At 72.5% G+C, this 113,362-nt stretch carries 96 protein-coding genes, 1 pseudogene and 1 riboswitch; of the genes and pseudogenes, 33 read left to right on the top strand and 64 right to left on the bottom strand.

Annotation, left to right across the window (positions count from 1 at the left end; genetic code table 11):
• Nucleotides 1–50: 50 nt before the first annotated feature.
• The 4 genes from ACFV6X_RS23895 to ACFV6X_RS23880 form a co-directional block, all read right to left on the bottom strand.
• The gene (locus ACFV6X_RS23895) at nt 51–1,289 is read right to left on the bottom strand and encodes a S8 family serine peptidase (protein WP_385386550.1); all 1,239 of its coding nucleotides are present in this window, start codon (nt 1,287–1,289) and stop codon (nt 51–53) included.
• Nucleotides 1,286–4,597 carry a right-handed parallel beta-helix repeat-containing protein gene (locus ACFV6X_RS23890; RefSeq protein ID WP_385386548.1) on the bottom strand — a complete coding sequence of 1,104 codons (3,312 nt, stop codon included), beginning with the start codon at nt 4,595–4,597 and terminating at the stop codon, nt 1,286–1,288. The genes ACFV6X_RS23895 and ACFV6X_RS23890 overlap by 4 nt, the downstream gene beginning before the upstream one ends.
• A gap of 148 nt (nt 4,598–4,745) precedes the next feature.
• Nucleotides 4,746–5,936: a ricin-type beta-trefoil lectin domain protein gene (locus ACFV6X_RS23885; protein ID WP_385386546.1), complete on the bottom strand. Its 1,191-nt coding sequence runs from the start codon at nt 5,934–5,936 to the stop codon at nt 4,746–4,748.
• On the bottom strand, nt 5,933–6,742 hold the full coding sequence (locus tag ACFV6X_RS23880) for a type VII secretion system-associated protein (protein WP_385386544.1): 810 nt from the start codon (nt 6,740–6,742) through the stop codon (nt 5,933–5,935). The genes ACFV6X_RS23885 and ACFV6X_RS23880 overlap by 4 nt, the downstream gene beginning before the upstream one ends.
• Before the next feature lie 1,220 nt (nt 6,743–7,962).
• Here ACFV6X_RS23880 and ACFV6X_RS23875 point away from each other — a divergent pair.
• The gene (locus tag ACFV6X_RS23875) at nt 7,963–8,703 is read left to right on the top strand and encodes a mannose-binding protein (RefSeq protein ID WP_385386542.1); all 741 of its coding nucleotides are present in this window, start codon (nt 7,963–7,965) and stop codon (nt 8,701–8,703) included.
• A 72-nt stretch (nt 8,704–8,775) separates the two neighbouring features.
• Here ACFV6X_RS23875 and ACFV6X_RS23870 read toward each other — a convergent pair whose 3' ends face one another.
• From ACFV6X_RS23870 to ACFV6X_RS23860, 3 genes are all read right to left on the bottom strand, one after another.
• Nucleotides 8,776–9,441: an SDR family NAD(P)-dependent oxidoreductase gene (locus tag ACFV6X_RS23870; RefSeq protein ID WP_385386540.1), complete on the bottom strand. Its 666-nt coding sequence runs from the start codon at nt 9,439–9,441 to the stop codon at nt 8,776–8,778.
• A gap of 76 nt (nt 9,442–9,517) precedes the next feature.
• Nucleotides 9,518–10,153, bottom strand: coding sequence for a TetR/AcrR family transcriptional regulator (locus ACFV6X_RS23865; RefSeq protein WP_385386539.1), 636 nt, complete (start codon nt 10,151–10,153; stop codon nt 9,518–9,520).
• A gap of 173 nt (nt 10,154–10,326) precedes the next feature.
• Nucleotides 10,327–10,758 carry a DUF6299 family protein gene (locus ACFV6X_RS23860; RefSeq protein WP_385386537.1) on the bottom strand — a complete coding sequence of 144 codons (432 nt, stop codon included), beginning with the start codon at nt 10,756–10,758 and terminating at the stop codon, nt 10,327–10,329.
• Between the two features lie 216 nt (nt 10,759–10,974).
• On the opposite strand from ACFV6X_RS23860, the pseudogene ACFV6X_RS23855 reads away from it, so the two are divergent.
• Nucleotides 10,975–11,136: pseudogene (locus ACFV6X_RS23855) on the top strand (DUF5999 family protein); the annotation flags it as partial.
• On the opposite strand, the gene ACFV6X_RS23850 reads toward ACFV6X_RS23855, so the two are convergent.
• A complete protein-coding gene (locus tag ACFV6X_RS23850; RefSeq protein ID WP_385386535.1) occupies nt 11,136–11,534 on the bottom strand; it encodes a RidA family protein in 399 nt (132 codons plus the stop codon). The pseudogene ACFV6X_RS23855 and the gene ACFV6X_RS23850 overlap by 1 nt on opposite strands.
• On the bottom strand, nt 11,531–12,739 hold the full coding sequence (locus tag ACFV6X_RS23845; RefSeq protein WP_385386533.1) for an acyl-CoA dehydrogenase family protein: 1,209 nt from the start codon (nt 12,737–12,739) through the stop codon (nt 11,531–11,533). Before ACFV6X_RS23845 ends, ACFV6X_RS23850 begins: the two co-directional genes overlap by 4 nt.
• 125 nt (nt 12,740–12,864) lie before the next feature.
• Here ACFV6X_RS23845 and ACFV6X_RS23840 point away from each other — a divergent pair, with 125 nt between their 5' ends.
• Nucleotides 12,865–14,469, top strand: coding sequence for an AMP-binding protein (locus ACFV6X_RS23840; protein ID WP_385386531.1), 1,605 nt, complete (start codon nt 12,865–12,867; stop codon nt 14,467–14,469).
• Nucleotides 14,470–14,484: 15 nt separating this feature from the next.
• Complete coding sequence (locus tag ACFV6X_RS23835; protein WP_385386529.1) at nt 14,485–15,297, top strand: PaaX family transcriptional regulator C-terminal domain-containing protein; 813 nt, start codon at nt 14,485–14,487, stop codon at nt 15,295–15,297.
• Between the two features lie 37 nt (nt 15,298–15,334).
• Here ACFV6X_RS23835 and ACFV6X_RS23830 read toward each other — a convergent pair whose 3' ends face one another.
• Both ACFV6X_RS23830 and ACFV6X_RS23825 read right to left on the bottom strand, forming a co-directional pair.
• Nucleotides 15,335–17,698 carry a bifunctional salicylyl-CoA 5-hydroxylase/oxidoreductase gene (locus tag ACFV6X_RS23830; RefSeq protein WP_385386527.1) on the bottom strand — a complete coding sequence of 788 codons (2,364 nt, stop codon included), beginning with the start codon at nt 17,696–17,698 and terminating at the stop codon, nt 15,335–15,337.
• Complete coding sequence (locus tag ACFV6X_RS23825) at nt 17,683–18,510, bottom strand: enoyl-CoA hydratase family protein (protein ID WP_385386525.1); 828 nt, start codon at nt 18,508–18,510, stop codon at nt 17,683–17,685. The genes ACFV6X_RS23830 and ACFV6X_RS23825 overlap by 16 nt, the downstream gene beginning before the upstream one ends.
• Before the next feature lie 342 nt (nt 18,511–18,852).
• Between ACFV6X_RS23825 and ACFV6X_RS23820 the strand changes: the two genes are divergently transcribed.
• Nucleotides 18,853–19,326 carry an ATP-binding protein gene (locus tag ACFV6X_RS23820; protein ID WP_385386523.1) on the top strand — a complete coding sequence of 158 codons (474 nt, stop codon included), beginning with the start codon at nt 18,853–18,855 and terminating at the stop codon, nt 19,324–19,326.
• Here the strand turns inward: ACFV6X_RS23820 and ACFV6X_RS23815 are convergent.
• The 5 genes from ACFV6X_RS23815 to ACFV6X_RS23795 form a co-directional block, all read right to left on the bottom strand.
• Entirely contained in the window at nt 19,265–20,713 is a 1,449-nt protein-coding gene (locus tag ACFV6X_RS23815; RefSeq protein ID WP_385386522.1) for an amino acid permease, read from the bottom strand. The two genes, ACFV6X_RS23820 and ACFV6X_RS23815, sit on opposite strands and share 62 nt — an antisense overlap.
• A gap of 123 nt (nt 20,714–20,836) precedes the next feature.
• Entirely contained in the window at nt 20,837–21,844 is a 1,008-nt protein-coding gene (gene argF, locus ACFV6X_RS23810; RefSeq protein WP_385386520.1) for an ornithine carbamoyltransferase, read from the bottom strand.
• Between the two features lie 128 nt (nt 21,845–21,972).
• Nucleotides 21,973–23,196: an arginine deiminase gene (locus tag ACFV6X_RS23805; RefSeq protein ID WP_365452701.1), complete on the bottom strand. Its 1,224-nt coding sequence runs from the start codon at nt 23,194–23,196 to the stop codon at nt 21,973–21,975.
• Nucleotides 23,197–23,309: 113 nt separating this feature from the next.
• Nucleotides 23,310–25,874, bottom strand: coding sequence for a polynucleotide kinase-phosphatase (locus ACFV6X_RS23800; protein ID WP_385386518.1), 2,565 nt, complete (start codon nt 25,872–25,874; stop codon nt 23,310–23,312).
• The gene (locus ACFV6X_RS23795) at nt 25,871–27,349 is read right to left on the bottom strand and encodes a 3' terminal RNA ribose 2'-O-methyltransferase Hen1 (RefSeq protein ID WP_385386516.1); all 1,479 of its coding nucleotides are present in this window, start codon (nt 27,347–27,349) and stop codon (nt 25,871–25,873) included. The genes ACFV6X_RS23800 and ACFV6X_RS23795 overlap by 4 nt, the downstream gene beginning before the upstream one ends.
• Before the next feature lie 185 nt (nt 27,350–27,534).
• Here ACFV6X_RS23795 and ACFV6X_RS23790 point away from each other — a divergent pair, with 185 nt between their 5' ends.
• Together ACFV6X_RS23790 and ACFV6X_RS23785 are read left to right on the top strand one after the other, a co-directional pair.
• Entirely contained in the window at nt 27,535–28,386 is an 852-nt protein-coding gene (locus ACFV6X_RS23790; protein WP_385386514.1) for a DUF4232 domain-containing protein, read from the top strand.
• A complete protein-coding gene (locus tag ACFV6X_RS23785) occupies nt 28,386–28,868 on the top strand; it encodes a hypothetical protein (RefSeq protein ID WP_385386513.1) in 483 nt (160 codons plus the stop codon). Before ACFV6X_RS23790 ends, ACFV6X_RS23785 begins: the two co-directional genes overlap by 1 nt.
• Nucleotides 28,869–28,902: 34 nt before the next feature.
• On the opposite strand, the gene ACFV6X_RS23780 is transcribed toward ACFV6X_RS23785, so the two are convergent.
• Nucleotides 28,903–29,826: an LLM class F420-dependent oxidoreductase gene (locus ACFV6X_RS23780; RefSeq protein WP_385386511.1), complete on the bottom strand. Its 924-nt coding sequence runs from the start codon at nt 29,824–29,826 to the stop codon at nt 28,903–28,905.
• 252 nt (nt 29,827–30,078) lie between these two features.
• On the opposite strand from ACFV6X_RS23780, the gene ACFV6X_RS23775 reads away from it, so the two are divergent.
• Nucleotides 30,079–30,285 carry a hypothetical protein gene (locus tag ACFV6X_RS23775; RefSeq protein ID WP_385386509.1) on the top strand — a complete coding sequence of 69 codons (207 nt, stop codon included), beginning with the start codon at nt 30,079–30,081 and terminating at the stop codon, nt 30,283–30,285.
• Nucleotides 30,286–30,829: 544 nt separating this feature from the next.
• Here ACFV6X_RS23775 and ACFV6X_RS23770 read toward each other — a convergent pair.
• From ACFV6X_RS23770 to ACFV6X_RS23750, 5 genes are all read right to left on the bottom strand, one after another.
• Complete coding sequence (locus ACFV6X_RS23770; protein ID WP_365452687.1) at nt 30,830–31,300, bottom strand: DUF6099 family protein; 471 nt, start codon at nt 31,298–31,300, stop codon at nt 30,830–30,832.
• A gap of 209 nt (nt 31,301–31,509) precedes the next feature.
• Nucleotides 31,510–31,863: a nucleotide pyrophosphohydrolase gene (locus tag ACFV6X_RS23765; protein ID WP_385386507.1), complete on the bottom strand. Its 354-nt coding sequence runs from the start codon at nt 31,861–31,863 to the stop codon at nt 31,510–31,512.
• Complete coding sequence (locus ACFV6X_RS23760) at nt 31,860–33,035, bottom strand: AAA family ATPase (protein ID WP_385386505.1); 1,176 nt, start codon at nt 33,033–33,035, stop codon at nt 31,860–31,862. The genes ACFV6X_RS23765 and ACFV6X_RS23760 overlap by 4 nt, the downstream gene beginning before the upstream one ends.
• 226 nt (nt 33,036–33,261) lie before the next feature.
• Nucleotides 33,262–33,654 carry a cell division protein SepF gene (locus tag ACFV6X_RS23755; protein ID WP_385386504.1) on the bottom strand — a complete coding sequence of 131 codons (393 nt, stop codon included), beginning with the start codon at nt 33,652–33,654 and terminating at the stop codon, nt 33,262–33,264.
• A gap of 128 nt (nt 33,655–33,782) precedes the next feature.
• Entirely contained in the window at nt 33,783–34,295 is a 513-nt protein-coding gene (locus ACFV6X_RS23750; RefSeq protein WP_385386502.1) for a YceI family protein, read from the bottom strand.
• A gap of 148 nt (nt 34,296–34,443) precedes the next feature.
• Between ACFV6X_RS23750 and ACFV6X_RS23745 the strand changes: the two genes are divergently transcribed.
• Both ACFV6X_RS23745 and ACFV6X_RS23740 read left to right on the top strand, forming a co-directional pair.
• The gene (locus ACFV6X_RS23745; protein ID WP_385386500.1) at nt 34,444–34,935 is read left to right on the top strand and encodes a MarR family winged helix-turn-helix transcriptional regulator; all 492 of its coding nucleotides are present in this window, start codon (nt 34,444–34,446) and stop codon (nt 34,933–34,935) included.
• A gap of 148 nt (nt 34,936–35,083) precedes the next feature.
• Nucleotides 35,084–35,500 (top strand): VOC family protein, encoded by a 417-nt coding sequence (locus ACFV6X_RS23740; RefSeq protein WP_385386498.1) that lies wholly within the window; start codon nt 35,084–35,086, stop codon nt 35,498–35,500.
• A gap of 4 nt (nt 35,501–35,504) precedes the next feature.
• Here ACFV6X_RS23740 and ACFV6X_RS23735 read toward each other — a convergent pair whose 3' ends face one another.
• Nucleotides 35,505–35,651, bottom strand: a complete 147-nt coding sequence (locus ACFV6X_RS23735; protein WP_385386496.1) for an EamA family transporter — start codon at nt 35,649–35,651, stop codon at nt 35,505–35,507.
• 44 nt (nt 35,652–35,695) lie between these two features.
• Here ACFV6X_RS23735 and ACFV6X_RS23730 point away from each other — a divergent pair, with 44 nt between their 5' ends.
• Together ACFV6X_RS23730 and ACFV6X_RS23725 are read left to right on the top strand one after the other, a co-directional pair.
• Nucleotides 35,696–36,421 carry a hypothetical protein gene (locus ACFV6X_RS23730; protein ID WP_385386494.1) on the top strand — a complete coding sequence of 242 codons (726 nt, stop codon included), beginning with the start codon at nt 35,696–35,698 and terminating at the stop codon, nt 36,419–36,421.
• A 153-nt stretch (nt 36,422–36,574) separates the two neighbouring features.
• The gene (locus ACFV6X_RS23725; RefSeq protein ID WP_385386492.1) at nt 36,575–37,084 is read left to right on the top strand and encodes a MarR family winged helix-turn-helix transcriptional regulator; all 510 of its coding nucleotides are present in this window, start codon (nt 36,575–36,577) and stop codon (nt 37,082–37,084) included.
• A gap of 109 nt (nt 37,085–37,193) precedes the next feature.
• Here the strand turns inward: ACFV6X_RS23725 and ACFV6X_RS23720 are convergent, their stop codons facing one another.
• From ACFV6X_RS23720 to ACFV6X_RS23695, 6 genes are all read right to left on the bottom strand, one after another.
• A complete protein-coding gene (locus ACFV6X_RS23720; RefSeq protein ID WP_385386490.1) occupies nt 37,194–39,026 on the bottom strand; it encodes a SpoIIE family protein phosphatase in 1,833 nt (610 codons plus the stop codon).
• Entirely contained in the window at nt 39,010–40,077 is a 1,068-nt protein-coding gene (locus ACFV6X_RS23715) for a SpoIIE family protein phosphatase (RefSeq protein WP_385386488.1), read from the bottom strand. The genes ACFV6X_RS23720 and ACFV6X_RS23715 overlap by 17 nt, the downstream gene beginning before the upstream one ends.
• Nucleotides 40,074–40,523, bottom strand: a complete 450-nt coding sequence (locus ACFV6X_RS23710; RefSeq protein ID WP_385386486.1) for an ATP-binding protein — start codon at nt 40,521–40,523, stop codon at nt 40,074–40,076. Before ACFV6X_RS23710 ends, ACFV6X_RS23715 begins: the two co-directional genes overlap by 4 nt.
• A complete protein-coding gene (locus tag ACFV6X_RS23705; RefSeq protein ID WP_385386484.1) occupies nt 40,520–40,909 on the bottom strand; it encodes an STAS domain-containing protein in 390 nt (129 codons plus the stop codon). The genes ACFV6X_RS23710 and ACFV6X_RS23705 overlap by 4 nt, the downstream gene beginning before the upstream one ends.
• A complete protein-coding gene (locus ACFV6X_RS23700) occupies nt 40,906–41,805 on the bottom strand; it encodes an STAS domain-containing protein (protein ID WP_385386556.1) in 900 nt (299 codons plus the stop codon). Before ACFV6X_RS23700 ends, ACFV6X_RS23705 begins: the two co-directional genes overlap by 4 nt.
• Nucleotides 41,806–41,949: 144 nt before the next feature.
• The gene (locus ACFV6X_RS23695) at nt 41,950–43,110 is read right to left on the bottom strand and encodes a PP2C family protein-serine/threonine phosphatase (protein ID WP_385386554.1); all 1,161 of its coding nucleotides are present in this window, start codon (nt 43,108–43,110) and stop codon (nt 41,950–41,952) included.
• Nucleotides 43,111–43,259: 149 nt separating this feature from the next.
• Here ACFV6X_RS23695 and ACFV6X_RS23690 point away from each other — a divergent pair, with 149 nt between their 5' ends.
• A complete protein-coding gene (locus ACFV6X_RS23690) occupies nt 43,260–43,751 on the top strand; it encodes a MarR family transcriptional regulator (RefSeq protein ID WP_365452662.1) in 492 nt (163 codons plus the stop codon).
• Nucleotides 43,752–44,061: 310 nt separating this feature from the next.
• On the opposite strand, the gene ACFV6X_RS23685 is transcribed toward ACFV6X_RS23690, so the two are convergent.
• On the bottom strand, nt 44,062–45,336 hold the full coding sequence (locus tag ACFV6X_RS23685; protein WP_385386482.1) for an APC family permease: 1,275 nt from the start codon (nt 45,334–45,336) through the stop codon (nt 44,062–44,064).
• A gap of 169 nt (nt 45,337–45,505) precedes the next feature.
• Here ACFV6X_RS23685 and ACFV6X_RS23680 point away from each other — a divergent pair, with 169 nt between their 5' ends.
• The 5 genes from ACFV6X_RS23680 to ACFV6X_RS23660 all read left to right on the top strand — a co-directional run bounded on the left by ACFV6X_RS23680 (nt 45,506) and on the right by ACFV6X_RS23660 (nt 52,259).
• Nucleotides 45,506–46,111 (top strand): DUF6153 family protein, encoded by a 606-nt coding sequence (locus ACFV6X_RS23680; protein ID WP_385386480.1) that lies wholly within the window; start codon nt 45,506–45,508, stop codon nt 46,109–46,111.
• Nucleotides 46,112–46,233: 122 nt separating this feature from the next.
• A complete protein-coding gene (locus tag ACFV6X_RS23675; protein WP_385386478.1) occupies nt 46,234–46,866 on the top strand; it encodes a DUF305 domain-containing protein in 633 nt (210 codons plus the stop codon).
• 476 nt (nt 46,867–47,342) lie between these two features.
• Nucleotides 47,343–51,083, top strand: coding sequence for a CHAT domain-containing protein (locus ACFV6X_RS23670; protein ID WP_385386476.1), 3,741 nt, complete (start codon nt 47,343–47,345; stop codon nt 51,081–51,083).
• Between the two features lie 33 nt (nt 51,084–51,116).
• Entirely contained in the window at nt 51,117–51,497 is a 381-nt protein-coding gene (locus ACFV6X_RS23665) for a CATRA system-associated protein (protein ID WP_385386475.1), read from the top strand.
• A 48-nt stretch (nt 51,498–51,545) separates the two neighbouring features.
• Entirely contained in the window at nt 51,546–52,259 is a 714-nt protein-coding gene (locus ACFV6X_RS23660; protein ID WP_385386474.1) for a hypothetical protein, read from the top strand.
• 73 nt (nt 52,260–52,332) lie between these two features.
• On the opposite strand, the gene ACFV6X_RS23655 is transcribed toward ACFV6X_RS23660, so the two are convergent.
• Complete coding sequence (locus ACFV6X_RS23655; protein ID WP_385386472.1) at nt 52,333–52,719, bottom strand: hypothetical protein; 387 nt, start codon at nt 52,717–52,719, stop codon at nt 52,333–52,335.
• Between the two features lie 118 nt (nt 52,720–52,837).
• Nucleotides 52,838–53,557, bottom strand: coding sequence for a hypothetical protein (locus ACFV6X_RS23650; protein WP_385386470.1), 720 nt, complete (start codon nt 53,555–53,557; stop codon nt 52,838–52,840).
• Nucleotides 53,558–53,783: 226 nt separating this feature from the next.
• Between ACFV6X_RS23650 and ACFV6X_RS23645 the strand changes: the two genes are divergently transcribed.
• Entirely contained in the window at nt 53,784–54,755 is a 972-nt protein-coding gene (locus ACFV6X_RS23645; protein ID WP_385386468.1) for a helix-turn-helix domain-containing protein, read from the top strand.
• A 33-nt stretch (nt 54,756–54,788) separates the two neighbouring features.
• Here the strand turns inward: ACFV6X_RS23645 and ACFV6X_RS23640 are convergent, their stop codons facing one another.
• The 3 genes from ACFV6X_RS23640 to ACFV6X_RS23630 all read right to left on the bottom strand — a co-directional run bounded on the left by ACFV6X_RS23640 (nt 54,789) and on the right by ACFV6X_RS23630 (nt 60,460).
• On the bottom strand, nt 54,789–57,182 hold the full coding sequence (locus ACFV6X_RS23640; RefSeq protein ID WP_385386467.1) for an ATP-binding protein: 2,394 nt from the start codon (nt 57,180–57,182) through the stop codon (nt 54,789–54,791).
• Between the two features lie 238 nt (nt 57,183–57,420).
• On the bottom strand, nt 57,421–59,604 hold the full coding sequence (locus tag ACFV6X_RS23635) for a CATRA conflict system CASPASE/TPR repeat-associated protein (protein ID WP_385386465.1): 2,184 nt from the start codon (nt 59,602–59,604) through the stop codon (nt 57,421–57,423).
• Between the two features lie 232 nt (nt 59,605–59,836).
• Entirely contained in the window at nt 59,837–60,460 is a 624-nt protein-coding gene (locus ACFV6X_RS23630) for a TetR/AcrR family transcriptional regulator (RefSeq protein WP_385386463.1), read from the bottom strand.
• 95 nt (nt 60,461–60,555) lie between these two features.
• Here ACFV6X_RS23630 and ACFV6X_RS23625 point away from each other — a divergent pair, with 95 nt between their 5' ends.
• Entirely contained in the window at nt 60,556–61,800 is a 1,245-nt protein-coding gene (locus ACFV6X_RS23625; protein WP_385386461.1) for an NADH:flavin oxidoreductase/NADH oxidase family protein, read from the top strand.
• A gap of 293 nt (nt 61,801–62,093) precedes the next feature.
• Here ACFV6X_RS23625 and ACFV6X_RS23620 read toward each other — a convergent pair whose 3' ends face one another.
• From ACFV6X_RS23620 to ACFV6X_RS23610, 3 genes are all read right to left on the bottom strand, one after another.
• The gene (locus tag ACFV6X_RS23620; protein ID WP_385386459.1) at nt 62,094–63,695 is read right to left on the bottom strand and encodes a succinic semialdehyde dehydrogenase; all 1,602 of its coding nucleotides are present in this window, start codon (nt 63,693–63,695) and stop codon (nt 62,094–62,096) included.
• 14 nt (nt 63,696–63,709) lie between these two features.
• On the bottom strand, nt 63,710–64,624 hold the full coding sequence (locus ACFV6X_RS23615; protein WP_385386458.1) for an acetoacetate decarboxylase family protein: 915 nt from the start codon (nt 64,622–64,624) through the stop codon (nt 63,710–63,712).
• 448 nt (nt 64,625–65,072) lie between these two features.
• Nucleotides 65,073–69,287, bottom strand: a complete 4,215-nt coding sequence (locus tag ACFV6X_RS23610; RefSeq protein ID WP_385386456.1) for a hypothetical protein — start codon at nt 69,285–69,287, stop codon at nt 65,073–65,075.
• Nucleotides 69,288–69,563: 276 nt separating this feature from the next.
• On the opposite strand from ACFV6X_RS23610, the gene ACFV6X_RS23605 reads away from it, so the two are divergent.
• Nucleotides 69,564–69,809: a hypothetical protein gene (locus ACFV6X_RS23605; RefSeq protein WP_385386454.1), complete on the top strand. Its 246-nt coding sequence runs from the start codon at nt 69,564–69,566 to the stop codon at nt 69,807–69,809.
• A gap of 110 nt (nt 69,810–69,919) precedes the next feature.
• Here ACFV6X_RS23605 and ACFV6X_RS23600 read toward each other — a convergent pair whose 3' ends face one another.
• A complete protein-coding gene (locus ACFV6X_RS23600) occupies nt 69,920–70,426 on the bottom strand; it encodes an FG-GAP repeat protein (protein WP_385386452.1) in 507 nt (168 codons plus the stop codon).
• Nucleotides 70,427–71,240: 814 nt separating this feature from the next.
• Between ACFV6X_RS23600 and ACFV6X_RS23595 the strand changes: the two genes are divergently transcribed.
• Nucleotides 71,241–72,368 (top strand): acyltransferase family protein, encoded by a 1,128-nt coding sequence (locus ACFV6X_RS23595; RefSeq protein WP_385386450.1) that lies wholly within the window; start codon nt 71,241–71,243, stop codon nt 72,366–72,368.
• 838 nt (nt 72,369–73,206) lie between these two features.
• Here the strand turns inward: ACFV6X_RS23595 and ACFV6X_RS23590 are convergent.
• From ACFV6X_RS23590 to ACFV6X_RS23580, 3 genes are all read right to left on the bottom strand, one after another.
• Nucleotides 73,207–74,547, bottom strand: coding sequence for a class I SAM-dependent RNA methyltransferase (locus ACFV6X_RS23590; RefSeq protein WP_385386448.1), 1,341 nt, complete (start codon nt 74,545–74,547; stop codon nt 73,207–73,209).
• A 156-nt stretch (nt 74,548–74,703) separates the two neighbouring features.
• Nucleotides 74,704–74,922 carry a hypothetical protein gene (locus ACFV6X_RS23585; protein WP_385386446.1) on the bottom strand — a complete coding sequence of 73 codons (219 nt, stop codon included), beginning with the start codon at nt 74,920–74,922 and terminating at the stop codon, nt 74,704–74,706.
• A 174-nt stretch (nt 74,923–75,096) separates the two neighbouring features.
• Nucleotides 75,097–77,157 (bottom strand): APC family permease, encoded by a 2,061-nt coding sequence (locus tag ACFV6X_RS23580; RefSeq protein WP_385386444.1) that lies wholly within the window; start codon nt 77,155–77,157, stop codon nt 75,097–75,099.
• Between the two features lie 491 nt (nt 77,158–77,648).
• Between ACFV6X_RS23580 and ACFV6X_RS23575 the strand changes: the two genes are divergently transcribed.
• From ACFV6X_RS23575 to ACFV6X_RS23565, 3 genes are all read left to right on the top strand, one after another.
• Nucleotides 77,649–78,320, top strand: a complete 672-nt coding sequence (locus ACFV6X_RS23575; RefSeq protein WP_385386442.1) for an NAD-binding protein — start codon at nt 77,649–77,651, stop codon at nt 78,318–78,320.
• Nucleotides 78,320–78,997 carry a TrkA family potassium uptake protein gene (locus ACFV6X_RS23570; protein WP_365457934.1) on the top strand — a complete coding sequence of 226 codons (678 nt, stop codon included), beginning with the start codon at nt 78,320–78,322 and terminating at the stop codon, nt 78,995–78,997. Before ACFV6X_RS23575 ends, ACFV6X_RS23570 begins: the two co-directional genes overlap by 1 nt.
• Before the next feature lie 218 nt (nt 78,998–79,215).
• Nucleotides 79,216–79,362: a hypothetical protein gene (locus ACFV6X_RS23565; RefSeq protein ID WP_385386440.1), complete on the top strand. Its 147-nt coding sequence runs from the start codon at nt 79,216–79,218 to the stop codon at nt 79,360–79,362.
• Here the strand turns inward: ACFV6X_RS23565 and ACFV6X_RS23560 are convergent.
• The 7 genes from ACFV6X_RS23560 to ACFV6X_RS23530 all read right to left on the bottom strand — a co-directional run bounded on the left by ACFV6X_RS23560 (nt 79,359) and on the right by ACFV6X_RS23530 (nt 85,981).
• Nucleotides 79,359–80,081: a DUF3159 domain-containing protein gene (locus tag ACFV6X_RS23560; RefSeq protein WP_385386438.1), complete on the bottom strand. Its 723-nt coding sequence runs from the start codon at nt 80,079–80,081 to the stop codon at nt 79,359–79,361. The two genes, ACFV6X_RS23565 and ACFV6X_RS23560, sit on opposite strands and share 4 nt — an antisense overlap.
• A gap of 3 nt (nt 80,082–80,084) precedes the next feature.
• Entirely contained in the window at nt 80,085–80,483 is a 399-nt protein-coding gene (locus ACFV6X_RS23555; RefSeq protein ID WP_385386436.1) for an OB-fold nucleic acid binding domain-containing protein, read from the bottom strand.
• Between the two features lie 124 nt (nt 80,484–80,607).
• A complete protein-coding gene (locus tag ACFV6X_RS23550; RefSeq protein ID WP_385386434.1) occupies nt 80,608–81,321 on the bottom strand; it encodes a response regulator in 714 nt (237 codons plus the stop codon).
• Entirely contained in the window at nt 81,315–83,855 is a 2,541-nt protein-coding gene (locus ACFV6X_RS23545; protein ID WP_385386432.1) for an ATP-binding protein, read from the bottom strand. The genes ACFV6X_RS23550 and ACFV6X_RS23545 overlap by 7 nt, the downstream gene beginning before the upstream one ends.
• A 227-nt stretch (nt 83,856–84,082) precedes the next feature.
• Nucleotides 84,083–84,847, bottom strand: coding sequence for a DUF3710 domain-containing protein (locus ACFV6X_RS23540; protein WP_385386430.1), 765 nt, complete (start codon nt 84,845–84,847; stop codon nt 84,083–84,085).
• Between the two features lies 1 nt (nt 84,848).
• Nucleotides 84,849–85,400: a dUTP diphosphatase gene (gene dut / locus ACFV6X_RS23535; RefSeq protein ID WP_365459067.1), complete on the bottom strand. Its 552-nt coding sequence runs from the start codon at nt 85,398–85,400 to the stop codon at nt 84,849–84,851.
• The gene (locus tag ACFV6X_RS23530) at nt 85,397–85,981 is read right to left on the bottom strand and encodes a hotdog fold domain-containing protein (RefSeq protein WP_365459064.1); all 585 of its coding nucleotides are present in this window, start codon (nt 85,979–85,981) and stop codon (nt 85,397–85,399) included. The genes dut and ACFV6X_RS23530 overlap by 4 nt, the downstream gene beginning before the upstream one ends.
• A 112-nt stretch (nt 85,982–86,093) precedes the next feature.
• Between ACFV6X_RS23530 and ACFV6X_RS23525 the strand changes: the two genes are divergently transcribed.
• The gene (locus ACFV6X_RS23525) at nt 86,094–86,564 is read left to right on the top strand and encodes a DUF3093 domain-containing protein (RefSeq protein ID WP_385386428.1); all 471 of its coding nucleotides are present in this window, start codon (nt 86,094–86,096) and stop codon (nt 86,562–86,564) included.
• Between the two features lie 30 nt (nt 86,565–86,594).
• Here the strand turns inward: ACFV6X_RS23525 and ACFV6X_RS23520 are convergent, their stop codons facing one another.
• From ACFV6X_RS23520 to ACFV6X_RS23505, 4 genes are all read right to left on the bottom strand, one after another.
• Complete coding sequence (locus ACFV6X_RS23520; RefSeq protein WP_385386426.1) at nt 86,595–87,533, bottom strand: hypothetical protein; 939 nt, start codon at nt 87,531–87,533, stop codon at nt 86,595–86,597.
• A 13-nt stretch (nt 87,534–87,546) separates the two neighbouring features.
• Nucleotides 87,547–87,843 (bottom strand): DUF4193 domain-containing protein, encoded by a 297-nt coding sequence (locus tag ACFV6X_RS23515; protein ID WP_003993510.1) that lies wholly within the window; start codon nt 87,841–87,843, stop codon nt 87,547–87,549.
• Nucleotides 87,844–88,235: 392 nt separating this feature from the next.
• Nucleotides 88,236–89,468, bottom strand: a complete 1,233-nt coding sequence (locus ACFV6X_RS23510) for a HAMP domain-containing sensor histidine kinase (RefSeq protein ID WP_365459054.1) — start codon at nt 89,466–89,468, stop codon at nt 88,236–88,238.
• 6 nt (nt 89,469–89,474) lie between these two features.
• On the bottom strand, nt 89,475–90,128 hold the full coding sequence (locus ACFV6X_RS23505) for a response regulator transcription factor (RefSeq protein ID WP_385386424.1): 654 nt from the start codon (nt 90,126–90,128) through the stop codon (nt 89,475–89,477).
• A gap of 476 nt (nt 90,129–90,604) precedes the next feature.
• Here ACFV6X_RS23505 and ACFV6X_RS23500 point away from each other — a divergent pair, with 476 nt between their 5' ends.
• Nucleotides 90,605–90,778 (top strand): hypothetical protein, encoded by a 174-nt coding sequence (locus ACFV6X_RS23500; RefSeq protein WP_365460207.1) that lies wholly within the window; start codon nt 90,605–90,607, stop codon nt 90,776–90,778.
• Nucleotides 90,779–90,866: 88 nt separating this feature from the next.
• Here the strand turns inward: ACFV6X_RS23500 and ACFV6X_RS23495 are convergent, their stop codons facing one another.
• Together ACFV6X_RS23495 and ACFV6X_RS23490 are read right to left on the bottom strand one after the other, a co-directional pair.
• On the bottom strand, nt 90,867–91,682 hold the full coding sequence (locus ACFV6X_RS23495; protein WP_385386552.1) for an inositol monophosphatase family protein: 816 nt from the start codon (nt 91,680–91,682) through the stop codon (nt 90,867–90,869).
• 8 nt (nt 91,683–91,690) lie between these two features.
• Nucleotides 91,691–92,818: a ferrochelatase gene (locus ACFV6X_RS23490; protein ID WP_385386422.1), complete on the bottom strand. Its 1,128-nt coding sequence runs from the start codon at nt 92,816–92,818 to the stop codon at nt 91,691–91,693.
• Between the two features lie 208 nt (nt 92,819–93,026).
• Here ACFV6X_RS23490 and ACFV6X_RS23485 point away from each other — a divergent pair, with 208 nt between their 5' ends.
• The 3 genes from ACFV6X_RS23485 (at nt 93,027) to sepH (ending at nt 97,465) form a co-directional block, all read left to right on the top strand.
• Nucleotides 93,027–94,265, top strand: coding sequence for an MFS transporter (locus ACFV6X_RS23485; RefSeq protein WP_385386420.1), 1,239 nt, complete (start codon nt 93,027–93,029; stop codon nt 94,263–94,265).
• Entirely contained in the window at nt 94,225–95,553 is a 1,329-nt protein-coding gene (locus ACFV6X_RS23480; RefSeq protein ID WP_385386418.1) for a D-arabinono-1,4-lactone oxidase, read from the top strand. The genes ACFV6X_RS23485 and ACFV6X_RS23480 overlap by 41 nt, the downstream gene beginning before the upstream one ends.
• Nucleotides 95,554–96,430: 877 nt before the next feature.
• Nucleotides 96,431–97,465, top strand: a complete 1,035-nt coding sequence (gene sepH / locus ACFV6X_RS23475) for a septation protein SepH (RefSeq protein ID WP_385386417.1) — start codon at nt 96,431–96,433, stop codon at nt 97,463–97,465.
• 96 nt (nt 97,466–97,561) lie between these two features.
• Here sepH and ACFV6X_RS23470 read toward each other — a convergent pair whose 3' ends face one another.
• On the bottom strand, nt 97,562–98,413 hold the full coding sequence (locus tag ACFV6X_RS23470; protein WP_385386415.1) for a sulfurtransferase: 852 nt from the start codon (nt 98,411–98,413) through the stop codon (nt 97,562–97,564).
• Between the two features lie 297 nt (nt 98,414–98,710).
• Here ACFV6X_RS23470 and ACFV6X_RS23465 point away from each other — a divergent pair, with 297 nt between their 5' ends.
• Nucleotides 98,711–99,514 (top strand): VOC family protein, encoded by an 804-nt coding sequence (locus ACFV6X_RS23465; protein ID WP_385386413.1) that lies wholly within the window; start codon nt 98,711–98,713, stop codon nt 99,512–99,514.
• Between the two features lie 62 nt (nt 99,515–99,576).
• Here the strand turns inward: ACFV6X_RS23465 and ACFV6X_RS23460 are convergent, their stop codons facing one another.
• The 4 genes from ACFV6X_RS23460 to ACFV6X_RS23445 are packed head-to-tail and all read right to left on the bottom strand — an operon-like array spanning nt 99,577 to nt 105,084.
• Nucleotides 99,577–100,224, bottom strand: a complete 648-nt coding sequence (locus tag ACFV6X_RS23460; RefSeq protein WP_385386411.1) for a thymidine kinase — start codon at nt 100,222–100,224, stop codon at nt 99,577–99,579.
• Nucleotides 100,225–100,267: 43 nt separating this feature from the next.
• Nucleotides 100,268–101,458, bottom strand: a complete 1,191-nt coding sequence (locus ACFV6X_RS23455) for an alkaline phosphatase family protein (protein ID WP_385386410.1) — start codon at nt 101,456–101,458, stop codon at nt 100,268–100,270.
• The gene (locus ACFV6X_RS23450; RefSeq protein ID WP_365459241.1) at nt 101,458–102,054 is read right to left on the bottom strand and encodes a DUF5998 family protein; all 597 of its coding nucleotides are present in this window, start codon (nt 102,052–102,054) and stop codon (nt 101,458–101,460) included. The genes ACFV6X_RS23455 and ACFV6X_RS23450 overlap by 1 nt, the downstream gene beginning before the upstream one ends.
• A gap of 54 nt (nt 102,055–102,108) precedes the next feature.
• Nucleotides 102,109–105,084: a GNAT family N-acetyltransferase gene (locus ACFV6X_RS23445; protein ID WP_385386408.1), complete on the bottom strand. Its 2,976-nt coding sequence runs from the start codon at nt 105,082–105,084 to the stop codon at nt 102,109–102,111.
• Between the two features lie 178 nt (nt 105,085–105,262).
• Here ACFV6X_RS23445 and ACFV6X_RS23440 point away from each other — a divergent pair, with 178 nt between their 5' ends.
• Complete coding sequence (locus ACFV6X_RS23440; RefSeq protein WP_030021209.1) at nt 105,263–105,544, top strand: HPr family phosphocarrier protein; 282 nt, start codon at nt 105,263–105,265, stop codon at nt 105,542–105,544.
• A gap of 176 nt (nt 105,545–105,720) precedes the next feature.
• Here the strand turns inward: ACFV6X_RS23440 and ACFV6X_RS23435 are convergent, their stop codons facing one another.
• The 4 genes from ACFV6X_RS23435 to ACFV6X_RS23420 form a co-directional block, all read right to left on the bottom strand.
• Nucleotides 105,721–106,416 carry a GntR family transcriptional regulator gene (locus ACFV6X_RS23435; protein WP_365446127.1) on the bottom strand — a complete coding sequence of 232 codons (696 nt, stop codon included), beginning with the start codon at nt 106,414–106,416 and terminating at the stop codon, nt 105,721–105,723.
• Between the two features lie 188 nt (nt 106,417–106,604).
• A complete protein-coding gene (locus ACFV6X_RS23430; protein WP_385386406.1) occupies nt 106,605–107,369 on the bottom strand; it encodes a M23 family metallopeptidase in 765 nt (254 codons plus the stop codon).
• Between the two features lie 12 nt (nt 107,370–107,381).
• Nucleotides 107,382–107,547: riboswitch (cyclic di-AMP (ydaO/yuaA leader) on the bottom strand.
• Between the two features lie 202 nt (nt 107,548–107,749).
• Nucleotides 107,750–109,138: a M16 family metallopeptidase gene (locus ACFV6X_RS23425; protein WP_385386404.1), complete on the bottom strand. Its 1,389-nt coding sequence runs from the start codon at nt 109,136–109,138 to the stop codon at nt 107,750–107,752.
• Nucleotides 109,135–110,490: a M16 family metallopeptidase gene (locus ACFV6X_RS23420; RefSeq protein ID WP_385386402.1), complete on the bottom strand. Its 1,356-nt coding sequence runs from the start codon at nt 110,488–110,490 to the stop codon at nt 109,135–109,137. Before ACFV6X_RS23420 ends, ACFV6X_RS23425 begins: the two co-directional genes overlap by 4 nt.
• Before the next feature lie 319 nt (nt 110,491–110,809).
• On the opposite strand from ACFV6X_RS23420, the gene ACFV6X_RS23415 reads away from it, so the two are divergent.
• The gene (locus ACFV6X_RS23415; protein ID WP_385386400.1) at nt 110,810–113,266 is read left to right on the top strand and encodes a DNA topoisomerase (ATP-hydrolyzing) subunit A; all 2,457 of its coding nucleotides are present in this window, start codon (nt 110,810–110,812) and stop codon (nt 113,264–113,266) included.
• The last annotated feature ends 96 nt before the right edge of the window (nt 113,267–113,362 follow it).

Below are 113,362 nucleotides of genomic sequence, written 5' to 3'. Positions count from 1 at the left end.
GGCCACCTTAGGTGGCCCCCGAACGGGCTCTCACGTCACCCTCGCTCAGCTCACTCCTTGCGCGCCCCCGCGGGACGCCATCCCCGGGAGCGGGCCCGGGGCAGGGTGAAGGCCGCCCAGAGAACGGTGAGTACGGCGGCGGAGCCGACGAGGACGAAGAGGGTCGCGCGGCCGGTGGCGCGGTCTGCAGCGGAGGTGTCGCGGACGGCCACCGGATCCGCCGCGCGCTCGGCGCCGGCCGGGGCACCCGCGTCGTCGAGGACCGTGGTCACGGCGGCGTAGGCGTCCAACTGGGGGATGTCGGCGGGGTACGCGGTGGCGGTCAGGCGGCGCACGACGGCGTCGGGCGAGTCGTCGGGATGGGCGGCGCGGACCACCGCGGCGGCGCCGGCCGCGTAGGCGGTGGCCACCGAGGCACCGGCGCCGAGGTAGTGGCCGCCGCCGCGCGGACCCCCGGAGACCACCCCGGCGCCGGGGGCGGCCAGGTCGATGCCCGTGGTCGGCAGGGCGCCGTCCGGGCGGACGCCGCCGGGCAGCATGTCGGCGACCGTGAGGACGCCGGGCTCACCGGCCGGCCAGTACACGCGCGACGGGATCTCGTCGGTGCCGCCCCGTGACGGCGGGTCAGGAGTGGCCGCGGCGAGCACGACGGCGCCCGCGCGACGGGCCTCGGCGACGGCGTCGGTCAGCGCCGCGTCCCGGCGCGGCAGGGCCACCGTGACCGCGATCACCTCGGCCCCGGCCGCGGTGGCCTGGCGCAGGGCGTCCGCGACCAGGCCGGCGTTCGCCAGACCGCGCGGGTCGGTGCCGCGCAGGGCCAGGATCCTCGCGCCTGGGGCGACCCCGGCGAGGCGCGGGCTGTCACCGCCGGTTCCGGCGATCAGCCCGGCGAGGAAGGTGCCGTGCCCGACGCAGTCGTCGGCGGCCTCGCCCTCGGCGGTGACCCGGCCGTCGAGGCCGGCGGCGCCGGGCGCGACACCGGTGTCGATCAGGGCGACGGTCACGCCCGTGCCGGTGCTGTGCCCGCGCAGCCGGTCCAGGTCGAGGCGCTGGCGCGACCAGTCCTGCTTCCGCGCCCGCTCGCGGGAGGCGTGGGTGCAGGTCACCTGCTCGGCCTCCGGATCCAGCACGGAGGGCATGCCGGGCAGTTCCTGGCCCTTCTTGCCGTCGGCCGCGGGCGGGCCCGCAGGCGGTGCCGCCTGGGCCGGACCGGCCGCGGGCAGCAGCAGGGCGGCGGCGAGGCCGGCGCCGGACAGCAGACGGGCTGCCGCGAGGGCGCGCGGGCTCATCGGGGAGCCGCCTTCGGGGCCGCGGCCGGCACGTCCTCGGGGATCAGGATGCGCAGGTCGTCCAGGGTGGGCGCGGACAGTGAACCGAGCCGTCCCGCCTGGCGGGTGACCATCGCCTCCACCACCTGGCGGGCCAGGCGGGCGTTGCCGAACGAGCGGTCCCTGGGCAGCGCGTCGAAGTACTCCTTGAGCAGCGGGCCGGTGCCGGGTCCGCACTCGTAGCCCATGCCCGTGGCCTGGGAGCGCACGATGGTGACCAGTTCCTCGGAGGAGTAGTCGGCGAAGGCGATCCGGCGCGGGAAGCGGGAGGACAGGCCCGGGTTGGAGGCGAGGAAGCGCTCCATCTCGTCGGTGTAGCCGGCGACGATGACGACCACCTCGTCGCGGTGGTCCTCCATCAGCTTCAGCAGGGTGTCCACCGCCTCCTGGCCGAAATCGGCGCCGCCGCCGCGCGGGGTGAGGGTGTAGGCCTCGTCGATGAACAGCACGCCGCCCCGGGCCCGTTCGAAGACCTCGCGGGTCAGCTGGGCGGTGTGGCCGATGTAGCGGCCGACCAGGTCGGCGCGGGCCGCCTCGACGAGCTGCCCGCGGTCGAGGATGCCGAGCTGCGTCAGGATCTCGCCGTAGAGGCGGGCCACGGTCGTCTTGCCGGTGCCGGGCGGACCGGTGAAGACCAGGTGGTGGCTGAGCGAGGGCACCGGCAGCCCGGCCGCGGCACGGTGGCGGGCGGTGGTGATCAGATTGACCAGGTCCGCGACGTCGCGCTTCACCTCGGCCAGGCCGATCATGTCGCCGAGTCGGGTCAGCGGGTCGTCCTGCGGGGTGGACTCCGCGGCCTTCGCGGCGGTGGCGGAGACGTCCTCCGGCAGCAGCAGCCGCAGATCGTGCTCGCCGACCTGCGACCGGGTCGCGAGCCGGACGGCCTGCCGGTCGACCATCTCCTCGAACACCCCGCGCGCGGCACGGCCGTTGCCGAAGCCCGCGTCCCGCGGCATCGCCTCGAAGTGCGCGGCCAGCGCCGCCGCGGTGCCCTCCCCCAGCTCGTACTGGTGCTGGGCGCACATGTTCTCCATGATGGCGACCAGTTCGGGCACGGAGTAGTTCTCGAACTCGACGGTCCGCGAGAAGCGGGACGCCAGACCCGGGTTGGAGCCGAGGAAGGAGTCCATCTCGCGCGAGTAGCCGGCCGCGACCACCACCACGTCGTCGCGGTGGTCCTCCATCAGCTTCAGGAGCGTGTCCACCGCCTCCCGGCCGAAGTCGGCGCCGCCGTTGCCGCTGTCCGCCGCGAGCGTGTAGGCCTCGTCGATGAACAGCACGCCGCCGAGCGCCCGTTGGAAGGTCTCGGTGGTCTTGATCGCCGTACCGCCGACGACCTGGGCGACCAGGTCGGCGCGTGAGACCTCCACCAGGTGGCCGCTGCGCAGGGAACCGAGCTCGGCGAGGATGGAGCCGTAGAGGCGGGCCACGGTGGTCTTGCCGGTGCCGGGCGGCCCGGCGAAGATCAGATGCCGGCTCATCGGCGGCGCGGACATGCCGAGTTGCTCCCGGCGCTGGGCGAGCTGGGTGAGGTTGACCAGCGTGCGCACCTGCTGCTTGACGTTCTCCAGGCCTATCAGCGCGTTGAGGGCGCCGAGCGGGCCGTCCGCGCGGTCCGGCGGGGGCGCGTCCGCGGCGCCGGAGCCTGCCGGGTCGGTGTTCTCGGCGCTGCCGGTGCCCCAGGCGTCCCGCTTGCCGTTGCCGGTGCTGTTCAGCCCGTCCACGGCGAGCCGTTCGCCGGGCACGGTCTGCACCAGGCCGCCGCCCTCGTTCTCCCGGGCGAGGCAGTTCACGAGCGAGACCGGCGCGGTGGACTCCACCCGGAAGCCGTCCTGGGCGCCGCCGGTGACCTCGCAGCCGCTGAGCGAGGCGAGCGCGCCCTCACGGAGCAGGAAGCCGTGGCCCTGGGGGGCGTGCACCGTGGTGCGGTTGGCGGTCAGCTCGCCGCCGGCGGCGACGACCACGCCCTCCTCGCCGGACATCTCGACGCGGAAGTCGCGGACGGTGACGTTGCCGCCGTCCTCCACCACCAGTCCGCTGGTGGCGGTGTCCGAGACGCCGCCACCGGCCACGTAGAGGGTGCTGCCGGAGGCCACGCGCACACCCGCGCCCTTGGGGCGGACGATCTCGCAGTCCTCGGCACGGCCTCGGGCGTCCTTGCCGGCCGCGATGCCGTCGCCGGCGGGCTCCACCAGCCGGGCCCGGCGCAGCAGCGGGTTGGCGCCGCCGCGCACGGCGACCGCGGGCGCGCCGCCGATCACCTCCAGGCGGTCCAGCTCCGGCGCCGAGTCCTCCTCCAGGAGCAGCCCGATCTGTTCGCAGTCGCGGACCGTCAGGCCGGTGAGCGCCGGGGAGGCGGCCCCCGCGACCCGCAGCGCCGCGCCCTGCGCGCCGTCCACCCAGCAGTCCTCGAAGGTGCCGCGCGCCCGGTCGGTGACCAGCACGCCGTGCCCGCGGGTGCGCGAGACGCGGCAGCGGCGCAGCACCGGGTCGGTGCCCCCGGCCAGCGCGAGCCCGTTCCCGGAGGCGCCGGTGACGCGGACGTCCTCCAGCGTCGTACGGCCCCCGCTGCTCAGGTGCACGCCGGTGCTGGTGTCGTGCACCACGGTGCGGATCACCGTGAGGGCGCAGTTCTGCTCCAGGGCGATGGAGGGTTTGTCGGTGGAGGAGATGTCGCAGTCCTCGACCGTGCCGCGGGATTCGCCGTTGGCGAGCAGGCCGTTGCCGCGGGCGTCGCGCACCGTGCAGCCGCGCATGCGGGCCTCGCCCTGCTCGGCGAGGACCAGGCCGCTGGTGCCCAGGTGCTCCAGCGTGCAGGACTCCACGGTGGTGGGCGTGGTCGAGGTGACCACGATGCCGGCGCCCTGCGGATTGCTCACCCGGCAGTCCCGCAGCGCGAGGGAACCGGTGCCCCCGGCCAGCATCGCCGTCCACGCGGCGCCGACGACCTCGCAGCCGTCGAGCGCGGCCTGCCCGCGCCGCACGTCCACGGCGGGCAGCTCGGCGTCGCCGCCGCGCAGGGTCAGTTCGGAGAGCATCACGGCGTCGGCACGCAGCGCGAGCACGCTGCCCGAGCGCGGCCGGATCTCGACCGTGCCCCGCCCTTCGGCGGCGGTCAGGGTGACCCTGGTGTGGATCACCAGGTTCTCCGCGTACGTCCCGGGCCGCACGCTGATGAGCGCGCCGGTACGGGCGGCCGCGAGTGCCTCACCGATCGTCCGGTAGCGGTCCCGGTCCCCCGGACCGACCGTGAGTACCTGGCGCGACACGCACCAACCTCCTTGCTAGGGCGGCGTCTTCAATGGCGCGCCCCCGGTCGCCCGGGGGCTCGTGTCGGCGAGCCGACGGTGCCCATCATGCCCCGCCCTCGGGGCGGGCGGATGCCGGGAGCGGTGCTTCCGGCATCCGGGTGTCCGGTCAGACGCTCCACTTCTGGTTGTCGGTGCCGGCGCAGCTCCACAGTTGCAGCCAGGCGCCGTTGCCCCGGTTGTTGTCCTTGATGTCGACGCACTTGCCGACGACGGTGTTGACCAGGTCGTGGCTGCCGTTCAGGACGAACTTCTGGGCGGCGTTGCCGTTGCACCAGGCGAGCTGGATGGGCGTGCCGTCGTTGAAGTTCGCGTTGGCCACGTCCAGGCACTTGTCCTTGATGCGGATGGTGCCGTCGGAGGCGAACTGCAGCTTCTGGGCACCGCTGTTGTTGCAGTCCCAGACCCACAGCCGCTTGCCGTCGCCGAAGTCGCTGCCCGGTACGTCGATGCAGCGGCCCGAGAGATGGCTGCGCACCGAGACGGGGGCGCTGAACGTCACGCCCGGACCGGCGTTGGCGGGCTTGTCGTTGCCGCCGCCGGAGGCCTGGTCGCCGCTCGACTTGGCGGGCTGGTCCTGCTGGCCGGTGTCGCCCTTCGGGCGCTCCCTCGGGGCGGTGTCCTTCTTCGGCGTGTCGTTGCCCGGGTCGCCCGCCGGGTCCTGGGCCGAGGTGCCCGCGGGGGCTTCCCGTACCGGCTTGCCCGGCTCGGCGGAGTCCTTCTTGCCGTCCTTCGTGGAGCCGGTGTCGGGTTTGGTCACCACGAAGTCGCCCGGTGCCTCCTGGGAGCCGCCACCGAGCACGGTCCCTCCGGCGGGCGCCGACTTGGGGGCCTTGTCGTCGTTCCCGGCGAGCACCAGGAACGGCACCGACACGAGCAGCGCGCCCGCGACCGCCGCCCCGGCCAGCGCCGCCTTGCCCGGCCGTCCCACCTGACCGGCCTGCTGCTGCGGCCGGTCGATGGCGGTCGCGGTCATCGTTCGCACGAGTGCGGGCAGGCGGCTCTTGGCCGCCGCGGCGGCATCGGGTTCCGCCTCGGGCTCGGCCTCGGACCGGCTGCCGCCAGCCGCCCCGCTCTCGGGGCTGTTCTCGGCGTCGGGTTCAGTGGTGGTGCGGCCCTCGGGGGCCGTCTCCTCCGTCTCGGCGGCCCGGGTGCCGGCCTCGGCACCGGTCTTCGCCGCCTCGGGCTCGGGCTCCGGTTCGGCGGCGGTGGCGGCCACGGCGGTCGTGGCCGTCTCCTCGCCGTCGGAGCCGGACTCCGCCCTCGGGGAGGCGGGGGTGTGCTGGACCGAACGCGTCACGGGGTCCTCCCTGTGATGTGGGGCCAGGGTTCAGAAGAGCTGGGGGTGTGGTCCGCGGCCGGGGGACCGGTGCGGGCCGCCGTGCCGGAGCGGGCGCCGGGGCCCTCCTCCGCCACGGGCGTCCCCTCGACGTCCGGCCCCGGTACGGGACCGAGGAGACTGTCCGCCGGGACGACCAGGGGAGCCGCGGCTCCGGCGTTGACCATCAGCAGGGTGCCCGAACCACTGAGTGAGCGGGCCAACTCCCGCGCCGGGAGGGTGTCATGTCGAAGTGCCGCGGACATGAACTCGTGCGCCGGTGAGGTGAACAACAGCACCACCGGCGCACCGTCCCGCCCGGCGGCCGTGAGGGGCCCGCCGTCCGGGCCGCGCACCACCGTGATCTCCGCCTCGGCGAGCGCCGCGAGCGCCTCGTCCACCGGGCCGTAGCCGGTGGCGGCCCGCTGGGCCGCCGCGTCCACCGGGTCGGTGGGGTCCGGCCAGCCCAGCACCCGGGCCGAGGGCCGGTACGCCGGGTTGGCCCGGTAGTCCCCCACGCCCCCGCTCTCGTCCGACTGCCACTCCCCCAGCACCGCCCACCCCGGCGGCGTCTGCACCTGCGTCCACTCCGGGTCCACCACGCCGATCCAGTGCCCCGGCGCCCGGCGGGCGGCGGCCCGCACGGCCTCGGGTATCTCCGGAGTGTCGGTGGGCTCGGCGGCGTCGGCGTCGGCGCCGGGTGGCTCGGGGGCGGCGGCCGGGCCGGAGCCGTCGGACACCACGGGCGGGGCACCGTGCCCGCCCTCCTGCCGTTGTCCGGGCCGCATCTCCACCTGAACTCTTGGGTCGGTACGAATACTTGAGTGCCGAACGACATGCGCACAGGCCGACACTGATCAGATCGGGGAGCCAACAGGATGCCACACGAGCCCCGCCCGTAACGGGTCGGGCAGGGTCCGTATCGGGCGTCCGCGTGCCCGTTCGCCGCCCGGGTGGGGGACTTTCGGGGAGCAGGGAGGCGTGAGGGGACAAAGCGACGGGGGAGTTGGGGCGGGCGGGGCGACTGATCGCCCCTATTACGGGCTAAGTTGGGCCGTACGGGAAGACCTCGCAGCCCACAGAGGCGTCTGACCGGCCTGCGGCCGCCACCGCGGCGCGTCCCGCGCACCTCGGCGACCGGGACCGGGCCGAACTGGTCCACCTCGGCGCGGCACCCGCCCGACGTCCGCCGGGTTCCCCGGCGTTCGTCCGGGCCGGCCACTGCACGGGCCCTGCCCACCACCGTAGCTCCGCCACCGAGGAGGAGTACCGCATGTCCCCCCAGCACCAGCCCCCCGGCACAAACGCGGCGGAGGCCGGCTTACCGCAGACACCCACCGCTCCGGACGAGGAAGCGCCGACACCTCCCGCGGCACACCCCGGCCCCACCCCAGCAGGGGACACCACCAACACCCCGCCCCCGGCGGGGGCATCCACCAGCGCCCCACCCCCGGCGGGGGAGACCGCCACCGTCCCGTCCCCAGCGGGCGCATCCACCACCGCACCGCGCCAGGCCGGGGCGACCAACACCGCCACGCCCCCAGCCAGGGGGACCGGCGCCGCCGCCTCCCCGACGGGAGAAACCGAGACCACCCCGCCTCCGACCGCGGCATCCAACGCCGGCGCGTCCCCAGCAGGGGAGACCGCCCCCACACCGTCTCCGACCGGGCGAACCAAGACCGCCACGCCCCCGGCAGGCGAGTCCCCGGCAGGGGCATCCACCACCGCACCGCGCCCAGCCGAGGCAACCCCCGCCGCCCCGCCGTCAGCCGCGGCAACCAACGCCACCCCGGCAGGCGAGACCGCCACCACCCCGCCCCCGGCAGGGGCATCCACCACCGCACCGCGCCAGGCCGGGGCAACCGACGTCACCGCGCGCGCAGTTGGGGCGACTCACGCCACCCCGCCCCCGGCAGGGGAAACCGAAACCACCCCCGCCCCCGTAGGGGAAACCACCTCGCCGCCCCCGCCCGCCGGGAGCGGCGAGGCGTCGGAGGAAGGCGTCGCCGTGGCCGCGGCCGTCGGGGCGGTGCCGCCGGGTGTCAGGACGGAGACCGCCGTCGGCCGGGGACGCCCCAGGAAGCCGGTCCTGGCGGGCGCCGCGATCGCCGGCGCCGTTCTCGTCGCCGTACCGCTGCTGCTGGCCGGGAGCGGGTGGGACGAGGGGCCCCGCGACTCCGCCAAGGGGCTTGCCGCGGGCTCGGACACGGTCCTGAACCAGGACTCCTCCCCCGCCGCCCTCGACGACTACGTGGCCGAGCAGCCCAGTCCGTCCCCGAAGAAGGAGAAGCCGAGGAAGAGCGACCCCCCGAAGGTCGTCGCTCCCCCGCCCGCCGCGCCCCCGCCGCAGCCCGGCACGAGCAGCCCGCCGGAGGCGAAGCCCAAGCCGAAGCCGAAGCCCGAGCCCAAGGCGAGCCCGAAGCCGAACTGGAGCACCGAGACCGTCTACGCGACCAGCGTCCTGGAGGTCAACCAGGCCTGGACCACCAACCGCATACGCATGGTCATGCAGACCGACGGCAACCTCGTCGTCTACAACGAGGACGACAAGCCCCTCTGGGCGTCCATGACCTTCGGCAGCAACCACCGGGCGATCTTCCAGCAGGACGGCAACCTCGTCATCCACAACGGCGACGACCGCCCCGTCTGGGCCTCCCGGAGCCACGGCAACGACGGCGCCCAGCTGGTCCTGCAGGCCGACGCCAAGGTGGTCATCGTGCACAACGGCAGGGTCGTCTGGTCGACCTGACCCCGTCGGCGTGGACGACTTCGCCGAGACCCTCGACGCCGGGCGGGGCCGTGGCCGCGCCCGGCGGTCCCGTCAGGCGTCCAGGTCGTCGGCGAAGTGCCGGTAGCCGTGCCGGTCCGTGTGCATGCCCCACAGCGTGTCGGCGAGCACCGCCGGGTCCTTGCGGTGATGGCCGGCGATGATCGCGCCGGGGATGACCAACTGCCCGACGTGGATGCCCTCGGCGGCGAGCGTGTCGTGCAGCAGATGGCCGTAGGCGCTCTCGGCGGCGAAGGCGATCGACGTGCCCGCCCGGTCGGGGTGCGGGACCACCGCGGTGCCGCCGTTGACGAACAGGACGGTGCCGCGCCCCAGGGCCCGCATGCCGGGAAGGACCTGGCGGACCGCCGTGACGGGGCCGTGCACGGAGAACGCCAGCGGACCGAGCAGGTCCGCGGGGGTGGTCTCCAGGACCGGCCGCATGAAGTCCGGGTGCGGGACCGGGCTGTACTGGAGGATCTCGACCGTGCCGAGCGTCGCGTCCGCCGCGTCCAGTGCCGCCCGCAGGGCCTCGGTGTCGCGTACGTCGGCGGCGAAGCCGCGCGCGACGATCCCCTCGTCGGACAGGTCGGCGGCGAGCGCGTCGAGCCGGCCCTGGTCGCGGGCGACGAGGGCGACGGAGTGACCCTCGCGGCCGAACCGGCGGGCGACGGCCGCCCCGAGTCCGGGGCCTGCTCCGATGATGGCGATGGTCGTCATGGTGTGTTCCCCAGGGTGGCGGAGTCGATGACGCGGCGGTGCCGCAGGTCGGGGGCGAGGACACCTCGGTACACGGCTACGACGTGGTGCCGAGGGCCGCGGCGGTCTCCTCGACCACCGTCGCCGCCCGCTGCTCCGGCACGCCGGCCGCGATGAGGAGGGCCGCGGCGACGCGGGTGCCGTCGTCGTCCAGGGCGCCCGTGTTGACGCTCTGCACCAGGGCGAGGATGAGTGCCTCCAGACCGGCGCTGAGGACGGCGGGCGGAAGACGGGTGTGGAAGACACCCTCGCGCTGCCCGCGTTCCAGGATGGCCGTGACCTCCTCGCGGGCCGGGGCCAGGATGTCGGTGACCCGGTCGACGCCGAGGTCCTGGCGGGCCAGGGCCAGCAGCAGGCGGTAGCGGTCGCCCACGGGCCACAGGGCGAGCGTGAACCACGCGAGCGCCCGTTCGGCCTGCTCCCCCGGCCGTCTGCCCTCGGCCACCGCGCCGCGCAGCGTCTCGGCCGCCTCCTCGGCGAGCGCCTCCAGCAGGGCCGCGCGGCCCGGGAAGTGCCCGAAGAGCGTGCGCCGTACGACGCCGGAGGCCCGCGCCAGCTCCTCCAGGGTGATGTCGGGGTTCTGCCCCAGCTCCTGGCGGGCCGTCGCCAGGATGCGCGCCCGGTTGGACCGCGAGTTGCGCCGCATCGGCTCACGGGGGGCGGGCTTGGTCACGGCAACCTCGGCGGATGTGGCGGGACGGACTCCGTCCATCTTGGCACGTGGGGCGCAGGGTGAGAGCGCGCCGGCCACGCGGCCGCGGTCCGGTCGTGGTGGGCCTCGCGGGCGTCACCGCGGCCTTTGCGCCTGCCGCCGGGTGGTCCGGTGGCAGGCGCGCGGGCCGGCGGTCAGCTCTGGGCCAGCGTGACGCCCTGCTGCTGTGCCGCGTGGAAGTCGGGCAGCGGCAGGCCGCCCTGCAGACGCAGCTCCATGAGGGTGGCCTCGACCTGCGCCGTGCCCTTCTTCAGCACGTGGTTGCGCGGCTTGCCGGTGTTCTGCCAGCGGTGCTCCTTGCCGTCGCACACGGCACGGGAGCCGCCGATGCCGTACCGGACCGAGGGGTCCGCCTGGGTGATCGAGGAGCTGATGAAGACCGGTCCGCTGCTGTCGGCGCAGCGGTAGGTGCCGGTGAGGGTGACCGAGCCGTCGGGGCCGATCCGGCCCGCGGTGTCGACGGTGATCGACTCCTTGGTGTCGGCCGCCGCAGGCGTCGCGGGGACGACGGCGAGCAGGGCCAGCGCGACAGTGGCGGCCGCGCCGAGCGCAGGGCGCATGGACATGGGAGGACCTCCTGAAGTGGGGCTTCCACTGGTACCCGGCACCCGGGTCCGGGGGCGTGACCGTCACTCCTTCGGTGGCGAGTCCGCCCGGCCGTACGGGAACCGCCCGGGGGTTGTCCCCGTCTTGTCACGCTTCTCGGCGGTCCGTTCCCCCGTGTTCACGGCGGGAGCATGGTGTGAGCTGTACGGATGGTCCTACGACCGTTGAGGTGCGCCATGTGTTCCCACCAGCCTTCGTGCTCCCGGCCCGACGCCCGCGCCCCGCATGTCGTCGCGGCCCACCCCGAGCAGGGGTGGAGCCTGCTGTGCAGCGGCGCGATCGTCTTCGACGACACCGGCGCGCTGCTGCCCGACGGGCGCGTGGTCGCGCCGTGGCGTCAGGGCAGCACCGCGAACCCGTCGAGCTCCACCATCGCCGCCTCGTCCCACAGCCTCACGACCTCGACGACCGCCATCGCGGGGTAGTGCCGTCCGGCCAGGCTCCGCCAGACGCGGCCGAGTTCCGGGGCGTGTGCGCGGTAGGCGGCGACGTCCGTGGCGTAGACGGTGACGCGGGCGAGGTCGGCCGAGGTGCCGCCGGCGGCGCGCAGGGCGGTCAGCAGATTGCCGAGTGCCTGTGCGAACTGCTCGGGCAGGGTGTCGCCGGTGACCTTGCCGTCGGTGTCGAGGGCGGTCTGACCGGCCAGGAAGACCAGGCGGGAGCCGGTGGCGACGACGGCGTGCGAGAAGCCGGTGGCCGGGGAGAGGTCGGGCGGGTCGATGCGCTCGGCGGTCACGGTCGGGCCTCCAGGGTGGCGTACAACTCCTTGGCGATGATGCCGCGTTGGACCTCGCTCGCCCCTTCGTAGACACGCGGGGCGCGCACCTCGCGGTAGAGGTGTTCGAGCAGGTGCCCGCGGTGCAGCGCCCGCGCCCCGTGCAGCTGGACCGCCGCGTCGACGACGTACTGCGCCGTCTCGGTGGCGAGCAGCTTCGCCATCGCGGCCCGCTTCGGGACACCGTCCGCGCCTTCGTCGTACGCCGTCGCCGCCGCGTACACCATCAGGCGGGCCGCCTCGGTGCGCAGCGCCATCTCGGCGACCTGGTGGGCGACGGTCTGAAGGTCCTTCAGCTTGCCGCCGAAGGCGTCCCGCCCGGCGGTGTGCGCGAGGCTCGCGTCCAGGGCGGCCTGGGCCATCCCGACGGCGAAGGCGCCGACGCTGGGGCGGAACAGGTTCAGCGTGCCCATGGCGACCCGGAAGCCCCGGTCGGTCCCGCCGAGCACGTCGTCGGCGGTGACCGGCACGGCGTCGAAGTGCAGGGCGCCGATGGGGTGCGGGGAGAGCATGTCGAGCCCGGTGCCGGTGAGGCCGGCGCGGTCGGCCGGCACCAGGAACGCGGTGACTCCGCGGGCGCCCGCGCCCGGGGTCGTCCGTGCGAAGACGGTGTAGAAGTCGGCCTCGGGGGCGTTGGAGATCCAGCACTTCTCGCCGGTGAGCCGCCAGCGCCGGGAGCCGTCGGCCTCGGCGGACAGCGCGTCAGGCACGTCGCCGCCCGGCCCGGCGCGCACGGACAGCGCGTCAGGTACACCGCCGTCCGGCGCGGCGCGCAGGGACAGCGCCGCCGCGTCCGACCCCGCGCCCGGCTCGCTCAGGGCGAAGGCCGCGACCACGCTGCCCTCGCGCACCCCCGGCAGCCAGCGGTCGCGCTGGGCCGCTGTGCCGTGGGCGTGGACGGGGTGGGCACCCAGGCCCTGGAGGGCGAGGGCGGTCTCGGCCTCCGTGCAGGCGTAGGCGAGGGACTCGCGCATCAGGCAGAGGTCGAGCGCACCGGAGGTGAACAGTCGGTCCAGGAGGCCGAGTCGGCCGAGTTCGGTGACGAGGGGGCGGTTGACGTGGCCCGGTTCGCCCTTCTCGGCGAGCGGGCGCAGCCGTTCGGCGGCGAGGGTGCGCAGCTCGGCACACCGCGCCACCTGGTCCGGTTCGAGTGAGAATGCGGGCACTGCCGGTCCTCCCTCCGGAGCGGTCCCACCCGACGGTATCGCGCCCCGTTGACTGCCGTCACCAACACGATACGCTCCTCGTGCGAGCCCACCACGACGCCCACCAGGCAAGGGGGCGAACCGCCATGGACGACCGTCCGACCCGCTCCGGCCACGTCGACACCTTCGCGCGCGACCATCTCCCGCCGCGCGACCAGTGGCCCGAACTCCGCTTCGACCTGCCGGAGCTGCGCTACCCCGAACGGCTGAACTGCGCCGCCGACCTCCTGGACGGCCCGCCCGACGACCGCCCCGTGTTCCACACGCCGCAGGGCCCGGCCTGGACGTACGGCGAGCTGCGCGCCCGCGTCGACCGGCTCGCGCACGTCCTCACCACCGGCCTCGGGATCGCCCCCGGCAACCGTGTCCTGCTGCGCGGCCCGACCACACCGTGGCTGGCGGCCTGCTGGCTGGCGGTGCTGAAGGCGGGCGCGGTCGCCGTGACCGTGCTGGCCCAGCAGCGCCCGCACGAGCTGAGCACGATCTGCGGGATCGCCCGCGTCCGGCACGCGCTGTGCGACATCCGGGCCGTCGACGACCTGGCCAAGGCGGAGATACCGGACCTGCGGATCACGACGTTCGGCGGTGACACGCCCGACGACCTCCTGCACCTCCCGGCCCCCGCCGGCCCGTACCCGGCCGTGGACACCGCCGCGGACGACGTGGCGCTGATCGCGTTCACCTCCGGCACCACCGGACGCCCCAAAGGGTGCATGCACTTCCACCGGGACGTGCTGGCGATCGCGGACACCTTCTCGCGGTATGTGCTGCGCCCGCACAGCGACGACGTCTTCGCGGGCAGTCCCCCGCTCGGCTTCACCTTTGGTCTCGGCGGTCTGGTCGTCTTCCCGCTGCGGGCCGGCGCCGGTGCCCTGCTGCTGGAACAGGCGGGACCGAGACAGCTGTTGCCGGCGATCGCCGAGCACCGGGTGTCGGTGCTGTTCACCGCGCCGACCGCGTACCGGGCGATGCTCGGCGAGCTGGACGGGCACGACCTGACGTCCCTGCGGCGCTGTGTCTCGGCTGGTGAGAACCTGCCCGCGGCCACCTGGCGGGCCTGGCACGAGCGGACCGGGCTGCGCGTCATCAACGGCATCGGCGCCACCGAGCTGCTGCACATCTTCATCTCGGCGGCCGACGAGCACATCAGACCCGGGTCCACCGGCGTGCCCGTCCCGGGCTGGCACGCGCGCGTGGTCGACGCGCAGGGGCGGGAACTGCCCGACGGCGAGCCGGGACTGCTGGCGGTGCGCGGCCCCGTCGGCTGCCGGTACCTCGCCGACCCACGGCAGCGGGACTACGTGCGCGGCGGCTGGAACGTCACCGGCGACACCTATGTCCGTGAGCCCGACGGCTACTTCCGGTACGTCGCCCGCGCCGACGACATGATCATCTCGGCCGGGTACAACATCGCCGGACCCGAGGTCGAGGACGCGCTGCTGCGGCATCCGGACGTCCTGGAGGCGGCGGTCGTCGGCCGGCCCGACGAGGCGCGCGGCATGACGGTGGTGGCGTACGCCGTCCTCAAGGAGGGCGCCGAACGGGACGCGAACGCGCTGCGCGCCTTCGTCAAGTCCGAACTGGCGCCGTACAAGTGCCCTCGCGAGATCGTCTTCCTGGACGCCCTCCCGCGGACCGCGACCGGAAAGCTCCAGCGGTTCCGGCTGCGCACCGGAGGCGACCGGCAGTGATCCGCACGACCTAAGATGATCAACGTGTCCGACCAGCACGCACCCCGGTCCCTCATCGTCACGCTCTACGGCGCGTACGGCCGCTTCATGCCCGGTCCGGTACCGGTCGCCGAACTGATCCGGCTGCTGGCCGCGGTCGGCGTGGACGCGCCGTCGGTGCGCTCGTCGGTGTCCCGCCTCAAGCGCCGCGGTCTGCTCGTCCCGGCCCGCACCGGCCAGGGGGCGGCGGGTTACGAACTCTCCCCGGACGCCCGGCAGTTGCTGGACGACGGCGACCGGCGCATCTACGGCACCGCGCCGCCCGAGGACGAGGGCTGGGTGCTCGCGGTGTTCTCCGTGCCGGAGTCGGAACGGCAGAAGCGGCACGTGCTGCGCTCCCGCCTGGCGGGGCTCGGCTTCGGCACGGCCGCACCCGGCGTGTGGATCGCCCCGGCCCGGCTGCACGAGGAGACCCGGCACACCCTGCAACGGCTGCGCCTGGACCCCTACGTCGACCTCTTCCGCGGCCGGCACCTCGGTTTCGCGCCGACCGTCGAGGCGGTCGCCCGCTGGTGGGACCTGGCGGCGATCGCCAAGGAGCACGAGGCGTTCCTCGACCGGCACGCGCGCGTGCTGCGCGACTGGGAGCGGCGCGCGGACACCCCGCCCGAGGAGGCCTACCGGGACTACCTGCTGGCCCTGGACTCGTGGCGCCATCTGCCCTACCTCGACCCCGGACTGCCGGCCGGCCTGCTGCCCGGGAACTGGCCGGGCGTGCGGTCGGCGGCGGTGTTCCGGGGACTCCACGAACGACTGCGCGACGCAGGCGCGACCTTCGCAGGCCTCTGACCCCGCGCGGGCATCTGGGCGGCCGGGTTTCCGGGGCTCAGGTGCTCAGTGTCAGGCGGGGTTTGGGGGCGTCGGTGCGGCCGGTGCGGGGTGGGCGGCTGCCCGCCCGGTACGGGGCCGGCCAGGCGACGCCCGGACCGTCGTAACCCTGCTCGGCGGCGGCGTGCAGCGTCCAGTGCGGGTCGTACAGGTGCGGTCGGGCCAGCGCGCACAGGTCCGTACGGCCCGCCAGGATCAGGGAGTTGACGTCGTCCCAGGAGGAGATCGCGCCGACCGCCATCACCGGGACGCCCGCCTCGTGCCGGATCCGGTCCGCGTACGGCGTCTGGTACGACCGCCCGAACTCCGGCCGCTCCTCGGCCACCACCTGCCCGGTCGACACGTCGATCGCGTCCGCGCCGTGCGCGGCGAAGGCGCGGGCGACGGCGACGGCCTCCTCGGGCGTGGTGCCGCCCTCGGCCCAGTCGGTGGCAGAGATCCGCACGGTCATCGGCCGCTCCTCCGGCCACACGGCCCGTACGGCGTCGAACACCTCCAGCGGGAAGCGGAGCCGCCTCGCGAGCGAGCCGCCGTAGGCGTCGGTGCGCCGGTTGGTCAGCGGGGAGAGGAAACCGGAGAGCAGATAGCCGTGGGCGCAGTGCAGTTCGAGCAGGTCGAAGCCGGCCCGCGCGGCCCGCCAGGCGGCGGCGGTGAACTGTTCCCTTATGTCGGTGAGCTGGGCACGGGACAGCTCACGCGGCGTCTGGCTGCCGGGCCTGTACGGCAGCGGGGAGGCGGCCACGAGCGGCCAGTTGCCGTCGGGCAGCGGCTCGTCCATGCCCTCCCACATCAGCCGGGTCGAGCCCTTGCGCCCGCTGTGACCGAGTTGCACACCGATCCCGGTCCCGGGTGCCTGGCGGTGCACGAAGTCGGTGATCCGCCGCCAGGCCTCGGCCTGCTTGCCGGTGTACAGGCCGGCGCAGCCGGGGGTGATGCGGCCCTCGGGGCTCACGCACACCATCTCGGTCATCACCAGCCCGGCGCCCCCGAGCGCGCGGGCGCCGAGATGGACGAGGTGGAAGTCGCCGGGGACGCCGTCGACCGCCGAGTACATGTCCATCGGCGAGACGACGACCCGGTTGCGCAGGGTCATACCACGCAGCCGGAACGGGGTGAACATCGGGGGCGTGCCGGGCGGGCAGCCGAACTCGCGCTCCACGGCCTCGGTGAAGTGCGCGTCGCGCAGCCGGAGGTTGTCGTGGGTGACGCGGCGGCTGCGGGTGAGCAGGTTGAAGGCGAACTGCCGGGGCCGCTGCCCGAGGTGGGACGCGAGGTTCTCGAACCACTCCAGGCTGGCCCGGGCGGCACGCTGGGTGGAGGCGACGACGGGCCTGCGCTCCTCCTCGTACGCGGCCAGGGCCTCGTCGAGGGTGGGCCTTTCCTCCAGACAGGCCGCGAGGGCGAGGGCGTCCTCGACGGCGAGCTTGGTGCCGGAACCGATGGAGAAGTGGGCGGTGTGCGCGGCGTCGCCGAGAAGGACGACGTTGCCGTGCGACCAGCGGTCGTTGACGACCGTGCGGAAGGTGGTCCAGGTCGAGTTGTTGGACTGCAGCGGGCGGCCGCCGAGCGCGTCCGCGAAGATCTTCGCGCAGCGTTCGATCGACTCCCGCTCGCCGAGTTCGTCGAAACCGGCCGCGTGCCAGACCTCCTCGCGCATCTCGACGATCACGGTGGAGGCGTCGGGCGCGTAGGGGTAGCCGTGCAGTTGCATCACACCGTGCTCGGTCTCGGCGATCTCGAAGCGGAAGGCGTCGAAGGCGAAGTCGGCGGCGAGCCAGATGTACCGGCAGCGGTGCGCGGTGATGTGCGGCCGGAACACATCGGTGTGGGCCTCACGGGTGGCGCTGTGCACTCCGTCGGCGGCGATGACGAGGTCGTACGAGGCCGAGAGCGAGGCCGTGGCCGGCGCCTCGGCGCGGAAGCGGAGGTCGACGCCGAGTTCGCGGCAACGGTCGTGCAAGATCTCCAGGAGCTCTCTGCGGCCGAGGGCGGCGAAGCCGTGCCCCGAGGAGGTGTGGCGTTCTCCCCGGTGGGCGATGTCGATGTCGTCCCAGCGGACGAAGTGCTGTTGCAGGGCCTCGTGGACGACGGGGTCGGCGTGTTCGATGCCGCCGAGGGTCTCGTCGGAGAGGACCACGCCGAAGCCGAAGGTGTCCTCGGGGGCGTTGCGCTCCCAGAGGGTGATCTCACGCTCCGGGTCGAGGCGCTTCAGGAGGGCGGCGGCGTAGAGGCCGCCGGGGCCGCCGCCGATGATCGCGATGCGGCGGGGGTGGCTGGACCTCGCGGCCGGCCGCGGGTACGTCGTGGCTGGTCGCGCAGTTCCCCGCGCCCCTGAGGTGGGCATGCTCACCGTCCCTGCCATTTGGGCGGCCGCTTCTCCGTGAAGGCCGCGTGGAACTCCGCGTAGTCCTCGCCGTTCATGAGGAGTGCCTGCGTCGAGGCGTCCAGTTCGACCGAGGCCGCCAGCGGCATGTCCAGCTCGGCCGTCAGCAGGGCCTTCGTCTGGGCGTGGGCCAGCGCCGGGCCGTCGGCCAGGCGGCGGGCCAGCCGCTGGGCGGCCTCGTCGGCCCGGCCCTCGTCGGTCATCTCGCTGATCAGGCCGATGCGCTCGGCCTCGGGTGCCCGGACCGGTTCGCCGAGCATCAGCAGGCGGGTCGCGTGGCCCAGGCCGACGACCCGGGGCAGCAGGTAGGCGGCGCCCATGTCGCCGCCGGACAGGCCGACCCGGGTGAAGAGGAACGCGAAGCGGGAGGTGGGGTCCGCGACCCGGAAGTCGGCCGCGAGCGCGAGGACCGCCCCGGCGCCCGCCGCCACGCCGTGCACCGCCGCGATCACCGGGAACGGGCACTCCCGGATGGCGCGGACCACCTGGCCCGTCATCCGGTTGAAGTCCAGGAGCTGGGCGGTGTCCATGGACAGGGTGGCGCCGATGATCTCGTCGACGTCCCCGCCCGAGCAGAAGCCGCGTCCCTCGCCGGCCAGCACCAGGGCGCGCACGGACCGCTCCCGCGACAGCTCGGCGAGCAGGTCGCGCAGGTCGGCGTAGGCACCGAAGGTGAGGGCGTTGAGCTTGTCGGGACGGGCCAGTGTGACCGTGGCGACACCGTCGGCCCGGTCGACGCGCAGATGGCGCCAGGGCGAGGTGGGGGCGGCGGAGCCGGTGAAGGGACTCATGGGGTGCGGCCTCCTTGGGCGGGCACTGCCTCACTGACCTCTACCCGACGACGTTATCACTCATTCTTGACTGTCGTCAGGAGTGCGCGATAGGAGGAGCCGTACTGTTTGGCCTGGTCACAGGGGTTCGGTCGCGTCACACAGAAGTCACCGGACATCGATGACGCGGTAACAGCGGGAGCATCCGTGCCATCCCGTCCGTTCAGCTGGGTAGGCCGCACTCACGGGGCCCACGGTCCCGGGCGGTGCCCGTCGCGAGACCCCGCCGAGGGGCGCCGTACCATTTCTACGGTTGAACGCAGGACGACCTGAGGATCTCGGCACTCAGGAGATGCCTGCACCATGAACGGACTGGCCTTGCACGATCGCTTCTCAGCCCCCGCCTCCTGGCGCGTCGCGCTGCCGCATTCCACGGCGGCCGTGCCCGTGGCCCGCGCGCTGGTCCGTACGGCGCTCGCGGAGCTTCAGCACGGCGCGGACAGCGACACCGCCGAGCTGCTCACCGCCGAGCTGGTGGCCAACGCCGTGGAGCACACCACGGGCGACGCCCCGATAGAGCTGGTCCTGGAGCTGCTGCCGAGCGGCTGCAAGGTCGAGGTGCACGACCCCGACCCCGCGCCGCCCGGCAACCTCACCAGGCCCGCCGAGCGCGAGCCCGACCCCTGGCAGGAGCACGGGCGCGGCCTGCTGCTGATCCGCACGCTGAGCGCGGCCTGCGGTCACCGCCCCACCGAGTCCGGCAAGGCGGTGTGGTTCAGACTGCCTGTCGTACCGCGTCAGCGGCAGCCCCGGTACCAGCCGCGTCCGGCGTCGTGACCCGCGCCATTCGCGAGTTGCGGCGCCCGTACCCGAGGTAGCCGAGCAGCCCCACGGCGAGGAACACCGCGAACTGCGCCCAGGTCGTCCAGCCCGTCTCGTACATCAGGTACAGGCAGAAGCCGACGCCCAGCAGCGGCACCACGGGGTACAGCGGCACCCGGAAGGTGCGGGGCAGGTCCGGCTCGCGGCGGCGCAGGGCGATCACCGCCACGTTGACCACGGCCATGACGGCGAGCGTGCCGATGGTGCAGAGGTTGACCACCGCGTCCAGCGACGAGAAGGCCGCCGGGACCGCGAAGACGATCGCGATGATCAGGGTGCCCGCGACGGGCGTGGCCGTGCGCGGCGAGACCTTCTGGAAGACGCGCGGGACGAGACCGTCCCGGGACATCGACATCAGGATGCGGCTCTGGCCGTACATCACGGCGAGCACCACCGAGGCGATCGCGACGACCGCGCCGAAGGCGATGATCCCGCCGCCGATCCCGGAGCCGGTGACCCGGTCGACGACGTAGGACAGCGCGGCGGGCCGGCCGCCGACCGCGTCGCCGCCGACGGCACCGATCGCGGCGAGCGCGACCGCGCAGTACAGCACGGTGACCACGCCGATGCAGACGAGGATCGCCACCGGGATGTCCCGGCGCGGGTTCTTCGCCTCCTCGCCGGCGGTGGTGATCGCGTCGAAGCCGATGTAGGAGAAGAAGGCGGCGGTGGTGCCCGCGCCGATGCCGGCCAGTCCGGCCGGGGCGAACGGCACGAGGTTGCCGTCCTTGAAGGCGCTGAAGCCGATCGCGCAGAAGGCGACGAGGATGGCCAGCTTGAGCACGGCCATCGCGGCCGTGGCCCGGGCGCTCTCCCGCACGCCGCGCACCAGCAGGACGGCGGCCATGGCGATGACCAGGACGGCCGGCAGGTTGACGACACCGCCGTCGCCGGGGCTCGCGGAGAGCGCGGCGGGCAGCCGGAGGCCGATGAGACTGTCGAGGAGTTCGTTGACGTACTGGCTCCAGCCGACCGCGACGGCGGAGACCGAGACGCCGTACTCCAGGAGCAGGCACCAGCCGACCAGGAAGGCGGTGGTCTCGCCGAGCCCGGCGTAGGCGAAGGAGTACGAGGAGCCGGACACCGGGATCGCGCCGCCCAGCTCGGCGAAGGCGAACGCGGTGAACACGCAGGTGATCGCGGCCAGCACGAAGGAGACGACGACGGCGGGACCGGCCTGGGCGACCGAGTCGGACAGGCCGACGAAGATGCCGGTGCCGACGATCGCGCCGACGCCGAAGCAGATGAGCTGGAACAGGCCCATCGTGCGCTTGAGGCCGTGGCCCTCGCGGTCGGCGCCGGATTCGGCCACCAGGAGGGCGGGGGATTTGATGCGGGGCATGCGGGTGGTGCTCTTTCTGGGGACGGGGTGCGCCCGGATGGGGCGCGCGACGGCCGCGGAAGGGATGGCTCCGGGCCGCCGGTCAGCATAAGGCCTGATCAGAGGCGTTCCGTAGGAGACGGCTCACGCCAGGGTGGCGACCAGGACCGCCTTGATGGTGTGCAGCCTGTTCTCCGCCTGGTCGAAGACGACCGAGTGGGCCGACTCGAAGACCTCGTCGGTGACCTCCAGGGAGTCCAGCCCGTGCCGCTCGTGGATCTCGCGGCCGACCTTGGTGCCGAGGTCGTGGAAGGCGGGCAGGCAGTGCAGGAACTTCACGTCCGGGTGCCCGGTGGCGCGCAGCACGTCCATGGTCACGGCGTACGGGGCGAGCGCGGTGATCCGCTCGTCCCAGACCTCCTTGGGCTCGCCCATGGAGACCCAGACGTCGGTGGCGACGAAGTGGGCCCCGAGGACGCCCTCGGCCACGTCCTCGGTGAGGGTGATCCGCGCACCGCTCGTCTTGGCCAGCACGCGGGCCCGGTCGACGACCTCTTGGGCGGGCCAGTAGGACCTGGGGGCGACGATCCGTACGTCCATGCCGAGCAGGGCGCCCGTGACCAGGTAGGAGTTGCCCATGTTGAAGCGGGCGTCGCCGAGGTACGCGAACGCGGTCTCCGGCAGCGGCCCGGTGCCCTGCTCGGTCATGGTGAGGACGTCGGCGAGCATCTGGGTGGGATGCCAGTCGTCGGTGAGGCCGTTGAAGACCGGCACGCCGGCGAACGCCGCCAGCTCCTCCACTTTGGCCTGGCTGTCCCCGCGGTACTCGATCCCGTCGTACATCCGGCCGAGCACGCGGGCGGTGTCCTTCACCGACTCCTTGTGCCCGATCTGCGAACCGGAGGGGTCGAGGTACGTTGTCGAGGCCCCCTGGTCGGCCGCCGCCACCTCGAACGCGCAGCGGGTGCGCGTCGACGTCTTCTCGAAGATCAGCGCGATGTTGCTGCCGCGCAGATACTGGGTCTCGGTCCCGGCCTTCTTGGCGGCCTTCAGCTCGGCGGCCAGCTCGACCAGGCCGAGGAACTCCCGCTCGGTGAAGTCGAGCTCCTTGAGGAAGTGGCGGCCGGCGAGGGCGGTCGGGACTGTCGCCATGAGGGGCGCTCCAGAGGGACGGGGTCAGGGACAGGGCGCTGAAAGTCTATACGAAGTTCAGAATTTCTATACATCCCCTGTCTGCGCGCCGCCCTACCCGTGCAGCGCCTGTCTCCACGGCGTCACGCCTATACAGGGTCCCGCTGCACGGGGCAGCTCATGCAGCGCGGCCCCCCTCTTCCCCGCCCCAGCTCGCTGCCCGGGATCTCGATCACCTCGATGCCCTGCTTGCGCAGATGGGTGTTGGTGGTGGAGTTCCGTTCGTAGGCGACGACCACGCCCGGTTCGACGGCGAGCACGTTGCAGCCGTCGTCCCACTGCTCACGCTCGGCCGCGTGCACGTCCTGGGTGGCGGTCAGGACCCTGATCTCGCTGAGCCCGAGCGCGGCGGCGATCGCCCGGTGCATGTGCTCCGGCGGGTGGTCGGTGACCTTCAGCTCCTTCTCGCCGACGCCCGGCTCGATGGTGTACGAGCGCAGCATGCCGAGCCCGGCGTACTGGGTGAACACATCGCCGTCGACCATGGTCATCACCGTGTCGAGGTGCATCAGGGCGCGTCGCTTGGGCATGTCCAGGGCCACGATCGTCTCCGCGGAGCCCGCGGCGAACAGCTTGTGCGCCAGCATCTCGACGGCCTGCGGGGTGGTCCGCTCGCTCATGCCGATGAGCACGGCCCCGTTGCCGATCACGAGCACGTCCCCGCCCTCGATGGTCGACGGGTAGTCGGCCTGCCCCTCCGACCAGAGGTGGAACCTCTCGTCACGGAACAGCGGGTGGTGCCGGTAGATCGCCTCGAAGTGCACGGTCTCACGCTGCCGGGCGGGCCAGCGCATGGCGTTGATGGAGACGCCGTCGTAGATCCAGGCGGAGGTGTCACGGGTGAAGAGGTGGTTCGGCAGCGGTTCGAGCAGGAAGTCGTCGAGGTCCATGACGTGGAAGCGCACCGAGGTCGGCTCCGCGTGCGCGTCCAGGAACTCCCGTTTGGTCATCCCGCCGACCAGCGCCTCGGCCAGCTCCCGCGTGGGCAGCGCCTCGAAGGACGCCCGGAGGTGGTCCGTGGCCAGCGGGCCGTACTCCTTCTCGTCGAAGACCCGGTCCAGTACGAGCGTGCGGGCCGCCGGGATCTCCAGGGCCTCGACGAGCAGCTCGCCGAACAGGTGGACGGTGACACCGCGGTCGCGCAGCACGTCGGCGAACCCGTCGTGCTCGGCGCGGGCGCGGCGCACCCAGAGGACGTCGTCGAAGAGGAGGGCGTCCTTGTTGCTGGGGGTGAGCCTTTTGAGCTCTAGATCCGGCCGGTGCAGGATGACGCGGCGCAGCCGCCCGGCCTCGGAGTCGACATGGAATCCCATGCCTCCATCCTGACCATTCGCGCTCCTGTTCACCCCCTCTTTCGGCAGGTCGCCCCGGTGGCACGGAGCCGGACCGCGCTCAGGGCACGGTCCGGCTCACCGGCCGCGGACGGCTACAGCCGCGGGTCCACCGGCTCCGACTCCAGGGCCAGCACCCCGAACACCGCCTCGTGCACCCGCCACAGCGGCTCGCCCTCGGCCAGCCGGTCCAGGGCCTCCAGACCGAGCGCGTACTCGCGCAGCGCCAGCGACCGCTTGTGGTTCAGGAACCGCGCGCGCAGCCTGGCCAGGTTGTCCGGGCGCGTGTACTCGGGACCGTAGATGATCCGCAGGTACTCACGGCCGCGGCACTTGATGCCGGGCTGCACCAGGCGCCCCTGCTCGTCGCGCACCACGGCGCCGACGGGCTTGACGACCATGCCCTCGCCGCCCCGGCCGGTCATCTCCAGCCACCAGTCGACGCCGGCGCGCACCGACTCCGGGTCACCGGTGTCGACGTACAGCCGCCGGGTGGTCTGGAGCAGGCCGGTGCCGTCGTGCTCGACGAGGCGGTCGAGCAGGGCCAGTTGCCTGTCCTGCGGCAGGTCGGCGAGGCTGCGTCCCGGTGCGGCCAGGATCTGGAACGGGGCGAGGCGTACACCGTCCAGGCCCTCCGTGGCCCAGCAGTAGCGCCGGTACGCCTCGGTGAACGACGCGGCGTCGGCCGCCCGCTCCCGCTGGCGCGCCAGCAGCGGGCCGACGTCGACACCGCGCGCCGCGGCGCCCTCCAGAGCGGCCACCGCGCCCGGGAACACCGCCCCGGAGGCGGCGCCGACCGCCGCGTACTGACTGCGCAGCAGCCCGGACGCCTTCAGCGACCACGGCATGAGTTCCGCGTCGAGCAGCAGCCACTCGCCCGCGCCGGAGGCGCTGTCGGATGCGGCGAGCTCCGCGAACAGACCCGCCGACTCGGCCGCCGCCCGGAGCCGTCCCAGGATCTCCTCGGTGACCTGCTCGTCGTCGAAGAACGGGCGGCCGGTACGGGTGTAGAGCGACCCCGTGGGCCCGTCCACCCCGAAGCGCCTCCGCGCCGCCTCCGCGTCCCGGCACACGAGCGCCACCGCCCGCGAGCCCATGTGCTTCTCCTCGCACACGACGCGCGCGACACCGTCGTCCTTGTACTGCGCGAAGGCCTCCGCCGGGTGCTCCAGATAGCCCTCGACGCGCGAGGTGGCCGTCGGAGCCATCGTCGGCGGGAGGTACGGCAGCAGCCGCGGGTCGACCGCGAAGCGGCTCATGATCTCCAGGGCCGCCGCCGCGTTCTCCTCGCGCACCGAGATCCGCCCGGCGTACCGGGTCTCCACGACCCGCCGACCGTGCACGTCCGACAGGGCCAGCGGCCGCCCGTCCTGCCCGCCCGGCGCCTCGCTCCGCAGCGGCTTGGCCGGCTCGTACCACACCCGCTCGGCCGGTACGTCGACCAGCTCCCGCTCCGGCCAGCGCAGCGCGGTGAGCTTGCCGCCGAAGACGGCGCCGGTGTCCAGGCAGATGGTGTTGTTCAGCCAGGTGGCCTCCGGTACCGGGGTGTGGCCGTACACCACCGCCGCCCGGCCGCGGTAGTCCTCCGCCCACGGGTAGCGCACCGGCAGCCCGAACTCGTCGGTCTCGCCGGTCGTGTCCCCGTACAGGGCGTGGCTGCGGACCCGGCCGGAGGTGCGGCCGTGGTACTTCTCCGGCAGCCCCGCGTGACAGACGACCAGCTTTCCGCCGTCGAGGACGTAGTGGCTGACCAGTCCGTCGATGAACTCCCGTACCTCCCGCTTGAACTCCTCGCTCTCGTCCTGCATCTGGGCGACGGTCTCCGCGAGCCCGTGCGTCTGCTGGACCTTGCGCCCGCGCAGATGCCGCCCGTACTTGTTCTCGTGGTTGCCCGGCACGCAGAGCGCGTTGCCGGACTTCACCATCGCCATCACACGGCGCAGCACACCCGGGCTGTCCGGGCCACGGTCGACGAGGTCACCGACGAAGACGGCCGTCCGGCCGTCGGGGTGCGCCCCGTCGGCGTACCCCAACTTGCCCAGCAGCGAATCCAGTTCCGCCGCGCAGCCGTGGATGTCGCCGATGATGTCGAAGGGGCCGGTGAGGTGGGTGAGGTCGTTGAAGCGCTTCTCGGTGACCACCGTGGCGCTCTCGACGTCCGCCGCTCCGCGCAGGACGTGCACCTTGCGGAAGCCCTCACGCTCCAGGTGGCGCAGGGAGCGCCGGAGTTCGCGGATGTGCCGCTGGATCACCCGGCGCGGCATGTCGGCCCGGTCGGGGCGGGCCACGTTGCGCTCGGCGCACACCTCCTCGGGCACGTCCAGCACGATGGCGATGGGCAGCACGTCGTACTTCTTCGCCAGCTCGACCAGTTGCCGCCGGGCGTCCGGCTGGACGCTGGTCGCGTCGACGACCGTGCGGCGGCCGGCGGCGAGGCGCTTGCCCGCGATGTGGTGCAGGACGTCGAAGGCGTCGCGTGTGGCGCTCTGGTCGTTCTCGTCGTCGGAGACCAGGCCACGGCAGAAGTCCGAGGAGATGACCTCGGTGGGCTTGAAGTGCCTGCGGGCGAAGGTGGACTTGCCGGAGCCGGAGGCACCGACGAGGACCACGAGGGAGAGGTCGGTGACGGGCAGGATGCGCCCCACGGTGTCGGCGGTCATGCGGGCTTCTCCTCCTTCGCGGTGCCGAAGCCGGCTGTGTTCCTGGAGAACGTGGCCATCTGGGTGGGCGGTCCCACTTCGGGGTCGTCGGGCCCGACCGGACGGAACCCGACCTGGTATCCGTACCGTTCGGCGACGGACCGGGCCCAATCCTGGAACTCGGCGCGGGTCCACTCGAAGCGGTGGTCGCCGTGCCGGACGTGTCCGGCCGGGAGGGTCTCCCAGCGGACGTTGTACTCGACGTTCGGGGTGGTCACGAGGACCGTGCGGGGGCGGGCCGCGCCGAACACGGCGTACTCCAGGGCGGGCAGCCGGGGCAGGTCGAGGTGCTCGATCACCTCGCTGAGCACGGCGGCGTCGTAGCCCCCCAGCCGGTTGTCCGTGTAGGCGAGCGAACCCTGGAAGAGCTTCACCCGCGCGGCCTGCCGCTCACCCATCCGGTCCAGCTTCAGCCGCCGGGAGGCGATGGTCAGCGCCCGCATCGACACGTCGACGCCGACGATCTCGGTGAAGCGGACGTCCTTGAGCAGCGCCTGCACCAACTGGCCCTGACCGCAGCCGAGGTCGAGGACCCGGGCGGCACCCGCCTCATGGAGCGCGGCCACGATCGCCTCGCGCCGCTGCACGGCGAGCGGCGTGGGCTTCTCGGCCTCCTCCGTCTCGGCCCCGACCGCGTTGTCGATGGCCTCGACCTCGCTGTCGTCGGTCTCGGCCAGCCGCACCAGCTCGAGGCGTTCCCTCGCCTGGCGGGTCAGCGACCAGCGGCGCGAGAGGTAACGGCTGGTGATCAGCTTCTGCTCCGGGTGGTCGGGCAGCCAGCCCTCACCGGCCCGCAGCAGCTTGTCGACCTCGTCGGGGGAGACCCAGTAGTGCTTGGCGTCGTCCAGGACGGGGAGCAGGACGTACAGGTGGCGCAGGGCCGCGGCGAGGGTCAGCGCCTCGGACTCCAGCACGAGCCGCACGTACCGCGAGTCGCCCCACTGGGGGAACTCGGTGTCCAGCGGCACCGGATCGGCAGTCACCGTCCACCCGAGTGGCTCGAACAGCCCGCGTACGAGGGCGGGTCCGCCGCGGGCGGGCAGGGCGGGTATCTCGATGCGCAGCGGGAGCGGCTCGGCGGCGCGGTCGGGGCGGGCGTTGCACACCCCGCGCATCGCGCTGGAGAAGACTCCGCTCAGCGCTACGGCCAGCAGCGAGGAGGCCGCGTACGGGCGGTCGTTGACGTACTGCGCCAGGGCCGCGTCGGGGGCGCCGCCCCGGCCCTTGCCCTTGCCGCGCCGGACCAGTGCCACCGCGTCCACCTCCAGCAGCAGCGCCGCCGTGCAGCGGCGGGCGTCGGCCTCGGGGTAGAGGACGTGCGCCTTGCCGTAGGAGGTGGAGAACGCCTGCGCCTTGCCGGGATGCTTGTGCAGCAGGAACCCGAGGTCGGTCGCGGGGCGTTCTTGGGTACCGGTGGTACTGATCGTCAGGAACACGGTGGTTGCCTCGAAAGGGTTTGAAGTGCGGGTATGCGTGCCCGCGGGTTCCTGCCAACGTACCGACAACAAAGCCGGGCCACCTGGGATTTTCCGCTCGGCCCGGGTTCGGCTGTCACAGGGCTGTGACCGGAGGGGTGGCTTCCGTCACAGCTCCGCGGGGCCGGTACTGGTCGACTCGGCGGATGCGCCCCCTCCTTCTGCCCGTCTGCGCCCTGCTGCTGCTCACGGCGTGCGGCACCCAGCACGCCGGTTCGCCGAGCGGCGGTTCGGGCTCCCCCTGTCCCACCGACCCGTCGTGGACGGAGCGGGACGGCGTCAGGATCACCGGCCAGCGCGGCCCCGCGTGCGACCGTGTCGAGTTCGAGGTCACCCACGAAGGGGCCGAGGCCTTCACGTACACCGTCTCCTTCACCTTCGCGTCGGAGACCGGTGCCGCGATGTCCGGCGCGCAGGAGACCGTGGAGTCGGTCGAGCCGGGCCGGCCGGTGCGGCGGACCGTCACCCTGGCCGACGGGGAGCGCGTGTCGATCTCCAAGGTCAGGAGCGTCCCCGCCGACGAGGCCCCCTCCGAGACGGGCCCGTGCCCGGCCTCGGGGGTGCGGGTCCACGCCGATCAGGGCGACGCCGCGATGGGTCTGCGGGTCGTGGGGCTGCACCTGGAGAACTGCGGCAGCGAGCCGTACGCGCTCGACGGCTACCCGGAGATCGAGATCCTCGACGAGGAGCACCGGCCCGTCGACGGGGTGCGGATCCTGGACGGCGGGGACGCCATCGCCTCCGGCACGGGAGCCGACGCCCCGCCGCGGCCGCTGACCCTGGCGCCCGGCGAGCGCGCCAGGGCCGGCCTGGTCTGGCGCAACACCACGCAGTTCGGCGAGGCCGTCAACGCCCCCTACGCGCGGACCTGGGCGAAGCCCGGCGCGGCGCCCGTGACGGTGGTCCCGGAGCTGGATCTGGGGACGACGGGCAAGCTCGGGGTCGGCGCCTGGCAGAGGGACGAGCAGGAGCGGCAGCCGGAACGGCCGGTGAACTGATGGGCGACGGGCTCGTTCTCCTGCTCATCCTCGTCGTCGGCGCGGTCACCGCGTTCGGCCTGTGCGGCTACGGCTTCAGCACCCTCTCCGCGCACGGCGTGCGGCGGGCGGACCGCGTGACGCGGTTGCGCTCCGGCGCCGCCCTGGCCGGAGCCGCGGCCGCCATCATGTACACCTGGGGGTCGCTGCATGTGCTGAGCGACTACATGGAGGTGGAGGACAGCGGTACGGGATCCTCGCCGATCCGGCCCTGCCTCGCGGCCGGCGGCCCTGAGAAGGCCGCAGTGACCATGAGCGCCGACGTCCAGGTGATACCGCTCAGGCTGGTCTGCCACACGAAGACGGGCGAGAGCTATCCGACCGGCATGCCCGGATACATCAACCCCACCGCCGCCTTCCTCGCTCTGTCCAGCGTCCTGCTCGCCGTCGGCGCGGGGTACGCGTCCGAGCCGGAGACGCGCGAGCAGGGGCGAAGCGGGTGAGGGACGCGGCGGCGGGGCGGTCCGGACTCGCTCCTTACGGCAGTTGGGCCTGGACCTGGGCGGAGATCAGCTCCAGGTGGTCCAGGTCGGCGAGGTCGAGGACCTGGAGGTAGAGACGCCCGGAGCCGATCTCGGCGTAGCGGCCGATCTTGTCGACGACCTCGGCCGGGGAACCGGCAAGGCCGTTGAGCTTCAGCTCGTCGACCTCGCGGCCGATCGCGGCGGCGCGGCGGGCGACCTCCTGGTCGTCCCTGCCGACACAGACGACGAGGGCGTTGGAGTAGACGAGGTCGTCGCCCTTGCGGCCGGCCTCCTCGGCGGCGGCGCGCACCCGGCCGAACTGGCGCTCGCTGTCCTCGACGGAGGCGAACGGCATGTTGAACTCGTCGGCGTACTTCGCGGCCAGCTTGGGCGTTCGGGTCGCTCCGTGGCCGCCGACGAGGACGGGGATCTTCGGCTGGGTGGGCTTGGGCAGCGCGGGGGAGTCCTTGAGCTGGTAGTGCGTGCCGTGGAAGTCGAAGGTGCGGCCGGGCTCCGTGGCCCACAGCCCGGTGACGATCTCCAGTTGCTCCTCCAGGCGGCCGAACTTCTCCTTCGGGAAGGGAATGCCGTACGCCGCGTGCTCCTCCTCGAACCAGCCCGCGCCCAGGCCGAGTTCGACGCGGCCGCCGGACATCTGGTCGACCTGCGCGACCTGGATGGCGAGCACGCCGGGCAGTCGGAAGGTGCCGGCGGTCATCAGGGTGCCGAGCCGGATGCGCTGGGTCTCACGGGCCAGTCCGGCGAGGGTGATCCAGGCGTCGGTGGGGCCGGGCAGACCGTCCCCGGAGCCCATCTTCAGATAGTGGTCGGAGCGGAAGAAGGCGTCGAAGCCCAGGTCCTCGGTGGCCTTCGCGACGGTGAGCAGGGTGTCGTAGGTCGCCCCCTGCTGGGGCTCGGTGAAGATTCGAAGATCCATGACCCCATCCTGCCTGCTCGGGCGGCCGGGCACCGCATCGGTGCGGACCGCCGTCGCCCGGGGCGTGGCCGCGTCCCCGGCCAGGGTGAAACACGTCAACGCCGTGCACGGGTGCGCGCCCGCGCCAGTGACCGGCCCTGGTGGTGATCGTTGGCTCGGGCGGAGCCGGACCGCCCGGCGCCCGCACCGGCCGGTCGACGCCGGAGCGACACCCGTATCGGCCCTCCCGGGGCCAGGGCCGAGGAGGCCGTCATGTCCGAAGAGACCGCCCCGCAGCAGGGCGGGGGCGGGGCCCGGCCGAAGGGGCTGCTGCAGCAGATGGAGGAGCTGATGGCGGCGCTGAACGCGGACCTGTCGGCCCTCGACGCCGACCTCCAGGCAGCGGGCACGAACAGATCGACACCGCCGGCCGCGACCGAACGGATGTCTGAACCACCGGAGGGACCGGGACGGCCCTGAGGGACAGGGGGCTGCGCTGAGCGACGGGGGGCAGCGGCCGGGTACGGCGGACTCCGCCGACCGAGCCACGGCGACCGGGCGCGCCGCGCTCCGCCGACCGGAGCAGGACGGTCGCCCACACGCGTACCACAGCCCACAGCCGCCCACCCTGACCGGGTCGCAACGCCCAGCCGGCACGGGCGCGACGTTCAGGGCCCGCGCGTCGGTTGGGGTGTCCAGGGGCCGTCTGGTGGATCTTTCTCGGCGTCACGGGGTCGAAGGGGCCAGCCGTCCACCTCCGCCGGTCCCTCGTCCGGCGGGCGCGTCGCCGCGCCCTCGTCGAAAGAGCCGTCGGCGACGACCCGGTCGGGCCCCGGCCGGAACACCAGGCACAGACAGGCCCGGCTTCCGGGACGCCACAGCGCCACCGTGCTGCTGCGCGGGGTGGCCCCGCACCCGATCGTGCCGGTGCCCGAAACACCAGCCGTCGCCGTTCCGTCCGCCACCAGGCGGCGCACCCCGCGCCTGTCGCTCACAGCGGCACTTCAGAGTTGCCCGGCGTGCTTCAGCCCGCCTCCCGTGCGGGTACCGCCTGTTCCCGGTCGGCCAGTTTGCGGAGCATTTCCAGGACGCGGTCTCTCGACTCGTCCGCCGCGTCGATGGCTTCCATGCACTGCCAGTACGTCCCCTCGTCGGGGGCGGCGCAGGTGATGCCGACCAGGGCGATGCCCACCTCGCCGAGCAAACTGCCCAGGTGGAGCAAAGCCTGGCGGGCGTCGCCCAGCTCGGTGAGCTGGGCCGCGCGCAGCTCACCGGGTGCGAGCACCGGGGCGTCCAGCACGCCGCAGCCGCGACCCGCCAGCTCGGTCAACCCCAGCGCCTCACCGCGCAGTTCGGGCGGGCCGAAGACCGCGAGGCGGCTGCCGATCGCCTGCGCCAGAGCCTGCGCCTGCCACACCTCCGTCATGATCTCGGAGACCTCACCCCCTCCTGCCAGGGCACGCCTGCTCGTCAGGATGAGCCGCACCGCGTCCATGCGCTGCCCCCGTCTGTCCCGACGCGCTCTCGCCGCACGTCTGACCGAACTCCCTTGTTCACTACCCAGCGTGAGGTCCCCTGAGACGAAAAGCCAGTGGAAGACCGAAATCTGTGGACAACAATTCGGATTCAGTTCGGGATTCATATACGTAGAGTGAAAGCGGACTGCCACCCTCCCACTGGCGGACCGCCGGATTCCGCCACAGCTCACGGACCCTCCGGCGCCGGGAACCTCTCCTCGTTGCGGTCGATCTTCGCCGCGAGCGCGGCCAACGGGTCGATGCCGAGCACCTCGCACAGCTGGAGCAGATACGCCAGCACGTCGGCGACCTCGTCCCTGACGCGATGGGCGGACTCGGCGTCGGTCATGACCTGCGCCGACTCCTCGGGCGTCAACCACTGGAAGATCTCGACAAGTTCGGAGGCCTCGACGCTGAGGGCGGCGACCAGGTTCTTGGGCGTGTGGTACGGCTGCCAGTCGCGCGCGGCGGCGAACGCGGCGAGCCGGCGCTGAAGGGTGGCGAGATCCGGCGGTTCGGGATGCTCCGACTGTGCTGTCACGGCTCCAGGTGTACCACCGTGATCCCGTCCTCCCCCGCCGCCCACGACGCGTCGCTGACCGCACCGACCCAGCGGATGTGCCCGCGCTCCCCCATCCGGGCCGCCAGCCGCAGCAGTTCGGTGCGCTGCGGCACGTCCAGCGCGCGGTCGAAGCCGTCGGCCAGCACTGTGAGCGTCTGGAGCGCGGCGGGCACCTCGCCGGCCGGGTCGACCTCCAGGACGCCGGGCCCGGTGAGCAGCACCAGGGCGAGCGCCAGATATCTCAACTCCCCGTCCCCGAGCCGTCCGAAGCCGGTCCGGTATCCGTCGCCCCGGTCGAGGCTCCCCAGGATCGTGCCGTCGGCGGCCGCCTCGGCGAGCACGTCCGTGACGTTCCCGGCGCAGCCGGCCCGTACCGCCGCGACGAACAGCCCGTGCCGTCGCGCACACTCCTCGCGGGTGCGCGTGAGGACGCCCGCGAGGTTGCCGCAGCCGCCGAGAAGGCGCCCGGCGCCGGCCGGTGCCGGGACACGCATCCGCTCGGGCAGCGGATCGCAGACGAACACCGACCGCAGCGCCACCACCATCTGCTCCGCGGCGGCGAGCACTTGCCGCTGCCCGTCGGTCTTGCCCGCCACCCGCAACGGCAGCAACGCGGTACCGAGCCGGTCGTCGGGCAGCGGGGCCCGCGTCACCGGCACCGATCCCCCGTTGTGCCACGCGGCCTGCACGGCACGCCGTCCCGGATCGCGCAGCGCGGTCTCCAGCAGCACCATCCGCCCGGACGTCAACCGCTCGCCGACGACACGCAGTTCGGGCTCGGCCTGTACGGCGATGTCGAGCCGCACCGGGCCCTCGGGACCGTCCGCCGTACAGCCGATCCGGAAACCGCGGCGCCGCTGGGCGTCCGGCCGCGCCCGCTCCGGCACACAGGCAGCCGGATCCGGGAACACCTCCCCGAGCGGGGCCCCGCCGCCGAGCCGGGCCAGCGCCTCGTAGGCCCGCAGCGCGGTCGTCTTGCCGGAACCGCTCGGCCCGGCCAGCAGCGTGCACGGCCCGAGCGGGAACCCGGCGCCGCGGTGCCCGGCGAACGCGGACAGCCGCAACTCCGTGACGCACGGCCGCTCCGGACATCCCGGGGCGGCGGGCGGGTGGGGAGGCGTGGGGGGCGGGGTGATGGGAGGCGCGGCCATGTCCGGACCGTAGGAGACCGCGAGACGGCCGAACCGTTCCGCCTGACGGACCTTCCTACGATCGGGCGACGCCGGCCTGCCCCCGGGCACACCTCGCGGATGCCCCTGCTCACCTCGGGGGCCCCGGCACACCTCGCGGACGCCGCTGCTCACCTCGGGGCATCCCGGCATACCTCGCGGACGCCCTGCTCACGTCGCGGGACGCGCCCGCGTCCTCGGGGTGCCTCTACATTCCCGTGACGCCCGCCGCTCCCTCCATCAACCCCTGGACCTCGGTCCCGGGCGGGGTCAGCAGGAACACGTTGCGGTCCACCCGGTGCATCCCGCTGGCCCGGCCGAAGACGACGCCGGTGCTGAAGTCCAGAACACGCTTGGCCACGTCCGTCTCGGCGCCGGTGAGGTCGAGGAGGACCGGGATACCGGCCATCAGGGTCTCGGCGACCTCACGGGCGTCCGCGAAGACGTTGACACGCAGGACCACGAAACGGCGGCGGGCCTCGGTCGGCGCTTCCGGCAGGGCACGGTGGCCCACCGCGGACGGCCAGGCGTCACGGCCCCGCAACGGCACGACCTGGGCGAGCCCTTCCCACTGTTCATCGGTGACGTCGTGGCTGTTCACCGGCTCCCCCCGATCTGCCTCGCACTCATCGCCTGCACCGCCCAATTCTTACGCCATGTCACCCGTTCGGCCGAACAGCGACACGGTCGGCGACGGCGAAGCAGCTGTTTCTTCGCGTGTCACCCGCCTCAGTCCGCGCGCGTGAAGCGGAGCGACGCCTCGATCGTGGTCAGGCCGCGGATCATCCCCATCTGGTTGCCCGCGACCCCGAACTCGTGGCGGTCCACGGTGAATTCCACGTCCAGCGTCACCGTACCGGCGTCGGCGCCCACGACGCGGGCGGTGAGGGTCAGCGGCCGGCTGACGCCGCGCACGGTCAGTTCCCCGGTGACGTGCGCGGCGCCCTCACCACGCAGCCGGGCCTCACCGACGACGAAGGTGATCTCCGGGTGCTTGCCGGCGTCCAGGAAGTCGGCGGACTTCAGGTGCTCGTCACGCTTGCCGTTCCTCGTGTCCAGGGAGGTCGCGTCCAGGGTGACGGTGCCGGTGGCCGAGCCGTCCGCCCCGACCTCGCCCCGGCCGCCGACGGCGGCGAGGGCGCCCTTGACGGTGGCCAGACCCCACAGCGTCTTGTGTCGCAGCGCGACGGTGGAGGCGGTGGTGTCGAGCTGCCAGAGGCCGGTTTCCACGGTGACGGTCATGGTGGTTCTCCTGTCGATCGAGCACTCGGCAAGTACTCCAAATTTGGATGACCACACGCTAACCGACTGTTCAAATCTGAACAACCAATCGGGGCGACCGCTCCGGCGCACCCTCATCCAAATTTGGACAACAGGTACACTCGACCCTATGACCGCGTCCTCCGAGCCGCCCGCCGACCTGCGCTCCTGCCCGTCCGCGCAGGGCGACGGACTGCTGCCGCCCGAGCTGCGGGCGTGGATGCGACTGCTGGCGGCGACGGGGGCCGTGGAGCAGCGGCTGCGGTCCGTCGTGAAGGAGCGTCTCGATGTCTCCCATGACGAGTTCCTGGTGCTATGCCTGCTGGCCGAGCAGCCGGAGGGCGGCCTGCGGATGACGCGGGTCGCGGAGCTGCTGGGCCGCCCCAAGACCCGGCTCACGTACCAGATCGCCTGCCTCCAGCGCGCCGGGCTCGTCACCCGCCGCTCGGTCTGCGGTGACAAGCGCGGCATCGAGGTCGCCCTCACGGACAAGGCCCGCCGGCTCCTGGAGGAGACGTCCGGCGTCCTGGCCGCGACGGTCACCGAGGCGCTGGCCGCGTTCATGGGCCCGGCCGAACGCGAGGCGGTGCGCGGCCTGCTGCCGGGCCTCGGCGAGGACTGAACGGCGGACGGACGCCTCCGGGACCGGACGGTGACCAAGGGCGGGCGACGAGGCGCCGGGCGGGGCGCGGCCGGGTACGGCGGGCCGTTGTCAGTGGCCCCGGCTAGGGTGCGGAGCAATGACCGTCCGCTCCCTTCGGGAGGTTCTCATGGCTTCGCGACTCAACCCCTATCTCGTCTTCGAAGGCGACGCCCGCCAGGCGCTGGAGTTCTACAAGGAGGTCTTCGGCGGCACGCTCGCGGTGGCCACCTACGCCGACCTCGGCGGCCAGTCGGGTACCTCCGACGCCGACAAGATCATGCACGGCATGCTGGAGACGCCGAGCGGGTTCACCCTGATGTGCGCGGACACCCCGCCCGGCGAGGAGTACAGCCGCGGCAACGCGTACTCGATCAGCCTGAGCGGTGAGGACGAGGCCGAACTGCGCGGCTACTGGGAGAAGTTGTCGGCCGACGGCACGGTGACGGTGCCGATCGAGAAGCAGATGTGGGGCGACGTCTTCGGCATGTGCCAGGACCGCTTCGGCACCGCCTGGATGGTCAACATCAGCGGGCAGCAGGGCTGAGCGATCAGCGCAGCGCGATGAGGCCGATCGCCGGCGCCGCGCACGCCAGGCCGGTCACCTGACGGCGGTTCAGGCGTTCCTTCAGGAACAGCAGGGCCAGGACGACGGGGACCGCCGGACAGAGGGACGACAGCACCGTGGCCACCGCCATGAGCTGCTCCCCTGGTCGACTCCAGGTACAGCACGATCGCCAGCGTGCCGACCGCCCCCGCCATCGCCGTCGCCGCCCACGACCGGCCCGGCAGGGTCAGTCCGCCGCCGTACGGGACCAGGACGGCGGCGATGACCACGACGGACACCACCCGGCTCAGCACCACCGGCCACAGCCCGCTCCCGGCGTCCACCTGGGCCATGGCCAGGAACTGCACCCCGAAGCCCACGCTCGCCACCAGAGCGCCGGGCACACCAGCGCCGACCGCGCCGCTGCGTCCGCCGTCCGGGCCCGGCGTCGAGTCCTGCGACACCAGCCACAACGCCGGGAGCACGGCGGCCATACCGATCCAGACGGGCGCGGCGGGCCGCTCCGCCAGGGCCGCCACGCCGACCAGTACGGGCAGTGCCACGGCGCCGACGTCGCTGACGGGGACGACGACGCTCATCGCCCCCCTGGGACATCGCCCGGTAGAGGAAGGTGACCCCGATGCCCGTGCCGACGCCGGACAGCGCGCCCCACCCGTGGTCGGCCCACGAGGCGGAGCCGGTGCCGAGGGCGGGCGCCAGCAGGCAGGCCGGCGCCGTCCCGCCCAACTGGGCGTGGAGCGCGACGGTCATGCCGTCGTGGCGCCGCGAGACCAGGCCGTTGACGAAGTGGGTGACGCCGAAGCAGAGCGCGGACAGCAGGGCGAGTGCCTCACCCATCGCCGGCGCCCCTCACCCGAACCCGGCTCCGGAACCGGCGCCGGGGCCGCGACCGGGCCGTGATCGACAAGGGCATGGGTATGCCCCTGCCCTCCTTCGCCCCGACGATGACGATCGGATGCACCGGATCCGGACCGTATGTCCTCGCCCCCTTCGGGTACAGCGTCTGAGAGGGTGACTTTCACCTGCCCGGAGCTTACTGAAAGTGATGTTTTCGTGACCCACCTCGTCGGCCCCGGCGACGATCAGGCGAAGGAATCGGGTGACGGTCCGCAGGCCGTCGCGCCCGAGATCGCCGATGCCGTGGAGCGCCTGACGAACCTGTGGTCGCTGGCGGCGCAGGGCGCGGTGCTGCGGCTGTCGCTGCATCAGCTACGGGCGCTGCGGGCGTTGGAGGTGGCGCCGGGGCTGAATCTCACCGGGCTCGCCGAGCGGCTGGACATAGGGCTTCCGACGGCCAGTCGGCTGTGCGACCGGCTGGAGGCGGCGGGTCTGCTGGAGCGGAAGCTGCATCCACACAAGCGGCGTGAGGTGCGGCTGAGTCTGACGGCCCACGGCAGGCATGTGCTCGACGACGTGGCCGAGCGGCGGGCGTGGGCACTGGGGGCGGCGCTGGCGGGGATGGAGCCCGACGAGCGGGAGGCACTCGGCCGGGGGCTGCGGGCGTTCCTGGCGACCCGGACGGACCGGGCACCGCTGCCGGGTGACGTGGCGTCCGACGGGTGAGACCGGCGCGCGGCCTCACGCGAACTCCGCCTTCCGGCACCCGTCGTCGAACTCCCGTCGTCCGCGCGGATGGCGTCGCGAGGCGGACGGGTGGCTTCGACGACAGTGCCTAGCGCGGCAGTGACCGGCCCGTGGCGTCGGCGTGGACGGCTCCCCGGTCCGCTCTCGGGGACGGCACGGGCACCGGGGACGGCGTGCGGGTGGTGTGGCACAGCAGCATGCAGACGTCGTCGTCGCGTTCGGAGTCGCGCAGCATCGGTGTGAGCAGGGACTCGGCGGAGGCGTCCAGGTCGCGCTCCAACTCCCTCCCGCTGAGCTCGGCCAGCGTCGCGGTGAGCCGGTCGATGCCGGGGTCGATGCCCAGGGCCCGCCGCTCGACCAGGCCGTCGGTGTACAGCGCGAGCGTCGAGCCGCGCGGCAGGTCGACGGAGTGCTCCTGGTACTCGTACGGGATGGGGACGCCCAGCATGATCCCCGGCTTGGCGTCCAAGGCCCTCACCTCGCCGCCGGGTTCGCGCACGACGAGGGGCGGGTGCCCGGCGGACGCCCAGACGAGGGCCGGGTCGCCGGGCCGGAAGCGGGCGACGACCGCCGTGGCGTACAGATCGGGCTGCTGGTGGCGGAGCATGTGGTGCAGCCGCGTGAGGATCCGGGCGGGGCCGTCGCCCTCGACTGCGTACGCGCGCAGGGCGGTGCGCAACTGGCCCATCATGACGGCCGCGCGCAGTCCGTGCCCCGTGACGTCTCCTATCACCGCGAGCAGGCTTCCGTCGGGCTGCGGGAAGGCGTCGTACCAGTCGCCGCCGATGTTGAGGCCACGCGTGGCGGGCAGATACCGGGCGGCCAGGGTGAGACCCTCGACCTCGGGCAGGTCGGTGAGCTGGGCGCGTTGCAGGGCCTCGGCGATGTCGCGGTGCTGTTCGTAACGGCGGGCGTGGTCCAGCGCGGTGCCGATCCGGCGGGCGAGTTCGACCAGCATCACGGAGGTGTCCGGGTCGAAGCGGGAGCCGGGCGCGGTCAGCGTCAGCACACCCAGCATGCGGTGCGCGGTGAGCGGGATGGACAGCAGCGGCCGGTCCGGCGCCAGCACGGAGGCGGGCAGATCGTCCACGCCGGACAGGCCGCCGGCGTGTCCCGCGGCGTGCTGGGGGCGGCCGGTGCGGGCGGCGGTCACGGCGGCGGCGGGGCGCGTACCGCCCCGAGGCACCTCCTCGTCGTCGAAGAGCCAGATGTCGACATCGAGGGCGTACTCGGGGACGAGGAGCTCGGGCAGCCGGCGCAGGATGGCGTCGTGGTCGAGCGAGGCGGTCACGACGGCGCTGGCGTCTGCGAGGAACGTCAGCAGCCGGCGCGCGCTCTCGGCCTCGGCGCGCGCGGCCCGTTCGGCGTCCAGCAGTTCCCGCTGGGCGAGGGCGGCGGCGTCCAGTTCGGCGTGCAGGGCCAGCACGCCCTGGTTGGTCTCGTGCAGCTCCTCGCGATGGAAGCGGACCAGGGCCTCCTTCTCGTCCAGTTTCTCCTGGAGGGCACCCTGCTGGCGGCGGAGTCCGGCCAGCTTGCATTGGAGGTCCTCCAGTTCCTCGCGGACTCCGTCCAGTTGGTCCACCAGCTCGCCCGCGTCCTCGTCGGCCGTGAGCAGCGCGGCGGCGAGGTCCGCGCCGTCGGTGGCCTTCCCTCCGGGGCGTGGGGGGCAGGTCAGGGTGAGCCGGTGCGTGGGCCGGCCGGTGGGGTGCACGTCGACCTGGAGCCGGTCGGCGTGCCGGGTGCTGAGGACGAGTTCCGCGCCGCCCTCGTCGAGGCAGAGCCGCAGCTGTGCGGTGAGGTCGGTCAGGAAGCGTGCGCGGTCCAGGGCCGGGGCGTGTTCGGTGAGCCGGGCCACGGCGCTGCGGGCCCGGGCGGCGTCGGCCGCCGAGCTGATGGTCCAGGTGTCAGGAGCGGCGGTCATGGGCGCGCGTCCGGCTGTCGGGGGCCAGTACGGCCACACTGGTGTCGTCGCGTACGGGGCGGGCGGCGCTGCTGGCGTCCCGCAGGATGGCGGCGGCCACCACCGCGGGATCGTGGTGCGCAAGGCCGGGGTCGCCGGGCGGGGTCCAGCGGCTGGGCAGTCCGTCGCTGTGCAGGACGAGCATGCTGTCGGGCCGCCAGGCCAGCTGCCGCTGGGGGACGGTGGCCGGGAAGTGCGAGCCGACGATGCCGGGGTGGGAGACGAGCGCCTGCCAGTCGCCGCCAGTGTGCAGACGGGCGCCGATGTTGCCGATGCCGGCGAAGCGGAGCTGGTCGGTGTCCAGGTCCAGCTGCGCTATGGCGACGGCGGCGCCCCGGGTGGGCCGCAGCGCGGTGTTGAGGTGCCGAAGGATCTCCATGGGCGGCAGATGCTCCGAGCGGCGCAGCTCCTCGACGGCGGCACCGGAGGCCTGGGCGGCCTTGGCGCCGTGGCCGAGCCCGTCGGCGAGCATCAGCGTCAGCAGCTTCCGGTTGCGGACCCAGCTCCAGGCGTCGCCGGAGTACTCGGCCTGCGCGAGGGAGATGTTCACACCGCCCACGCGCGGGCCGGACTCGGGCACCGCGTGCCGGGCCGCGGGCGTCCTGTCGATGCGGGCGATCGCCACGGTGCCCCGGCCGCGGACGCTGTGGAGGTCGAAGTCACTGGATATCCGCCGGCACGTGCCGAGGCCCGCGCCGAGGGAGGTGGTGGCGGTGGTGTGGCCGTCGCGCAGCGCGGCCTCGACGTCGGTGATGCCGGGCCCGTGGTCGAGGGAGACGAGCTGCACCGAGGGCACGGGCCGGTCCGCGGCGGGGCGTTCGACGAGATTGATCACGATACGGCCGCCGTCCGCGTGCTTGACGAGGTTCGTGGCGAGTTCGGTGGCCACGAGGGAGGCCACCGCGATGCGGTGCGGGTCGAGCCCGGCCCGGGCGCCGGCCGCCTCGGCGGCGACCCGGACGTCCCGGACCCGGGTGGAGTCGTGCACGGGGATGTCCCACACCCTGCTCATACGGTCCCCGGCCGGGCGGTGGGGAGTACGGAGCTCCAGGCGACGACGGTGACGGTGGTGCCGCGTCCGGGCTCGGTGTCGATGGCCAGTTCGTGGACGAGGCGTTTGGCCCCGCTGAGGCCGAGGCCCAGACCGCCGCCGGTGGTGTAGCCGTCGGTCATGGCACTCTCGACGTCCCGGATGCCGGGCCCGGCGTCGACGAACGACAGCCGCAGCCCGCGGTCCTGGCCGTTGTCCAGCGGGGTGATCTCCACATGTCCTCCGCCGCCGTGGACGAGGGTGTTGCGGGCCAGTTCGCTGGCCGCGGTGACCAGTTTGGTCAACTGCACCAGTCCGAACCCGAGTTCGGATCCGACCTGTCGCACCTGCTGCCGCACCCAGGCCAGATCGGCGTCCGATCCGATCTGCAGGGTGGTCGTGGCGGCCTGGCGGGAGGTCGGCGTCATGTGCGCCCTCCGCTCGCCGAGTGGCCGAGGAGTTCCAGCGCGCGCTCGGTGTCCAGCGCGGTGACCAGACCGGGCAGCGTGAGCCCCAGTTCGACCAGCGTGATCGCCACGGCGGGCCGCATGCCGGCCAGCACCGTACGGGCGGCCAGCAGACCGGCGCTGGAGGCGATCTCGGCGAGGACGCGGCCGAGGAAGGAGTCCACCATGTCCACGCCGGAGATGTCGATGACCACCCCGGTCACCCCGCTGCCCGCGATGCGCCGGGTGATGTCCTGCTGGAGCTGCTCGGCCATGCCGTCGTGCAACTCGCCCTGGAGACTGACGAGCAGGACATCCCCCAGTGTCAGTACGGGCACCGGGGCCGCCGGGTCGGCGAAGGCACTCACTGCGGGCTCGCTCCCGCCGCCGCGCGGGACGAGACCTCGGCGTCCTGCCGTGCGATGGCGTGGGCCAGCGCGTCGGCGAGGGTGGCACGGGTGAGCACGGAGCCGAGGTCGATACCGAGATGGACGATGGTCTGCGCGATGGCGGGCCGGATGCCGGAGACGATGCACTCGGCGCCCATCAGCCGGGCGGCGGCCACCGTCTTCATCAGGTGCTGGGCGACCAGCGAGTCGACGGTGGGCACACCGGTGATGTCGAGGATGGCGAACCGGGCGCGCTGGGCGACGATCGCGTCCAGCAGGTTCTCCATCACGACCTGGCTGCGCGCGCTGTCCAGGGTGCCGATCAGCGGCACGGCGACGGTCCCCTCCCACAACTTGACCACCGGGGTGGCCACTTCCAGCAGCTGCTGCCGCTGGCGTTCGATCAGCTCCTCGCCCGCGCTGAGCGCCCGCTCCATCACCACCAGCCGCAGCGTACCCATCAGCACGGTCAGCGCCAGCACGGCGCCGTCCGCCTGCCGATCGGCCGGGTCGGCGAAGCCCTCGCGCAGCAGGGCGACCACCGGTTCGCGCAGCGCGGCCACCTCTTCGGCGATCTGCGCCGGGGTCAGTCCGGTACGGGCCCGGGAGGAGGCCATCCGCCCCAGCTGGTCGCGCACGCCTTCGAAGCCGGGCGCCGCGATGTCCTCCAGCCGGCCGGATCCGGCGACCGCGGACAGGGCGTCGACCACGGCCTTGCCGGCTTCCACCGCCTCGTCGCGCGAAACGGTGAAGACCGTACGGAACAGGGCGGCGTCGGCCCAGCGCTGGGCGATCTGTTCCCGGGAACGGTCGAGGAAGGCGGCTACCTGCCGCGCGGCCGACTCGTCCGCCGCGTCGTGCTCCTGCACCTGCATCGTCTCCTTCTCCACAGGCTCCTGCGGCCTGGCGGGCGGCCCAACTTCAGCCTTTAATTGCCGTATGACAAACATTAGCCCCGGGGGCGCGGCGCGAACAACACGCGATCCCCTTACCCGGGCGGTGCCTTCGTGTGCCCCTGGTCATCGTCCGTGCCAGTCCAGACACACCACGAGGGCGTCGTCGTCCGGGGCCGGCCGGCCGCGATGGCCGGTCAGCTCGTGGAGGATGGCGCGCGGCACCTCGGCCGCGGGAAGCAGACGGGTGGCCAGGATCGCCCGCGCGAGCGCGGCGTCCCCGTACACCTCTCCGCCCGGCGAGGCCACGTCGTAGACCCCGTCGCTCACGAAGACGAGACGGTCGCCGGGCTCGGCCTGGAACTCCTGCGCCACGTAGTCGGTCTCCTCGAACATGCCCAGCGGAAGCTGGGCCTCGAAGGTGACTCGTTCGACCGTGCCGCCGCGCATCCGCAGCAGCTGCGGGGAGCCGGCGTCCACCGCCCGGGCGCGCCCGGTGGCGAGCTCGAAGTCGAGCATCAGCACCGAGAGATAACTGCGGCCCCGGTAGTGGGCGTAGACCGCCTGGTCGGCGAGCGCGGCCTGGTCGGCGATGGGGATGCCGGCCCGCCGCGCGTTGCGCAGCGCGTTGATCGCGAGGTTCGTCAGCAGGGAGGCCTCTATGCCCTCGCCCATGCCGTTGGTGACGTACAGCGTCAGCCGGTCGGCCGTCGCTGACCAGTCGAAGTTGTCCCCGAAGATGGCGTAGGCGGGCTCCAGTTGGGCCCCCAGCTCGTACTCGCGCCGGGCGCAGGAGCGCCCGGGCAGCAGATGCCACTGCATCTCGGCGGCGAGCGTGAGCCGGTCCCTGCGGCGGGCCTGGAGATAGACGTCGGTGTCCCGCTCGGCCACGACCACCTCGTGCCCGAGCACCTCCGCGATCTCCGTCAGCTCGCCCAGGCACTCCTTCACCTGCTCGTCGTCGGGCAGCGTCACCGAGAGCACGCCGAGCCGGTCGCCGCGGACGGTGACCGGCAGATGCGCGCGGACCACTCCGTCCCGCGTGTCCTCCAGGAAGGGCTCCTGGGCCCCGAAGGCCCGGCCCGCGGGGCTGTTGTGGACCGACACCGGCTCCAGTGTGTGCGGCAGCACGGAGACCGGCTGCAGCACGGTCAGGCCGTAGTCGGCCATGTAGAGCTCGACGGACTCCGCCGCGTACTGCTCGACCAGTACGCGGCGGACAGCGTCGAGCAACTCATGGGGTGCCGCCGTGCGCAACGCGCGCTCAGCGGCCACAAATCTGTTCACGATGTTCAACACACCAATCCTTCGCCGAACGCCTACGGGCCTCACGCGGGCGCCGAAGCCGCCCGGACCGCCCGCATCGGTCGTCCAGGGCATCTCCGGCCGGCTGCCGCGCCTAGTACGCTGACGGGCATCCCCGTGCCTGCGAGAGTGTGCCTGTGACTGCCTTCCGCCCCCGCCCCGAGCCGAACGAGGTCGCCGCGCGCGTGACCGCCACGGCCGCGGAGTTGCTGGAGGTCCTATGGGGCCGGGCGTCCACCGCGCCCGCGTCCGCCTCCCAGCTGCGCGTGATGCTCATCCTCGAACACCACGAGGGCATCAACCTGCGCACCCTCGCCGACTCGCTGGCCTCCACACCGCCGTCCACCAGCCGCCTGTGCGACCGGCTGCAGGCGGCCGGGTTCGTCGAGCGGGTGGTGAGCCCGGCCGACCGGCGCGAGGTACGGCTGTATCTCAGCGGCCGGGGGCGTGCCTTCCTGTCCGATCTGCGCGCGCGCAGGGAACGGGCGTTGCAGTCGGTACTGGACCAGATGCCCGCCGCCCACCGGGTCGCGCTGGTGCAGGGGCTGGAGGCGTTCTGCGACGCGGCCTCGGCGCGGATACACGACGAGGACGCGGACATCCCCCGCGGCCGGACCGCCTGAACCCGCCGGACCGCCTGAACCCGCCGCCCCGCCGGGGACTTCCGCGCCCTGTCGCGCCGGCGCCCGCCGCCGGGCGCCCTCCGTTCACCGGAACACATTCCTGACCCTTCCCCGTGCCCCGTCACGACACGGTTACCTTCTTGCCTCGCGGCATAGTTGTCAAACGACAACTGTTGGCTGAGCCGCCGTTTCGTATCGGGTACCCCGAGTGGCGACGACCTGCGCAATTGTGGTCAAGGTCTCGAATGAACGCCCCATTTCACGAGGCGGGGCCGCGGGGCCGGGCAATCCGGCACCGACAGGAGTTTCCTCAGGTGGTGCCCGGCCGGATCGCCCCGCGCACCGCGTACGCCACCGCTCCCACGGCCAGCACCGCGGTCCCGGAGATCACCGAGGAGAGCGGCAAGGCGAACGCCAGCACGAGACAACCGGCCAGCCCGGCAACGGGGACGGCGGGGTGGGGGCGGCCCTCGTCCGGCGCGAGGGTCCAGGCCGACGCGTTGGCGACGGCGTAGTACGCCAGGACGCCGAACGAGGAGAACCCGATCGCGCCGCGTACGTCCGCGGTCGCCGCGACCACCGCGACCACAGCTCCGACGGCGAGTTCGGCGCAGTGCGGCACCTTGAACCTCGGGTGGACCGTGGCGAGGGCGTGCGGCAGATGCCGGTCACGGGCCATCGCGAGGGTGGTGCGCGAGACCCCGAGGATCAGCGCCAGCAGCGAGCCGAGCGCGGCCACCGCGGCGCCGGTCCGGACGACCGGCGCCAGCCAGCCCGCACCGGCCGCCCGGGCGGCGTCCGACAGCGGGGCGGCCGCCTGCGCGAGGCCGGCCGGGCCGAGGACGGTCAGGACCGCGACGGCGACCAAGGCGTAGACGGCCAGGGTGATGCCGAGCGCGAGCGGGACGGCACGGGGGATCGTGCGTTCCGGGTCCCGGACCTCCTCCCCGAGGGTGGCGATCCGGGCGTACCCGGCGAAGGCGAAGAACAGCAGGCCCGCCGCCTGGAGCACGCCGCCGAAGGTCGCGTCGTCGCCGAGGCCCAGCCGGGCCGCGTCCGCCGCGCCGGAAGTGAGGGCGGCCACCACGACCGCGGCCAGCACCGCCAGCGCCACGGCGACGATCACGCGGGTCAGCCAGGCGGACTTCTGCACGCCCGCGTAGTTCACTGCGGTGAGCGCCACGACCGCCGCGACCGCCACCGCGTGCGCCTGCCCCGGCCAGACGTACGCGCCGACCGTCAGGGCCATCGCCGCGCAGGAGGCGGTCTTGCCGACCACGAAGGCCCATCCGGCCAGGTAGCCCCAGAAGTCGCCGAGCCGCTCACGGCCGTAGACGTAGGTGCCGCCCGAGGCGGGGTAGCGGGCGGCGAGGCGGGCCGAGGAGGTGGCGTTGCAGTAGGCGACGACCGCGGCCAGGGCGAGGCCGAGCAGCAGCCCGGAGCCCGCGGCCTGCGCGGCGGGGGCGAGCGCGGCGAAGATCCCGGCGCCGATCATCGAGCCCAGCCCGATCACCACGGCGTCCGGCACGCCCAGCCGGCGGTCCAGCTCGTCCGGCGTCCGGGCGGTGTTCGACGGCTCGCTCAAGGCCACTCCTTCGACGGCGGCCCAGTGACCGCCCGATTTCGGCCGACGATACGCGAGGAGGGTTGCGGGTTCGTGAATGCCTTCGGTCAGCCGGACGCGGGCATCCGGGGTGGGGAGGGCGGTGGGGCTGGCGTGCTCGTGTGCCGGCGTGCTGCCTAGGATGAGCGTCGTGAGCAGTGCCGCGCAGCCCCGCAGGCGTCGCCCCGCCGGGCGCGGTGTGCTGCTGCTGATGCTGGTCGTGCTGGCCGGGCTGCTGGCCATGCACGGACTGGCGCCCGGCAACACGACTGCCGCCGGCGCGCGCACGCCGGTCACGCACGCCGACTCGTCGGACCGACCCGCGCCGTCCGCCCACACCGACGTACTGTCGCGCACCGCATCGTCCGGGCACACCGACGTGCCGTCGCGCACCGCATCGTCCGCCCACACCGACGTGCCGTCGCGCACCGCATCGTCCGCCCACACCGACGTGCCGTCGCGCACCGCATCGTCCGGGCACACCGACGCGTCGCAACCCAGGCACACGCCCGGCGCCCACGCGCCCGGACCGGACTGCGCCCACGCCACCGAGGACGGCGTCCCCGGTCACGTCGAGCACGCCGACGCCGGCTGCTCGGCCGGTGGCATCGGTACGTCGTACGTCCCGCCCCTGCTCGCCCCCGCCCTGGAGGCGGTCCCGGCCGGGCTGCTCGCCTCGCCCGGCGCGGCGACGGCGGCGACGGAAGGCGGGCGGGCGCCGCCCGACCTGGCGGAACTCCAACTCCTGCGGATCTAGAGGCACCCGCACGGCATCCCCGGCTCCCGGACGTCCGGCCAGGCAGGGATGCCGTGCTCGGGCACGTCTCCAGTCACCGACGCGCGCGCCATGCCGGCGTGCGCTCAAAGGAGTTCCGAACCATGACCACACAGCGCACCTTCACGCGCCGTGCCGCCGCCGCGGCGGGCGTCGCCGTGGCCGTCGCCGTCCTGTCCGCCTGCGGCTCCGCCACGCACGACGGCCACACCGCGCCCTCCGCCGGCACCCGCACCGGCACCACGGGCGACGCCCCGGCGTCGCCCGGCCGCCACAACGCCGCCGACGTCTCCTTCGCCCAGGGGATGATCGCGCACCACCGTCAAGCCGTGGAGATGGCCGCTCTGGCCGCCACCCGCGCCACTTCGCCGCAGGTCAAGAGCCTCGCCACGGAGATCGAGGAGGCGCAGGAACCGGAGATCAGGACGATGTCCGGGTGGCTGGCCGCGTGGGGCGAGCCGGTTCCGGGCGCGGGCGGCCCGGCGGAGCACGGCGACCACACGACGGCCGGGATGATGACCGGCCGGGAACTGGAGGACCTGGAGAATTCCTCTGGGAGGGCCTTCGACAGGGCGTTCCTGACCTTGATGGTCGAACACCACGAGGGCGCGGTCGAGATGGCCCGGCGCGAGATCGGGAACGGCGCCTGCCGGCCCGCGAAGGATCTGGCCCGCGACGTGGTCACGGCCCAGTCCGAGGAGATCACCAGGATGAACAGGATGCTCGGACAGCGGTAGCCAGGAAGGTGGGCGCGCGTGCGCACGCGCGCCCACCGCCGCGCCGCCCGAGGGCACGGCCCGATCACGGCGACCGCTGGGCGGACGGTGAGGGACCGCTGGGGGCGGACCGGGTCCGGCCGTCATCCCGGAACACGTCGTTCGGCGTGCCGACCTCGGTGACGGCACACCCGACCATCGTGCTCAGCGACTGACCGCGGTGATCGACGTCGCTGTTGGATCGCCGAGGTCGGAGATCATGGCGCCGGCCGCCCAGGGCGGCAGCGAGGTCTGCCCGAGCCGCAGCGGCCCGAACACGTGCTGCCCGAGTCAACGGGTGCGCGAAGGCGTGGTCGAGGAGCTGGCGCGGGTTGCACGACCGCTCGAGCAGGGTGTTGCGTGGGTGGCCGAGCGGGTAGGGGCGGGCGCCGTCACCGGGTTTTCCGGAGATTTCCGGACGGCTCCCGATCCGGGCCGTACAGCGGGAGACTGGCGGCGTGTCAGATCTGCGAACTGCTGTGGACGTCATGCTGGTGCGCTGCGACGCGGCGTGGAACCCGGCCGTCGAGCGGTACGTGGCCGAGGCCGGCGAGGACCCGTCCAGCTGGCTGCGGCCCGCGGCGGGGCTGTTGCGCGCCTCCTGGGGCGAGGGCGGCCGGCCGTGCGCCCTGGCCGCCGCGGCGCTGACCGAGTACGCCCTCGACATCGGCGCGCGGGACCATCCGCAGCGCCCGCGCTGGGTGTTGCACCTGTGGCTGGCGGAGCGGACCCTCGCGCAGCGGTTCGGCGACCACCGGTTGTCGGACGACGTCCATCTCCACCTCGCCGCCCAGACCCAGGACCGGGCGCCCGACGATCCGGTGAGGGTCGCGGCGACCTGGCTGGAGGAGCCGCTGCCTCGGCACTTCGAACCGCCCCGGCCCTCGGAGCGGCACGCGGCGCGGCTGGCCGCCGAGCTGCCTGCGGACGACCTGGTCCGGCCCAGCCTGCTGGCACGGCTCGCGCAGGCCGCGGCGTTCCGGCACGAGTCGGGCGACGAGGCGTCCCTGGACGACGCCGAGCGCTGGGCGTACGCCGCGTTCGAGGCGGTGGGCCCGGACCATGTGGAGGCGGGCATGGTGTGCCGTACCGCCGTCCACGCCTCGCTGACCCGGTACCGCTCGCGGCCGCTCGACGACGAGGCCGTCGAGCGCGCGTTACGGGCCGGCCGGATGTCTTTGCGGGCGGTCGAGCACGCCCGCACGCACGGCACCCACGAACAGGACGGCGACCGTGCCGCGGCACACCTGTTCTTCTCGCTCGCACTCACCGCGTCCCTGTTCCGCACCATGGACGAGGAGACGGTCGAGGAGGCCATCGGGCAGCTGGAGGAGTTCCGGGTCCACGCCCCGCCGGACGACATGGGTGTCTACGCCGCCAACATGGCCTCGCTGCTCACGGTCCGGGCCTTCCTCACCTGGTCCCGCGCGGACGTGCAGCGCTCCGACGAACTGTGGGCCGCGCTCCAGCGGGACCTGCCCCCGCTCCACCCCCTGCTCCCGCACATCGAGCAGAAGCGCGCGGCCTGCGCCGAACTGGCGCGGATGATGCGCGTGATGCCGTTCAACGGGGCCGCACTGGTGCGCATGGCACGCCCGTTGATGGAACCGCTGCTGCGCGGGGTCCAGGTGCCGCCGGTGCGGATGTACGCGCCGCCGGAGCGTCCCGGCCGTCGCTCGCCGGGCCCCGGACCGGCGGACTTCGCCGCGCATCTGGGCGGCTCGCCTCCGACCACGCCGGGCCACTTCGCCCCGCCCACCGCCCCGCCCGTCGCCGAGTGGCCGCCCGGTCCCCCGGTGGACGCCGGGCTCGAGGTGCCGGCCACCGTCGAGGACATCGCCGAACTGCCTCCGCAGGCCGCGGCCGTGAAGCGCGCGCTGCACGGGGCGGGCGCCACCGACCCGCGCCGGCTGGCACTCGCCGAGGTGGAGCTGCGGGAGCTGCTAGCCGGACCGCTGACCGACGGCCGTCGCGCCTGGGTCGCCTCGGTGCTGGTGTACGTGATCGCCGCCCGGTACCCCTTCGACTCCGATCCCGAGGTTCTCGCGGCGGCCGTACGCTGCGGCGACGAACAACTCGCCAAGGTGCCGCCCACCTGTGCCCGCTATCTCGACCTGCTGGTGGCGGTGGAGATGCGCCGTCAGGCCTACGGCTTCCTGCACCGCGACGTGGCTACGGTCGGCCGGGCCTGCGACGCGCTGCGCTGGGCGGTCGGCCGGGTCCCGGAGGGCTCCACCAGCTGGCTGGGTTGTGCCATTCCCTACGCCCAGGCGCTGGCGTCCGTCTCCGCGATGCGCCGCGACCCGGAGGGCACGCGGGAGGCGCTGCGGATCACGGAGGTGGCGGGCCGGGCACTGGAGGACCTGCCGCGGGCACCGGAGTGGGGGCCCGAACTGGCCGCCCTGCGCGAGCAGTTGCGCCCCGCGCTGGCCCAGGTCCGGGAACTGGTCCGGGTCGCCGACGACGACGTGGTCGGCGACCGGTACGGCGGGGAACGACCCTCGGTGTGGGACCCGGAGGCCGAGCGGACACTGCCGCCCCTGGCGCGGTTCGAGAACGCGCGCACCGCGCTGAACAGCGCGCTGGGGCGCCGCGACTGGGCCCGCGCGACGGACGCGGCCGGGGTCGCGCTGGAGATGCTGCCCCAGATCGCCTCGCAGGCGCTGCACCGGGACGACCGACAGGCCGTCCTGCGCTCCGCGCTGCTCGGCCGCCGCTACCCCGCGCCGGCCGGCGCCCGCCGCGCCGCCGACCTCCCCGACCAGCCGGCCGGTACGAGCCTGGCGCGCACCGCGTGCGCGGTGGCGCTCGCCGCGGGCCGTACGGAGCGGGCGGCGGCGCTGCTGGAGCAGGGCCGGGCCGTGCTGATGGGCCAGGACATCCAGGCGCGTACCGACGTCTCCGACCTGGCCGCGGCCCACCCGGAGGCGGCCCGCGCGTTCACCGAACTCGGACAGCGGCTGCGGGAGTCGGAGACCCGGGCCGCGTCCGGTCCGGACGACGCCGGGCGGATCGGCGCGCAGCACGCGGCGACGGAGGAGTGGCGGCAACTGCTCGAACAGATCCGCAAACTCGACGGGTTCGCGGACTTCCTCCTGCCGCCGGCCGCCGCGGACATGCGGGCCGAGGCCTCCGAGGGGCCGATCGTCCTGGTCAACGTGGACCGGCTGCGCTCGGACGCGCTGGTCGTCACCGCCGAGGAGATCAGGACGGTACGACTCGACATCACCGAGGGACTCGTCGCACGGCACGCCCGCCGGTTCCTCACCGCCGTCGCCGTGGGCCTCGACGCCCCGCGCGGCCGGCGGGCGGAGGCCGCCGAGACCGTGTTCGGCGTGCTGGAGTGGCTCTGGGACTCGATCGCGGAGCCGGTGCTGGAATCGGCCGGTCTCACCGAGCCGATCCCCGACGGCACACCCCGCGACGCGGTGCCCCGGCTGTGGTGGTCGGCCTCGGGGCCACTGGCCCATCTGCCGTTGCACGCCGCCGGCTACCAGCGCAAGGAGGCGCTCGCCGGCCGGCGGTCGGTGCTGGACCGGGTGGCCTCGTCGTACACGCCGAGCATCAGGGCGCTGCGCCACGCCCGGCAGGCCCCGGCGGCGGGCGGCGGCGCCGGGCCCCACCTGGCGGTGCGCCGGCCGACCGGCGTGGACGGCGGGGAGGGGGCGTCCCTGGACGAGGTGGCCGCCATGGCCCGCACCCTGTCCGGGCTGCGCCGCCTGGAGGGCGGGGACGCGACGGTCGAACGGGTGCTGGCCGCGCTGTCCTCGGCGGCGACCGTGCACTTCGCCTGTCACGGCGTCAGCGACCCCGAGGACCCGTCACGAAGCCGGCTGGAACTGGCCGACGGGCCGCTCGGTGTGCTGGACGTGTCGCGCCGGCAGCTGCCGCGCGCCCAGCTCGCCGTACTGCTGGCCTGTCACACCGCGCGCACCGACCGCCTCCCGGACGAGGCCATCCATCTGACGTCGGCGTTCCAGACCGCCGGCTACCCCCAGGTGGTCGGAGCCCTGTGGGAGGCGCCCGACCTGGTGTCGGTCCGGCTGACGGAACGTCTCTACCGCTCGCTGCGCGGCTACGGCGCCGGCCTCGACGTCACCGACACCGCCCGGGCCGTGCACGGGATCGTCCGCGAACTGCGGGCGGGCTACGCGAAGGCACCGGCCGTGTGGGCGCCCTACGTCCACACGGGGCGCTGAGGCCCGGCCGGTGGCAGAGGAAAGGAAGACAGCATGAGCACAGGGGCCCGGACGGCCTTGATCGACCCCGAGGCGGCGGGCGCGGCGCTGCGGGCGCTGCGCGCGGTCCAGGAGTGGCGGCTGCCGCCCGAGGCGTGGGAGGAGGTCGGCGAGCTGCTCGCCGAACTGGGGACCGCGGTCGACGCGGGCGACACCGGCACGGTCGACGAGCTGATGAGGGAGCTGGAGATCTCCGGCGGCCGGCGCGTCACGCGCATCGGTGCCGGCCCGGACGGGACGGCGCCGCAGGACGACGGGAAGGTGCCGGTGCCGGAACCCGTGCGGGAGCGCGTCGTGGCGCTGATCCACTCCGTCGACCCGGAGCCGGGGCCCGGCGGCGCGCAACCCGCCCGGCCGGGCACGGATCGGGGCTGACAACGCGCGGAGCACAGCTGGCGGGACGGCGGGGCGGTGAGGGGGACGATGGTCTCGGTACTCGGCAACATCGCGGTCGGTCTGCTGACCAGTCTGCTCGGCGTCGGCCTGGGCGCGGCCTGGGAGCGATGGCGCCGCACCCGGGCCCTGAACCGCATGGCCGGGTTCTTCGGCGTCCGGCCGGGCGAGCAGTGCGTCATCGTCTCCGGCAGCAGGCACGGCATGCCCGGCGCGGTCCAGCAGCGGGACCTGCGGGCCGTGGTCGACCTGGCCGTGCTGCTCAGCGGGCTGGGCTGCGCGGTGACGGTGGAGTCCGGCGATCTGCGGGGCGGCAACGGCGACCGTACGGAGTTCTGTGTCGGTGGGCCGGTCGGGGGCGCAAATCCCCGCACCGGCGGTCATCTGGCCGCGTATCTGCCAGGGGTGACGATCCATCCGTACGGCGACCGGCCCGACTCCGTGGCGATCACCGTCGGGGACGAGCACTACTACTTCGACCGGGGGAACCAGGAGTACGCCGTGGTCGCCAGGTTCACGCCTCCGGAGTCGAGCCGGCCCGTGGTGCTCGTGTGCGGGCAGAGTTCGGTGGCGAACCAGGCCGCGGTGCACTTCCTGCGCCGTGAACACGCTGCGGTGGCCCGGACGGTGGCCTCCCTCGACCGGTACTGCCTGCTGGTCAAGGTCTCCGACATCGGCGTGTACACCTTCCACCGCTCGGTGCTCGAACGGGACATCTCGGCGGACGCCTTCGCGCCCGCCTGAGCACGCCGGCCGGTGGGCACCCGGAGCGATCCGGGCGCCCACCGGCCGGGCGTATCCCCCTTCTCGGGCGGTCTCAGATCCCCGTGTGCTCCAGGGACGGGTCGACGTGCGACAGGTCGTCGACGAACCGGCGGATCTTCCGGTTCGCCTTGATGCCGAAGGACGCCAGGTTGCGGCCGACGCCGAGGGCGATCTCGCGGTGCCCGCCCCGGTCCCACATGTACATGTGGACGGCGGACTTCTGGATCTCCGCCCCCCGGCCGCCGAGCAGCGCCATCACGGCGAAGTCCGGCTTGTCCTGGTGCAGTTGTTCGAAGACCGACGCTCTGGGCTCCTCGAAGGTGGTTCCGGCGCCGGTGATGTGCTCACTCCACCAGCTCACCCGCATCGCCCTGCGAAAGACGTCGGCGGCTTCCGCCATCGACGCCTGGGTCGTTATCTCCACCGGCGGCTTGGCCATGGTTACCTGCTCTCCCTGTACTCGTACGGTTCACCTGTGCTGTGGCTCTGTGTGCTGTGTGTGCTCCGGCTGTTCCGGAGGGCTGCTCGCCGAAGCGGTACGGCGGGCGCTCCCGCCCTCATAGGCGGGCCGGCGGCAGCGGTATGAACGGCAGCAGTTCGTCGGCGACCCAGTGGACCGGCGTCTGGAAGGCCTCGCCGATGCGCGTGTAGAGGCCGTGCAGGGTCTCGGCGGCCGACCAGTCGAACTGGCTGCAGGTCGGGTCGCCCTCGCCGGCCGGCGCGTCGACGACGGCCACGAACCCACCGCCCGGCGCGGCGCGCACGTACAGGACGTTGGACTCCGGCGCCGCGGTCATCCGTGCGATCCGGCGCGTCTCACCCGGTGCGAGAGGGGTGACCCGGGCCTCCTCGAGCGTCGGCGCCGGCCGTCCGACCAGCCAGGGCTCGTCGCGGTGCCGCTGCCAGAACCGCCGGTCGTCCGCGGAGAGCCGGCTGTCGGGCACGCCGTTCGCCCGGAGGAACTCCAGCGCGCCCATCCGTACGGCGTCGTAGGTGGAGCTGGTGAAGTCGGAGCCGAGCAGGTTCCACACCGTGCGGGCCGCGCCGAACAGCGCGAATCCCCCGGCCGGCAGCACGGCGTCGGCGAGCGCGCGGGCGAACCCGTGCGGATCGGCCTGCGCCAACTCCAGGAAGGGCTGCTGGAGTTCGGCCCACACGTCGGAGGCGTCGATGTCGCTGCCGACGGGGTCGAACTCGAAGCGGCCGAACTTCTCCATCCTCGGCACCGCGTCGGCCGGCAGCCGCGCCGAGCGGGGCATCCTGGGCAACTGGGGCATCTTCTCTCCCGGCACAAGAGCAGGAACCGGCCGATGCGGATGCGTTCCGGCCGGGCGGATCCTGTGTAACAACGCCGGGCCGGGCCCCTCAACGATTCCCCGAGGAGCCGGACGATCCCCGGAAAACCGGGACGACCGGTGGGCAAGCACGCGAGACGGGACGAGCCGTCCGCCCGTGTGGAAGACTCGATGAGAACGCCGTGGGAACAGAGCGGAGTTGCGAACCATGGGACGTCCGCAGAAGGAGATCGTCCGGGACGGGTCACCGGTGCGGGAGTTCGCGTACTGGTTGCGCGACCTGCGCAGCACCGCGGACCTCACCCTCGAACAGCTGGCGGTCCGCACCAAGTACGGCAGAACCACCGTCAGCGACGCGCTGGCCGGCCGGCAGCACCCCACCCGCGCGGTCGCCCTGGCCGTCGTCGGCGCCTGCGGGGGTGACGTCCGCCAGTGGGCCGAGTACTGGGCGCAGGTGCGCCGGGCGCTCGACCCCGACTCCCCGGACGGCACGGCCGGCATCACGCCACCCCCGTGGGACACCCCGGCGGACCGGGCGCACGGCGTGCACGCCGAGCAGTGCCCGGCCGGCTGCACCCGCACCGATCCGCACGGCTGGTACACCGAGTCCGTGCAGACCCGGCTGCGGCTGGACACCACGACGCCCGAGGCGGTCGAACGCCGCGTCGTCGTCGCCACCTGCGACGAGCTGGCCCACATCCCGGTCGCGGTCAGCGTGCCCCGGCGCCCCGGCGACACCACGCCCGGACACGGGCTGGAGATGTCCGTCGTACGCGGGGGGCGGCTGGAGCCGGGCGACCGCCGCTACGAGAGCTACTTCGAACGCCGTCTGGTGCTTCCGGCAACGCTGGCCGCCGGGCATCGGCACGTCTACGAACTGCGGCTGCGGATACCCCCGGCGCAGCCCATGGCGCCGCACTTCGTGCATGTGCCGCTGACCCGCAGCGAGAACTTCCGGCTGGAGGTCCACTTCGACCCGGCGCGACTGCCGCGGGCGGTCTGGCAGCTGGCCGGCGTGCCGCCCTCGGTGATCTACCAGCAGACTCCGGGCACGCCCGCGCTGCGCCCGGACGGGCGGTGCGCGGTGGCCGTGGAGTTCACCTCGATGCGGGTCGGGTACGGCTACGGCCTGAGCTGGCAGGACGCCCGCCCCGGGCCCGGCTCGCGACCGGGTGCCTGACTCCGGCCCGTCCGGTCAGGCGCGGCCGGGGTGTCAGCGCTCCGGCGGCCCGGTCGGTGCCGGCGGGTGGGGCGGCTGCCCGTGGAGCGCGGCCCGGACGGGCTCGGCGTCGGGATGGTGGAGGTCGTCGAACAGGGCCAGAGCCTCCTCGCGGAGCCGGCGGGCGACCTGGTGGCGGCCCAGCGCCGCGTGGGCGCCGGCGAGATGGTCCAGGGCGTGGGCCTCCCGGTAGCGGTCACCGAGCTCCCGGTCGAGCGCCAGGGAGACCTCGTAGTGCCCGATGGCGGTGGTGTGCCGCCCCAGCCCCTGCTCGGCCCGGCCCATGCCGATCAGGATGCCCGCCTGGCCGTCCAGATGGCCGAGCCGGGTGTACAGCTCCAGCGCACGGCGGCAGTGCTCCAGAGCCACGGTGTGCTCGCCGAGCCGTTCACGCTGCTGGGCGACCGCGGTGAGGCCGTCCGCCGGCGCCATCGGGTCGCCGGAGCGCTCGGCCATCGCCAGCGCCAGCCGGGCGTGCGGCAGGGCACGCCGCGGGTCGCCGCGGGAGGCGTACACCCGCACCAGCGACAGCCGCGCCTCCCGGATCCCCTCGTGGTCCCGCCGCTCCCGGCAGGCGCGCAGGGCCTCGTGGAGCAGGTCGAGCGCTTCGGAGCCGCGGTGCAGCCGGGAGAGCGCGTCGGCCAGTCGGCGGGTCGCGTTGGTCCACGCGGCGCGGTCGCCGGCCCCGGCGGCGGCGTCGCGGGCCAGCGCGTGCACCGCGGCGCGCTGGGCGCGGCGCCCCGAGCGCCGCAGATGGACCGCGCAGGCCTGGGCCAGCCGCCAGGCGTACGGCTCCAGGCCGGGGGTGGCGGCGGCCCGGGCGATCAGCGACTGCACCGCGGACAGCTCCGACTCGAACCAGCGGGTCGCCTCGGTGTGGTCGCCGATCGCCGGCCGCCCCGCGGCGGGCGGCGGGGCGTCGGGGAGCGGGCGCCAGGGTTCCAGGTGGTGGTCGGCCAGCAGGGCGGTGTCGAGGTAGTGGCGCAGCAGCCGTTCGGTGCCGTCCCGGCGCTCCTGCGGCGGTGCGGAGTCGAGGAGTTCGCCCGCGTAGAGACGCAGCAGGTCGTGCAGGACGTACCGGCCGGGCGTGTGCCGTCGGACCAGGTGGGCGGCGGTGAGCGTGTCGAGGAGGGCGGTGGGCGGGTCCGGGGTGCCGACGAGCGCGGCGCAGGCCGCCACGTCGGTCTCGGGCCCGGGGTGGCAGCCGAGCAGCCGGAAGAGCCGGGCGGCGGGGTCCGGCAGCAGCGCGTACGAGCCCCGGAACACCGTGCGCAGATCGACGTCCGCGTCCTGCGCGCCGAACAGGTCCAACGGCGAGCGGGAGCCGCTCAGTTCGGCGATCAGGACGCCGATCGAGCCCTCGGGGGCGGTGGCCGTCCGGGCCGCGGCGACGCTGAGGGCGAGCGGCAGCCGGGCGCACAGGTCGACCAGTTCGTCCGCCGCGCGCGGTTCCCGCGCCAGCCGCTCACCGCCCATCTGCCGTTCCAGCAGGGCGCGGGCGGCGTACCGGGGCAGCACGTCGAGGGCGATCCGCAGCGCCCCCTCCCGTACGACGAGTCCGTCGAGGCGGTTGCGGCTCGTGACGACGGCGACGGAGCCGGGCTCGCTGGGCAGCAGGGGCCGTACCTGGTCGGTGGAGCGGGCGTTGTCCAGCAGCAGGAGGACCCGCCGGCCGGCCAGCACGGTGCGCAGCAGGGCGGAGGCGACGGCTGGGTCGGCCGGAACGGCTGCCGGGGTCACCCCGAGGGCCTGGAGGAAACCGTGCAGGGCCTCGGCCGGTTCCATCGTCGATTCGTGCCCGAATCCGCGCAGGTCCACGTGGAGTTGGCCGTCGGGGAAGCGGCCGCGGACGCGGTGCGCCCAGTGCAGGGCGAGGGCCGTCTTGCCGACGCCGCCGGTTCCCTCCACGACGGCGACGAGGGCGGGGGCCGGGTCGGGGACGGGGTCGTCAGCCGGGTCGGGCAGCAGTCCGTCCAGGCGCGCGAGTTCGGCGTCACGGCCGACGAAACTCGGGTGCTTCAGGGGTAGTTGCCGGGGCCTCGGAAAGGCCCCGGTCCGGGGTGCCGTCGTCCGGGACGCGGTGAGGCGCAGCCGCCGGAGGGCCTCGGCCTCGTCCCGCAGTGTGCCGAGCCGGCCGGCCTCGGGGCCGGTGACGCCCAGGGCACCGAGCAGGGCGTCGAACACGCCGGTTCCGGGGAGCGTGGTCCCGTTCAGGTAGGCGTAGAGGCTGCTGGCGGAGACATTGAGGCGTTTGGCCAGCTCACCCCGGTCGAGCGTGCTGCCCAGCCGCTTCTCGGCCCGTACGACGGCACGGGTCAGTTCGGCGGCCAGCTGCCGGCCGAGGGCTCTGGCGTCGTCGGTGGGTGACGCGGGCAATTCGTCGAGCACCGTTCCCTCCGCGGGCCGTTCAGGGGTCCGCGCTGCGCGGCTCCAGTCGTTTCCAGTGTGTTCCAGGACGGCGGGTGACGGGCGCGGTCCGCGTGTTCCGCTGCGGCTGACACCCGGTGGAACACCGGCCGCCGGGACGGCCCGCGGGAGGACGACAGCCGTGCAGACCCACTGAGCCACCGCCGCGCACCCGGCCCCGGCGTCCGCAGGGGGGACGCCGGGGCCGGATCGTATGCGGTCAGGCCCGTTCCCCGGCGCAGTCCAGCACGGTGGCGGCCGCCTTCACCCAGGTCACCCGGGTGGCCATCTCGCTCCGCAGTTCGGCGGCCCGTCCGAAGGCCGCCTTCAGGTCCCACATGACGGCGCTGATGGCGGTCTGCCAGCGTCTGACGTCCGCCTCCTCGCCCCGGCCGTCCACGTCGACCACGGCCCGGTCCGCGACCGGCAGCCCCTGCTCGCGCAGCAGCATGCCCAGCCCGCTCCGGCCGCTCACCAGCACCGGTACGCCCGCCGCGATGGCCTCGAGACCGGCCAGGCCGAACGCCTCGGCCCGCGAGGGCATGAGGACCAGGCCGGCCCGTGCCACGTCGTTCTCGATCCGCCAGGGGTCGGCGGAGTAGGGGTAGAGGGTCACGTCGACGGCGGAGTTGGCGATCCACTCGGTCACCCGGTCCACCGACTTCTCGTGGTCGAGCCCGGGCACTCCGCGCAGCAGCAGTTCCCAGGTGCCGGGTGCCGCCCGGTCCGGCGCCGCCTGTCCGAGCGCCCGGCAGGCGATGTCCAGGCCCTTGAGCAGGTCGTCCTGGAGCCTGCCCATCAGCAGGATCTGCGGGATGTCGTCCGGGTCGGGGGGCAGGACCGCCTCCCGGCCGTCGAACCCCGGGTCGATCCGCAGGGGCGGGGCGATGTCCCGGTACCGCGTGCCGCGCCGGTGGCGTCTGAGGTACGACGCGAGTCTCGGGCCGACCGGCATCGGACGCAGTGCGCCCCGGCACAGTTCGAGCTCCAGCTCCGTACGGTCCTGGGCACGGACGCCGGGACTTCCCTCGGCATGGGGTTTGCTGGCCTCGGCCCGGTCGGGTTCGACGTGCAGGAAGTGCAGGCGCGCGGCGCCCGGGAAATGGTCCTCGGCCTGCTGCCGGGCCGCGGGTCCGGTGACCCTGCCGTGCCCGAGGACGAGGTCGGGCTCGAACCCGTCGGCGAACACCGGCCGCCGCAGCAGCGCCGCGTGCCCACCCAGCCCCGGCCGGGCGGCGTCGATCAACCGAACGCCATTGGCCAGCGCGTCCTCCCGCTCCTCCGGGGTGGCGGTGACGACCATGACGCGGACATCCGCACCGGCAGTGGCGAGCGCGACGCACAGGGCGCGGTTGAAGGTGGTCACGCCGCCATGGGCGGGGAACCACTCGTCGGCGACGGCCAGCACCCGCACGGGCCGTCGGCCGAACGCCCGCAGGACGCTCGCCTGCGGCGCGTCGACGGGAGGAACCTCGACCAGCGGTGCCTCGCCCAGGGAACCCCCGGCCAGCTGATGGATCGTCAACGCGTCATCGAGGTTGCCCAGAAACCAGGAGACGAACTGCCGGTCGGCCACCAGCGGGGCCGTGTCGTCGAGCAGGATCCCCGTGCCCCGCCCGGAAGCCTCGAGAGCCTGCCGGGCGTTGTCCCAGCTGCCGCTCACCGAGTGTCGAAGAAGGCGCAGTTCGGTGGTGGGGTCGGTCAGCACCCGGTGTGACGCGTCGGAGTACGGCGGGCGGACGACCACGCACGGCCCGTCACCTCCCGCGGCCCGGCCCTCGATGACGCGCCGGTGGACCGACCACTGGTGACGGACGGCGGTCGTGTGCAGGAGATACCGGACGAACGGCGGCATCTCGGGAGCCCCACCGTCGGACCAGGCCCAAGCGCCGAGCCGGGGATCACCGCTGCGCCCGAGCAGCCGCAGCAACCGCCCGGCCCGCGTCTCGTCCCCGCCCTCCGGCTCCAGCAGGTCCAGCGCACCCGGCGTGTCCGCGGGCAGCTCCCCCAACTCCAGTGTCACCGCGCCCAGATGAACCGGCCCGAGCTCACCGACGATCGCCTCCGTCCGGCGACGCAGCGCCGCCCAGTCACGGTCCGGCCCGGCGCCGAGCAGGATCGACAGATTGAGGATCTCGTGGTGCCGGCGCAGGATCGCCTGGTCGACCCGGTTCCGGGACTGCACGGCCGCCACCGGCACCGACCCGTGCGCGGCCGCGACCGGCAGAACGCGGGGCACCTGAACGGGTATCGCCCCGGGCAACGGGGTCCCCGCCTCCTGCGACACCCGGAACCGCTCCCACATGGCACGCAACGAGCCCACACCGACCTGGGCGCGCGGGTCGTCCAACGGGACGAAGACGTGAACGGCGACTTCCTGCTTCTCCACCACTGCCTCGACCACGTACCGGCACACCCCCGCCTCGACCCGGCACAACCTGACACCACTTGAGCAAGTCAGTGCAGTCTAGGGGCGATTCACCCGGTATCGACGTACCCGAGCCGAGCCTCGGCGACGGGACACGCCCGCGCCTCTCCGGCTCGGGCCGGAACAGGCCGCCACCCGCTCACCCGGCGAGGTCCGCCCCGCCCGGCCCGCTCACCGGTCCATGCCCGTATCGGTGCCACGCGCCCCGCTACGCCTCTGCCCGCTCCCGCGGCGCGGCCGCCGTCGGGGACATCGCGGCAGGGGCGGTGAACAGCGCACGGACGGCGGCGCGGACCTGGACGGCGACCACCTCGGGGGTGGACGTGTCGAGCTTGCCGTCGAGGTGCAGGAACGCCAGACCGTGGACCAGGGCCCACACCGTGGTGGACAGTGCATCCGGATCGGCACCGGGGAAGGCGGCGCGGACGATGCCGCGGACGTATTCCGAGATGGCGGCGGTCGCGCTGACCCGTTCCTCGCTGTTCGGATCACAGGGCTCCGCGAACATCACCCGGAACAGCGCCGGGCGCTCCAGCGCGAAACGGACGTAGGCGACGGCGACCGCCGCTAGCTCGTCAGGAGTCGTGGGCGAGGGATGCGCCGCGGCCAGATGCTCCGCGAGTTCGCGGTAGCCCTGCGCGGCGACCGCGGAGACCAACGCGTCGCGGTCCGCGTAGTGACGGTAAGGGGCCGTCGGCGACACGCCGGCTCGCCGCGCCACCGCCCGCAGGGACAGTCCGGCACTTCCGTCCTCCTCCAGCAGTTCCCGCGCGGCGCGCAGACAGGCGGCGCGCAGATCGCCGTGGTGATACGTGCCGCCCGCTTGCGACATAGGTCACGCTCCCTGATGTTTACGTCGCTTACATCTCTGCCCTAATGTGAACGCTGCATACATTGTAAGCGATCGAGATCGAGAGGGGAACTCGGATGACCAGCGAGCTGTTCTCGCCATTGTCCCTGCGCTCCGGGCAAGTGCTGAACAACCGGATCGCCAAGGCGGCCATGGAGGAGAACATGGCCGGCGACGGCCAGCTCCCGGACAAGGAGTTGTTCGGGCTCTACCGGCACTGGGCCGCCGGCGGCGCCGGACTGCTGATCACCGGCAACGTCATGGTCCACGCCGAGGCACTGACAGGTCCCGCCGGCGTGGTGCTCGACGCCGCCGCGCCGCTGGAGCCGTTCATCGAGTGGGCCGAAGCCGGCAAGTCCGGCGGCGGGGCGATCTGGATGCAGATCAACCACCCCGGCCGCCAGATCGGATCCGACATGCCCGGCGTCGTGTGGGGTCCGTCCGCGGTCGCCGTCGACCTGGGCAAGCACAGCAGCCGTTTCGGCCGCCCCGTCGCCATGACGCCCGAGCAGATCCAGGCCACCGTGACCCGGTACGCGGTCACCGCCCAGCGCGCCGAACAGGCGGGCTTCGACGGTGTGGAGGTCCACGCCGCACACGGCTACCTGCTGTCGCAGTTCCTGTCCCCCCTGGTCAACAAGCGCACCGACCAGTGGGGCGGACCACTGGAGAACCGGGCGCGGATGCTGCTGGACGTCGTCCGCGCGGTCCGCGCCGCCGTCTCCCCGTCCTTCGCGGTCGCGGTGAAGCTCAACTCCGCCGACTTCCAGCGCGGCGGCTTCGACGCCGACGACGCGCGCCAGGTGATCGCGATGCTCGCACCGCTCGGCGTCGACCTGGTCGAACTGTCCGGCGGCAGCTACGAGAGCCCGGCGATGTCGGGCCGCCCCGCCGACGCGCGCACCCAGGTCCGCGAGGCGTACTTCCTCGATCTGGCGAAGGACCTGGTCAAGGCCAGCCCGCTGCCGCTGATGCTCACAGGCGGCATCACCCGACGCGCAACGGGCGAGAAGGTCCTCGACAGCGGTGTGGCTCTCATCGGTATGGGCACGGCCCTCGCCGTCACCCCGGACCTGCCCGCCCGCTGGCGCCTCGGACGCGAGGCCGACGACCAGCTCCGGCCGGTGACCTGGACCGACAAGGCCCTCGCCTCTGCCGCCGGCATGGCGCAGGTCCGCCACCAGATGCGCCGCATCGCTCGCGGAAGCCGCCCGACGCCCGACACCCACCCGGCGTTGGCCCTTCTCTCCGAGCGGCGCAGGCAGCGACGGGCCCTGCGCCGCTACCGCGCCTGGCTGACCACGTCACAGGGCACCGCGTAACCCTGCCACCGGAAGGGCCCCGGATGCGCGTCGCCTGCCGCGACCGTCCGGGGCCCTTCCGGTCTGTCGCCGCGCTGCCGGTCGCAGAGTCCTGCCGGGCCGGGCCGGTGCCGGCAGTCGTCCCCCTCCGGGACTCGTACGAGGTGTCGAGGCACGGCGGTGTCGTACGAGGCGCCCGACCGGGTGGCCGCGCGGAGGGGTTTGCGACGACGGGCGTGCGTGCGAACGGCCCGTCCCCTGACAGCCGTTGACGGCGCGGCTCGTGGGAACCGCGCCGTCCGGTCTTCGGCGTTTCAGCGAACGCCGGCCGCCTTGAGGACCTTCAGTGCGCCGGTCAGGAGACCGGCCCAGGTTCCCGGCGAGACACCGGCCGGCGGGGTGAACCCCTGGATGCGCTGATGGGCCACCGTCTGGGCCTCGGTGTACTTGAGGATGCCGTCGGCTCCGTGTCGACGGCCAAGTCCCGAGTCGCCCATGCCGCCCATCGGGGCGTCGATGCTTCCCCACGCGGCGGCGAAGGCCTCGTTCACGTTGACGGTGCCGGCGTGCACACGGGCGGCGACGGCCCGGCCCCGGGCCCCGTCGCCGGACCAGACGCTGGCGTTGAGGCCGTACGGAGTCGAGTTGGCCCGGGCGATCGCCTCGTCGACGCCGCGGTAGGAGTAGATCGAGACGACGGGACCGAAGGTCTCCTGCTCGCACAGCGTCATGTCAGGAGTGACGTCGGTGAGGATGGTCGGCTCGTAGAACAGCGGTCCGAGGTCAGGTCGCGCCTTCCCGCCGGCGAGCACGGTCGCTCCCTTGGCGACGGCGTCGTCGACGTGCGCGGTGACGGTCCCCAGCTGAGCGGGGGTGGTGAGGCTGCCGACGTCGATGCTGTAGTCGTAGGCGGCGCCGATCCTGAGCCGCTTGGTGCGGGCGACGAACGCGTCGACGAACCGTTCACGGATCGACTCGGCCACGTACAGCCGCTCGATGGAGACGCAGAGCTGGCCGGCCGAGGGGAAGCACGCGGCGACGGCACCGTCGGCGGCCTTCTCGATGTCCGCGTCGTCCAGAACGATCATGGCGTTCTTGCCGCCGAGTTCGAGGGACGCGCCGACGAGGCGCCGGCCGGCGTCGCTCGCGATCTTGCGTCCGCTGACGGTGGAGCCGGTGAACATCACGTAGTCGGCGTTGTCCATCAGCGCCCCGCCGAGGGAACTGCCCCGCCCGACCACCATCTGCCACACTCCGGCCGGCAGACCGGCCTCGCGCATCAGGTCCAGGGACCACAGGGCGGTGAGCGCGGTCTGGGTGTCGGGCTTCTGGACCACGGCGTTGCCCGCCATGAGTGCCGCGACGGCGTCGCCGGCGGCCATGCTCAGGGGGTAGTTCCACGGGGAGATGACCGTGACCACGCCCTTGGGGTGACGGAGTTCCGTGGTGTGGGTCAGCACCGGGACCGCACCGCGGCGCCGCTTGGGCTTCAGGTACTTGGCGGCGTTGCGCGCGTAGTACCGGGAGGTGATCGCGATGTCGACCACCTCGAGGAAGGCGTCGCGGCGGGTCTTGCCGTTCTCGGCCTGCATCAGGTCCAGCGCCTCGTCCTGACGGGAGAGAACCAGGTCGTGGAAGCGCAGCAGGATGCTCTTCCGCCGGCTCAGCGGGGTGGCGGCCCAGGCCTTCTGGGCGATGCGAGCGCGTGCGAACGCGTCCTCGACGTCGCCCGGCGTGGAGACCGGCAGGTCGGCCAACGGGGCACCGGTGTACGGGGCGTCGGTGGTGACCCGGGCGGCGTCAGGTGCCGCGACGACGCTCGTGGCCAGCCGCTCGATCAGGGCCGGTGTGAGGGAGTCCGGCGGTACGGAACCGGGGGTGGCATGTGCGCGAAGGGGGGCGTGACGGGTGGCCATGGCAGGGCTCCTCGCTACCGGCTCTGGACCGAGGTCGGGACCGGCATGTGCAGGGCGAGCTGACCTTCGGTGACGACGTCGAACTGAATCGTCCGGATCGGGTTGAGGGACCGCAGGTCCTCGGCCATGCGCCCCTCCCCCACCTGGAGCGCGAGCCGGCGGGCCATCAGCTCCGTGCCGGCCGAGAGCAGGTTGGTCTGGCTCAGGGTCGAGTGCCACGCATCGCCGATCGACGTGTACGAGGTGAGTGTCGAGACCCGCCTGCCGCTCGGGTAGGCGGTCTGGGTGGGTGTGGGCGCGGAGAGTGCCAGGTCGGTGCCGCCGGCGTCGTTGGCCACACGTGCGGTCGTCCGGTGGGCGTCGATGTCGACATCGAGGTCGGTGACCCACTTGGGGAACCCGTACCCGTCGTGGCCGCGCACCTGGGCGATCTCCGTGCTCACCGGCAGGGACAGCACGTAGGAGTCGAGGTGCTCGTTCTTCAGGGCGGCGACGAGGTCGAAGAACCCGAGCTTGCCGTGCCGTGCCGGCTTCACGGCGATCCCGACGGCCGCCTCGGTGTAGAAGTCGATGTCGCACACGTCGTAGCGGAAGAACATCACCGAGATCAGCCCGAGCCCTGGCGCGACCTCCAGCGGCGCCAGCTCCCCGGGCAGCCGGGAACGGATCGCGCGGGAGCGGGCGAGCATCGTGATCCGGGCGGTCGAGATGCGGTAGTAGAAGTTCGGGGTGAGCGTGGCACCGATCGGTGAGTCGACCTTGGTCTTGGGCAGACGCCGGAAGAAGTCCACGCCGCTGACCCGGGGATCACGGCTGACTTCGTCCAGATCGGTGTCCATCCGGTAGCGGTCGTACAGACCGCCCTTGGGCACCGTGACCGTACGGCCACCCAGATCGACCTTGACTGTTTCCTGCTGGAGTGAGGGCATCGACGCGGCTCCCGGCTCGCATGTTGGCGGTGATTACATGAACCTAGCCGTCACATGTAAGCACCGTCAACAATTCGGCCCACCCAATGTTGACACTGCATGCATTGCGATCGACCTTCAAGGCGGATCGCTGCTCGACCCCCTCACCGGTTCCACCGCCGACAGGAGGACGACTGATCCATCGAGGCCGAAAACCAGCAGGTCAGGCGCCCTTTGTGACCGGCTGCAGGATGGCGACGCACTCCACATGTGTCCAGCAGCTGACCGGTGTGCCCGTTGTGCGCGCTCCGGCAGAGCTCCGAGGGAACGGGGCACCGACCATGCAACCGCCCGCGTCGCCGAGACGAACGGTCGCCACCGCGCCGAAGCCGGCCTGGCCCAACGGACCCCCCCGGCTGTGCCAACGCTGCTGCGGACCGGAGCTGAAGCCCTTGAGCCATGTGACAGGTCACTCCCATGCGACCTCCGCGTAGATCTCCGTCCATGGTGCTCCATGGCCCGCACGCCCCGCCCAGGACGCCGTGCTGCGCAGGGCCGGCATGAGCGCCGGCGGCGTGTCCGGATCGCGCATCAACGCGTACAGCTCCGGTGCGATGTCTCCGAGACTCTGACCCGCGATCTCCACCAGCTGCTTGGCGAATGGAATGTCGCGGATGGCGAGGTCAAGGATGGTCTCGGTCAGCCGTTCCCGGTCCTCGAGGCTGACCACGCGGAGGTAGCGGCGCCAGTCGTTGGCGAGAGCCTCGCGCCACTGGCCCTTGCCCGAGGGATGCACACGGTTGGCGAAGTCGATGACGCGGTCCAGCAGTCCCCGGGCCTGCCGGTGATGGCCCTCAGCGGCCAGACGGCGGCAGAGGTGAGGCAGATGCTCGAACCGGCGGCGCCACGCGTGCACGGCGATCTCCTGATCTTTCGGTGGGAGAAAGAGGGGGAGCTCCGCGAAGACCAAAGACTCCAGGACGCCGAGGAGTTCGTCCACGGGTCGGGCCCTGAGATCGTCGAAGTGGGCGTGCAGGGCGATCCGCAGCAGGTACGCCTCGTTGGCGGCCAGCATGAACTGCCGGGCGTGGTGGTCGTACCGCGGGCCCGCCGTTGCCCGGATCTCCCGTCCCCTCTCCTGCATGGCCTCCAGGACCGGGAGCAGCTTGCCGAACGGGTCCTGCCTGTGCCAGTGCGCGGCGTGCCGGTGCAGCTGTTCGCCGACGCTGCTCAGGACACCCCGTTGGACCTCCCCGTTGCGAGTGGCGGTCAGCAGCTCGACCGTCTCCTCGACGGTGACCGGGAGCAGACCGCCCTGGGTGGTCGCCAGCGTCTGCAGTTTGACGCCGGTGGCCTTGAGGCCGGTGGGCGAGTCCCGGAGGATCTCGGCGATCGCGAGCAGGGTCTCCCGGTGGCCCGGATCGTCCAGGACGACGGTCATCATGTCGGGGCCCAGGTTGGCCAGCCGTTTCAGGCCGCTGAGGTCTCCGCTGCGGGTGGCGTCCTCCTGGAGCCGGGCGAGGAGCGGGCCGGGGTGGTCCGCGGCACGGCGGCCCATCGCCTCCCGCAGTCGTACGGCCTGGGCGCCGGTCGCGGGCGGGTCCATGCTGATGTGCTGGTCCAGGGCGCGCTCGGCGAGGCGGTGGCCTCCGGCCGCGGCGGCCACCGTGAGGGAGACGGGCCACGGGTCGCTCAGCCACCGCCGGAGCGTCGCGTCGCGGCAGCGGTCCGGGTCGCGCGGCGTCGGCAGGCAGGCGGCCACGGTCGCCGCGGGCAGGGGCGCTTTGTTCGCGTCGAGGGCCTTCACGATGACACCCGTGGCCCCGCGTGCGGCGTCCAGGTCCTCCGTCGGAGACAGCCGGCGTCGGCACCAGTCGCGGGCTGCGCGGACGCCTGAGTCGCCGGGCTCCTGGGAGAGGAGGGGTGCCAGCAGGTACTTGGCGACGGGCTCGGCGGATTCGGGTGAGACGGCGGCGTCGGAGAGGCGGTCCAGGCAGCGCTGGACCACTCTGGGGGACCCGGTGGCGAGCACCTCGGCCAGGGCACGCAGCCGCAGGGCGCCGGAAGGGGCCGGAGGACCGGCCTTCAGTCCTTCGGCGAAGGTGCCGACGGCGTCCACGATCTCCGCGGCGCCGGCCACCCGCAGTGTGGTCGCCCACGCGGGGGCCGCCGCATCGATGATCTTGTCGAGATCCGCCTGCCATGCCTTATGCAGTCCGTCGAGGAGTTCGGGCAGCCTCGCCGCGTGATCGGCGTAGCGACCGGGAGACCGGGCGGCGAGGTGGGCCAGCGCGAGCAGGGTGTGCAGCAGAACGGCCTTGTTGCGGAAGGTGGCCGCCGCGTTCAGCAGCCTGGTCACGCCGGTCGCGCACTTCTCCGGTGCCGCGGTGTGCAGACCGAGGAGGAAGAGGGTCAGATCCCGGCCGAAGGGCAGACAGTTCAGGTTCTCCCGCTCCGTGAAGTCGAGCAGGCCGAGGCCGGAGAGGAACCGCGCGACCGGTTCAGGCTGCTGGTGCGCGAGATGGGTGACGGCGATCAACACCCGGCGGCGTTCCTGGCTGTCCTGCTGGTCCCAGATGGCGCGCAGGGTGCGCGGCCAGGCCGCCGGTGCCGGGTTGCTGGTGCCGGTGAGCACCGTCATGTAGGACGCGGTCTGCCACGGGTCGGCGTCCCGCAGGGTTTCCACGGCCAGACTCACCGCGTCCTCCGGCGGATGGCGCAGACCGGCGTGGATGCGCAGGGCGGTGAGGCGGGTCGCCGCGTGGTCGTGCCGCATCAGCGTGTCCAGCGCGGGGTACCAGCCGACGGCGCCCTCTCGGTCCGCGATGTGGAAGGCGTGCCGGGCGGCCTCGGCGAGGAGGAGGTCGTCCGGGTGCTCGGTGACCCGGCCGGCCGTCGCGGCGAGCCCGCACCTGGCGGAGCGCAGTGCCTGCCCGGCCGCGTGCTCGGCGAACGCCTGGTGGTGGAAGGCGACCCGGCCGCCCTCGATCTTGCGCAGCACGCCCCTGTTCAGCAGCACGGCCACGGCCTTGTCGGCGTCCTGATGTCGCTTGAGCGCCGTGTGGGTGACGAGGGCGGTCCGCGCGTCCGCGCCGTGCAGTTCCGGCCTGCCCGCGCGCAGCATCGCCAGCCCCAGGACCCGTACTTCCTGCGACAGGTCCCGCCGGGCCTGCTCGTCAGCCGGTTCGTCGTCGAAGACGGCGTGGCGGACGTCCTCGATCACGCGCTTGCCCCAGTACTCGCGGAAGAGGTCGGCGACGTCGAGGTCCTTGTCGCGTGGACCGGCGGGGGCATAAACGTCGAACAGCATGCGCAGGGACAGCGGATGGCGGATCAGTTGTCCGAGCGGCAGCCCGCGGGCCGCCGCGTACACGAGCGTCGACCGCATCCGCTGCGCCAGCGGCTCCGCCGGGCCCGTCCCGCCGGGGTCGCTGCCCTGGCGGGGGCTCGGCCGTCCGGGGTCGCGGCAGAAGACGCGCAGGTGGGATTCCACGGCATGGTCGAGTTCGGAGCCCGGCTCCCACGGGGCGCCGACGTGCTGCGTGGCGCCCGCCGCGGCGCGGCCGTCGTCGTAGCCCTCCAGGTGGTCCTTGCTGAGCAGTGTCTCGATGCCCGCCCGTTCGCGGTCCTCCAGTCTGCGTGCCTCCGCCGACCGGCAGGCGACGGCGACGGTGACGCCCAGCGCGCGGGCCTCCTGGACCAGCCTCACCAGCAGGTCCTCTCCCGCTCGCGTGGCGTCGTGGAGCAGCAGATCCGCGGTGTCCAGGAGCAGGGCGACGGGGCCGGTCCCCTGCGGTGCACGCACACCCGACGGCCTTCCGTCACGGGCCGAGGACTTCCCGCCGCGTCCCGGCGGCCGCCCGTCGAGGCCGGTCAACTTCGCCTCCAGGGCTGTCAGCAGTTCCTGGAGCCGTAGATCCGCCGGGTGGTCCGGAGTGCCGAGCAGGGCGGACGCGGAGACGGCCACGACCGTCCACCCCACCGCGCGCAGCTCCTCACGCACCCCCCACAGCACGCAGCTCTTGCCGGTGCCCGGCTCGCCGAGCACGGCGTTGCCCTGCGGGCCGCGGTTGACGACCTGGTTCCTCAAGCCCTGGGTGAGCACCTTCTGCGCGCGGCGTGTGACGTACACGTCGCGCAGGCTGACGGCGGCCCGGTCGGGGTCGTCCAGCAGGGGTACGACGGCCTCCCAGGCGCTGACCGTCCGCCGGTCGACCCGGTCGACCTTGCGGAGGGCGACGCGTGTCGTCTCGTGCCCGTCGTGGGGAGGGGCCGTGGCAGGTACGGAAGCGGCTGTGACCCGGGCGGGGCGTGCCCTGACCGGGCCGCGGCCGGCCGGGACCGGGAGGGCGCGTGGCGAGGAGGGCGCGCGGTGATTCTTCTCCTCCAGGTCCGCGGCCACGAGCATCCTGCCCAACTCGTCCTCGTCCGCGTACGGCGACGCACACGTGGCCGGGTCGCAGCCGGCCTTGGAGCGCACGGTCCCGAACCATGTGAGGTTCCACAAGTGGCCCTTGCGCCACGCCGTCACGGAGGACGGGACGACACCGAGCCAGTCCGCGACCGTTCCGTTCAGCGGCTGGCATCCGGTCTCGGGGTCGCCGTGCTCGGCTGCCCAGTGCGCCAGGGCCCGCCACAGCCAGGCGGTGTGCGGACGCGTGGACGGGCTGTGAACGTCCACCACTGACGCCCAGTCGAATCTCTGGCCCCTTCCGGGCAGCAGCGGCCGCGCGTTCACCGTTTTCTTCACCACGTCCCCCGGCGTTCCCCGCTGAAGAATTCCCCACATCCTGCCAGGTCGTGGCGGTCGTGAGGGCGTTTCGCCGGATGCGGCGGCGCCGGGCGGGCGAAGAAATCCGGTGCCGCGGTCCGCTGTCGGGGCCGGTCGCCGACCGGCCTCTCTCCAGCGCCGGTTGAGGCCCGAGCCGGGGAGAGTCCTCGTAGCGACAGGGAGCCGGACATGGCCCTCGACACGATGCTCGACCTGCTGCACGCACTGCCCCACCTCTACGGACCGACCGGCGCCGTGACCGCCGCGCTCATGCTCGCGCGGACCACGGTGCGGCACGCCTCGCTGATCTGGCTGACGCGCGGCGCCACGCCCCAGGAGCGGGCACTGATCCTTGCCTCGATGCACCGTGTGCCCCGGTCGTCGTGGCGGGACCGCTGCCGGCGCCTGGCACAGCGGCTGCTGCGCCGCCGCTGAGTTGGGCGAGGGGACCGCAGGCCAGGCTCCCGGACGGCGGCACCGAGCCGCTCCTCGCCGTCCGGGCCAGTGGCCTGGCGGAGGATTCTCTGCCGGGCCGTGGGCGACGATCACAAAAGGAGACCCTGTTCGCCGATCTCGCGCAGGGCAGGGCCCAGCAGTTCCCGGAAGATGTGCACGACACCCATGTCTGTGCCGACCGGCGTGTCTTCGTTGGGCACGCCCACCGCGAGCAGGGACTCCGTTGTCGAGGCGGCGCCGGAAGGCCGATGCGGCACCATGGCCAGCGAGGTACCGAAGCCGTCGCTGATCTCAGGTTCGCTGGCGACGCCCGTCGTGTTCTGCGCTATTCCATCCGTCGGTTGCGGATACCCGGAGAGAACCGTGCCCTGACAGAACTCCTCGGCCGCAACGCCACTTCCGAGCCCGGTTGTGGCGCCGTACAGGAGATGGACGCTGCCTCCGTCCTTGACCGGGCCGATGTCCTCGTACGGAATGCCCACCACCAGATCGCTGCACCCGTCGAGGTTGGCGTCGTAGACCGCGAGCGAGAACCCGAACTGGTCACCCGGCTCCGGCTCGTCCGGCACAGACGCGAGCGCCTGCGTCAGCTCCAAGGTGCCCCTCCCCGCCGCCGTACACAACGTGGACCGAGCCTGCCCGCTCCACCCTCCTACGCTCGCCTCGGGATCGGCGATCACCGTGTCCCGTGTCCCGTCACCGTTGAAGTCGGACTCCGTCCCGAGGGGCACGACAGCCGCAGCCACCGGCGTCTGTCCTGAGATCAACCCCGCCACCAGGAGCACTGCAGACAGCGCTCCCGTCGCGCACATGCGGCGTATCTTCCCCAGCCGGTCCACCCATCCCGCTCACAGGAGAAACACATGAAGACGAGAGCATCTTGGCGACATGGGCATGACCTGAAGCGATCTCGATCATTGAGTGCGCGACCAACGACACAGCAACTATTCGGGCGTCGTTCATAACGTGACGTTCTATGACTCATTGCGTTGCAAACAGAAGTAAGGCGTCCCATTGCCGAGGCGCGAGAGCTGACCAATCCGGAAGAGATCTGAGCCCGAAAGGCTGAGAATTCGCAGCAAGTTTCCCTTGAATAATTCCCTTGTTCACTTGCGGTTGATGGATGGATGCAGAGATTCAAGTGCTCTCCCTTGCCACCGGTTTGGGCCGACGTGTAGAGCCTCCTTGACGTGAGCCAGGCGGCCATGAATTGGGCTTGGCCGCTGGGGGGTGAGAGCGGAGGTAGGGCACGGCGACGGGACAGGAAAAGGCGCAACTAAGTTTTACGTTTACCGCACTGATCACTTATGCTCTCCTGGCCCCACGGCGCGACGATTCCGCCCCCGGTCAACCGGTGGCGTTCCCTGTGTTGGGCGCACACTGGATTCGTGTCGGAGGCTTCGGACAGTTATGGCACTTCCACAGCAGGAGCGGATTCAGGCCGCTTCGGTGATTGACAGAGTCCCGCGTTGGGACAATGTGAGGGCGCTGTCCGCGACGTTGATCGTGGTACTGCACACTACCGGGCCGGCCGTACCGGAGGGTGGACTGCTCGAAACCTTCAACATCACCATGTGGCCGCTGCGCGTCCCCGCTTTCGTCATCCTCGCAGGGGTGTTCAGTCAAGGCAGCCGACTGGATTCAAGGTACGCGCGCGCCCTCGTCGGAAGGATCATCGTCCCCGCCACACTGTGCTGGATCCTGCTCTCGACGGAGAAGGTCCTGCTCGGTATGGAGTTCACCTTCCACCTGAGCCGATGGCCCTGGACTCTGTGGTTCCTGATGGCCCTGCTGTGGTGGCGGCTCCTGCTCCCCCTCATAACCCAGCTGCAGTATCCGCTGCTCTGCACGACGGGACTCGCGCTCGCGGCCGGCTACTTCGGCGAGATCGGCGACAACTACGCGGGGGCTCGGACCCTGATGTATTTGCCCCTGTTCTACCTGGGTTGGCGCCTCGGTCAAGGCACCCTGTTCGCCTCGTGGTTCACCTCGCGACACACCCTGCCCATCGCCTGGGCCGGGCTGATCGCCGGTCTCGCCGGCGCATTCCTTGTCTGGCGGCCATGGCCTCACTCCGCAGTGCCATACGAGGACGTGCCTCTGCCCATCGAGCTCGCCTGGTTCCCCCGGCTCTTCATCCTGGTTGCGTCGGCAGCTCTGGTGCTCTGCCTGCTCCGAGTCACCCCGAACCGGCGCATCCCCTACATCACGTCAATGGGCGCCGCAGGCTTCACCATCTACCTGCTCCACCCGTTGTTCATCCGTCCCTTCCTGGTCCTGGGCTACGCCGACCGCATCGACACCCGCTCCGAGCAAGCCGTCATGTTCCTGAGCGCGGTCGCCCTGGCAGCCATCCTCGGCAGCCCGCTGGTGCGACGCCTGGCGCGTCCCCTGACCCGTCCTCCGATCGACCGCTTCCTCTTCAAACCGAAGCCGAAGACACCGGCACCGGCACCGGTGCCGCAGTCGCCGCAGTCGCCGCAGTCGCCGCAGTCGCCGCAGTCGCCGCAGTCGCCGCCGAGGGAACTCGTCGGCTGACGCCAAAACGACAGCGTCAACAGGAACACGAAACCGCCCGGGATCAGTCGGGCATCGTGCCCCGGTCAGCCGCACAGAGGACGAGCCACAGCGATTTCGGTAATGGACCCCACCGCCTGTGGGACCGGGTGGTCCCGGAGGGATGGGAACGGTCATACGGCGCACCAACCACCGGGACCCGTCGCTGGCGCGCCTCGCCGGTCTCCAAGTCGACGCTCGGCGCACCCAACACGTCCTCGAACAACTCGCTGACCTCTCGGACGAGTGCCAGCCGGTGCTGGCAGTACCCTGCTCGTCCAGGTGCATGACACTGCCGACACTGCCGAGGAAGAACAGCACGCTGCCCCCACTCGACAAGCTCCCCGACACGGAACCGGTGGTGCCCGCAGTGAACCTCCAGATGCGGGGAGAGGGACTGGACGGGCGTCAGGCCGATCCCGAACCTGCCGGTGGGCTCGGGCTGCTCTGCACGTCTGCCTTGCTGGTCAGCCAAGGCATCGCCAGGGCCAGAACGTCCGGCAGCCGTACGGTACTGCAGTTGTGGGCGACGACGAATTCCCGTTCCGTCGTCAGAATGCGTACTCACGTGGCGTCGAGGTCCAGGGCGTTCTGCACGATCTCCGAGAGCCCCTGTAGAGAAACAGCGTCGAACGAGCGTCAAGACGTTTCCCGAACCCGTCCCTCACGGAGTTGAGGCAGAGCGTTCTCGACCCGCGCCCCGCTGCGAAACCGCAGGTGAGACATGTGGCGGGAACCTGCATCATGTTCCACGCGGTGGACTTCGGAAAACAGGTCGAGCACACCCAGCCTGACCTGAGCATCACAGGAAATCCGCAGGTCAAAGCCCTTTTTCGGCGGGCTCAAGAATCGCCACGCACTCCACGTGCGCCGTCATCGGAAACAGATCGAACGCCCGAAGCATCCGCACCCGATACCCCCCATCCCGGAAGTACCCCAAGTCCCGCGCCAACGCCGCCGGATCGCACGCCACATAAGCGATCCGCCGAGCCCCCAGCGACGCCAGATGCTCCACCGTCTTGCGTCCAGCCCCCGCCCGCGGCGGGTCCAGGACGATGAGGTCGACCTCCGTGATGCCCGTGCGCGGCAGGACCGACTCGACCTTGCCCTGCTCGATCCGCACGCGGTCGAAGTCCGCGAGGTTGTGCCGCGCGTCCTCCACCGCCCGCTTGCCGGACTCGATGCCGAGCACGGCACCCTTCTCCCCCAGCCGGTCGGCCAGCGCGCCCGCGAACAGGCCGACGCCGCAGTACAGGTCGAGCGCCATGTCGCCCTTGCGCGGCAGCAGGCCCTGCATGACCGCCGTCACCAGCGTGTCCGCCGCCTTCGGGTGGACCTGCCAGAAGCCGCCCGAACCGACCCGGTAGGTGTGGTCGTCCGCCCGCTCCCGGACGAAGGGCCGGCCGTGGACGCGGTGCACGCCGCCGTCCTTCTCCTCGACCCGCATCACCGACACCGGCCGGTCCAGCTCCACGATCGGCAGCCGTGCCCCCGGCCGTGGCGTCAGGATCACCTGCCGGTCCTGCGACCCCGTCGCGGCGATCGCCTCGACCGACGCCATCCCGGGCCACTCACGCTTCTCGATGCCCAGCTCGCTGACGCCCTCGGCCGCGATCATGCAGTGGTCGATCGGCTCCACCTCGTGCGAGCGGTGCCGGCGCAGACCGGCGCGACCCGTGGCGTCCACCGCGTACTGCACGCGCGTCCGCCACTGCGGCACCTGACCCGCAGGAAGCTTGTCGCCCTCGGCCGGCATCACCGTGCCGTCCCAGCCCGCCTCCTCCGGCGTGAGCCCGGCGAGCCGCTGCAACTGCTCGGCGACGACCTCGCCCTTGAGCCGCCGCTGCGCCCCCGGCTTGGCGTGCTGCCAGTCGCAGCCGCCGCACCGGCCGGGGCCGGCGTAGGGGCAGGGCGCCTCGACGCGGTCCTTGGACGCCATGAGCACCTGGACCGCGTCCGCCCGCAGGTAGCGCGCGCCCTCCTCGCCCTCGGTCACCCGGGCGACGACCCGCTCACCGGGCAGCGCGTGCCGGACGAACAGCACCTGGCCCGCCTCGGTGCGCGCGATGCAGTGCCCGCCGTGGGCGACGGGGCCGACCTCGACTTCGTACTCCTCCCCGACGAGCGACCCCACCTGCGGTTTCTTCGGTTCTGCCTGCATGGCGGGGGCGCTCCAGATGCGAGAGGGGGGTACGACCGGACAACAGCCCACCAGTCTACGTGCTCCGGAGACGGCGAAACTGACACGAGCCCGCACCCCGGCACCCCGGCACCGCGGCACCCTGGCACCGCGGCACCCTGGCGCCCCACCGCTCCGTCACCCCGGCACCGCGGCACCCCTGCGCGCCTGCGCGCCTGTACCCCGGCACCACCCCTGCACCCTGGCGGCCCACCGCTCCGGCACCCAGCAGTCCGGCACCCCGGCGCCCCACCACTCCGGCACCCAGCAGTCCGGCACCCCGGCGCCCCACCACTCCGGCACCCAGCAGTCCGGCACCCCGGCGCCCCACCACTCCAGCACGAGGCACTCCGGCACCCCCCTCCTCGGCACCCCTGCGCCGCTGCATCCCCGGGCCCCCGGAAGGTCGGCGGCCGGGGACAGGGATGCCTCGGCACCCCTGCGCCGCTGCTTCCCCGGGCCCCAGGCCCCGGTGCGTCGGGGGCCGGGGGCCAGCCCCCGGCCCTCAGGCCTCGGCGGGCCCCACCCCGCTCACTCCTTGCCGCTGGGCTCCTTCGTCTGCTCCTTGGCCTGCTCCTGCGCCGGCCCCCGCCGCACCGCACCGGGAGCGTTCCAGTCCTGCCGCCTGCCGGCCCGCTTCTTCGCCACCTCCGACGACTCCAGCTGGTACGGCACCGACGTCACCATCACACCCGGCGTGAACAGCAGCCGGCCCTTCAGCCGCAGCGCGCTCTGGTTGTGCAGCAGGTGTTCGTACCAGTGCCCGACCACGTACTCCGGGATGATCACGGACACCACGTCCCGCGGCGACTCCCGCCGCAGGCTTTTCACGTACTCGATGACCGGCCGCGTGACCTCGCGGTACGGCGAGTCCAGCACCTTGAGCGGCACGGTGATCCCACGCCGCTCCCACTCGTCGCGCAGTGCCTTGGTGTCGGCCGGGTCGACGTTGACGCTGAGCGCCTCAAGGGTGTCCGCGCGCAGCAGCTTGGCATAGGCGAGGGCGCGCAGCGCCGGGCGGTGGATCTTGGAGATGAGCACCACCGAGTGGATCCGCGACGGCCGGACGCTGTCGTCGCTCGGGCCGTCCGGGGCGGCGAGTTCCTTGGCCACGTGGTCGTAGTGGCGGCGGATCGCGGTCATCGTCGCGTAGAAGATCACCATGCCGAGCAGCGCGACCCAGGCGCCGTGGGTGAACTTGGTGACCAGGACGACGACCAGGACCAGGCCGGTGAAGAAGGCGCCGAACGTGTTGATCGCGCGGGAGCGGACCATGTGGCGGCGCTTGGCGAGGTCGGTCTCCGTGGCCAGATGGCGGTTCCAGTGCCGGACCATGCCGATCTGGCTGAGCGTGAAGGAGACGAACACACCGACGATGTACAGCTGGATCAGACGCGTGGAGTCGGCGCCGTAGACCCACACCAGCAGCGCGGCGGCGCCTGCCAGCAGCACGATGCCGTTGGAGAAGGCGAGGCGGTCGCCGCGCGTGTGCAGCTGGCGCGGGAGGTAGCGGTCCTGGGCGAGGATCGAGCCGAGCACCGGGAAGCCGTTGTACGCCGTGTTCGCGGCCAGGAACAGCACCAGCGCGGTGGCCGCGGCCAGCACGATGAACAGGAAGCTGCCCTTGCCGAACACCGCCTCGGCGACCTGCGAGATCACCGGGTTCTGGACGTAGTCGGAGCCAACCGGGACGCCCTTGTCGAGCAGGTCGTGGGCCGGGTTCTCGGCCATCCGCACGTTGGACGCCATGGCGAGGCCGATGATGCCGCAGAACATGGTGACGGCCAGCAGGCCCATCAGCGCCAGCGTGGTGGCGGCGTTGCGCGACTTGGGCTTGCGGAAGGCCGGGACGCCGTTGGAGATCGCCTCCACGCCGGTGAGCGCGGCGCAGCCGGAGGAGAAGGCCCGCAGCAGCAGGAAGACCAGCGCGAAGCCCGCGAGGCCCTGGTGCTCGGGCTTGATCTCGAAGTCGGCCGTCGGCGCCCGCATCGTCTCGCCGAGCACCAGGCCGCGGAAGGAACCCCAGGCGATCATGATGAAGACGCCCGTGACGAAGACGTACGTGGGGATCGCGAACAGCTTGCCCGACTCCTTGACCCCGCGCAGGTTCATCAGGGTCAGCAGCACGATCACGGCCGAGGCGCAGAACACCTTGTGTTCGACGACGAACGGGATCGCGGAGCCGAGGTTCTCGATCCCGGAGGAGATGGAGACGGCGACGGTCAGGACGTAGTCGACGAGCAGGGCGCTGGCGACGGTGAGACCGGCCTTGGGGCCGAGGTTGGTGGTCGCGACCTCGTAGTCACCGCCACCGCTCGGGTAGGCGTGGACGTTCTGCCGGTAGGAGGCCACGACCGTGAACATCAGCACGACGACCGCGACGGCGATCCAGGGACTGAAGTGGTAGGCCGACAAACCCGCGATGGACAGGACCAGCAGCACCTCGCCTGGCGCGTAGGCCACGGAGGAGAGCGGGTCGGAAGCGAAGACGGGGAGTGCGACGCGCTTCGGCAGGAGCGTTTCTCCAAGCCGGTCACTGCGCAGCGCGCGCCCGATCAGGATCCGTTTGGGCACGTCGGTCAGTTTGGACACAACAGAGGATCGTAAGCCTTCGAACAGGGGACCGCCTACCGGCCTCCCCGCATCTGCCCCCCGAGTGAAATACCCGGCAGGTCAGGGCACGGATCCGGCCGACACGACCGCCCACATGTCTATATGACAAAACCCTTTCCGTACGACCGTTTCGACCACGTTTTCGTACGGTCTTCCCGAATGCACCCTACGCCTCCCCCGCCACGCCTTCCCCTCTCCGCCTTCCCCGCTCCCTCCCTCCTCTCCCCCCTTCCCCCTCCCCCTCGACCCCGGAGGTCCCATGCCCGCGGCCGCAGAGCTCATCGGCGCCCTCGCCTCGCTGGTGGTCCTCGGTATCCTCACCGTCCTCAGCGTCTGGAGCATCAGCCGGCGTTGATCAGCGCGAACCGTGCACAGGGGTCCCCGCCGCGGACCGCGCGTGTGTAGCTTGGTCGGCGGTCTGAGACCCTGTTTCAAGCCAAGTCAACATCCCTGACCTCGGAAGGACGGTCGTGCACATCGTCATCATGGGCTGCGGCAGAGTGGGTTCCGCTCTCGCCCAGACCCTGGAGCAACAGGGGCACACGGTCGCCGTGATCGACCAGGACCCCACCGCCTTCCGACGACTGGGCTCCTCTTTCGGTGGCCGCAGGGTCACCGGCGTCGGCTTCGACCAGGACACCCTGCGCGAGGCCGGCATCGAGGAGGCGGGCGCCTTCGCCGCGGTCTCCAGCGGCGACAACTCCAACATCATCGCCGCCCGAGTGGCCCGCGAGATGTTCGGTGTCGAGAACGTCGCCGCCCGTATCTACGACCCCCGCCGCGCCGAGGTCTACCAGCGCCTCGGCATCCCGACGGTCGCCACCGTCCGCTGGACGGCGGACCAGATGCTGCGCCGGCTGCTGCCGTCCGGTTCCGAGCCGCTGTGGCGCGACCCCACCGGCGGCGTCCAGCTCGCCGAGGTGCACGCCTCCAGCGCCTGGGTCGGCCACAAGATCAGCAAGCTGCAGGAGGAGACGGGCGTCCGTGTGGCGTTCCTCACCCGACTCGGCGAGGCCATACTGCCCACGTCGCAGACCGTGCTGCAGGAGGGTGACCTCGTGCACGTGATGATGCGCAGCGACGACGTCGAGAAGGTCGAGGCGTCGTTCGCCGAGGGACCCGAGTTGGAGGGCGGTCACTGATGCGCGTCGCCATTGCCGGAGCCGGCGCGGTCGGCCGGTCGATCGCCGGTGAGCTGCTGGAGAACGGCCACGAGGTCCTGCTCGTCGACAAGGCGCCGACCGCCATCTCGGTCGAGCGCGTCCCGCAGGCCGAGTGGCTGCTGGCCGACGCCTGCGAGATCACGTCCCTGGACGAGGCAGCGCTCCAGCGCTGCAACGTCGTGATCGCCGCGACGGGCGACGACAAGGTGAACCTGGTCGTCTCCCTGCTGGCCAAGACGGAGTACGGCGTCCCGCGCGTCGTCGCCCGCGTCAACAACCCGAAGAACGAGTGGCTGTTCAACGAGTCCTGGGGCGTAGACGTCGCCGTCTCCACGCCTCGCCTCATGTCCGCCCTGGTCGAGGAGGCGGTCAGCGTCGGTGACCTGGTCCGCCTGCTGCGCTTCAGCCACGGTGACGCCAACCTCGTCGAGCTGACGCTGCCGGAGGAGTCGGCCCTGGCCGGCACCCAGGTCGGTGACGTGGAATGGCCCGAGGACACCTCCCTGGTCACGATCATCCGCGGCACCCGCGTCCTCACCCCGTCCCGGGAGGACTCCCTGGAGGCGGGCGACGAACTGCTCTTCGTGGCCGCGCAGGCCCGCGAGGAGCAACTGGAGGACCTGCTGTCGGTCCGCCGCGAAAACCCGGCGGACTAGCCACCCACCCACAACAACACCGAGGGCGCCCTGCAACCCGCAGGGCGCCCTCGCGCGTCGAGCCCGGGGTTCGACTCGGGGACCCGGACATCCCTGGGGCCGTCCCGCCGGACACCAGCCCAGCCAACCCGGCCACCCGGCCGGACAGCCGCTCAGCCACCCACCCGGGCCGCACCGCCGAAAACCCGCTCGGCCGGCCAGCGGCCCCAGGTACCAGCTTGTCGGCGCCACGTGGCGCCGCCCCCGGCTGCCTGCTCGGGCGCCCCGAGCACCAGCTCGGCGGACTCATGCTGCACAGCCAGCCCAGCTACCAGCCGAGAACCCATGCCGTGCCGCCCGGCCACCCGCTGACCGCCGAGGCCTAGGCTCCGCGTCGCTCTTCCTCCGCCTCGCGGCGCTTCTCCTCCGCCTCCATCTCGGCGAAGACGTCGATGGGCGGTGGCGCTTTGGCCAGGAAGACCCAGGTCAGCCACACCGCCAGCAGGAAGGGCGGGATCTTCAGCGCGACCAGCACCCAGCCGAGCTGCGTGGTGTCGGCCCACCAGTACAGCGGGAAGAGGATCGCGCACTTGGCGAGGAGGATCAGACCCCACGCCCAGCTGGCCTTGGCGTACGCCCTCTTGCGGCCCGGGTTCCGGGTACGCCAGGAGAGGTTCTCCTTGAAGACCGGGCCGAGCATCAGCCCGATCAGCGGGACACCGGCCAGCGTCGTGATGATGTAGGCGAGGGCCAGGCCCAGCGTGTACAGCATGCCGGGCAGATAGAAGTCCTTGGCATTGCCGGTCATCATCGCGAACACGACGCCGAAGGCCACGCCGAAGACACCGCTGAAGGCGTGCTTGACGGTGTCCCTCGTCGCCAGGCGGACCACCACGAGCAGCACGGACACACCGAGTGCGGCGAGCGCCGACAGGTGCAGGTCCTTGTTGATCGTGAAGATCGTCACGAAGAGGAGGCCCGGCAGCACCGTCTCGATCATGCCCCGCACGCCGCCGAAAGCCTCGAACAGCGCGGCCTCCGTCACTGCCCTGGCTTCGTGCTCCGTGTCTTCGGTGTGTTCAGTCGGCTTGTCGAGCGACGTCACCGGCTACTCCCGTCCGAGGGGTCTCAGTTCGTACTTGGGGTTGAACAGCACCCGGCGGCCCCGGCTCATCGAGATCCGGCCCGATGCGATCAGCTTGCGCCCCGGTTCTATTCCGACGATGGAGCGCCGTCCGAGCCACACCACATCCAGTGCGGCGGAGCCGTCGAACAGCTCGGCCTCCAGGGCCGGGACTCCCGCGCGCGGACGCAGCGTGACCGTGCGCAAGGTACCAGTAACGGTGACGATCTGCCGGTCGTGACAGTCGCCGATGCGCGTACAGCCCGCGGTCTCGGCGTCCTCCCGCAGCTCCTCGGACTCCAGGTCCTCCTGCGAGGAGGAGAGCCGGTCGAGCATGCGCCGGAACCGGCCCACCGGCTTGTCGGAACGAGGAACAGCACTCATGTCTGAAGCCTACCGGGGTGACTGACAGCAACGTACCCCCAGTCACCTACCCCGGTCCCACCGCGCGAACCGACCGCACGGCCCCGACTCGCGCCCGGAGTCGCGCCCTGGCTCGCGCCCCGGCTCACTTCTCGAAGCGGTAGCCCATCCCGGGCTCCGTCATGAAGTGCTTGGGATGCGACGGGTCGGCCTCCAGCTTCCGCCGCAGTTGGGCCATGTACACGCGCAGATAGTTCGTCTCCGTCCCGTACGACGGCCCCCACACCTCCTGGAGCAACTGCTTCTGGCTGACCAGCCGGCCGGTGTTGCGCACCAGCACCTCCAGCAGATGCCACTCCGTGGGCGTCAGCCGTACGTCCCGGCCGCCCCGGTTGACCTTCTTCGCGGCGAGGTCGACGGTGAACTCGTCCGTCTCCACGACCACCTCGTCCTCACCGGCCCCGGCGGGCTCGGCACGGCGCACTGCGGCCCGCAGCCGGGCGAGCAGCTCGTCCATGCCGAACGGCTTGGTGACGTAGTCGTCCGCGCCGGCGTCGAGCGCCTCGACCTTCTCGTCGGAGGAGTGCCGCGCCGACAGCACGATGATCGGTACCCGGGTCCAGCCGCGCAGTCCCCTGATCACCTCGACGCCGTCCATGTCGGGCAGCCCCAGGTCGAGGACCACGACGTCAGGGTGGCGGGCGGCGGCGAGCTGGAGGGCGGACGCCCCGTCGTGGGCCGCGTCGACCTCGTACTTGCGTGCCCTGAGGTTGATCACCAGCGCGCGCACGATCTGCGGCTCGTCGTCGACCACGAGCACTCTGGGGGTCTGGGGAGCACCCCCAGTGGAACTCACCATGAGGCCTGCCTTTCTGAAGGTACGGAGAGGGTCTCGGGACGCGTCCCCGCGCGCAGGGTGAGGACCATGGTGAGGCCGCCGCCGGGTGTGTCCTCGGCGTTCAGGGTGCCGTCCATCGCCTCCGCGAAGCCGCGGGCGACCGCGAGGCCGAGACCGACCCCGGCACCGCGCGGGGCGTCGCCGTACCGCTGGAACGGCTCGAAGATGCGTTCCTTCACATCGTCCGGCACCCCGGGGCCCCGGTCCACGACGCGCACCTCGACGCGGTCGGCGAGGGCGCTGGCGGCGACCAGCACCGGCGTACCGTCCGGGCTGTACTTGACGGCGTTCTCCACGATGTTCGCCACCGCCCGCTCCAGCAGCCCGGCGTCCACCCGGACCATCGGCAGGCTCTCCGGCACGTCCAGGATCACGCTGTCCTCGGGTACGCCGCCCAGCGCCATCGGCACGACCTCGTCCAGGTCGATCTCGCGGACGATCGGCGTGACCGTGCCGGTCTGCAGGCGGGACATGTCGAGCAGGTTGCCGACCAGGTGATCGAGCCGGTCGGCGCCCGCCTCGATGCCTTCGAGCAGCTCCGCCCGGTCCTCCTCGGACCACGCCACGTCGTCCGACCGCAGGCTGGAGACGGACGCCTTGATCCCGGCCAGGGGCGTACGCAGGTCATGGCTGACGGCGGCCAGCAGCGCCGTACGGATGCGGTTGCCCTCGGCCAGCGCCCGGGCCTGGTCGGCCTCCTCCTGGAGCCGGCGGCGGTCCAGCACGACCACGGCCTGGGCGGCGAACGCGGCCAGCACCCGGCGGTCCTCCGCCGGCAGCACCCGTCCGGTCAGCGCCAGCGCCAGGTGGTCCCCGACCGGCATGTCCACGTCCGCGTCCTCCGGGCGCTCCACCGGCCCGCCGACTCCCACGCGGCCCACGCAGGTCCACGGGTCGACGTCGCTCTCGCGCTCCAGCAGCGCGGCCGACTCCATGCCGAAGGTCTCGCGCACCCGCTCCAGCAGCGCCTCCAGAGTGGTCTCGCCGCGCAGCACGTTGCCCGCGAGGAAGGACAGGATCTCCGACTCCGCCCGCAGCCGGGCCGCCTGGTGGGTGCGCCGGGCGGCGAGGTCCACCACCGACGCCACCGACACCGCGACGGCCACGAAGATGACCAACGCGACGATGTTCCTGGAGTCGGAGATGGTCAGCCGGTGCAGGGGCGGGGTGAAGAAGTAGTTCAGCAGGAACGATCCGAAGGCCGCCGCACCGAGGGCCGGCAGCAGCCCGCCGAGCAGCGCCGCCGCCACCGTCAGCGCCAGGAACAGCAGCACGTTGTTGGCGAGGCCGAGGTCGACGGTGTTCAGCACCACCGCGAGGATCGCCGGACCGGCCAGGCCGACGGCCCAGCCCCAGATGATCCGGGCGCGCCCCAGCCGCGCGCCGCGGGCGACGGGAAGTCCCCGCCCCTTGCCCGCCTCGTCGTGCGTCACGATGTGCACGTCCAGGTCGGGGCCGGACTCCCGGGCCACGGTCGCGCCGACGCCCGGCCCGAAGACGTATTGCCAGGCCTTGCGCCGCGAGGAGCCCAGCACGATCTGCGTGGCGTTCACCCCCCGCGCGAACTCCAGCAACGCGGCCGGTATGTCGTCCCCGACGACATGATGAAACGTCCCGCCGAGGTCCTCCACCAGCGTCCGCTGCACCGCCAGCTCCTTCGGTGACGCCGCCGTCAGCCCGTCGCTGCGCGCTATGTACACGGCGAGCACCTCGCCCCCGGCGCCCTTCTCCGCCAGCCGCGCCGCCCTGCGGATCAGCGTCCGCCCCTCCGGACCGCCCGTCAGACCCACCACGATCCGCTCCCGCGAACCCCAGATCTTCGACACCCGGTGCTCACTGCGGTACTGCTTCAGATACTCGTCGACCCGATCCGCCACCCACAGCAGCGCCAGCTCCCGCAGCGCGGTCAGATTCCCCGGCCGGAAGTAGTTCGACAGCGCCGCGTCCACCTTGTCGGGCCGGTAGACGTTCCCGTGCGCCATCCGACGGCGCAGCGCCTGCGGCGACATGTCGACAAGCTCGATCTGATCCGCCCGCCGTACCACCTCGTCGGGCACCGTCTCCTGCTGCCGCACCCCCGTGATCGACTCCACCACGTCGCCGAGCGACTCCAGATGCTGGATGTTGACGGTCGACACCACATGGATGCCCGCCGCGAGCAGTTCCTCGACGTCCTGCCAGCGCTTGGCGTTGCGCGAGCCCGGGACGTTCGTGTGGGCGAGTTCGTCCACCAGCGCGACCTGCGGGTGGCGGGCCAGGACGGCGTCCACGTCCATCTCGGTGAAGGTCGCGCCGCGGTACTCCAGCCGCTTGCGCGGGACCTGCTCCAGGCCGTGCAGCATCACCTCGGTCCGCGACCGGTCGTGGTGCTCGACGAAGGCCACCACGCAGTCCGTGCCGCGCTCCACCCGGCGATGGGCCTCGGAGAGCATGGCGTACGTCTTGCCCACCCCCGGTGCCGCGCCGAGGTAGATCCGAAGCTTGCCGCGTGCCATGGCCTCATTGTCCGTCTTTCGCAAAATGCTGCGTACGCAGCGTCGACCTTACGGCCAACGTTCCAGGCAAAGCGGACAGGCAGGGGGCCGGGAGGCGCCTTTGACAGAACCCTGACGCACCGGACGGCGGGCCCCGGCTGCGGCGCACCGGACACCGGCACGCGCGGACGGCCGTACGCGAAAGGGCCGCACCCCCACCGGGATGCGGCCCTCGCCTCGGCCTTCGGTCAGCGGACCTCGGTGATCTCCGGTCCGCGCTGGAGCTGCCCCATGCCGCCGGAGAAGCGCGAGCTGCCCTGGTCGTCCTGCTGGACGCCCTCGGGCACCATCTGCGCGTCGTTCGGCAGCTTGAGGACGATGGGATCGCGGGGGGCCATCGGGCCCTCACCGCGGACCACGACCGTGTCCCGGAAGATGTTCTCCAGCAGTCCGGCCGCCTGCGGCTGCACCGCGCCCTGACCCGAGATCACACCGCGCAGGAACCAGCGGGGCCCGTCCACACCGACGAACCGGACGACCTGGAAGCCGCCCGTGCCGTCCGGCAGCTGCACCGGCACCTGGGCCCGCAGCTCCCAGCCGAGCGGGCCCTCGACCTCGTCGACGATGCCGCCCTGCTGCGTGATGCCGCCGGCGATCTCCTCGCGCACCTCGCCCCAGATACCCTCGCGCTTGGGAGCGGCGAAGGCCTGGAGCTGGATGGCGCTGTCCCGCAGGACCACGGTCGCCGCGACGATCGCGTCACCGGCGACCTCCACCCGCAGCTCCATGCCGTCGACTCCCGGCACCAGCAGCCCGCCCAGGTCGACCCGGCCCTCGGCCGCGTCCCGCACCTCGGTGCTGTCCCACGGTCCGTCGGGCCGCGGCTCCGGCTCCAGCCGCACCCGCTCGCGCCCGACCTCTTCGTCCGCCTCAGTTTCGACGCTGTCGACGACCTGCTCGGCCTCGCCGGCCGCGTCCTCGGCGGCACCCTTCTTGTTGCGACGTCCGAACACGTCACTGTCCTTCCCGGTCGGATACGACCGAAGCGTATCGATTCCCACCCGCCTTGCCGCCGACGGCGGCATGACCGCTTGTGCCGCTCTCGTCGCCCACCGCGGCATGGCCGCCGGTGGACCCGAAGCCCCCCTCGGCCCGCACCGAGTCGGGAAGCTCCGCGACCTCCTGGAAGCGGACCCTCTCGACCTGCTGGACGACCAGTTGGGCAATCCGGTCGAAGCGCTCGAACCGCACGCTCTCGCGCGGGTCGAGATTCACCACGATCACCTTGATCTCCCCACGGTACCCGGCATCAACCGTCCCTGGGGCATTCACCAGGGCGACACCGCAGCGGGCGGCGAGGCCGGAACGTGGGTGCACGAAGGCCGCGTACCCGTCAGGCAGTGCGACAGACACCCCGGTCGGCAGCACGGCCCGCTCTCCGGGCGCCAGTTCGCGGGCCTCGGTGGTCCGCAGATCGGCTCCCGCGTCACCGGGGTGCGCATACGTCGGAAGCGGTACGTCCGCATCGACGCGCCGGATCAGCACGTTCACGGGGTCGCGGCTCACGGGTTCACCTCGAAGGCGCGGGCGCGCCTGATCTGGTCGGGGTCGTTCATGGCGGCCTGGATCTCCTCCTCGCGGCCGTGGTCGATGAAGTGATCGACCTTGACCTCGACGAAGAGGGCGTCGGCGCGGACGGCGACCGGACCGTCGGGGGCGCCTATGCGTCCGGTGGCCGAGGAGTAGATCTTCCGTCCGGCCACGGCGGTCACCTCGGCCGCGAGGTGCAGCGTGGTGCCCACCGGCACCGGCCGCACGAAGTCGGTCTCCAGCCGGCCGGTCACGGCGATGGTGCGCAGCAGCCAGTTCAGCGAGCCGAGCGTCTCGTCCAGGGCCGTCGCGAGCACCCCGCCGTGCGCGAGGCCGGGGGCGCCCTGGTGTTCGGGCCGGACGGTGAACTCGGCGGTGATCGACACCCCTTGGCCGGCCCGCGCTTCCAGGTGCAGCCCGTGCGGCTGCTCACCGCCGCAGCCGAAGCACTGGCCGTAGTGCGCGCCGAGGAGCTCACCGGGGGCGGGGGCGTCGGCGTGCCGCACGGGCTTCGTCGCGTCGGCGGGAGGCGTCAGAGCTGGGGATGTACCACTCACAGCCGCAGACCTTACCCGCCCGCCCGTCTCCCACCACCGCCCTGCCTGGCAGCGCTGCGCGCTGGCCCCCCTGATCCTGGCGGCGCGCGGACACCGTGCCAAGCTTGACGTCATGCAGCTTTCCGCCGCCCCTTACGAAGAACGCCTCACCGCGCCCCGCTCCTGGTGGCTGATCAGCTTCCTGGCCGGGGGCTCACTCGCCCTGATCCTGCTGCCCTTCGGCACGCTGCCGATGCTGGGCGGTCTGGTCGGCGGGACGGCCACCGCGGCGGTGGCGGCGAGTTCGTACGGCTCGGTCCGCATCCGCGTGGTGGGCGGCGCCCTGATCGCGGGCGAGGCGAAGATCCCGGTCACGGCGCTGGGTGAGGCGGAGGTCCTGAGCCCGGAGGAGGCCCGGGCCTGGCGCACGCACAAGGCCGACACCCGCGCCTTCATGCTGCTGCGCGCCTACGTCCCCACGGCCCTGCGGGTGGAGGTCAGCGACCCCGCGGACCCCACGCCCTACCTGTACCTGTCGACGCGCGAGCCGCAGCGGCTGGCGGAGGCGATCAGGACGGCACGGGAAGCGGCCGTCGCCGCGTAGGCGGCGCCGGGGTGGCCCGTCGGGGGCCGCTCAGTGCCCGAACCCCTTGTACCGGCCGTTCTCCATCGGCAACGCGTCCGCGGGCCGCTCCAGGGGCGGCAGCTCCGTCAGGCGGTCCCAGGGCACCTGCAACTTCCGCAGGTCCGCCCGGATCCGGGCGGCGAGCTTCTTGGTGTCCCGCCGGTTCATGGCCGCGCCGACCGCGGCGCCCACCATGAAGGGCATCAGGTTCGGCAGGTTGCGCACCATGCGCTTCATGATCTGCTGGCGCAGCTCGCGCTTCATCTGCCCGCCGAGAGCGGCGTTGACCGTGTTCGGCTTCATGGGGTCGATGCCGCGCTCCTCGGACCACGACTTCAGATAGGCGCTGCTGCGGTCCTTGAGGTTGCCCGCCGGCCGCACGCCGTAGACCTCGTGGAGCTCGGCGATCAGCTTCAGTTCGATCGCCGCGACCCCGGTGATCTCCGCGGCCAGTTCCGTGGGCATCGCGGGCGGAATGGGCAGCATCGCCGCGGCTCCCACGCCCGCCCCGACCGTCGCCGACGCGTTCGCCGCGCCCGCGACGAGCTTGTCCGCGAGCTGTTCGGGGCCGAGGCCCGGGAACTGCCTGCGCAGCGTCGCGAGGTCCCGTACGGGGATCCGCGGGGCGATCTCGATGAGCCGGTCGGCGAGGTACCCGAGGCCGGCCCTGGCGTGCCGGCCGCCCTTGCGGACGCCTTCCTTCGCCAGGTCCCGGGCTCTGTCCCGGATCACCGCCGCCCGTCGCCGGGCGACGGGTGCGGGGCCCTGCGCCGGCACCGGGAGGTCAGCCCGGTCACCGGCGGGTTCGAGCGAGGCCGAGCCGGCGGGGACCTGCCCCGTACCGGAAGAGCCTCGCTCGTCGTCACGCACGCCGTTAGGGCCGTCGGACGGCCCTGAGTCCGCTCCCCAGGGGAAGCGGCGCTTCCGAGGTGGGGTCGAGCCAGTCACGGCCGACCCCGCCTCAGTCGCAGTCGCGGCAGATCGGCTGACCGTTCTTCTCCCTGGCCAGCTGGCTGCGGTGGTGCACCAGGAAGCAGCTCATGCAGGTGAACTCGTCCTGCTGCTTGGGTAGTACGCGGACCGCCAATTCCTCGTTCGAGAGGTCTGCGCCGGGGAGCTCGAGGCCCTCTGCGGCCTCGAACTCGTCGACGTCGACGGCCGAGGCGGACTTGTCGTTCCGCCGGGCCTTCAGTTCTTCAAGGCTGTCCGAGTCGACGTCGTCGTCGGTCTTGCGTGGGGTGTCGTAGTCGGTTGCCATGTCGCTCTCCCCCTCCGGGTGTCTGCGGTGTCTCCAGCGCACGTAACGCGTGAGAGGCCGGACTTGTGCCCGACCCGAGGCGGAGATTTTGCCTCACATCAAGGTCTGTTACTCAATCGACACCCAACCGAACTCCTCGTGAGTGATCGGCTTGGATGGCGATCGGGACCGTACACGGTCCGATTGCCGCACTTCAAAGGGGTCCCACCGTGTACTTCCCGTGATCAAGGCCCCGGAAAACCCGGATTTTCCGGGCTTTACCGGACTCCCATGATCACGGTGAGTAGATGGCCGGAAAATCGCCTTTGTGATCGATCACACATAGGACCACCGGATGAGTGCCCCGAGAATTCCGCGCAAAGCGAACATCCTCGGGTGTGTCGCCAAGGATCTCAGATCGGGAACGTGACGCGCATCACGAGACCGCCTCCCTCTCGGGGCCGAGCCGCGATGTGCCCGCCGTGAGCCCGGGCCACGGACCGGACGATGGACAGACCGAGACCGACGCCCTTGTCGCTGCCGGTGCGCTCCGTGCGGAGCCTCCGGAAGGGCTCGAACAGATTGTCGACCTCGTACGCCGGCACCACCGGCCCGGTGTTCGCGACGACCATGACGGCCTGGCCGTGCTGGATCTCGGTGGTGACCTCGACCCAGCCGCCCTCGGGGACGTTGTACCGCACGGCGTTCTGCACCAGGTTCAGGGCGATCCGCTCCAGCAGGACGCCGTTGCCCTGGACGACCGCGGGCTCGCGTGTGCCCCGCATCTGGACACCCTTGGCGTCCGCCTCGGCGTGCACCTGGTCCATGGCCTGCGAGGCGACCTCGGCGAGGTCCACGGGCCCCCGCTCGACGATCTGGTTGTCGCTGCGGGCGAGCAGCAGCAGGCCCTCCACGAGCTGCTCGCTGCGCTCGTTGGTGGCCAGCAGTGTCTTGCCGAGTTGCTGGAGCTCCACGGGCGCCCCGGGGTCGGACAGGTGGACTTCCAGGAGCGTGCGGTTGATCGCGAGCGGCGTTCTGAGCTCGTGGGAGGCGTTGCCGACGAAGCGCTGCTGGGCGGTGAAGGCCCGCTGAAGCCGCTCCAGCATGTCGTCGAAGGTGTCGGCCAGCTCCTTGAGCTCGTCGTCCGGGCCGTCCAGCTCGATCCGCCGGGACAGGTCCGACCCGGCGACCGCGCGGGCGGTGCGGGTGATCCGGCCCAGGGGCGACAGGACGCGGCCGGCCATCGCGTAGCCGAAGGCGAAGGCGATCACGGCGAGGCCGAGGAGGGCGAGCAGGGAGCGGCTGAGCAGATTGTCCAGGGCGTGCTGTCGCTGCTCGTTGACGCAGGCGTTCATGGCCTGGTTGAGCTCGGACGCGGTCGGCGACCCCGGGAAGTTGCAGGTCTCGCTGGCCACCTGGCCGGAGAGGATCTTGAACGGCAGGTCACTGCCGACGTTCATGGCGTTCGCGGCGAGCAGGTAGATGATCGACAGCAGCATGATGCCGGCGATCAGGAACATGCCGCCGTAGAGCAGCGTGAGCCGTATCCGGATGGTCGGCCGCAGGAGCGGGAACGGAGGGGCTGCCTTCCTGGGGTCCCAGGTCGGCTTCGGGGGCGCCTGGGGAGGCGCGGGGTGCGCGGCCACCGCCGGTCAGATCCGGTAGCCGGAGCCGGGCACGGTCACGATGACGGGCGGCTCGCCCAGCTTGCGGCGCAGGGTCATGACGGTCACGCGCACCACGTTGGTGAACGGATCGGTGTTCTCGTCCCAGGCCTTCTCCAGGAGCTGCTCGGCCGACACGACCGCGCCCTCGCTGCGCATCAGGACCTCCAGGACGGCGAACTCCTTCGGCGCGAGCTGCACCTCGTTGCCGTCCCGGAAGACCTCACGGCGGTTCGGGTCGAGCTTGATCCCGGCGCGCTCCAGGACCGGCGGCAGCGGCACGCTGGTCCGGCGGCCGAGGGCACGCACGCGTGCGGTCAGCTCGCTGAACGCGAAGGGCTTCGGGAGGTAGTCGTCGGCGCCGATCTCCAGGCCCTCGACCCGGTCACTGACGTCGCCCGACGCCGTGAGCATCAGCACGCGCGTGGGCATGCCGAGCTCCACGATCTTGCGGCAGACGTCGTCGCCGTGCACCAGCGGGAGGTCGCGGTCGAGGACGACCACGTCGTAGTCGTTGACGCCGATGCGCTCCAGGGCGGCCGCACCGTCGTACACGACGTCGACGGCCATGGCCTCCCGGCGCAGTCCGGTGGCCACCGCATCGGCGAGCAGCTGCTCGTCCTCGACGACGAGTACGCGCACGTGGCTTGTCCTTCCTGTGTCCACCCACGGAGCGCCGGCGGGCGCACGCGAGCAGGGGGGTCTTCGGGGGTGTGTGGACCTCCATCCTGCCCTTTTCGGCCATAAGTCGGCAGTAAGGCGGGGGAGCGGCCAGCTGCGGCGGAGCGCTGGCCGACCTTGGCGATCATGGCGTCGGCTCCCCCTGTGGGTCGCGCGAGAAACGGGCGCCGGATCCGGGAATGAGGGATTTTCTCTTCCGGTTGAGGTTTCTGCGGGAGGGACTGGGGGGAGGACGGTTTACACCCCGCGATCACGCTCTGCTTGTGCCGCAGCACCATGCGGTACGCCGCGGTCCGCTTCCGCAGAGTGGACGTGGGTGTCCGGCACCGTCGCCGCCCGGCAGGGCAGCGCTGGGCACCCATGGGAGACGTGATCGCCCCTTCCGAACGGCACACCCCCGTGCCACCGACCCACGACCCAGGACGAGGGGGCGCAGCATGGACGCATTCACCGCAGGACTTCTGCAGCGCATAAGGGCTACCGAGTCCGACCTGACGCGGGCCCGGGACGAGGGCGACGACTTCCTCGTCGACGTGGAGCAGGGCGAGCTCGACGACCTGCGCCGTCTCGCGGCCGAACACGGTGTGGAAGTCGGCGCGACCAGCGTCTGACCCAGCACGACAGCGGGCCCCCGGCGAGTCCAGCGCCGGGGGCCCGCTGTGCTGTGGCGAGCCGTGGGACCGGCCCGCAGCCCGGCCCTCAGTCGTGCCAGGCGCCGAAATCCTCCAGGAGCCGCTGGAGGGGCTCGAAGACGCCAGGGGTACCCGCGACCGTCAGATCGGGTGACAGGAGCTCTGACGGGCGTCCCCCGGTCAGGGCGCCCGCCTCCCGGGCGACGAGGTCACCCGCCGCGTAGTCCCAGGCGTTGAGTCCGCGCTCGTAGTAGCCGTCGAGGCGGCCCGCGGCGACGTCGCACAGGTCGACGGCGGCGGAACCGCTGCGCCGGATGTCCCGGACCAGCGGGATCAGCTTCCGGACGACCTCGGCCTGATGGGCGCGGACCGCGGTGACGTAGTTGAAGCCGGTGGAGACCAGGGCCTGCTCCAGGGGCGCGGACGGCCGGCAGGCCAACCTGCGCTCGCCGTCCCAGGCCCCGGTGGCCCAGGCCCCACCGCCGCGCACCGCGTGATACGTCTCGCCGCGCATCGGCGCCGCGACCACCGCGGCCACGGTCTCGCCGTCCTGCTCGGCCGCGATGGACACGGCCCAGGTGGGCAGCCCGTAGAGGTAGTTCACCGTGCCGTCGAGCGGGTCGATCACCCAGCGGACACCGCTGCTGCCCTCGCTGGAGGCGCCCTCCTCGCCGAGGAAACCGTCGTCGGGGCGGCGGTCGGAGATCAGATCGGTGATCAGCTTCTCCGCCGCGATGTCCATCTCGGTCACCACGTCGATCGGGCTGGACTTGGTGGCCGCCACCGCCAGGTCGGCCGGGCGTCCGTCGCGCAGCAGTGCACCGGCGCGCCGGGCGGCCTCCTGGGCGAGCGCGAGCAGTTCCGGATGGCGGGCGTCGGTCACGTCGCTCCTCATGCGTAGGGGCTGTCGGCGCCCGCGGCGGCGGGACGCGGGGCGCGGGCCGGGCAGCAGCCCACCGGGCAGAGGTCGTGGCTCGCGCCCAGCGCGCCCAGGGCGCACCGCGTGACCTCCTGGCCTCGCTCGGCCGCGGCCCGCTCCCGGACGAGGTCGCGGATCGCGGCGGCGAACCTCGGGTCGGCTCCCACGGTGGCCGAGCGGCGCACCGGCAGGCCCAGCTCCTCGGCCTTGGCCTTGGCCTCCGTGTCGAGGTCGTAGAGGACCTCCATGTGGTCGGAGACGAAGCCGATGGGGGCCATCACGACGGCCGGGACGCCCGCCGCGTGCCGCTCCTCCAGGTGGTCACAGATGTCGGGCTCCAGCCACGGGATGTGCGGGGCGCCGGAGCGCGACTGGTAGACGAGTTGCCAGGGGTGGTCGACACCCGTGCGCTCGCGTACGGCGTCGGCGATCAGCCCGGCCACGTCCAGGTGCTGCCGGACGTAGGCCCCGCCGTCCCCGTGCTCCTCGACCGGGCCGGAGGTGTCGGCGGCCGAGAGGGGGATGGAGTGGGTCGTGAACGCGAGGTGCGCGCCGTCCCGGACGTCCCCGGGCAGGGAGGCGAGGGACTGGAGCACGCCCTCCACCATGGGCTCCACGAAGCCGGGGTGGTTGAAGTAGTGCCGCAGCTTTTCGATCTTCGGCAGGTCCAGGCCCTCGGCCTGGAGCGCGGCCAGCGAGTCGGCCAGGTTCTCGCGGTACTGCCGGCAGCCCGAGTACGAGGCGTAGGCGCTCGTGGCCAGGACCAGGATGCGGCGGCGGCCGTCACGGACCATCTCGCGCAGGGTGTCCGTGAGGTACGGCGCCCAGTTGCGGTTGCCCCAGTAGACCGGCAGATCCAGGCCGTGGTCCGCGAAGTCCTCGCGCAGGGCGGCCAGGAGGGCGCGGTTCTGGTCGTTGATCGGGCTGACCCCGCCGAACAGGAAGTAGTGCCGGCCGACTTCCTTGAGGCGTTCCTTGGGGATGCCGCGCCCACGCGTCACGTTCTCCAGGAACGGGACCACGTCGTCCGGCCCCTCCGGGCCGCCGAAGGAGAGCAGGAGCAGGGCGTCGTAGGGGGAGGCATCGAGCGCGTCTGGCATGCCTCCGATCCTGCCACCCGGCACCGACAGTGCTGCAACGGCGGGGTGCCGCACGGGCAGGAGGCCACACCCGCGGGTGCATTAGGGTCACCTAACTCGTAAGCTGTATCCGCCGACTTCGCGCCTTACCCACCAGTACGAGCCGTGCCGCGCCCTCATGAAGCGGTATCGGCCCTTCGCGATCCCTTCCGAGCCGCCCGGAGACCCAGTGCCCAGCCCCTACCGCGCCCTCTTCGCCGCCCCCGGCTCCAAGGGCTTCTCCGCCGCGGGGTTCCTCGGCCGGATGCCCCTGTCGATGATGGGCATCGGCGTGGTCACGATGATCTCCCAGCTCACCGGGCGCTACGGGCTGGCGGGCGCCCTGTCGGCCACCATCGCGCTGTCGGCGGCGGTGGCGGGCCCCCAGGTCTCTCGGCTGGTCGACCAGTACGGGCAGCGGCGCGTGCTGCGCCCGGCGACGCTGCTGGCGCTGGGCGCGGGGATCGTGCTGCTGCTCGCCGCGCACTACAGGTGGCCGGACTGGGTGCTGTTCGTGTCCTGCGTGGGCATCGGGTGCGTGCCGAGCGTCGGCGCGATGATCCGGGCCCGCTGGGCTGCCCTGTACCGGGGAACCCCGCAACTGCACACCGCGTACTCCTTCGAGTCCGTGGTGGACGAGATCTGCTTCATCTTCGGGCCGATCATCTCGATCGGCCTGTCCACCGCCTGGTTCCCGGAGGCCGGCCCGCTGCTGGCGGCCTGCTTCCTCGCGGTCGGCGTCTTTTGGCTGACCGCCCAACGGGCCACCGAGCCCGCCCCGCACCCGCGCGAGCGGCGCGGCGGCGGCTCCGCCCTGCGCTCGTCCGGCCTCCAGGTCCTGGTGAGCACCTTCGTGGCCACCGGCGCGATCTTCGGGTCGGTGGACGTGGTCACCGTGGCCTTCGCCGACGAACAGGGCCACAAGGCGGCGGCCAGTGTCGTCCTGGCGGTCTACGCGCTGGGCTCCTGCGCGGCGGGTGCCGTTTTCGGGCTGCTGCACTTCAAGGGAGCGCCCGAACCTCGGTGGCTGCTGGGTGTGTGTGCGATGGCCGTGAGTATGATCCCCCTCCTACTGGTCGGAAACTTGCCGTTTCTGGCCGTGGCGCTCTTCGTCGCGGGCCTGTCCATCGCTCCCACGATGATCACGACGATGTCCCTGATCGAAGAGCACGTACCACGCGCGCAACTGACCGAGGGCATGACCTGGGTGAGCACCGGGCTCGCGGTGGGGGTCGCGCTCGGCTCCTCCGTGGCCGGCTGGGTGATCGACGCCGCCGGTGCGCGCGCCGGGTACGGGGTTCCGGCGGTGTCCGGGGCCGTCGCGGTCGCGGTCGGTTTCCTCGGGTACCGCCGGCTCAAGCGGCCGGCTGCGGGTCGGGGAGGCACCGTTGAGCAGCACAGCGAGCGGGAAGAACGGCACGTGGCGTAACTGGGGCGGTAATGTCGCCGCCCGGCCGGCACGGGCGGTCACGCCCGCCTCCGTGGAGGAGTTGACCGAGGCGGTACGGCGGGCGGCGGAGGAAGGCTTGACGGTGAAGGCCGTCGGCAGTGGACACTCCTTCACCTCCATAGCGGCGACGGACGGTGTGTTGATCCGGCCTCAACTGTTGACCGGGATACGCGACATCGACCGGGAGGCAGGCACCGTCACGGTGGAGGCCGGCACCCCCCTCAAGAGGCTCAACCTCGCCCTCGCGCGTGAAGGGCTGTCGCTGACCAACATGGGCGACATCATGGAGCAGACGGTCTCCGGGGCCACCAGTACGGGCACGCACGGCACCGGCCGCGACTCCGCCTCGATCGCCGCTCAGATCCGGGGCCTGGAGCTGGTCACCGCCGACGGCTCGGTGCTCACCTGCTCCGAGAAGGGGACCGAGGAGGAGCGAGCCGTGTTCGCGGCCGCCCGGATCGGCCTCGGCGCCCTGGGCATCGTCACCGCGATCACCTTCGCCGTCGAGCCGATCTTCCTGCTCACCGCGCGTGAGGAGCCGATGACCTTCGACCGGGTCACCGAGTCCTTCGACGAACTCTGGGCCGAGAACGAGCACTTCGAGTTCTACTGGTTCCCGCACACCGGTAACACCAACACCAAGCGCAACAACCGCAGCGCCGGCCCGGAGCGCCCGGTGGGGCAGGTCAAGGGCTGGTTCGAGGACGAGCTCCTCTCCAACGGGCTGTTCCAGGTGGCCAACTGGGTCGGTCGCGCCGCGCCGGCGAGCATCCCGGCGATCGCCCGGGTCTCCAGCAAGGCCCTCTCCGCGCGCACCTACACCGACATCCCGTACAAGGTCTTCACCTCCCCGCGCCGGGTGCGTTTCGTGGAGATGGAGTACGCCCTCCCGCGCGAGGCCGTCGTGGATGCGCTGCGCGAACTGAAGGCGACGGTCGACCGGTCCCGGCTGCGGATCAGTTTCCCCGTCGAGGTGCGCACCGCCCCGGCCGACGACATCACGCTGTCCACGGCGTCGGGCCGGGACACCGCGTACATCGCCGTCCACATGTTCCAGGGCACCCCCCATCAGGCGTACTTCACGGCCGCGGAGCGGATCTTCACCGCCTACGAGGGGCGGCCGCACTGGGGCAAGGTGCACACGCGGGACGCCGAGTACCTCGCCGGGGTCTATCCGCGCTTCGGGGAGTTCACGGCTCTGCGGGACCGGCTGGATCCGGATCGTCGGTTCCAGAACGACTACTTGCGGAGGGTGCTGGGTCCGTAGCGGGCGCGCTGGGCGTGGGGGTCGCCGCCGGCTCCTCGCCGGTGTCCTGTTCCCCTCGCCGCTCTCGCTCGGGCCGGGTGTCGGCGTCGAACTGCCCGTCGTACCGCCGTCGTCACCGCCGGACGAGGCGTCGCCGACCGTCGTGGTGCCCCTGCCGCTGAAGCTGCCCGGAGGCCAGTTCATAGGTGGTGATGCCGGCCATCGTGACGCCGAGGACCAGGGCGGCCGCCGGCAGGGGGCGCTTGCGGCTTCCCGCGCGCGGTAGACCGTGCCCTCGGCGAACTCCCCCGGAGCGCGCGGGACTTGCTCTGCGGCTGGGGCCGCCACCGCCGCGCCGCGGAACTGTTCGCCGGTCCGCGTGAAGAAGTGCCGGCGCTCGACTCCTGGACGACATCGGGCCTTTCACGCATTCCGGGGCCTCGCCTGCCTTTCCCGCACTTGATCGACTGGGGGTACGAGAGGGGACGTACGGCCGAACCGGTAGTTCCGTATCTGTGATTCCGTGAAGTACGCCACGTGTGTGATCGGAAAAACCCGTCAGCGGCGGCCAAGCGCTGTCCCCCGGAAGAAGTTGGACGGCGCGCCAATCCACGCACGTGGTCCAAATGGAGTACTGTGGCGAGCCCTGGGTCCGGTCTCCCGCCTGGGCGTCCGCGACCTTGAAGGACCGCCGGGAGGGGGCTTGTTGCACAGGGTGACGGAGTTGGTCACTTAGCGTTGCGAAAAGGTAACCGTGTCATAACGGCGTCGCAGGCCCCGTGCCCGACACGCCGGGCAACTCGGCAAGGTTGTGGCAGGCTGCACCCGGGCAGGCCACACTCGACTAGCGGAAGCAGCGACGCACGTGACGTCGGCAGGCACCACCCGGGAGGTCCCCATGCCCGAACTGCGTGTCGTGGCCGTCTCCAATGACGGCACACGGCTGGTGCTGAAGGCTGCGGACAGCACGGAGTACACGCTTCCGATCGACGAACGGCTCCGCGCCGCCGTGCGCGGCGACCGTCCCCGCCTCGGCCAGATCGAGATCGAGGTGGAGAGCCATCTCCGCCCCCGAGACATCCAGGCGCGGATACGTGCGGGCGCGACCGCGGAAGAGGTCGCCCAAATGGCGGGCATCCCCGTCGATCGCGTACGTCGCTTCGAGGGTCCCGTGCTGGCCGAGCGCGCCTTCATGGCCGAGCGGGCCCGCAAGACCCCGGTCCGCCGCCCCGGCGAGAACTCCGGCCCGCTGCTCGGCGAGGCCGTGCAGGAGCGGCTGGTGCTGCGCGGCGCCGACAAGGACACCGTGCAGTGGGACTCCTGGCGCCGTGACGACGGCACCTGGGAAGTGCTGCTGGTCTACGTCGTCGCGGGCGAACCGCACTCGGCGAGCTGGACGTACGACCCGCCCCGGCGACTCGTCCAGGCGGTCGACGACGAGGCCCGCTCGCTGATCGGCGAGGCCGACGACCTCGGCACGCCCGAGCCCAGCTTTCCGTTCGTCCCGCGCATCGCACGGCTGCCGCGCGAGCGCCCGCTGGAGCGCCCCCTGGAGCGGGAGCGGCCGAGTTTGCCGCCGCCCCCGGCCGAGCCCGCCGAGGAGGGCGCGGGTGAGCGGGACTCGCTGACCAGCCTGCTGGAGGCGGTGCCGAGCTTCCGGGGCGACCTGGTGGTCCCGGAGCGTCCGGCGCCCGAGCCGGTGGAGGAACCCGTCGCGGAGCCCGAGGCGGAGGAGCCTCCGGCGCCTGCGGCCTCTGCCGGTTCCGCCTACGCGGACGTCCTCATGCCGCGTTCCGTCGGCAGCCACCGTGACCGCCTCGTCGGCGCCACCGACCGCCAGGCCGAGGCGGACGGCGTCCGCCCGGGCCGGAGAGCGGCCGTCCCGAGCTGGGACGAAATCGTGTTCGGGACGCGGCGCAAGAAGCAGGAGTAGTCCCGACGATCGCCAGAGGCACGAGGGCCCGCACCTGATCGACCAGGTGCGGGCCCTCGGCGCGCGGGTGAGCGACACGCCCCGGCCGAGCCTGCGTCACTGTGGATCCGGTCCCACCGCCACCGGTCGCGACGGGTCCGACGACCACTCCGACCACGACCCCACGTACAGCGCCGCCGGGATCCCCGCGACGGCCAGCGCGAGCACTTCATGCGCTGCGGAGACACCGGAACCGCAGTACACGCCCACATGGTCCCTGTCGTGCGCCCCCAGCGCGTCGAAGCGCGCCCGGAGCTCCGCGGCGGGCAGGAAGCGGCCGTCCGCCCCCACGTTCTCGTTCGTCGGCGCCGACACCGCCCCGGGGATGTGCCCACCCACCCGGTCGATCGGTTCCACGTCGCCCCGGTACCGCTCCGCCGCCCGCGCGTCGAACAGCACACCCGATCGGGCCAACGCCGCGGCAGCGTCCGCGTCGAGGAGCCCCTCCGCGCGGGGCTCCGGCCGGAAGTCGCCCTCCGCGGGCGTCGACTCCTGCACCGACAGCGCGCCCTCCCACGCCGGCAACCCCCCGTCGAGCACCCGCACGTCCGGGTGACCCGTCCAGCGCAACAGCCACCAGGCGCGGGCCGCGGCCCAGCCCTGACCGCCGTCGTACACGACGACCCGGCGCCCGGGCGTCACACCCGCACGGCGCATCGCGGCGCCGAACTCCGCGAGGTGCGGGAGCGGATGCCGCCCGTGCGCGCCGGCCGCGGAGGCCAGTTCACGGTCCAGGTCGACGTAGACCGCGCCGGGGATGTGCCCGGCGGCGTACTCGGCGCGGCCGTCGAACGGCGGCTCACCGGCTGCCTTGGCCACGCTCAGCTGCCAGCGGACGTCGAGCAGGACGGGCGGACGGGGTCCTGCCAGGTCGCTCGCGAGTTCGGATGCGGTGATGATGGCGTTCATGGTCACCATCCTTGCGCACGGGGTGGCCCCATCGTCCAGGTCCGGCTACTCTGCTCGGCCGGACACGCTTGATCACCAGGCGTACGGGATCGGGCACAAGCTGTAGAGCCGATCGACATCCGAGAGCAATCCCCCGGAAACGAACAAGCAACCGCAGACCGGACAACTGCCGGGCGTGGAGCGGAATGCGGCGGCGTGCCCGCGGAGCGGGACACCGAGGGCGGTGCGAGCATCGGGCACGGGGGTCCGAGAGCGGAAGCGACGCGGCCACCGCGAGGGGCCGAGGAGAGAGTGACGATGACCGAGGCACGGGGGCCGGCCGACCGCGAGGGCGAAGCGCACGCCCGGTACACGCCCGGCGCACCCTGCTGGGTGAGCCTGATGGTGCACGGACTGGCCGCGACCGAGGAGTTCTACGGGACCCTGTTCGGCTGGGAGTTCCGCCCCGGCCCTCAGCAGCTGGGCCCCTATGTGCGGGCCCTGCTCGACGGCCGTGAGGTGGCGGGCATCGGCCAGCTGCCGCCGGACCGGCATCTGCCCGTCGCCTGGACGCCGTACCTGGCCTCCGACGACGTCGACCGGACCGCTGACACCATCCGCCTGTGCGGTGGCACGGTCGGCGTGGGTCCGCTCGACGCGGAGGACGCCGGGCGGCTCGCCATCTGCTCGGACCCCTCGGGCGCGGTCTTCGGCGTCTGGCAGGCAGCGGCCCACCGCGGCATCGGCATCGCGGGGTTGCCTGGGACACCGGCCTGGCACGAGTTGCTGACGTTCGAGTCGGAGAGGGTCGCCAAGTTCTACGGCAGCGTCTTCGGCCACGATCACGAGGCGGTCGTCTCCGCCGACATCGACTACCTCACCCTGCACCTGGACGGCCGCCCCGTCGCCGGCGTCCACGGCGTGGGCACGTCGCTCCCCCGCGACCGGGGCCCGCACTGGCTGACGTACTTCGAGGTCGCCGACATGGACGAGGCGCTGCATCATGTCGCCGGGCTGGGCGGCCATGTCCTCAAACCGGCGGCCGAGAGCGCGCACGGGCGCGTGGCCACGGTGACCGACCCCGCGGGCGCGCGCTTCGCGCTGATCCAGAGCCGACCCTGAGCCGGGCCGCCGCCGAGGCGGAGCTGCCGAGGCGGAGCTGCCGATGAGGACGCGGGAGATGGTCAGGCCGGTGACACCGGCAGCACGTCGGGCGACAGCGCCGCCGCGTGCGCCGAGGCGGCCGTCATGCGCCGCCGGTGATGCCGGCGGCACAGCACCTCGTAGCCGACGGTGTCCGCCTGGTTGACGTCGCCGACCACCACTTGCGCACCCTCGACGACCATCTGTCCGCCGACCGTACGGGCATTGTGCGTGGCCCGGGCTCCGCACCAGCACAGGGCCTCGACCTGGAGCACCTCGACCCGGTCGGCCAGCTCCACCAGCCGCTGGGAGCCCGGGAAGAGCTTCGTGCGGAAGTCGGTCGTGATGCCGAAGGCGTAGACGTCCAGACCCAGGTCGTCGACCACGCGCGCGAGTTGGTCGATCTGCTCCGGCGCCAGGAACTGCGCCTCGTCCGCGATCACGTAGTCCGCGCGCCCGCCCTGCGAGAGCTGGTCGACGAGATACGTGTACAGGTCCATGCCGTCGGTGACCTCGACGGCATTGGTGACCAGGCCGAGCCGGGAGGACAGCTTGCCCTCGCCGGCCCGGTCGTCGCGGGTGAAGATCACGCCCTGCAGCCCGCGCGCGGACCGGTTGTGTTCGATCTGGAGAGCCAGCGTCGACTTCCCGCAGTCCATCGTTCCGGAGAAGAACACCAGCTCGGGCATGGGAAGTCGAGCACCTTTCGGCGAGGGTTCGGCAGGGTGGGTGTCAGGAACGTACTTCGAGCAGCGGGACCAGCTGCTCGGCGGGGGTCATCGAGCCGTGGTTGCCCACCATCAAGGACTCCTTGGGCTCCCGCTGGGAGGCGATGAGCAGGACGTCGTCCCGTGCGGCCGCGACCACGTCGCCGATGCGCGCGTACACCCGCTCGTCGATGTGCGGCCCGAACCAGCCCGCCGCGATCGCCTCGTCCCGCGAGGCCACCCAGAACTGCTCGCCGAGCACCTCGCGCCAGCAGGTCAGCACGTCGTTCCCGGCGCCCGGCACCGCGTAGACGTGCCGGGCGCGGCCCTCGCCGCCGAGCAGGGCGACGCCCGCGCTCAGTTCCCAGTCCTCGTCGAAGTCGATGCGGTGCCGCTCGTCGAAGGGCACGTCGACCATGCCGTGGTCGGCGGTGACGTAGAGCGCGCTGCGCGGGGGCAGCTGCTCGGCCAGGCGCTCGACCAGGCGGTCGACGTACATGAGCTGGCCGACCCAGGTGTCGGAGGCGACGCCGTAGCGGTGGCCTGCGCCGTCGAGTTCGGCGTAGTACGTGTAGACGAGGCTGCGGTCGCCGACGGCGAGCTGCTCGGCGGCGAGGTCCATGCGCTCCTCGCCGGTCAGCCGCCCGTGGAACGTTCCGCCGCTGAGCGCGACCTTGGTCAGCGGGGTGTTCTGGAAGGCGGGCGACGAGACCTGCGCGGCGTGCACGCCGGCGCGGTCGGCCAGCTCGAAGACTGTGGGGTACGGCTGCCATGCGGCCGGCGGTGTCCAGGGGTGCCAGCGGAGCTGGTTCATCAGCTCGCCGGTGTCCGGATTGCGCGCGGTGTAGCCGGGCAGGCCGTGCGCGCCCGGCGGGAGGCCGGTGCCGACGGAGGCCAGTGAGGTCGCGGTCGTCGCCGGGTAGCCGGCGGTGAGGGGGCGGCCCGTACCGCCGCGCGAGGTAGGGAGGAGAGAGGTCAGGAAGGGCGCCTCCAGCGGGTGCGCCTTCACCTGCTCCCAGCCGAGCCCGTCGATCAGGAACACACAGACCCGGTCCGCGGGGGTCAGCTCGGTGATGGCCGCGGTCATGCCGGGTACCCCCATGCCGGCGGCCAGGGTGGGCAGCAGGTCGGCGAGCGAGCCCGTGCCGTACTCGGGGCGCGGGGCGGAGTCGACGGCGAGGGGCTCGGGGTGCTCCCAAGCGGCGGGCTGAGCCATCAGCGCGTGGGGTCCGCGGTCGCCTCGGAGATGGCCTGCGCGAAGACGAGGGCCTGGCGGACCGTCTCCGGGCCGTCCCCGGCCTCGCTGACGCGCAGGCTGAGGTCGTCCGCCGTCGAGCTGCCCGTGTAGCCGTGGTCCGCCTCGCAGTTGGGGTCGCCACAGGCGGCGGGCTCCAGATCGATACGGGAGACGGCGCCCCAGCCGATCGTCAGCACCACCTCGCGCGGGAGGGTGCCCGGCGTGTACGACTCGGGGTTCCCGACGACGCGGCTGACCACGACCGAGGAGATCCGGTCGAGCTTCACCGACTCCGTCGACGTCGTGGCGTACGGCGTGGGCGAGGTGCTGTCGGCGGCCTGCTCGTCGGTGTGGCTGACGATGAAGCGGTGGTCGGTCAGGACGAGCACGGTCACATGCCGCCGCACCTCGTTCTGGTCGAACGTCGTCTCCTGATGGACCAGGTACGACCGGATGGGCTCCCCGCCCACAGCGGCCTCCACCGCCTCGGCCACGAGGGCCGGGTAGTAGCCGCTGCGCTCGATCGCCGCACGCAGCCCCTGGGTCGTCGTACTGGTCTTGGCCATGCCGTCCATCCTACGGGGGCCCACTGACTGCGAGGCACCGCTCCGGCTGTGCGGGCCCTGGGCTCAGTACGTCGGGAGGGTTCGTGGGCCCAGGTCGTCTCGGACGGGAGGTGGGGCCAGGCGGACCGAGGCGCTGAGGACGCTCAGGCCGTGGGAGGCGACGACGACCGGTTCCAGGGTGACCGCGACGACCTCCGGGTGGTCGTCGACCAGGCGCGACACCCGAAGGAGCAGCTGTTCGAGGGCCGGGGTGTCGACGGGGGTGGAGCCGCGCCAGCCGAAGAGGAGCGGCGCGGTCCGGATCGAGCGGATCAGCGAGGTCGCCTCACGGTCGGTGACCGGGACCAGCCGGTGCGCGGTGTCCCCGAGCAGCTGTGAGGCGGCCCCGGCGAGCCCGAAGGAGAGCACCGCTCCGGCGGCCGGGTCGATCACGGCCCGTACGACGGTGTCCACTCCTCGCGGGGCCATCCGCTGCACGACCGGCCGCAGCTCCTCCGGCCGCCCGAACATCTCCGTCAACTCGGTGTACGCCCTGCGCAGTTGCTCCTCGTCCGCGAGGTCGAGCCGGACACCGCCGAGGTCGGCGCGGTGGCGCAGGTGCGGGGCGGTGGCCTTGAGGGCGACGGGGTAGCCGAGCGCGCGGGCGGCCGCCGCCGCGTCGTCGGGGGCCGGGGCGGGCAGGGCCCGGTGCACATGGATGCCGTACCGGCGCAGCAGCTCGCAGGTCTCCTCCATGCCGAGCGTGAGCCCCTGCCCGCGCGCGAGCAGCCCGCCGATCAGCTCCGCGGACCCCTTCTCGTCGATGTCGTCGTACTCGGGCACCTTCCCGGGGTCGGCGGCCTCCCGCCGCCACTGCCCGTACTGGACGGCCTGGGCGAGCGCGCGGACGGCGCGTTCGGCGGCGGGGTAGGCGGGGATGAGGTGGGAGTCGGTGGGGAGGGGGGTGGGAGCCGTGGGTGCTTCCTGGCCGGTGACGGCTTTCGCTGTCCGTGGGCCTGGAGGCCGCGGAGGCGTACCCGGGCGCGCTCCGTCTATGGCGGCCGGCCGGCCTGAGCCGGCGCCCGCTTGCCCGGTCGGCCCGCCCTCGCCCGCCGCAGGCCGCCGTTCCCCGGGGGGAGAGGGTTCCGCCCCGCTCCCGTCGCCGGGCCCCGCCGGCCCCGGCTGCGGTGCCGTGCTCGCCGCCGCCGACAGGGCGTCCGCGAGTCCGCCCAGCTCGACGTGGACCACGAGCACCGGCTTGGAGGGCACCGCCGCCGCGCCCGACCTGAGAGCCTCGGCCAGCGCAGCGTCCCCCGCCTTCCCCTCCCCCACCATCGGTATCGCGGTCACCACGACCGCGTCGCACGTGTCGTCGGCCAGCGCCCGCGCCAGCGCCTCCCGGAAGTCCTCCGGCGAGGCCGCGGTCGTGAGGTCCCGCGGCGCCTGCGGCCGCAGCCCCTCGGCCAGGCAGGCGTCGTACGTCAGCAGCCCGAGCGACTCGGAGTTCCCGAGGATCGCCACCCGGGGCCCCGTCGGCAGGGGCTGGCGGGCGAGCAGCAGCCCGGCGTCCACCAGCTCGGTGATCGTGTCCACCCGGATCACCCCGGCCTGCCGCAGCAGCGCGGACACCGTGGCGTGCGGCAGCCGCGTGGCCCGTACCGCATGTCCCTGGGGCGCCGCACCCCCGTGGCGCGCGCCCTGCACCACGACCAGCGGCTTCGCCGCCGCGGTCCGCCGAGCGAGGCGGGTGAACTTGCGCGGGTTGCCGATGGACTCCAGGTACATCAGGACGACGTCGGTGTCCGGATCGTCGTACCAGTACTGGAGTACGTCGTTGCCGGACACGTCCGCGCGGTTGCCGGAGGAGACGAACGTCGACACGCCCGTGTCCCCGGTGACCCCGCCACCGCGCCGGTGCAGCCGGGACAGCAGCGCGATGCCGATCGCTCCGGACTGCGCGAACAGCCCGATCCGCCCGGGCCGCGGCATCTCCGGTGCCAGCGAGGCGTTGAGCCGCACCTCCGAGGAGGTGTTGATGATCCCGAAGGTGTTCGGCCCGATGATCCGCATGCCGTACGCGCGCGCGTGCCGCACGAGTTCACGCTGGCGCTCGCGCCCGTCGGGCCCGCTCTCGGCGTACCCGGCGGAGATCACGACGAGCCCCTGCACCCCGTGCTCCCCGCACTCGGCGACCACCTCGGGGACGTGTTCCGCCGGCACCGCCACCACCGCCAGGTCGACGGGCTCCTCGATGTCCCGCACCGACCGGTACGCAGGCACCCCGTCGAGCTCCTTCTGCCCCGCGGGCAAGGCCCTGTTCACGGCGTACAGGCGGCCGGTGAACCCGGCCTCCCGGATGTTGCCGAGCACGCTGCGGCCCACGCCCCCGGGCGTGCGCCCGGTGCCGACGACGACGATCGAGCCGGGCGTCAGCAGCCGCCGTACCGACCGCCCCTCGGCGCGCTGCTCACGCGCGCGTTGCACCGCGAGCGAGCGGTCGGTGGGTTCGAGGTCGAACTCCAGGCGTACGACGCCGTCCTCGAAGCTGCGCTTCTGGGTGTACCCGGCGTCCGTGAACACCTTGATCATCTTGTTGTTGGCGGGCAGCACCTCGGCGGCGAAGCGGCGGATGCCGCGCTCACGGGCGACGGCGCCGATGTGCTCCAGCAGGGTGGAGGCGACACCGCGCCCCTGGTGGGCGTCCTGCACCAGGAAGGCGACCTCGGCCTCATCGGCGGGCGCGGACGCGGGCATGCCGTCGGCGCCGATGCGGTCGTAGCGTACGGTGGCGATGAACTCGCCGCCGATGGTGGCCGCGAGTCCCACCCGGTCCACGAAGTCGTGGTGCGTGAAGCGGTGGACGTCCTTCGCGGACAGGCGCGGGTAGGGCGCGAAGAAGCGGTAGTACTTCGACTCGTCCGAGACCTGCTCGTAGAAGCTGACCAGGCGCTCGGCGTCGTCGACGGTGATGGGCCGGATGCGTGCGGTGCCGCCGTCGCGCAGCACCACGTCGGCCTCCCAGTGGGCGGGGTACTCATGCCGGTCCGACGGGCTCTGCATGGGCCCCAGAGTACGGCTCGCGTACGACAACGGCGCGAGGCAGTCTGTGGAAGGACGGGCAACGGACCGAGGCCGCGGTCCGGTGCCGTTCCGGACGGGACACAGGGCCCGTCGGGGCATGCTTCGCGATATGGGAAACTGGTCTAGACAACCCTGAACACCTGAAGGGCAGCATCACATGGCTGAGCGCCGCGTCAACGTCGGCTGGGCCGAGGGCCTCCACGCCCGCCCCGCCTCCATCTTCGTACGAGCCGCCACGGCCGCAGGCGTCCCGGTGACGATCGCCAAGGCGGACGGCAACCCCGTCAACGCGGCCTCCATGCTGGCAGTCCTGGGTCTGGGCGCCCAGGGCGGCGAGGAGATCGTCCTGGCTTCCGACGCCGAGGGCGCTGACGCCGCGCTCGACCGTCTGGCCAAGCTGGTCGCGGAGGGCCTTGAGGAGCTCCCCGAGACCGTCTGAACCCGCTGACGGCATTCCTGAGGCCGCGTCGCCCATTCCGGGCGGCGCGGCTTCGCCGTCTCCCGCATACCCGGTCGCTTTTTCGCCCGACGGGTCGAGAGAATTCAGAACATGCCGAAAAGGGCAGCGTAAATTCACTGCCGCCAAATATCGCTTCTTTGTATACGGCGCCCGTGTTAATGCCGCAGGCCCGACATGTTTACGGCATGTTGCGAAGTCCTCACACGGTCCGCGCGGTCGCCGCCGCCAGGAAATCGGAGCCGGTGCGCGCCGGTCGCGCGCTCGGCGTGCAGCGCCGTGACCGCCCGCGCCCGCTCCCCGTCGCCGCGCGCCACCGCGTCCACGATCGCGCCGTGCTCCGACCAGGACTCCACGGGGCTGACGGGCGCCTCCACGGCGTACATCCAGGCGATCTTGTGCCGCAGCTGGGTCAGCATGGCGATCAGCGCGGGGCTTCCGCAGGCCTGGGCCAGCGTCTCGTGGAACCAGCCGCCCAGGGAGCGCAGGTCCTCGCTGCCGCCCCGCCTGGCCCGCTCCTGGCCCAGCCGGACCAGGCCGCGCAGCACCTTCAGATGGGCCTCGGTGCGCCGCTGCGCGGCCCGCGCCGCGCCGAGCGGCTCCAGCAGCAGGCGCATCTCCAGCAGGTCGGCGGCCTCCTGCTCGGAGGGCTCCGCCACGCACGCGCCCGCGTGCCGCCGGGTCACCACGAAGCCCTCGGCCTCCAGCGTGCGCAGGGCCTCACGGACGGGGACGCGGGAGACGCCGTAGCGGCGCGCGAGGAGTTCCTCGGTGAGCCGGCCGCCACGCTCGTAGACACCCGCGACGATGTCGTCCCGGATGGCCGTGCACACCGAATGCGCCGGAATACGCATGACCGACCTCCGCCTTAATCCCCGTGAAACGCCGACGACTGACGTGTGTTCCGTGACTCTATTGCAATGAGCCGGAATTTCCGATGGCGGGTCGGAATCCATGGATATTTTTTGGACATACAGGCGTACGAAACGCCGAAAGCCCCGGCTCGGAGAGCCGGGGCCGCGGGAAGCGGGGCGGTCCGCTGTCAGATGCCGACGCCGTGCGAGCGGAGGTAGGCGACCGGGTCGATGTCCGTGCCGTACTCCGCCGTCGTCCGGGCCTCGAAGTGCAGGTGCGCTCCGGTGACGTTGCCGGTGGCCCCGGACAGGGCGATCTGCTGCCCCGGGGTGACCGTCTGGCCCACCGAGACAGCGAAGGACGACAGGTGACCGTACTGGGTGTACGTACCGTCGTTCATCTTGATCACTACTTGATTGCCGTACGCCCCGCCCCACCCGTCTTCGACGACGGTGCCGGAGCCGACCGCGTGCACGGGGGTGCCGCTCGCGGCGTGGAAGTCGACACCGGTGTGGCTGCCGGAGGACCACAGCGCACCGCCGGACCGGTAGCCGGTGGAGACGTAGGAGCCGCTGATCGGCGACACGTAGGTGTTGAGGCGCTTGCGCTCGGCCTCACGGGCGGCGCGCTCCTTGGCCTCGCGGGCCTCCTTGGCCCGCTCCTCGGCGCGCTTCTTGGCAGCGGCCTCGGCCTTCTTCTCGGCCTCGGCCTCCTCGGCCGCCTGCTGCTGGGCGGCGGCCTGGGCGTCTATCTGCTCGGCGACCGAGTCGCCGATGGTGATGACCGGGAGCAGGCCGGTCTGCTCGGCCGCGGGCTCGGCGGCGAGCGCGGGAGCGGCCAGGGTGCCGAGGACACCGGTGGTGGTGAGGGCCGCGACACCGGCCGCCTGGGCGGTGGTGCGCTTCATCCGGCTGGGACGGCGATGCTTCCCGGTGGCGCGCGTGAACGCCATGTGGTGGCTGGTCCTTTCCTTCCCTCTCGCCTACCGGGTTAGCTGACGGGTTCGGAGCAGGAAGGTCTCCTACGGACTCCCTCGCCGTGCGCGGGCGTCCGATTCACCCCAGGGACTTCATGGTTGGGTCCCCGGCTCCCCTGGCTCGCGCCGTACGGGGACTCGGCGATGACTGTCCGGTGCCGCGGGTGCGGCGCACTGCCTGACGGACAGCCCGGATGACGCTAAGCGGGACATCTTTCAATCCCCAAACCCATCCGGGCGTTTGTAGCGCATCCCACAGGCCAGACAGGCAACCACTCCCTCAATTGGGACATAAAGGGGCCCTGGTGACGCGTCCGTCACCAGGGCCCCTCCGCGCGCGTGCCGCTCGCCGGCCTCTACTCGGCCGGGACGACTGTGACTTCGCCGATGCCGAGGGCCTCGACGGGCGCCTTGATCTGTGCCGCGTCACCGACGAGGATCGTCACCAGACGGTCCGCCGGGAAAGCGCTGACGACCGCCGCGGTGGCCTCGACGGTGCCGGTCGCGGCGAGCTGCTGGTACAGCGTCGCCTGGTAGTCGTCGGGGAGGTGCTGCTCGACCTGGTCGGCCAGGGTCCCCGCGACGGCCGCCGCGGTCTCGTACTTCAGCGGCGCCACACCGACGAGGTTCTGCACGGCGACGTCCCGCTCGGCGTCCGTGAGCCCCTCCGCGGCCAGCGTGCGCAGCACCGTCCAGAGGTCCTCCAGCGCGGGCCCGGTGTTCGGCGTGTCCACGGAACCGCTGATGGCGAGCATCGCGGCACCGCTGCCGTCGGGCGCGGAGCGCAGCACCTGACCGAACGAGCGCACCCCGTAGGTGTAGCCCTTCTCCTCGCGCAGGACGCGGTCCAGACGGGAGGTGAGGGTGCCGCCCAGGCAGTACGTGCCGAGCACCTGGGCCGCCCACACGCGGTCGTGCCGGTCGGGGCCGACGCGGCCGATCAGCAGCTGGGTCTGGACGGCGCCAGGACGGTCCACGATCACCACACGGCCGGTGTCGTCGGCCGTCACCGGCGGCACGGGACGCGGCTGTGCCTGGGAGCCGGCCCAGGCACCCAGGGTCTCGCCGAGCAGCACGTCGACGTCGACGTCGGTGAGGTCGCCGACGACCACGGCGGTGGCGGTGGCGGGGCGGACGTGCCGCTCGTAGAAGGCGCGTACGGCGGCGGAGTCGATCTTCGCGACCGTCTCCTCGGTGCCCTGGCGCGGGCGGGACATGCGCGAGGTCGCCGGGAACAGCTCCTTGGAGAGCTCCTTGGCGGCCCGCCGGGAGGGGTTGGCCAGCTCGTGCGGGATCTCGTCGAGGCGGTTGCGGACCAGCCGCTCGACCTCGCTGTCGGCGAAGGCGGGCGCCCTGAGGGCGTCCGCCAGCAGTCCGAGCGCCTTGGGCAGGCGGGAGACCGGCACCTCCAGGCTCAGCCGGACGCCGGGGTGGTCGGCGTGTGAGTCCAGGGTGGCGCCGCAGCGCTCCAACTCTGCGGCGAACTCCTCGGCGGAGTGCTTGTCGGTGCCCTCGGAGAAGGCCCGCGCCATGATCGTGGCGACACCGTCGAGTCCGGCCGGCTCGGCCTCCAGGGGCGCTTCCAGCAGCACCTCCACGGCCACGACCTGCTGGCCGGGGCGGTCACAGCGCAGCACGGTCAGGCCGTTGTCGAGCGTCCCGCGCGTGGGAGCAGGGAACGCCCAGGGGCGGGCCTCGCCCGCCTGCGGCCGGGCGTGGAAGTCCATCGTGGCGAGCTCGGTCACTTGGCCGCCTCCTCGGTGTCGTCGTCTGCGTCGGTCTCGGCGGCTTCCGGAGCCGTGGGCTCGTAGACGAGCACCGCGCGGTTGTCGGGCCGTAGGCGGGCCTTGGCGACCTCCTGGACCTCCTCGGCCGTCACCTCCAGGACACGCTGCACGGCGGTGAAGGCGAGCTTCGGGTCGCCGAACAGCACGGCGTACCGGCAGAGTTCGTCGGCGCGGCTGGCGACCGTGCCCAGCCGGTCCAGCCACTCGCGCTCCAACAGCGCCTGCGCACGCTCCATTTCCTCGGCCGTCGGGCCCTCCTCGGCGAAGCGGGTGAGCTCCTCGTCGATGGCGGCCTCGATGACCGGCACCTCGACGTCGCCGGACGTCTTCACGTCCAGCCATCCCAGGGAGGGCGCTCCGGCCAGCCGCAGCAGGCCGAACCCGGCCGCCACCGCCGTACGGTCGCGTCGTACGAGCCGGTTGTACAGGCGGGACGACTCGCCGCCGCCGAGGATGGTGAGCGCGACATCGGCCGCGTCGCACGCGCGCGTGCCGTCGTGCGGGAGCCGGTAGGCGCCCATCAGGGCACGTGCCGGGACCTCCTCCTCGATGACCTCGCGCAGCTCCTTGCCGATGACCTCCGGCAGCGAACCGTCGCGTGGCGCGGGCTTGCCGTCGTGGGCGGCGATGGAGCCGAAGTACTTCGTGATCCATTCGAGCGTCCGCTCGGGATCGATGTCGCCGACGACCGACAGCACCGCGTTGTTCGGCGCGTAGTACGTGCGGAAGAACTGGCGCGCGTCCTCCAGGGTCGCCGCGTCCAGGTCGGCCATGGAGCCGATCGGCGTGTGGTGGTACGGGTGGCCCTCCGGGTAGGAGAGGGCGGCGAGCCGCTCGAAGGCGGTGCCGTAGGGGACGTTGTCGTAGCGCTGGCGGCGCTCGTTCTTGACGACGTCCCGCTGGTTCTCCATGGACTCGTCGTCCAGGGCGGTGAGCAGCGAGCCCATGCGGTCCGCCTCCAGCCAGAGGGCGAGCTCCAGCTGGTGGGTGGGCATGGTCTCGAAGTAGTTGGTGCGCTCGAAGCTGGTGGTGCCGTTCAGCGAGCCACCGGCGCCCTGCACCAGCTCGAAGTGCCCGTTCCCCTTGACCTGGGCGGACCCCTGGAACATCAGGTGCTCGAAAAGGTGAGCCAGGCCGGTGCGCCCCTTGACCTCGTGGCGCGAGCCGACGTCGTACCACAGGCACACCGCGGCGACCGGGGTCAGGTGGTCCTCGGAGAGCACCACACGCAGGCCGTTGTCCAGGCGGTGCTCTGTCGCTGTCAGCCCGCCGGAGCCTGCCTCGGCTGTGGCCGTGTGACCCATGGGCATGTACGTCCCTTCGATCGCGGTGCGGTCGGGAAACCGCAGATTTCCTGCCAGTCCTGCCACTGTATGCAAGCGCGCCGACCTGGTGTGAAGTTCCCGGAGCGCGTACGCCCACAGCGAGAATCTGGTTGCCCGTCGCGAGGGCGTAGCCTGCGGGTCAGCGCGGGGCCGGGTGGCCGACGTCGGGTCCAGCGTCCGCGTTGTCAGTGGCGCGGTCCACAATGGTCCGCGTCAGATGCCGTTCACGCTTCAGCAAGAGCGAGCCGCAGGGACCTGAGCGCCCCGTGGGCGAACGACCAGAAAACAGGAGGAGCCGGCAGCGATGGCCCGCCGCAGCACGAAGACCCCGCCGCCCGACGACTCGTACGAGGAGCGGATCCTCGACATCGACGTCGTGGACGAAATGCAGGGCTCCTTCCTCGAGTACGCGTACTCGGTCATCTACTCCCGGGCCCTGCCGGACGCCCGTGACGGTCTCAAGCCCGTGCACCGACGCATCGTCTACCAGATGAACGAGATGGGCGTGCGCCCCGACCGCGGGTACGTGAAGTGCGCCCGCGTGGTCGGCGAGGTCATGGGTAAGCTGCACCCGCACGGCGACGCGTCGATCTACGACGCCCTGGTGCGCATGGCCCAGCCGTTCTCCATGCGGGTGCCCCTGGTCGACGGCCACGGCAACTTCGGCTCGCTGGGCAACGACGACCCGCCCGCCGCCATGCGGTACACCGAGTGCCGGATGGCCGAGGCCACGAGCCTGATGACGGAGTCGATCGAAGAGGACACGGTCGACTTCGCGCCGAACTACGACGGCCAGGAGCAGGAGCCGGTGGCCCTGCCCGCCGCCTTCCCGAACCTGCTGGTCAACGGCGCGTCCGGAATCGCGGTCGGCATGGCCACGAACATGCCGCCGCACAACCTGCGCGAGGTCATCGCGGCCGCCCGCCACCTGATCAAGCATCCGAACGCCGACCTCGACGCCCTGATGCGGCACGTCCCGGGCCCCGACCTGCCCACCGGCGGCCGGATCGTCGGCCTCACCGGGATCCGCGACGCCTACGAGACCGGCCGCGGCACGTTCAAGATCCGCGCCACGGTCTCCGTGGAGGACGTGTCGGCACGCCGCAAGGGCCTGATCGTCACCGAGCTGCCCTTCGCGGTCGGCCCGGAGAAGGTGATCGCGAAGATCAAGGACCTGGTCGGCTCGAAGAAGCTCCAGGGCATCGCCGACGTCAAGGACCTCACCGACCGTGAGCACGGGCTGCGCCTGGTCATCGAGATCAAGAACGGCTTCGTGCCGGAGGCGGTCCTGGAGCAGCTCTACAAGCTCACGCCGATGGAGGAGTCCTTCGGCATCAACAACGTCGCGCTGGTCGACGGCCAGCCCCTCACGCTGGGCCTGAAGGAGCTCCTGGAGGTCTACCTCGACCACCGCTTCGAGGTCGTGCGCCGCCGCTCGGAGTTCCGCCGCGGCAAGAGGCGCGACCGGCTGCACCTGGTCGAGGGCCTGCTCACGGCGCTGGTGGACATCGACGAGGTGATCCGCCTGATCCGCTCCAGCGACAACTCCGCCCAGGCCAAGGAGCGCCTGATCGAGCGCTTCGGGCTGAGCGACATCCAGACGCAGTACATCCTGGACACGCCGCTGCGCCGCCTGACCAAGTACGACCGCATCGAGCTGGACGCCGAGAAGGACCGGCTCACCGCGGAGATCCAGGAGCTGACCCGGATCCTGGAGTCGGACGCCGAGCTGCGCAAGCTGGTCTCCACCGAACTGGCCGCGGTGTCCAAGAAGTTCGGCACCGATCGGCGTACGGTCCTGCTGGACTCGAACGCCACCACGGTGGCAGCCGTTCCGCTCCAGGTGGCCGACGACCCGTGCCGGATCCTGCTGTCCTCGACGGGGCTGCTGGCCCGTACGGCGAACGCCGAGCCGTTCCCCGAGGACGCCGCCGCCAAGCGCGCCAAGCACGACGTGATCGTCTCGGCGGTGCCGGCCACGGCCCGCGGCGAGGTGGGCGCGGTGACCTCGGCGGGCCGACTGCTGCGGATCAACGTCGTCGACCTCCCGCAACTCCCGGAGACGACGACGGCGCCGAACGTCTCCGGCGGCGCGCCGCTCGCCGAGTTCGTCTCCCTGGAGGGCGACGAGACGGTCGTCTGCCTGGCCACGCTCGACGAGTCCTCCCCCGGGCTCGCGCTGGGCACGGAGCAGGGCGTCGTCAAGCGCGTGGTGCCCGACTACCCGGCCAACAAGGAGGAGCTGGAGGTCATCACCCTCAAGGAGGGCGACCGGATCGTCGGCGCGGTGGAGCTGCGCACGGGCGAGGAGGACCTGGTCTTCGTCACGGACGACGCGCAGCTCCTGCGCTACCAGGCCTCGCAGGTGCGCCCGCAGGGCCGTCCGGCGGGCGGCATGACGGGCATCAAGCTCACCGAGGGCGCCAAGGTCATCTCCTTCACGGCCGTGGACCCGGCGGTGGACGCGGCCGTCTTCACGGTCGCGGGCTCGCGCGGCACGCTGGACGACTCCGTGCAGACGACGGCCAAGGTGACCCCGTTCGACCAGTACCCGCGCAAGGGCCGGGCGACCGGTGGCGTGCGCTGCCAGCGGTTCCTGAAGGGCGAGGACTGCCTGTCCTTCGCCTGGGCGGGCGCCACGCCGGCCCTCGCCGCGCAGAAGAACGGCTCGCCCACCGAGCTGCCCGAGATGGACCCGCGCCGCGACGGCTCGGGCGTCTCCCTGGCGAAGCCGGTGGGGGCGGTTGCGGGGCCGGTCTAGGTGTATTGCCCTGTGAGGTTGGGGACGCGGCTGGCGGGTGGTTGGCCCTTCAGCGCGGTGTGTCCGCGGTGGTGATTGTAGGTGTGCAGCCACTGC

Source organism: Streptomyces sp. NPDC059861, assembly GCF_042731435.1.
In the GTDB taxonomy this organism is placed as follows: Bacteria; Actinomycetota; Actinomycetes; order Streptomycetales; family Streptomycetaceae; genus Streptomyces.
This window is presented reverse-complemented; position numbering and strand designations above follow the sequence as displayed.

Coding starts and splice junctions, on each gene's coding strand:
- ACFV6X_RS23895 (WP_385386550.1), bottom strand. CDS start 1,289: ATGAGCCCGCGCGCCCTCGCGGCAGCCCGTCTGCTGTCCGGCGCCGGC.
- ACFV6X_RS23880 (WP_385386544.1), bottom strand. CDS start 6,742: ATGCGGCCCGGACAACGGCAGGAGGGCGGGCACGGTGCCCCGCCCGTG.
- ACFV6X_RS23870 (WP_385386540.1), bottom strand. CDS start 9,441: ATGACGACCATCGCCATCATCGGAGCAGGCCCCGGACTCGGGGCGGCC.
- ACFV6X_RS23860 (WP_385386537.1), bottom strand. CDS start 10,758: ATGTCCATGCGCCCTGCGCTCGGCGCGGCCGCCACTGTCGCGCTGGCC.
- ACFV6X_RS23840 (WP_385386531.1), top strand. CDS start 12,865: ATGGACGACCGTCCGACCCGCTCCGGCCACGTCGACACCTTCGCGCGC.
- ACFV6X_RS23835 (WP_385386529.1), top strand. CDS start 14,485: ATGATCAACGTGTCCGACCAGCACGCACCCCGGTCCCTCATCGTCACG.
- ACFV6X_RS23830 (WP_385386527.1), bottom strand. CDS start 17,698: ATGGCAGGGACGGTGAGCATGCCCACCTCAGGGGCGCGGGGAACTGCG.
- ACFV6X_RS23825 (WP_385386525.1), bottom strand. CDS start 18,510: ATGAGTCCCTTCACCGGCTCCGCCGCCCCCACCTCGCCCTGGCGCCAT.
- ACFV6X_RS23820 (WP_385386523.1), top strand. CDS start 18,853: ATGAACGGACTGGCCTTGCACGATCGCTTCTCAGCCCCCGCCTCCTGG.
- ACFV6X_RS23815 (WP_385386522.1), bottom strand. CDS start 20,713: ATGCCCCGCATCAAATCCCCCGCCCTCCTGGTGGCCGAATCCGGCGCC.
- argF (WP_385386520.1), bottom strand. CDS start 21,844: ATGGCGACAGTCCCGACCGCCCTCGCCGGCCGCCACTTCCTCAAGGAG.
- ACFV6X_RS23805 (WP_365452701.1), bottom strand. CDS start 23,196: ATGGGATTCCATGTCGACTCCGAGGCCGGGCGGCTGCGCCGCGTCATC.
- ACFV6X_RS23800 (WP_385386518.1), bottom strand. CDS start 25,874: ATGACCGCCGACACCGTGGGGCGCATCCTGCCCGTCACCGACCTCTCC.
- ACFV6X_RS23790 (WP_385386514.1), top strand. CDS start 27,535: ATGCGCCCCCTCCTTCTGCCCGTCTGCGCCCTGCTGCTGCTCACGGCG.
- ACFV6X_RS23785 (WP_385386513.1), top strand. CDS start 28,386: ATGGGCGACGGGCTCGTTCTCCTGCTCATCCTCGTCGTCGGCGCGGTC.
- ACFV6X_RS23780 (WP_385386511.1), bottom strand. CDS start 29,826: ATGGATCTTCGAATCTTCACCGAGCCCCAGCAGGGGGCGACCTACGAC.
- ACFV6X_RS23775 (WP_385386509.1), top strand. CDS start 30,079: ATGTCCGAAGAGACCGCCCCGCAGCAGGGCGGGGGCGGGGCCCGGCCG.
- ACFV6X_RS23770 (WP_365452687.1), bottom strand. CDS start 31,300: ATGGACGCGGTGCGGCTCATCCTGACGAGCAGGCGTGCCCTGGCAGGA.
- ACFV6X_RS23760 (WP_385386505.1), bottom strand. CDS start 33,035: ATGGCCGCGCCTCCCATCACCCCGCCCCCCACGCCTCCCCACCCGCCC.
- ACFV6X_RS23750 (WP_385386502.1), bottom strand. CDS start 34,295: ATGACCGTCACCGTGGAAACCGGCCTCTGGCAGCTCGACACCACCGCC.
- ACFV6X_RS23745 (WP_385386500.1), top strand. CDS start 34,444: ATGACCGCGTCCTCCGAGCCGCCCGCCGACCTGCGCTCCTGCCCGTCC.
- ACFV6X_RS23740 (WP_385386498.1), top strand. CDS start 35,084: ATGGCTTCGCGACTCAACCCCTATCTCGTCTTCGAAGGCGACGCCCGC.
- ACFV6X_RS23735 (WP_385386496.1), bottom strand. CDS start 35,651: ATGGCGGTGGCCACGGTGCTGTCGTCCCTCTGTCCGGCGGTCCCCGTC.
- ACFV6X_RS23720 (WP_385386490.1), bottom strand. CDS start 39,026: ATGACCGCCGCTCCTGACACCTGGACCATCAGCTCGGCGGCCGACGCC.
- ACFV6X_RS23715 (WP_385386488.1), bottom strand. CDS start 40,077: ATGAGCAGGGTGTGGGACATCCCCGTGCACGACTCCACCCGGGTCCGG.
- ACFV6X_RS23710 (WP_385386486.1), bottom strand. CDS start 40,523: ATGACGCCGACCTCCCGCCAGGCCGCCACGACCACCCTGCAGATCGGA.
- ACFV6X_RS23700 (WP_385386556.1), bottom strand. CDS start 41,805: ATGCAGGTGCAGGAGCACGACGCGGCGGACGAGTCGGCCGCGCGGCAG.
- ACFV6X_RS23675 (WP_385386478.1), top strand. CDS start 46,234: ATGACCACACAGCGCACCTTCACGCGCCGTGCCGCCGCCGCGGCGGGC.
- ACFV6X_RS23665 (WP_385386475.1), top strand. CDS start 51,117: ATGAGCACAGGGGCCCGGACGGCCTTGATCGACCCCGAGGCGGCGGGC.
- ACFV6X_RS23660 (WP_385386474.1), top strand. CDS start 51,546: ATGGTCTCGGTACTCGGCAACATCGCGGTCGGTCTGCTGACCAGTCTG.
- ACFV6X_RS23655 (WP_385386472.1), bottom strand. CDS start 52,719: ATGGCCAAGCCGCCGGTGGAGATAACGACCCAGGCGTCGATGGCGGAA.
- ACFV6X_RS23650 (WP_385386470.1), bottom strand. CDS start 53,557: ATGCCCCAGTTGCCCAGGATGCCCCGCTCGGCGCGGCTGCCGGCCGAC.
- ACFV6X_RS23645 (WP_385386468.1), top strand. CDS start 53,784: ATGGGACGTCCGCAGAAGGAGATCGTCCGGGACGGGTCACCGGTGCGG.
- ACFV6X_RS23630 (WP_385386463.1), bottom strand. CDS start 60,460: ATGTCGCAAGCGGGCGGCACGTATCACCACGGCGATCTGCGCGCCGCC.
- ACFV6X_RS23625 (WP_385386461.1), top strand. CDS start 60,556: ATGACCAGCGAGCTGTTCTCGCCATTGTCCCTGCGCTCCGGGCAAGTG.
- ACFV6X_RS23620 (WP_385386459.1), bottom strand. CDS start 63,695: ATGGCCACCCGTCACGCCCCCCTTCGCGCACATGCCACCCCCGGTTCC.
- ACFV6X_RS23615 (WP_385386458.1), bottom strand. CDS start 64,624: ATGCCCTCACTCCAGCAGGAAACAGTCAAGGTCGATCTGGGTGGCCGT.
- ACFV6X_RS23605 (WP_385386454.1), top strand. CDS start 69,564: ATGGCCCTCGACACGATGCTCGACCTGCTGCACGCACTGCCCCACCTC.
- ACFV6X_RS23595 (WP_385386450.1), top strand. CDS start 71,241: ATGGCACTTCCACAGCAGGAGCGGATTCAGGCCGCTTCGGTGATTGAC.
- ACFV6X_RS23590 (WP_385386448.1), bottom strand. CDS start 74,547: ATGCAGGCAGAACCGAAGAAACCGCAGGTGGGGTCGCTCGTCGGGGAG.
- ACFV6X_RS23570 (WP_365457934.1), top strand. CDS start 78,320: ATGCGCGTCGCCATTGCCGGAGCCGGCGCGGTCGGCCGGTCGATCGCC.
- ACFV6X_RS23555 (WP_385386436.1), bottom strand. CDS start 80,483: ATGAGTGCTGTTCCTCGTTCCGACAAGCCGGTGGGCCGGTTCCGGCGC.
- ACFV6X_RS23550 (WP_385386434.1), bottom strand. CDS start 81,321: ATGGTGAGTTCCACTGGGGGTGCTCCCCAGACCCCCAGAGTGCTCGTG.
- ACFV6X_RS23545 (WP_385386432.1), bottom strand. CDS start 83,855: ATGGCACGCGGCAAGCTTCGGATCTACCTCGGCGCGGCACCGGGGGTG.
- ACFV6X_RS23525 (WP_385386428.1), top strand. CDS start 86,094: ATGCAGCTTTCCGCCGCCCCTTACGAAGAACGCCTCACCGCGCCCCGC.
- ACFV6X_RS23515 (WP_003993510.1), bottom strand. CDS start 87,843: ATGGCAACCGACTACGACACCCCACGCAAGACCGACGACGACGTCGAC.
- ACFV6X_RS23500 (WP_365460207.1), top strand. CDS start 90,605: ATGGACGCATTCACCGCAGGACTTCTGCAGCGCATAAGGGCTACCGAG.
- ACFV6X_RS23490 (WP_385386422.1), bottom strand. CDS start 92,818: ATGCCAGACGCGCTCGATGCCTCCCCCTACGACGCCCTGCTCCTGCTC.
- sepH (WP_385386417.1), top strand. CDS start 96,431: ATGCCCGAACTGCGTGTCGTGGCCGTCTCCAATGACGGCACACGGCTG.
- ACFV6X_RS23470 (WP_385386415.1), bottom strand. CDS start 98,413: ATGAACGCCATCATCACCGCATCCGAACTCGCGAGCGACCTGGCAGGA.
- ACFV6X_RS23465 (WP_385386413.1), top strand. CDS start 98,711: ATGACCGAGGCACGGGGGCCGGCCGACCGCGAGGGCGAAGCGCACGCC.
- ACFV6X_RS23460 (WP_385386411.1), bottom strand. CDS start 100,224: ATGCCCGAGCTGGTGTTCTTCTCCGGAACGATGGACTGCGGGAAGTCG.
- ACFV6X_RS23455 (WP_385386410.1), bottom strand. CDS start 101,458: ATGGCTCAGCCCGCCGCTTGGGAGCACCCCGAGCCCCTCGCCGTCGAC.
- ACFV6X_RS23450 (WP_365459241.1), bottom strand. CDS start 102,054: ATGGACGGCATGGCCAAGACCAGTACGACGACCCAGGGGCTGCGTGCG.
- ACFV6X_RS23445 (WP_385386408.1), bottom strand. CDS start 105,084: ATGCAGAGCCCGTCGGACCGGCATGAGTACCCCGCCCACTGGGAGGCC.
- ACFV6X_RS23440 (WP_030021209.1), top strand. CDS start 105,263: ATGGCTGAGCGCCGCGTCAACGTCGGCTGGGCCGAGGGCCTCCACGCC.
- ACFV6X_RS23435 (WP_365446127.1), bottom strand. CDS start 106,416: ATGCGTATTCCGGCGCATTCGGTGTGCACGGCCATCCGGGACGACATC.
- ACFV6X_RS23430 (WP_385386406.1), bottom strand. CDS start 107,369: ATGGCGTTCACGCGCGCCACCGGGAAGCATCGCCGTCCCAGCCGGATG.
- ACFV6X_RS23420 (WP_385386402.1), bottom strand. CDS start 110,490: ATGCCCATGGGTCACACGGCCACAGCCGAGGCAGGCTCCGGCGGGCTG.
- ACFV6X_RS23415 (WP_385386400.1), top strand. CDS start 110,810: ATGGCCCGCCGCAGCACGAAGACCCCGCCGCCCGACGACTCGTACGAG.